Here is a 111,831-nt window from a genome sequence, read left to right on the forward strand (position 1 = left end):
CCGACCACACCCCGCACACCCCAAAACCACACCACACCACGACTACCACTGGGGGCGCGCCCACCCACTCCCCCCCCGGGGTACCCCCCCGGCCGGCCCCCGCCCGTTGCCTGCGGGGGGCCCCCCCCCACCACTTTGATACGACAAAAGTCACGAGGAAGTGCAGAGGAACTAATGGACGAGCTTCAGCTCGAAGGCATCACCAAGGGCTACCTCGGTGTGCAGGCGCTCAAGGGGGTGAGCTTCTCGGTCAAGCGGGGGAGCATCCACGCCCTCGCCGGGCAGAACGGAGCCGGCAAGTCGACGCTGGTCAAGATCCTCTCCGGGGCGGAGACGCCCGACGGCGGCACGATCCGCCTGGGTGGCGAGGTCATGAAGTTCCGTGAGCCGACGGATGCGCAGGCCGCAGGCATCCACACGATCTACCAGGAACTGAGCCTCGTTCCCTCGCTCTCGGTGGCCGAGAACATCTTCCTCGGAACGCTGCCGAACAAGGGAAGCGTCGTCAATTGGACTGAAATGCAGGCCAGATCGCGGGAGGCTCTCGCCCGCGTCGGCTTCGATCTCGACGTGCGTCAGCCGGTCTCGAGCTTCTCAGTGGCCGAACAGCAAGCTGTGGAACTCGCCAAGGCGCTGCACAAGGATGCACGGGTGCTGCTGCTCGACGAGCCCACCTCGACCCTTCCGCTGCCCGACGTCGAGCGCCTCTTCACCGTGCTGCGACGGCTTGCTGCCGAAGGCGTCACTCTCCTCTACATCTCGCACCGAATGGACGAGCTCTACAGCCTCTGCGACGCGGTCACCGTGCTACGCGACGGCGTCACCGCCGCCGACCTGACAACGGCCGAGACGAAGCCGGCCGACGTCGTGACAGCGATGGTCGGCAAGAGTCTCGAGGGCTCGATCGCGGATGCCGCCCTCCGTGGCGAACGCAGCCCCCGCCTCGGAGCGGGTCGCACCGACACGATCCTGCTGTCCGCGCGCGGCCTCGGCGAGAACGACCGGGTGGCCGAGATCGACTTCGATCTGTATCAGGGCGAGGTGCTCGGCATCGCCGGTCTGATCGGCTCCGGCCAGTCGGAGCTCGCCAGCCTGCTCGCGGGCGCTCGGAAGAGGACGGACGGGCAACTCCTGATCGACGACAAGGCGGTCACGTTCAACTCGCCCCGCGACGCCATCCGGCGCGGGATCGGCCTGCTGCCGCAGGACCGCAAGGCGCAGGGCTTCATCCCCGACATGGGCGTCGCCGGCAACATCACCCTGGCGAGCATGCCGATGTTCAGCCGGCTCGCCGTGATCGACGGCAAGCGCGAGAGGCGCGCGGCGCAAGACATGGTGACGAAACTCGGAATGAAGGTCTCCAGCGTCAATCAGCCGATGAAGACCCTGAGCGGTGGAACACAGCAGAAGGGCATCCTCGCCCGCTGGCTGGTGCGCTCCTCTCGCCTCCTCATCTGCGACGAGCCGACCCGTGGTGTCGATGTCGGCGCCAAGGAAGACATGTACGAGCTCATCCGCGACTTCGCCCGCTCCGGCGGAACCGTGATCATCGCGAGCTCCGAGATCTCCGAGGCGATGATGTGCGACCGGGTCCTCGTGATGGCGCGCGGCCGAGTGGTCGCCGAATTCGACCACGACGAGATCGACCCGCAGGGTCAGCGGATCCTGCAGCTTCTCGCATAACCCCTAGACGAAAACCCACTGACTGAACCCACTGACGGGAAAGAAAATGTCGAACAATACTCTCAAAGAGCCGGTGAAGCCCACCGATCAGTCCTCAGCCTCGCAACCGCGCTCGACCTGGGGCGGTGTGGTCAAGCGCATCCTGCCGAAGACCTACCTTCTGCTGGTGCTCGTCGTCATCATCGTGATCGGCTATTACGTCTCGGGCGACTTCCTCACGTTGAGGAACGCGGAAAACGTGATCGCGGCCGCGTCGATCGTAGCAGTGCTCGCGATCGGCCAGTTCTTCGTGATCCTCACCGGCGGCATCGACCTCTCGGTCGGGTCGATTCTGGCGATGTCCACCGTGATCGTGGCGCTGACCCTTCAGGCAGGCATGGCCACAGGGCTCTCAGTTGCGTTCACGCTGTTCTGCTGCGGGATCGCAGGACTGGTCAACGGCCTGCTCGTGGTGTGGCTACGCATCCCGCCGTTCATCGCCACACTCGCCATGATGAGCGCGGTGAAGGGCTTCAGCTACATCATCCAGTCGACCAGCCTCATCCAGATCACCGATCAGACCTTCATCGACCTGTTCTCACGAGGCACGACCCTCGGCCTGCAGAACCCGGTCATGATCTTCCTCGTCGTGATGATCCTCGCGGCACTCGTGGCGAAGTTCACGACCTTCGGCCGCTCGCTCTACGCGATCGGCGGCAACCCGGAAGCGGCACGTCTCTCCGGCCTGCCGGTGGCCCGCAACCTGCTCATCACCTACACGATGTCGGGCCTGCTCGCCGGACTCGCCGGCCTCATCGCGGCCGCCCAGCTCCGCCAGGGCAGCTCGCTCATCGGTGTCGGCTACGAACTGGACGCGATCGCCGCGGTCGTCGTCGGCGGCGCCTCCCTCATGGGCGGCAAGGGCGACCCGATCAGTTCCGTGATCGGTGTGTTCGTGCTCGCCACGATCATCAATGTAATGAACCTGGTGGGTATCTCCTCGGAGCCCCAGCTCGTGATCAAGGGTGCCGTCATCGTGATCGCGGTCTTCCTCTCCAGCGCGGGCGGCGTGCAGAGGATCTCCGGGTTCTTCAGATCGCACTTCGGCCGGCGCACGGTACGGGCAGCGAGCTAGAAGAATGTCGGCACCTTCGAGCACAGAGAAGCAGTCGACGACTCGCGGTGCCAGGATGATCGATGTCGCACGACTTGCGGGGGTATCCCAGCAGACCGTCTCCCGGGTGGTAAACGACAGCCCCAACGTGGCCCCGGACATCCGGGAGCGCGTCGAGCTGGCGATCCGTCAGCTGCGTTACCGTCGCAACCCGGCCGCTCGTGCACTGGCGAACGGGCAGACGATGAACCTCGGGATCGTCAGCTTCGGACTCGCTCAGTACGGCCCGTCCGTCGCACTCAGCGGCATCGCCGACGAGGCGCGCAGCGCCGGCTACGCGACCAACCTGGTCACCCTCGGTGACGTCGACCGAGTCGCCATGAAGGCCGCGCTCGACCATCTGGCCGAGGACTCGGTCGACGGGATCGTCGTACTGGCGCCGGTGCAAGCGGCGCTCGAAGCGATCTCCGGGCTCGAAGCGGGCGTGCCCCTGGTGTTCTTCGAGCCGGGTGCCCCCGAGGGAACCACGAGCGTGGCGACCGATGAGGTCGGCGGCGCCGCACTCGCAACCCGCCATCTGCTCGAGCTCGGCCACGCCACCGTCTGGCAGGTGGCCGGCCCCCGCGGCTGGCTGGGCACCGAGGCTCGCCTCCGCGGCTGGTCCGCGACCCTCGCGTCGGCCGGGCGGGTGACGAACCCCGTGATCTCGGGCGACTGGTCGACTCGCTCCGGCTACGCCGCCGGTCGCGAGATCGCCCGCAACCCGGATATCACTGCCGTGTTCGTAGCCAACGACCAGATGGCGCTGGGTGTCGTCAAAGCTCTCTCCGAGTGCGGAGTGCGCGTGCCGGAAGACATCAGTGTCGTCGGGTTCGACGACGTCCCCGAATCCCGGTACTACCGGCCCGGGCTCACGACGGTGCATCTCGACTTCGAGGAGGTCGGCCGCTTGGCGGTCGACCGCATCCTGCACCTGATGCGCGGCGGACACGCCGACGCGTTGCCCCGGGTGTTGCCGAAGCTCGTCGTGCGCCAGAGCACTGCGCCGCCCTCCGGCATCCCACGAACCATCGACCCTCACCTCAGATAGAAAGCGAAGCGCATGACCATCAAACAACTCGGGCGTACCGACCTCACCGTCTCCGACGTCTGCGTCGGAACCAGCGCCCTCGGCAGCTTCCCCGCCCAGTACGGCTACGAAGTCGACACGGAGACGGCCGTCGCCACGATCCGCCGAGTCTTCGAAGGACCGTTCACCTTCATTGACACCTCCAACGAATACGGCGGCGGCGACAGCGAAAAGCGCATCGGACAGGCAATCCGCGACAACGTGGGAGTCCCTGACGGCGTCGTCGTGGCCACCAAAGTCGACCCGATTCCCGGAACGACCGACTTCTCCGGTGATCGCGTGCGGCGTTCGGTGGACGAGAGCCTCGAGCGACTCGGCCTCGACACGCTTCCGCTCGTCTATCTGCACGACCCCGAGAAGATCACCTTCGAAGAGGGCGTTGCGCCCGGCGGCCCCCTCGAGGCGCTGATCGCCCTGCGCGACCAAGGTGTCATCGACTACCTGGGCGTCGCCGGCGGTCCGATCGACCTCGAGCTTCAGTACCTTGCGACCGAGGCCTTCGACGCGGTCATCAGTCACAACCGCTTCACCCTCGTCGACCAGTCGGCCGAGCCGCTGCTCGACGATGCGCAGGCCCGCGGTGTGGCTTTCGTGAACGCTGCTCCCTTCGGCGGCGGGATGCTCGTGAAGGGTCCGGATGCGGTCCCCACCTACTGCTACGCCCCCGTCAGCGACGAGGTGCTCGAGCGCGTGCGCCGCATGGAGGCGCTCTGTGCAGAGCACGGGGTCCCGCTCGCCGCCGCAGCCCTGCAGTTCTCGCTGCGCGACCAGCGCGTCACGTCGACGATCGTGGGCATGTCCGAGCCGAAGCGTGTAGAACAGACGGCCGAGCTCTCCGCTCTCGAGATCCCCGGTGCGCTGTGGGACGAACTGCTGCCGATTGCGCGGCTCGGCCGCACCGGCGTGCTGGCGTAGCCCGCGCATCCTGAACCCCAGATTTGTCAGAAGGAAAGGACAGAGAATGACCACCCTCAAGAACCCCGAACCCGTCGACGTCGTGATCGTCGGCGCCGGGGCCGGCGGGGCGACCGCCGCCAAGGTACTGACAGAGGCGGGACTGCGGGTCGTCGGCCTCGAGCGCGGCCCGTGGCTGAAGCCCGAGCACGCGTCTGGAGACGAGCTGAAGTTCCTCAACCGCAACTTCATCTGGCAGGACCCGAAACTCAAGCCTCGCACATACCGTCAGAACGACAGCGAAGAGGCCGTCATCACCAACTTCTCGGCGACCCCGCAGGTCGTCGGAGGCGGGACGACCCACTGGGGCGGCATGGTTCCCCGCATGACAGTGAACGACTTCCGCCTGCGCTCGCTGCACGGTGACGTCGAAGGCGCGAGCCTCGTCGACTGGCCGATCTGCTACGACGACCTCGAGCCGTACTACACACGCGTCGAGTGGGAGTTCGGCACCTCGGGTCTCGGCGGAGCCAACCGCTGGGAGGGCCGCCGCACCCGTGACTACCCGACCAAGCCGGCGCCGCTCAGCCAGGTCGGCCGCAAGTTCGCGACCGCGATGGACAAGATGGGGCACAGCACGTTCCCGATGCCCCAGGGCATGGTCACCGAACCGTATCGCGGCCGCAAGCCGTTCAGCGAGAACGGGTTCTGGCAGCAGTACCCCGACCCGGGAGACGGCAAGTCCTCTACTCTGATCAGCTTCATCCCGGATGCGATCAACACCGGCCTGTACGACTTGCGCTCCGACTGCTACGTCAGTGAGATCCTCGTCGACAAGACCGGCAAGGCCACGGGCGTGCGCTACCAGGACGAGAACGGCAACGAGTTCGTGCAGAACGCCAAAGCCGTCATCGTCTGCGGTGGCGGCATCGAGACCCCGCGCTTGCTGCTCATGTCCAAGTCGGCGCTGTTCCCCGACGGACTCGGCAACGGCAGCGGCCAGGTCGGCAAGAACGCGACGTTCCACCAGTATTCGTTCTCGGTCGGCCTGTTCGACAAAGAACTGCACGACCCGCTCTACGGCTGGTCGGGGCACTACATGAACCTGTGCTCGTTCGACTTCTACGAGACCGACGAGTCGCGGGGACACATCCTCGGCTCCCTGATCTTCCCGTCGATGCTCGGCCACCCGGTCAACTGGAGCTTCCCGGGTCGCCCCACCTGGGGGCAGGCGGCGAAAGACGCCGACCGCGACCTGTTCAACTACAGCATGAAGATCGGCATCCTGCTCCACGATCTGCCGGTCGAGTCCAACCGCGTCGACCTCGACCCGACGGTGAAGGATGCGTGGGGTCTGCCGGTCGCTCGGATCACCCACACGCCGCACGCCAACGACTTCGCGCAGGAGAAGTGGCAGGTCAAGAAGAACGGCGAGATCCTCGAGGCGGCCGGCGCGTCCAAGATCGTGCCGGTCAACATGGAGCGGATCACGGGAAACACCTCGCATGAGCTCGGCACCGCGCGGATGGGCGACGATCCGGCGACTTCGGTGGTCGACAAGTGGTGCCGCTCGCACGAGGTGCCGAACCTGTACGTCTTCGACGCGAGCTTTTTCCCGACCGCGACCGGCATCAACCCGGCGCTGACGATCATGGCGAACGCCTGGCGTTGCGCCGACCGCATCATCGCCGTGGACCGCCACGGCTGGACCGACTGACATCGACCGCGACCTCAGAGGAGAAGACGAAACAATGGGACAAGCAGAATGGGTCACCGTACCGATCTCGACGCGAGACTCGAACGGGCCGCTGTTCTTCACGGAGCACGAATGGGTGACTGTCGAGGCGGCCACTGCGCGCATCATTCCGACGGACCACCATCCGGGAGCGAAGGAGGCAGGCGTGGTCCGCTTCATCGACCGGATGCTGGCTGGGACGCAATTCGTCTTCCCCGCAGCCGACGGCAACGGATTTCTCCGCATGGAGGGGCTCGAGGAGAAGGCCTGGCAGGAGCGTATCGAGAGCCGCCAGAAGTTCTACCGCGAGGGGATCGTCGAACTCGACGGCATCGCCGACGACACGTTCGGCGTTCAGTTCGTCGATCTTGACGACGCGCAACAGGATGTGGTGCTCGAGACCATCTCGAGAAAGGAGAAGCCGGCGAAGTTCGTCTTCACCGACTCGGACGGTCAGGGCAGTGGGGGAGCGCCGGCCGGGAACCAGCCGGTCAACGAGGACTTCCTCGAGTTCTTCCCGCTCCTCGTGCTGAACACCCGACAGGGCTTCTACGGTGACCCCGTCTACGGCGGCAATGACAACCGTCTCGGCTGGCGGGTCATCGGGTTCCCCGGCCCGCCGTCGCTCGCCTCGACGATGGACGGCAGCTATACGACGCTCGAGTACATGATCCCGGAGGCTGAGTGGCCGTACGAGCAGCACCCGGCAGTGCTGCGCTACGGGAACCGCTGAGCCCGGCCGCTCATTCCCGTCGCGCCGGCCGGGCGCTGTGCAGGCGCCCGGCCCGTCGCGGCCATAATTGGGGGATGGTTTTCCATTCCGCGCAGTCGTCGGCCGTTCGAGGGTCCGATCGATGATCGAGGCTCCCCGCGCCGCGCGGATGGTCGACGTCGCCCGCCTTGCCGGAGTCTCGCAGCAGACGGTCTCACGCGTCGTCAACGGGCACACCAACGTCGCCCCCGAGATCCGCGAACGGGTCGAGAACGCGATCTCGCAGTTGCGCTACCGCCGCAACTCGGCCGCCCGCAGCCTGGCGACGAGCCGTTCTATGAATCTCGGCGTGCTCAGCTACGCGCTGTCGGTACACGGCCCGGCACTCGCGCTGTTCGGTATCGCAGAAGAGGCACGTCGGAGCGGCTACGCCACAAGCCTGGTGAGCATCGCTGACGTGGACCGCACCAGCATCAAGGCAGGCCTCGACTCACTCGTCGAAGACGGGGTCGACGCGATCGTGGTCCTGGCTCCGATGACCGCGGCCAGGGAGGTGCTGCACCGGCTCGACTCGGATGTGCCGGTCGTGCGGTTCGAACAGGGATCGCCCGCGGGCCCGTCGACCGTGTCCGTCGACGAAACGCTCGGTGCTCAGCTGGCCACCCGGCACCTGCTCGACCTCGGCCACGAGACCGTTCATTTCGTCGGCGGTCCGGTCGGATGGATGGCCTCGGAGGCTCGCCGGCGCGGCTGGCAGACCGAACTCGCCCTCGCCGGGCGGGTCACGCCCCTCGAATTCGAGTCCCCGGACTGGTCGGCGGAGTCCGGCTACCGCGCCGGCATCGAGATCGCCGCGGACCGCTCCATCACGGCTGTCCTGGCGATCAACGACGCGATGGCCCTCGGTATCATGAAGGCCCTCGACGAGCGCGGCCTCTCCGTTCCCGAAGACGTGAGCATCGTCGGATTCGACGACCGCGACGAATCGCCGTTCTTCCGGCCCGCTCTCACCACCGTGCGGCTCGACTTCACCGAGGTCGGCCGCCGAGCCGTCGAGAGCGTCCTGCGCACACTGCGCGGCGAGGCCCCCGAGACCATCCCCCTCATCGAGCCCGAGCTGAAGGTACGCGAGAGCACCGGGCCGCGTCGCTGACCCGTTGTGCTAGCTGCGTGGCTCGTTGCGGATGTGCCAGACCTCATCGATGAACCGCGTCACTGCGGGCTCGAGTTCGCCGACAGAAGGAATCGCCAGATGGAGGTGGCGCTCGAGCTGGACGTCGACCAAAGGGATGAGGAGAACGGACGGCGTGGGTTCGGAGATCGTGGGATGACTGAGCCCTCCGGGGACGATCCCGACTCCGACGCCCGCGCCGACGAGCTGCAGGACGAGGTCCCACGAGTTGGTTTCGCATACGACGTTTCGGACGATGCCGCGACCGGCGAAAGCCGCGTCGTTCACAAGGCGGGACGTCCAGGTCGTGGGGACTTCCACGAACCTTTCGTGTTCGAGCTGAGATAGACGCACGTTCTTCTCGCCGGCCAACGGATGTGCTGGTCCGACCGCGAGTTTCATGGGCTCGCGCCCCAGCTTCACGAGGCGCAATCGGTGCCCGGCGCTGGGCGGCGCCGGAACGATAGCGCAGTCCAGTTCGCCCGATTCGACCATCGCTAACATATCCAATGCAGCTAGTTGCAGGACCTCGACGGTGATCCCCGGGTAGTCGCGAGTGAACCGGGCGACGTACTCGCTCAGGGGCACGACGTGCTCTGCCGACTGCATCGCGCCGATACGCAGGGCGCCGGTGATCGCCTCGCGCGAATCGCGCACCGCCTGGCGTGCATACCCAGCGCTGCTGATCGTGCGGCGGGCTGGACCCTCGAGTGCGAATCCCGCGCTAGTCAGGCGAATCGGCCGACTGCCACGCACGTACAGAGGGGTTTCCAGCTCGCGTTCAAGCGAGTGGATCGAGTTGGAGAGCCCCGATTGAACGATGTGTTCGCGCTGGGCTGCGCGGGTGAAATTCTGCTCTTCCGCCAGTGCCAGAAAGTGGCGGAGCTGCCTCAATTCCATGAATCACCTTCCATCTGTTCTGCAGATCGTAGCGCGTTCGGCTCTCTCCAAGAAGGATCAGGGAGTCGTACGCTCGCCAAGAGCACATCGCCTTCCGATTGGAGAACTCACCATGGCAATCGCAGCCGCGGACAACCCAGGACTGCCACACGCACGCTCGCGAGCACGCCACCTCACGGGATTCTGGCTGGTGACCGGCGCGGTCGTCATCCTGCAGGCGTTCGCTACGCTTCCCACTCCGCTCTGGCCGCTCTACGCAGAGCAGGATGGACTGACTTCGACGCTGGTCACCGTGGCATTCGCGATCACGGTCGTCGGCACAGTAGTCGGGCTCGTGTTCTTCGGACACTTGTCGGATCGTTTCGGTCGACGTCCAATCATCGTGCCGGCACTGGCCGTCGGCGTCGGCGTCGCAGTCGTGATGATGGTGTGGCCTGCGTATCCCGGCCTTTTGGTGGGGCGCTTCCTCACCGGATTAGCGGTCGGCCTGGTCGCGTCCACCGCCACGACGTACCTGTCGGACCTTTACCGGGCCGCACGGCCATCCAACGCGCTGTCTCGTTTCCCCTCGACCGTCGCATCCATCGCGCTCCTTGGCGGCCTTTCGCTCGGCCCGCTCGTCTCCGGGGTGATCGCTCAGTGGTTCACCGCCCCGTTGACGACGTCGTATCTCGTCTTCATCGTGGCGATGACGGGGGGAATCGTGGCCGTGTCGCTGAGTCCCGAGACGGTTGACCGCCAGGCCTTCCGCAGGGAGCAGACGCGGCGATTCCGACTTCGAGAGGGCCGGCGGCTGGCGTTCATCGGGGCGTCGGCGGTGGCTTTCTGCTCATTCGGCGGGTTCGGAGTGCTTCTGTCCCTCGGCTCATTGATCGTGCAGAACGAGCTGCATGTCGCGGCACCGGTCATCTGGGGATTCGCGGCGTTCGTCGCGCTCGGCGTCTCCGCCGTCTCGCAGATCGCTCTGGGGGCGCTTTCCCCGAGCTGGATGCTGGGACTGGGCACCGGCGCCGCAGCCGTCGGGTTCCTGATCATCATCGTCGGACTGTTCAACCCGTCGCTGACCCTCTTCCTGATCGGCGCGGGCATCGCCGGCGCCGGGCTTGGCCTGTTGTTCAAATCTGCGCTGGCAGTCGCGGCGACGACCGCCGATCCGGCCGCCACGGCGGGCGTGATCGCAATCTTCTTCACAATCACCTACCTGGGACAGGGCCTTCCGCCGGTGCTGCTGGCGATCGCCACCTCGTTCGTGAGCCCGCAAGTCGGCCTCTGCGCGTTCGCAGTGGCAATCGTCGCTGTGACGCTGGTCGCCGCCCGGCTCCAGGTGTCTGCGCTGCGCAAGAACAGCTGATCGCTGGGTTCGCCCGTTCCCGAGAGGATCGGGGCGAGGTTGAAGCTAGGCATGCGCTCGGTTCCAGGGCTACGATTCGTTCATCGCGGCCCGAGAAGCGACCGCCTGCTTCGCCCATGACGATGTCAGGGGAGTGGCGCATGACCGATGACAACCTACCGACCCTGCTGTTCGTCCACGGGTGAAGGGAGGACAGATGGAGGTCACATTCTGGGGGCACTCGTGCTTCTTGGTGAGCTCGGGTGACGACCGGGTGCTCGTCGACCCAGGCACCTTCACGCCACGACTGCCGTCGTTGTCGCCGCAGGCGGTGGTGGTCACCCACGTGCATCCTGACCACTTCGATCGAGAGGTGCTCACCCGGTTGATCACTGAGGACTCCTCGCGCCGGATCTTCTCGACCGCCGCTGTCGCCGAGACGCTCGGCCCGACCGTGACGGTGGTCGACGCGGACTGTTGCGACACGGTCGGCTCGCTGCGTTTCGAGTTCACCACCGGCGCCCACGCCGAAATCCTGGAGAAAGCCCCCCGCCCCGAGAATCTCGCGGTGCGCATCAACGACGAACTCTTCTACCCGGGCGACTCGTTCTCGCCGCCGGGAGGTGACGTGAACCTGCTGATGCTGCCCATCTCCGCGCCGTGGTTGCGGATCTCGGAGGTCGAGAAGTATCTGCAGCTGGTGCGTCCGAAATGGGTGGTTCCCGTGCACACCGGTGTCTTGTCGGACGACGGCCTGAAGCTGACGCTGGGACTCGTCAGATCGATCACCCGAGACATCCGGGCGGAGTTCACCGAACTCCTGCCCGGCGAACGCTGCACCGTCGACGTCTGACGGGACGGCGACGCATAAGCAGAAGTCCAACAACGGCCTGCTCGCCTTCCTCACCCGCTGACCGTACGCAAGGGAAAGAATCATGACCGACAACACTGCAAGAACACCCACCGTCGTGCTCGTGCACGGTGCTTTCGCCGACGCAGGCAGCTGGGCCGACGTCGCCGACATCCTTCTGAAAGCCGGTGTTCCGGTACTCGGCCCCGCGGTGCCGCTGCGGGGCCTCGCCAGTGACTCGGCGTACATCGCCTCGGTCTTCTCGCAGATCGACGGGCCCGTCCTGGCCGTCGGTCACTCCTACGGTGGTGCTCTGATCAGCAACGCCGCCGCCGCAAGCAGCAACGTCGTCGGGCTGGTGTTCGTCTCGGGATTCTCGCCCGAAGTCAATGAGGCCCTCAGTGAGGTGGAGGGCACGTCGAGGGACAGCGCCCTGGCTCCGGCCCTGCTGCAACGCACGTACCCGACCGGTGTCGGAGGCGAGACGGCGATCGAGCTCTACGTGGATCCGGCGCAATTCCACCGAGTGTTCGCCGGAGACCTGTCGGAGGATCAGGCAAACGTCTACGGTGCCACGCAGCGGCCTGTGGCAGCCGCGGCGTTCGACGAGCGGTCGAGCGCCGCCGCATGGAAAACCCTGCCGTCGTGGGCCGTAGTCGCCCGGGGCGACAAAGCGGCCGGGTCGGATGTGATCCTCTCGATGGCGCAGCGGGCCGGTGCCGAAATCGTTGAGCTCGAGGGCTCGCACGTCATCATGATCTCCCAGCCCCAGCCCGTCGCCGACCTCATTCTGAAAGCGCTGAAGGCGGTGACCTCGTGACGCCCGCCGACCCACACGCGACATCGTCGAGTGATGCGCTCGCCGGCCGGCTCAAGCGCACCGAGCTCCAGAACAAGCACTCCTCGATACCGGGCCGCGACATCGTCCAGGTGCTCACCGAAATCCCTGTAGGCGTGGAGTCGGGCTGGCACACGCATCCGGGCGAGGAGGTCGGCTACATCCTCGCCGGAACCGTCGAGATGAAGATCGCGGGGCAGCCTTCGCTGACCCTGCACGCTGGAGACCCCTTCCTCATGCCGCCCGGCACGCCGCACAACGCGCTCGACCTCGGACCCGACACCGGGCGGATGCTGTCCACCTATATCGTCGACCCCGACCAGGCGCTGGCCAGCTTCGTCGACACGCCCTAACCGGGTCACAGACGTGACCGCTGACCCCGTGATCACATAGACGGGCGTCGACTACGGTGTCGTGATTGAGTCGACGGCCGACATAGGCGTTCGATGGGGGCTGGACGGCGCGTTGATCCGCTTGCCGAGGTCGAGCGCCAGCGCTGCGGTCCAGCTGAAGCGGGTCGTTCCGCGGGGTTCGGCGGAGTAGGGGTCGAGGTACTCCGGGAAGTCGTGTTCGAGGGCGGCTTCGTCCATGTCGCGCGAGAGTACCCGGGCTTCGTCGTCGTGCCCACGCTCGTAGAGCGCTTCGGCGACGAGCCAGGCGGTGTTGAACCACGATGGCCCACGCCAGTAGCGATCGGGGTCGAAGGTCGGTGCGGTGAGGTCGTGGCTGGGGACCATCGCGACCTCGCCGAGGCGGAAGTGAGGGCCGCGCAGCTCGGCGATGAGCTCACTCGTGTGCAGGAGCTCAGGCAGGAGCAGCGGCACGAGGCCGGCGACGGTGCGGTACGGCTGACGTTCGCCGGTGAGCACGTCGCGGGCCACGTACGCGCCGAGCTCCGGTGACCAGAGACTCTCCAGAGCCGCCGTTATGCGGTCGCATTCGTGGAGATGGCGCTCAGCATCCTCTCCGATGAGCTCGGCGATCGCCGACAATGCCAGCTCCGAGCGTGCCCAGAGAGCGTTGAAGCCCGGATCCTCGAACTGGAACGGGTATCCGGCGTCGGCGTCGTCGCAGTCGTGGTCGCGGTAGCGCGCGGCCAGGTAGAGGTATTTGCCGTACTCGGTGTTCGAGGGGCGGTGCCCGGCGTCGGCGTGAAGGAGGTCGGGGCGCGGGATGTCCTCGTCGTACGTTTCCGAGATCGAGGCGAGCGCCGCATCCCAGTAAGGCGAGTTGTCCATGCCGCTCTCCCAGGGGTGCACGATGCGGGCGAGGCCCGTTTCGCCGCCACGCCGGGTGCGGAGGTAGTCATGCCATCGCACCAACCGCGGATACGCGCGCTCGAGGAAGCGGCGATGCTCGGACTCCGCCGGGTCAGCCTGGTGGACCATCAGCACCGCCAGCGCGTGGTTGGGGGCCTGGATCAGCCCGGCGGTGGGTACGGCGGGGGAGCCTGGGATGGTCTCGCTGTGCCAGAACGTGGCGCCCGGCGAGTATCCGTCGTCCCGCCCGGAGTGGAACACGATCTGGGGGAGGCGTCCGTCGGCCCACTGGGCGCTGAGGATGGTGTCCATCTCCAGCTGCGCACGGCGAGGTGAGAGGTGGCGCAGTCCGATGGCGATGAAGGCCGAGTCCCAGCTCCACTGGTGGGGATAGAGCCCGCTTGCCGGAACGGTGTAGCTGCCGCGCCAATTGCCCAGGAGAACCCGGGCGGCGGCGGTCTCGAGCCCGGTCACAGGTAGCGCCGGAGCAGTGGGGGAACGGTGGGAAGGACCTCGTCTGCCGGCCCGGAGAGCCTGCTCTCCACAGCGATGGACCGCTCGTAGCCGATCGCGGCGACGGTCGCGCCGAAGAGGGCCCAGTCGACGTGGCCGGCGCCCGGCTCGAGGCGGTTGGAGTCGCTGGCCTGCAGGTGCCCGATGAGCGGTGCGACCTCCAGGAGGGCAGCTGCCGGGTCGGACTCCTCGATGTTCATGTGGTAGGTGTCGGCGACGATCCGCACGGCCGGCGACCCGACTTCGCGGATGAGCGCGGCCGCCGCCGACAGTGTGTTGACGAGGTAGTCCTCGTAGCGGTTCAGGGGCTCGAGGAAGAGCTCGACACCCTCCTTCTCGGCATGCTCGCCCAACCGGCCGAGCGCGTCCACCAGGATGTCGTGGTCCTCTTCGGGCGAGCGGGGCGGCTCGAACGGCGGGAGGCGACGGGAGAACATCCCGTACGATCCTGGCGTCATCACACCGACGCCGCCGATCTCGGCCATGACCGTGAGCTGGGACGTGAGCTGCGCGATCGCGTCCTCGCGCAGGCCTCGGTCGAAGGCGCCGATGAAGTGCGACATCTCGACGCATGTCGTCGGCATGATCACTCCGGCATCTCGGGCACGGGTGAGCTCCGGAAGCCTCGACGCGAAGTGGAAGTCGCCTTTGCTCCGCAGCTCGATGCCGTCGAAGCCCCAGGCGAGGGCCGCCTCGAACTTCTCTTCGAGCGACGCGCCAGGAAGGTGCTGCTCCTGCACGGTGATCTGGTTCATCAGAACTCCAGCACGATCTGAAGCGCCGCCGAGGGGTCGGTGTCGAGCAGCTCGTACGCCTCTGCCGCATCTTCGATGGCGTAACGGTGGGTGACGAGCTGCGCTGCGTCGAGGCGGCCGTCGGCGAGCGCGTCGACTACCGTGCGCTGCAGTCGGCCGACATCCCAGCGGGCGCGCAGGCGATTCGGCACGGAACCGATCTGCGAGGCGATCAGCTGGATGCGGTTGTGGTGGAATTCCTCGCCGAGGTGCAGCGGCGTCGCGTCGCCCTGGTAGAAGCCGGAGGCGACGACCGTGCCGTCCGCGCCCACTGCCCGCATGGCGGCGTGGAGCGCGTGGTAGTTGCCGCTCAGCTCGATGGCTACGTCGGCACCGGCTCCTCCGGTGAGCTCCCGGATGGTGTACGCCAGCTGGTCACCGGGCTCGAGTGCGTGCGTCGCGCCCCACTGCAGAGCGGCCTCGCGGCGTGACGGGATGCCGTCGACGGCGATCACGGTGGCCCCGTTGAGCGAGGCGAAGCGCGTCGCGAGCAGACCGATCACGCCCTGGCCGAAGATCACGACGGTGGTGCCGACGCCGAGGTCGGCGGCGAGCACGCCGTTGAGCGCGATGGCGCCGACGCGGACGAACGCGGCGGCGAGGGGGTCGAGCCCAGCGGGAAGCACGTGACCGCGGAGCGCGTCCATGGCCAGGATGCCTTCGGCGCGGTGGCCCCAGATGCCCCAGACCCGATCACCGACCCGTGGGGCATCGCCCGGGAGCTCGCCATCGGCGGCCACCTCGACCACTTCCCCGACTTCGGAGTATCCCCACCCGTCGAGCGGGTAGGCGAGTCCGGCCTGCTGGTCGGCGCCGCGGAAGAGGCGGATGTCCGGGTCCCACGCGGAGGTGAGGTACGGGTTGGTGCCCCGATAGGCGGTGAGCTCGGTGCCTGCGGAGATTCCCGAGTAGAGCGTGCGCACGCGCACCTGGCCGGGCTGGAGCTCTTGCGTGAGAGCGTCGACCACTTCGACGACACCCGGGGCGGAGAACCTGAGAAGTCTGTTCACGTTGTTTCTTCCTTGAGACGGCGTGCTGGATACATTAGCACCATCAATAAGCTAGTTCTGTATAGACACTATGCATAAGATGCAGTACTGTCCACTTCATACCCTTCAGAGAGGAGTCGCGATAATGAAGTCGCGCACTGCATTGGCCGCGGCCACGATCGTTGCCGCAACCACAGCACTGCTGGCCGGATGTTCGACCAGTTCCAACACCGCAGACACCAAAGGTCAGACCATCACGGTCTGGTCGTTGGAGAACCAGCCCGATCGGGTCAACACGACCAAGGCGATCATCACGAAGTTCACGAAAGCGACCGGCATCAAAGTGAAGCTGGTGGCCGTCGACGAGGGCCAGTTCCCCCAGTTGATCGCGTCATCCGCACTGTCGGGCTCGCTTCCGGACGTGATGGGCGCGATCTCGCTCTCCAGCGTCCGTCAGCTCAACGATCAGAAGCTGGTGAACACCGACGCCGCAGCCGCGATCGTCAAGAACCTCGACGAGAAGACGTTCGACTCGTCAGCCCTGAAGCTCGACCAGGACAATGGGGCGCAGCTCGCCGTGCCCGACTCCGCCTATGCTCAGATCCTCGTCTACCGCAAGGACCTGTTCGAGAAGGCGGGGCTCAAGGCGCCGACGACCTACGACGACGTCCAGAAGGCCGCCCAGACCCTGACCAGCAAGGGGTCGTACGGCATCACACTCGCCACCGACCCGGCCGATGTGTTCACGTCGCAGACCTTCGAGAGTCTCGCGTTGGGGAACGACTGCCAGCTCGTGGACAAGAGCGGCAAGGTCACACTCGACTCGTCGAACTGCGACAAGACGTGGAACCTCTACGGTGATCTCGCCCAGAAGTACTCGCCGAAGGGCACGCAGACCGTCGACACCACCCGGGCCAGCTACTTCGCCGGCCAGGCCGCGATGGTCGACTGGTCGACGTACATCCTCGACGAGCTCGGCGGCCTGCGGAACGACGCGCTCCCCACGTGCCCGCAATGCCAGAGCGACCCGACCTTCCTCGCCAAGAACAGCGGGATCGTGACCAGCATCACCGGTCCGGATGGCGGCTCTGGCGGCACGTACGGTGAGATCTCGTCGTGGGTCGTCAGCAAGAAGGCCAAGGCAGCGGCATCGGAGAAGTTCGTCGAGTACATGCTGTCGACGGGTTACCTCGACTGGCTGGGAATGGCTCCGGAAGGCAAGGTGCCGGTGCGAACCGGCGACGCGAGCGACCCGCAGAAGTTCACCAACGGCTGGAAGAGCCTCAATGCGGGTGTCGACACCAAGAAGCCCCTCAGTGAGATCTACGACGCCGCGACGATGACGGCCCTCGAGAACGTGCCGAAGAACATCGACCGCTGGGCCATCCCGCAGGGTCAGGGCGCACTCCTCGGCCCGGTCAACACCCAGCTGGTCATCCCCAAGGTGATCGGCGAACTCGGCAGCGGCTCCATCGACGCCTCCGAGGCGGCCAAGCAGGCCACCGACCAGGTCACCCAGGTCCAGGCAAAGAGTAAATGACAGTCTCCACTCGTCCTACTCCGGTGAAGGCGGCCCCCTCAGGGGGCCGCCCCACCCGCTCCCTCACCGCCCGGCGTGACAACCGGGCGGGGCTCACGCTGGTTCTGCCGGTGACGATCATCGTCGTCGTCGTGATCGTCATCCCGGTCATCTGGAACGTGATCCTCGCTTTCCAGACCACCGACTTCACCACTATCGCCGAGAACGGCATCTTCAACCCGCTCACGCTCGACAACTTCGTGAACGTGCTGAGCGATCCGGGATTCTGGAGCTCGCTCTGGACCACGGTCGTGTACTCGGTCTTCTCGACCGCGGGGTCGATCGCCCTCGGTCTGGTGGCCGCCCTGGCGTTCCGCAAGCCGTTCCGCGGGCGCGGACTCTTCCGTTCCTTCATGCTCCTGCCCTATGTAGCTCCGGTCGTCGCCGTCGCATTCGTCTGGCAGATCATGCTCAACCCGCAGTTCGGCATCGTGAACGCGTTCGGGACGAAGTTCCTCGGCTGGTCCGAGCCTGTCGACTTCCTCGGCCGGGCGCCCTTCGCGCTGATGACCGTGATCGCGTTCGAGATCTGGCGCTATTTCCCCTTCGCCTTCCTCTTCATCACGGCCCGCATCGTCGCGCTGCCCAGGGACATCGAAGAAGCGGCCACCGTCGACGGTGCGACGCCCTGGCAGAACTTCCGGTTCATCGTCTTCCCGCAACTCCTTCCGGTGATCGCACTGCTGTCGGTGCTGCGGCTCATCATGACCTTCAACAAGTTCGACGACGTCTTCCTGCTCACCGGAGGCGGCGCCGGCACAGAGGTGGCGGCGGTGCGTGTCTACGACACCCTCCTCGGCAGCTTCGACATCGGCGGGGCGGCAGCGAACGCGCTCATCCTGTCGGCGTTCATGGCTGTCGCACTGTTCATCTACATCAAATTCTTCGCCAGCCGAGGATCGGAGGAGGACTGATGAGTCGCATCGTCGTACAGAAGCGTGTCTTCGGCACGCTCCGCTGGGTCGTCATCGTGGTCCTCGTCCTGGCCACGCTCTTCCCCTTCTACTACATGGTCGAGCTCAGCTTCGTCCCCATCGAACAGCTGCTGCTGCATCCGGATCGCCTGTGGGTGCCGTTGCAGGACCTCACTCTGACGACTTATCAGAACGTTCTGAAGTCCGTCGACGAGGGCGGGCAGGGCTTCGCCCACTTCATGACGAACTCCGCCATCGTGGCGATAGCTACGGCCGTCGTGACGCTGCTGGTCGCGATCCCCGGCTCCTACGCGCTGTCACGGCTGAACTTCTTCGGCAAGCGTCAGGTCAGCTCGCTGTTCCTCGCCGTCTACCTGTTCCCGAGCATCATCATCGCGATCCCGCTCTTCGTCGGCTTCTCGGCGATCGGCATCCGGGAGTCGCTGTTCGGTCTCGTGATCGTCTACATCGCCCAGACGATCCCGGTCTCGATCGTGATGCTGCGCACCTACGTGCGCACGATCCCGGTCAGCATCGAAGAGGCCGCGATGGTCGACGGGGCGACGCGGTTCCGCATCCTGCGAAGCGTCATCGTCCCGCTTTCCCTGCCGACGATCCTGTCGACGGGCCTGTATGTGTTCATGATCGCGTGGAACGAATTCCTGTTCGCACTGCTGTTCCTCACCGCGAACCGCGATCTGTGGACCGTGTCGCTCGGGCTGTCGCAGCTCTCGAACGGTATCGAGGTGTCGAAGACGGTGCTCATGGCAGGCTCCGTGCTCCTGACCATCCCGATCATCGTCCTGTACGGCATCGCAGAGCGGTCGCTCACCGAGGGGCTCACGAGCGGAGCGGACAAGGGCTGAGAGTGGACGACCTTACGATGGGAGCCGTCAGTACTCCCGGCATTGAAAGGCGGCACATGAGCTCTGGACCAGGCGATGTGCTCCAGTTGATCAGGCGCGGCGAAGCGACGACGAGGCGGGACATCCAGGATGTGACGGGGCTGAGCCGCATGACGGTCGCCCAGCGGGTCGACTCGCTGCTCGACGCCCAGCTCATCCGGGAGGCCGGCGACGGTCACGCCACCGGCGGTCGTCGCCCGCATCGGCTCGAGTTCAACGTGCAGAACTCCGTGCTGGTGGTGGCGACGGTCGACACGACGCACACACGCACGGCCCTCACCCGCCTCGACGGAGCCATCCTGGCCGACGAGAGGCTGGAGGTCGCGGTGCTGGACGGACCGAAAGCACTGCTGACCACCCTGGCCGAGTCCTTCCTCCGCCTGCTCGACAAGTCGGGCACCGCACGCGAGTCGCTCGCCGGGATCGGCATCTCCATCCCCGGCCCGGTCGACCCGCACACGGGCCGGCCCAGCCAGCCGCCGATCATGCCCGGCTGGGATGCGTACCCGATCATCGAGCACCTTCAAGAATCGTTCGACGTCCCGGTCTTCGTCGAGAACGACGCCGATGCGATGGCGCTCGGCGAGCAGTCCGTGAACTATCCGGAGAGCCGCTCGCTCTGCCTCGTCAAGGTCTCTACGGGCATCGGCACCGGAATGGTCATCAACGGTGCCGTCTATCACGGGATCGACGGTGGCGCCGGCGACATCGGGCACATCCGGCTGGCCGGCGAGACAGCTTTGTGCCAGTGCGGCTCGTCCGGATGCCTTGCGGCGGTCGCGAGCGGACGTGCCGTCGCGCATGCCCTCGACGCCCAGTCGGGAAGCGACGTCAAACGGATGATCGCCGAAGGTGACATCGACGCGCTCCGTCTCACGCACGAAGCGGGCGGCCGCCTCGGCGAGGTCATGGCTACGGTGGTGTCGATGGTCAACCCGGGCGTGCTGGTGGTCGCGGGAGACCTCGCGTCCAGTGCGCTCATCGGCGGCATCCGCGAGTCCCTGTACCCGCGGTCGCTGGCCCGCGCCACCCGCAATCTCGACGTTCGGCTGAGCACGCTGGGCGCAGACGCCGGTCTGATCGGCATGGCGAGGATCGCCGTCGACAACCTGTTTTCGGCGGAGGCGGTGAACGCGGTGATCGCGGGGCAGCAGCAGCTCTCCCGGACCCTCGCGCCCGCCGGGCAGATCTCGTGACGGAAGCCGGACCGCCCTTCTTCGTCGGATTCGGAGAGCAGACATTCTTCGAGTACCGCCCGGATGCGGAGCCGCGGCCGTACATCGGCGCACTGTATTCATCCGATGGCATCCGGGTCACGCGAGACATCGCGACGGCTCCGGCAGATTCCGACGACCACCTCCACCACAAAGGTGTCTGGTGGGGCCACCGCGACGTGAACGGCGCCGACGTCTGGACCGAGTTCGTCGGCCACGGACGCATCGTCTCGATCGCGCCCGCCGAGCTGACCGTGCACGGCGACGTAGCGCAGATCGTCCACAGCACCCGGTGGGTGGACGCTGACGGCACACCGTTGCTCGATGACATGCGCGTGCTCCGGGCATCCGCCCCTCGACGTGACGGGTCGCAGACGCTCGACATCGAGAGCACGATGCACGCGGCATACGGACCCGTCGTTCTGGGCGACACCAAGGAGGCGGCCCTGGTCGCCGTGCGTGTCGCTCCTGCGATCGAGGAGCGCCGCGGTGGGCGCATCGAGCTGTCGTCGGGGGCGGTCGGCTCGGCGGACTCCTGGGGCGCCGGCTCGGACTGGTGCGACTACTCGGGCACGATCGACGGCGTCACTGTCGGTGCTGCGATCTTCGATCACCCGGACAATCCGCTTGCCGCCCGCTGGCATGTGCGCGACTACGGACTGATGGCGGTGAACCCGTTCGGGCTCTCCGACTTCACCGGCGACAGTACCGCGCGGGGGGCGCTGCCCCTGGAGCCGGGCTCGCCGCTCGTCTTTCGCTACCGCGTGCTCGTGCACCACGGCGACGCCCACGCAGCCGACGTCGCCGGTCACCACTCGCGTTACCTCGACGAACTGTGGCGCTGACCGGTCATGCGCTTCGCCATGTGCAATGAGTTGTTCGACGACCGATCGCTCGTCGATGGCTTTCGCGCCATCGCGTCGGCGGGCTATGAGGCTGTCGAGCTCGCCCCCTTCACTCTCGGCCGCCCGGTCGAAGACGTGCGCGCAGCCGAGCGCGCAAAGATCCGGCGGACCGCGGCATCCCTCGGGCTGGATTTCACCGGTCTGCACTGGTTGCTCGCCAAAACCGAGGGGATGCACATCGCCGCGATCGACCCCGAGGCACGGCAGAGAACGCTCGACCGCCTCAAAGCTCTGACCGACCTCTGCACAGATCTCGGAGGCCACGTGCTCGTGTTCGGCTCGCCCCAGCAGCGGTCGACTCCAGCGGGCATGACAGCTCCGGATGGTCGGGCGCGGTCGATCGACCTGTTCCGGTCGTGGGCAGTGCATGCCGAGCAAACCGGTACCACCATCTGTCTCGAAGCCCTGCCAGCCGACGAGACCGACTTCATGAACACGACTGACGAGGTGATCGAGATCGTACGAGCTGTCGATTCGTCTGCGGTGCAGCTAGTCCTCGACGTCAAGAGCATGAGCGCCGAGGACAGCCCGATCCCTGACCAGATCGCCCGTGCCGCGCCTTGGCTGGCGTACGTGCAGGCGAACGACGCCGATCGTGGCGGCCCCGGCTTCGGCAAGACGGACTTCGTACCCATCTTCCGCGCGCTCGCGGACGTGGGCTACGACGGAGACGTCTCGGTCGAGGCGTTCGAGGTCGCCACCGACGTCGACGACCTCGCGCGGAGGAGCTTCGAGTATCTCAGTCGATGCGCCATCGACCTCGCCTGAGAGCAGAACACCCACACGAAGGAGTGACACCCGTGCAAGCACACCGTCTCGTCTCGCCGCGGATCGGCGAGATGGAACTCGAGCGATTCGACCTTCCCGATGAGCCGCCGCCCGGGAGCATCCTGGTGAGAGCCGGCGTGACGATGGTCAGCGCAGGAACCGAGGTGGCCAATTATCTGGGCCTCACGACGGAGCGGCCGCCGGAGCGCACCGATCCGTACTATCCGGGCTACTCCTTCGCCGGTGAGGTGATCGCGGTCGGTGACGGCGTCGAACGTTTCGCGCCCGGCGACCGTGTAACCGGTCCGCTTCCTCACGCGTCGATGGCGGTCGAGGGACGTCCCGAGCGACTCGCCCGCATCACACACATTCCCGAGGGCGTGAGCGACCGAGCTGCGGCGTTCAGCCAGTTGGCGTGCATCGCGCTGAACGGAGTGCGCAAAGCCGAAATCCAACTCGGTGAGAGGGTCGCGGTCGTCGGCGCCGGCCTCGTGGGGCTCCTGGCCTCCCGGCTCGCGCGCTTGAGCGGTGGACATCCTGTCGTTTCTTTCGACCTGGTCGCCGAGCGCCGGAAGAAGGCGCTGGCGTTCGGTGCGAGCGCCGCGTTCGATCCGTCCGCCGACATCACGGACGCGGAGGTGGCCGCGATAGCGCCGGACGGTTTCGACGTCGTCATCGAGGCGACCGGTGCGGCCCCGGCGTTCGTCCCCGCACTCAAGCTCGCCGCCCGCGGCGGTCGCGTCGTCCTCCTCGGTAGCACCCGCGGAATCGTCCAGGGGTTCAGCCCGTACGAAGACGCCCATCTCAAGGGCCTCACTCTCATCGGCGCTCACGTCTCGACGGCGCCCACCGTCGCCACGGCCCTCGACAAATGGACCGAGCCGGCGAATCGCCGCGTGCTGCTGTCGCTCATGCAGGAGGGCATCCTCGACGTCGAGGAGCTCATCTCGCACGTGGTGGCCCCGAGTGACGCGGGAGCAGCGTTCGCCGGCCTGGCACAGGAGCCTGAGAAGTACTTCGCCGTCGAGATCGACTGGAGTTCACTGTGATGACGCTCGCAGAGGCGAACACTCTGTTTCCAGGTGGGACGAGCGTGTCTCGTCTTCAGGTCTATCCCTGGACGGCGCCGGACGGCCTGGCCGGCGGAACACCGCACCTGCACACCGCCTGCAGCGAGGCGTATGTCGTACTGGAGGGTCGCGGCCGCGTGCAGACCCTCAGTGCCGACGGCTTCGAGGAGACCCTGCTCACGCCCTCTTCGGTCATCTGGTTCGACCCGGGTGTCATCCACCGGCTCGTCAACGATGGCGGCCTGCGCCTGCTCGTGGTGATGCAGAACAGCGGCCTGCCGGAGGCGGGTGACGCGGTCATGACTTTCCCAGCCGACGTCCTCGACGACCGCGATCGGTACCGCGCGGCTGCAACTTTGCCCTCGGCACGCGGCGTCGCGACCGATGCGATCGAGAGCGCCGTTCGAGAGCGCCAGGCCCGAGCAGTCGATGGTTTCACCGCGTTGTGCGCGGCGGTCGAGTCACGCGGCCCGGCCGCGCTCGAACCCGTGTACGCCGCGGCACGTGCCATCGTCGCTCCGCGCATCGATGATTGGCGCGGGATCTGGGCGGCCGGCGCCTTCAACGCTGCCCATCGGACCGACTCGTTCCTCGCCGCGATGGGGGCGGGCCGTCCGGACCACCTGAGCGCAGCACGGCTCGAGACTCGCTCGTCTCCGGATGGTCACGCCCACGGGATGTGCGGCTACCTCGACGTTTACGACCTCGCGCCCGCCGTGTAGCCGCCTTCCGTGTCTGGAAGCTCTGCCGAAAACCAGCAGGTCGGGAGTAGACCAGACTGATCGACATCGACGCTCAGAATAGACAGGCGGGTATGTCGAAATAGACAAAGAAGTCTAGTGTCGAAACATGAGCAAAACTCAATACCACGTCCAGACGCTCGCGGAGACCTTCAATCCGAAACTCAACGCGCTGAACGCCGTCCGCCTTCTTCTCGCCATCAGCGTCATCGTGTGGCATTCGTTCCCGCTGACGGGGCAGCCACGGCCGGCGCCCGCGGTCACGCAACTGCTCGGCGAGGGCGGAGTGGACGGGTTCTTCGCGATCTCCGGATTCCTGATCGTATCGTCATGGATGCGACGACCGCAGTGGTGGGCGTACCTCAAGGCGCGAGCCCTCCGCATCCTGCCGGCGTTCTGGGTTTGCCTGATCGTCACGGCGGTTGTCATCGCACCGCTCGGTGTCCTGCTCTCACACCAGGCATTCCCGCACACGTACGTTGCCGACGCTGCGAGCTACGTTGTGAAGAACGCCGGGCTGCGGATCACCGAGGTCGGCATCGCCGGCACGCCCACGAACGTGCCATACCCCGGCGTGTGGAATGGGTCACTGTGGACCCTCTGGTGGGAGTTCCTCTGCTACCTGGGGGTGCTGGCACTCGGCCTGACGAGGCTGATCAGATTGCGCCTCACGATGCCAGCGATCTTCGTTGCATGCCTGATGGGGGTGGTGCTCGCGGACATGGGCGCGGTCAACAACTTCTACCTGGTGAACGGCGCCCGATTCGGTCTGATGTTCGCCGCCGGTGCGCTCATCTACCAATTCCAGCATCTGGTGCCCGCACGCTGGTCCGTCGTTGCTTCGGCGGCGGGCCTCACCGCAGCCGCCTCGCTTCTGCCTGACTATCGCGTCATAGCTGCGCTCCCGCTGGCCTATCTCGTGATCACGATCGGCGCCCGCGTCAAGGTACGCCGTCTGCGGCTTAGCAATGACGTCTCCTATGGCACGTACATCTACGCGTTCCCGTTGCAGCAGCTGCTGGCCTCGGCCGGCCTCTACGTGATCGGTGTCCCTCTTTTCGCCATCGCGGCGACAGCGATCACGCTGGCGGTTGCGTCACTGAGCTGGTACGCGATCGAGAAGCCGGCCATGCGATTGAGGAGGTCGCGTGCTCGAACGTCGGAGGCGGCACGCGCGGTCCTCGACCGGGTATGAGTGGATACAAAGGGTCGAGACCCTCGCTCGGGTGCGCATCGTCAGTGAACTGAGCACGATTACCCGGCCGCCGCGAGCTTCGAGGAGATTTCACCCTGGATGGCGAGCCGCCGGCTCGGTGAGGCAAACGCTCACTCGGATTGCGCGTTCGTGCCGCTGCGTGGAATCGGGTGGTAGCTTCGCGACTGTTACGAAGAGCCCAGCCGGCCGCCGATCGCGGTGGATCCGGCACACGTCGCCAGAGGACTGCTCGAGGCGGGGTATTCGTAGATGGGATTCACAATGTTGTCGACTCTCCGTCCTGCCCTCGTGTCGTCGGTCGCCGCTCTTGCCGTGGCGGGCCTCGTCGTGGTCGCCGCGCCGACCTCGGCGGTCGCCACGGCCAAGACGCTCATCGTCGCGGTCAACGGCAACGACCACGCGGCCGGGACCGTCTCCGCACCGCTCGCCACCCTGCAAGAAGCCGTCAAACGCCTTCCGGCGGGCGGCACCGTGGACATCCGTGGTGGGCGTTATTACCAGAAGCTCGATCTGACCGGAGTGACCGGAGTAACCGTCGAGGCGTATCCACACGAACACGTCATCCTCGACGGCTCACGGTTCAAACCGGCGGATGGTCGATCCGCGATGGTGAACATCAGCAACAGCTCCCAGGTGACGCTCACGGGTCTGGACATCACCGACTATCGATCGAAGGAACTGAACGCGATGCCGATCGGCATCTATGTGCATGGCGCGGGCGATCACCTGCTCATCAGCGGCAACCATGTGCATGATCTCGGCAACGACAACCAGACGCTCGGCAGCTTCGACATCAACGCTCACGGGATCGCCGCATACGGCGACAACGCCGCACATTCCATCACCGACCTGACGATCAGCGGCAACACGGTCGACCACCTCAGTCTGGGCGCCAGCGAGAGTGTCGTCGTGAACGGGAACGTCGACGGATGGTCGATCTCGAACAACGACATCCATGACAACAACAACATCGGTATCGACGCGATCGGCTACGAACCGACCCTCTCCGGTGCGAACCGGTACACCGATCTCAATCGTGCGAGGAACGGGGTGATCTCAGGCAACCGGGTGAGTTACATCCGGTCGCAGGGCAACCCCGCGTACTGGGAGGACGGCACGTGGTGCAATTGCGCCGACGGCATCTATGTCGATGGGGGCACGCACATCGCCGTTCGGAACAATGTGGTGACGGGCAACGACATCGGAGTCGAGGTCGCGGCCGAGAACGCGCCTGGTTCGGCCGACTTTGTCGAGGTGCGATCGAACACGATCACCAACAGCCTGTACGTCGGGATCGCCACCGGCGGCTACTGCGACGGCGCGAGCGACTGCGGCGACGTTGTGACCGGCCGGTCCCATGACAACAGGTTCATCGGCAACACCCTGCGCAACAACAACAAGCTGAACTACGACTCGCCGGAGATCCTCGTTCAGTTCTATGCGTACGACAACGTCTTCCAGAGCAACACCATCACTGCCACCAACGACGCCGGTGCGCTTCTCGGGACCGTGGACCGAGCCGACGCCGACAAGGTCAGTGGCCACAATCGCAGCGACTACAACACCTTCGCCGTGAGCGGAACGACGAAGGTCGCATTCGGTTGGCTCGGCCAGACCTACTCCAGCTTCAAGGCCTACCAGAAGGCGACGGGCCAGGATCTGCACAGCACGTTGAGCGGAGCGAAGCCGGGGAGCTGACACGAGAGGTGCGTCACACCACCTCATCCACGCCGAGCGCCGTGAGGCGGTTCGGGTCGGCGAGCACCTCGAGTCCCACGATCCGGTCACCGACGATGTCGAATGCCATGATCGACACGACGTGCTCGTGCATCAGGGCGGCGACACCGGGTCGGCCATCGATGAGGATCGGTGTCGAATGGGCGGCGAGGCGCCCAGACAGCACGGCCTGATCGGCGATGGATCGCGCACCCTCCACGACCTGCGTCGAGGTGCCGTAGTCGGCGTGGAGAACGGCGCCGTCGTCGAGCAGCGCGAGCAGAGCGCCGATATCGCCCTCGCGGGCAGCGGCCAGCCATGCCTCGACGATGCGCCGTCCCCGCTCGCGGTCCGGGCGTGCGGGCTCCTCGGCCCCGCGCACCCGCCGACGTGCGCGTGAGGCCAGCTGCCGCGCGGCATCCGGGGACCGATCGAGCACGGTCGCGATCTCCTCGAACGGCTGACCGAAGACGTCGTGCAGCACGAACGCGATCCGTTCCGCGGGGCTGAGGGTCTCCATCAGGACCAGCAGGGCCACGCTCACCTGATCGCTTTGGGCGGCGAGTTCGGCCGGGTCTGCCGCGGTCGAGACGGGCTCGTCCCGCCACGGCTCGACCTGCCAGGAGTGCTCGCGCGTCCGGCGAGGGGAGCGCAGCAGGTCGAGACACACGCGCGACACGACCGTGGTGAGCCAGGCCTCCAGGTTGTCGATGCCGTCGGCATCGGAACGCTCAAGGCGCAGCCAGGTCTCCTGCACCGCGTCGTCGGCGTCGGCCGTGGAGCCGAGCAGGCGTGCAGCGATGGCGCGGAGCCGCGGTCGCTCGGTCTCGAAGCGCCGGGCAAGAATTCTCGGGTCGGTCACGTCACATCTCCTCGGTCTCGATCGTCGGTGTGTCGACGAGGGAACACCTTCGGATGTGACATGAAAGGACGACGACCATGAACTCACCTTTGCTCGTGACCGGGGGAACCGGGACCATCGGCAGCCGCGTGGTGCCCATCCTGCGCGAAGCGGGACGGGACGTGCGGATCCTCTCCCGCCATCCTGGCGTGAACGAGCCCGGTGTCCAGCATGTCGGAGGCGACACGGTCACCGGTCGCGGCCTCGCCGATGCGCTCGATGGTGTGGACGTCGTGCTGCACCTCGCCGGGGGCGCGAAGGGCGACGACATCGCCGCCCGGAACCTCGCTGCGGCCGCGGCGGCTGCGGGCGTGCGGCACCTCCTCCTCATCTCGGTGATCGGGGCCGACCGGATGCCCATCGGTTACTTTCGTCGGAAGGCCGAGGCCGAGCGGACGTTCGCCGAATCGGGTGTTCCGTGGACCGTGCTGCGCGCCGCACAGCTGCACGGCTTCGTGCTCCCGGTCGTTCGAGGCATGGCGAAGCTCCCGCTGCTTCCGGTGCCCGGCGGCCTGCGGTTCGAGCCGGTCCACGTCGACGAGGTCGCCGCGCGGCTCGCGGAACTCGCCCTCGGTGCTCCGGCAGGCCGGGTCGCCGACATCGCCGGACCGGAGGTGTTGAGCATCCGGGAGCTGGCCGACACCTATGTGGAGGCGATCGGTCGGCGGTGCCGGCGCGGCCTGCCGATCCGTATCCCCGATGGTGTCGGTCGTGCTTACCGTGCCGGGGACAATCTGGCGGGAGAGCACGAGCAGCGCGGCGAACGCACGTGGCGCGAGTTCGTGAACGACGGAGCGACCCTGAGCCGCCGCCCGGAGGGGCACGTCTCGGAGCCTCGCACGTGACCGCTGCCCGCGGGCACCGCAGCTACCGGGCTGCGTCGCCGATCGGGGCTTCAACCGCGGGCTGCACGGGCGGAACGTCCGGCATCGCCTCGGCACCGGTGCCGCTTCGCATCTTGCTCGTGAACGCCTTGGCGAGGTCCGCCAGTTGCTCGACATCGTCGAGATCGAGCTTGCCGGTGAACACTCGCTCGGTCGTGACACGCCAGCTCTCACCGAGTACGCCCGTGATCGTGGCGGCGACACCCGCCGAGATGACCGAACCGACTCCGGGCACGAGCTTGACCAGGCTCACCGCCGCAACCTTGCCTCCGGCAGCCGCGAGGGCCGTCGAGGCGCCGACGAGCTTCGCCGCCTTGACCTTGGGTATGTCGTAGTGCGGATACGCACTCGAGCGACGAAACTGTGTTCGGGCGTGTCGGCTTATCGGCCCGCGTGGAAGGGATCAGCGGAGTGGAACCGGTGCAGGTGTCGGCGCGGCGCGGTCAGGCCGGCACAACCACGATCGTGAACGCGCGGGTCTTCGACGGAACGACGTTGCAGGACTGGACGTCTGTCCGGGTCGCCGGCGGCCTGATAACCGCGTGCTCGGCCGCCTCGCTCGCCCGCGAAGGCGACGACGTGATCGATGCCGGTGGCGGCATGCTGCTTCCCGGTCTGATCGATGCGCACGTGCACCTCGTTCCCGGCGCCCTCGCGCAATCGCTGACCTTCGGCGTCACCACCGTTCTCGACATGTTCAGCAAACCCGACCAGGTTGCCGCGGCCAGGGAGCAGGCCGCCTCTCGACCGGACGTGGCCGATGTGCGGTCCTCGGGTGTCGGCGCGACCGCACCCGGCGGGCATCCGTCGGTGATGTACGCCCCGTTTCCCACGGTGATCGCCGCCGATCAGGCCGAGCAGTTCGTCGCGGACCGGATCGCGGAGGGCTCGGATTATCTGAAGGTTTTCTCCGGCACCGGGGGGCTGTGGCCGTCGCTCGACGCCCGGACCATCACGGCACTGGTCGACGCGGCGCACGCTCGCGGCCTGGTGGTCGTCGCGCACGTGAGCTCGACGCCCGGTCTCGAGGAGGTCGTCTCCGCCGGTGTCGACGTGGTCGCCCACGTCCCCGTTGATGCCGAGCTGGACGACGCCCTGGTCGAACGCATCGCCGACGCCGGAATCGCGGTCGGTCCGACGCTGGCCACCATCGAGAACACCCTCGGCGAACCGGGGGGAGCAGCCGTGGCGGGGGACCCGCGGCTCGCTGAGGCGCTCGGGGACGCCTGGGTGCGCCGCTTGATCTCGGGTGTCGCGGGATTGCCCGGCCGCGAGCTGCCGCCCTACTCACGGGCCGAGCGCGCCGTGCGGCGACTGGCCGATGCGGGGGTCGCTCTGCTGGCGGGCACCGACGCACCGAACCCGGGAACCGTGTTCGGAGCCAGCCTGCACCGGGAGCTGGAGCTCCTCGTCCGCTGCGGCATCAGCCCGGCCCAGGCTCTGGCCGCCGCAACGACCGAACCGGCACGCGTGTTCGGTCTCGTCGACCGAGGACGGGTCGCGGTCGGGCGACGCGCGGACCTGGTCCTCGTGTCCGGTGACCCGCTGACGGACATCACCGCGACACGCGCGATCGAGCGGGTGTGGCGTGCAGGAGTCGCCTGCGATCGACGCGCCTTCGTCGCGAGCGCCGCCGAGGCCGAACAGCTCGACGCTTTCGACGCGCAGGTCGCGAAGGTCGTGGCGGCCGTTCGCGAGAGGAGGTCCACCTTCTCTCCGAGGAAGGGCAGCTGACGGCGCCGCCGCAGCTGCCGATAGTAAACAGTGCCGGATCTCTCCGCCGTCAAGCGAAGGAGCACCATCTCGTGACAGTTGCATCACTCCGGCGCCGGAAGCGAGTTGCGATAGCAGTCGCCGCGCTGACCGCCGCCCTCTTCGGCGGGGGAGCGCTGGTGGCGGGCCCCGCGACCGCCTCCACCGACCGCGTCGACATCACCTGGGCGAACACCAACACGTGGACGACGGGCTTCCAGTCATCGGTCGACGTCACGAACCACTCGAGCACGAAGCTGAACCCGTGGCAGGTGAAGTTCGTGTTCCCGCACACGCTCGTCAGCATCTGGTCCGCTGTGCAGGTGCCGTCCGAGGCGGGAACCCTGACGGTCACCGGGCCCAGCTGGGCGACATCGATCGCGACCGGCGCAAAGCTGAACTTCGGACTGACCGCCACGAAGGTCGGCTCCTCGCCGCTGATCCCGACCGGATGCACCATCGTCGGTCTGCCGGCCGGGGCGAGCATCCCGTGCTCGATCAATGGCGCGCCTGCGACGGGCCCGACGACGCCGCCGGTCACCCCGACGCCGACGCCGACGCCGACGCCGACGCCCACCCCCACGCCGACCCCGACCCCGACGCCCACCCCGGCGCCGACGCCGACGCCCACCCCGACGCCCACGCCGACCCCGACGCCATCCGGTGACGCCAAGGGTCTGGCCGTCACATGGACGAACACCTCGTCGTGGACAGCGGGCTTCCAGTCCGCCGTCGACGTCGTCAACGACTCGTCGACGAAGCTCAGCCCGTGGAAGATCAGGTTCGGGTACGACAACACGGTGGTCAGCCTCTGGGACGGCACCGTCTCGAACACCGCCGGCGGATTCATCGTCACAGCCCCGTCGTACGCCGCGACACTCGCCGTCGGGGCGAAGGCGAGCTTCGGCCTCACCTCGAACAAGGTCGCCGGATCCGGCCAGTACCCGACCAGCTGTTCCGTGATCGGCGCCGACATTCCGTGCGCGGTGAACGGGGGAGCCGTGACCAGCCCGGACCCCGGCACCACCCCGCCGACCGACCCCGGCACGCCGGTGACCCCGTCGAACCCGGGCGCCCTGTCCGTGTCGCCGTATGTCGACATGGGCCTGTGGCCGACGGCCGACCTGTCCAGCTTCGCATCGAAGACGGGCGTGAACGCCGTGACCACCGCGTTCATCGTCGCCGACCGCACCAGCGCCTGCAGCCCGACGTGGGCCGGCTACACCGCCTATGCCGTTGGCGGCAGTCAGGACTTCCAAGCGAACATCGCAGCGTTCCAGGCCAGGGGTGGGAAGGTCACCGTTTCGTTCGGGGGTGCCGTGAACAACGAGCTCGCCCGCGTCTGCACGGATCCGACGACGCTGCTCGCCGACTACACCGCGGTCGTCGACCGCTTCGGCATCGACAGGGTGGACTTCGACATCGAGGGCGCCGACGTGTCCGACTCGGCGTCGAACGTCCGTCGCGCCACCGCGGTCGCCGCCTTGCAGAAAGCCCGCGCGGCCGCCGGGAAGAAGCTCGATGTGACCCTGACCCTCCCGGTCATGCCGTACGGTCTGCTGGACAACGGCCTCCGCACCATCCGCGAGTTCAACGCCGCAGGTGTGCAGGTGGCTGCGGTCAACGTCATGGCGATGGACTACGGAACCGGAGTGACGAACATGGGGCAGGCCGCGATCGACGCAGCCAGGTCCACCGCTGCTCAGCTGAAATCGTTGACCGCGTACGCGGGCTGGACCGACGCGCAGCGCCTCGGACTCGTCTCGGTGACGCCGATGCCCGGTCTGAACGACACCGGCGAGATCTTCACACTCGCCGACGCCACCACCGTCGGGGCATTCGCGAAGACCAACGGTCTCGCAGGTCTCGGCTGGTGGGAGCTCACCCGCGACCAGCCGTGCACCGGCGGCATCGCGGCGTACATGTGCTCCGGCGTCAGCAACCCGCAGTGGTCGTTCTCCCAGGCGTTCGTGGCCGCAACCAACAAGTAACCCCGCTCTCGCCGCGGCTCACCGGTTCTCGTACTATTCAGGGGACGAATCACCACGAGCCGATGGAGGTCACCGTGCGCTACGTCGTTCGCGAGCTGAGGACGGTCGGCCCGTGTTGAGGCAGGTCGCAGAGGGCGTGCTGATCCATGAGAGCGAGTTCTGCCAGAGCAACGCCGTCGTCGTGCAGGGCGACGACGGCGTCTTGCTCGTCGACCCGGGCATCCACGAGGACGAGATGGTGTGTCTCGCGAAGGATCTGTCCGGTTCGGGCCAGACCGTCGTGGCCGCCTTCTCGACGCATCCGCATTGGGATCATCTGCTGTGGCACGCCGAGCTCGGCACAGCACCGCGGTTCAGCACGGCGCGTTGCGCGGCCACCGTTCGAGATCGCCTGGCGAACGGTATCGATCGCGAGAGGTTCGGCATTCCCGACGAGGTGTCGCTGGAGCTGCTCGGCCTCGTCACGGGCCTGCCGGCCGGCACAGCGCGGATTCCGTGGGACGGCCCGGAGGTGCGGATCATCGAGCACCGAGCGCACGCCCCCGGCCATGCCGCGCTCCTGATCGAGGAACGCGGGGTTCTCGTCGCCGGCGACATGCTGTCGGATGTCTTGATCCCGATGCTCGACCTGAATGACACCGGCGACCCGATCGAGGACTACCTCGGCGCGCTGCGACTGATCGAGGGTGTGACCGACGGCGTCGAGATCCTCATCCCCGGCCACGGGTCCGTCGACGGGCGCGATCAGGTGCACGCGCGGATCGCCCAGGATCGGGCCTACCTGCACGCCGTGCGGAACGGCGACGATCCCGCCGACCCGCGGCTCGGCCCGTCGGCGAAGCCCGGCTGGGAATGGGTGAGCACCGTGCACGACATGCAAGTGCAGCGCCTGGCCCAGCGGAATGAGCCCGACGTGAACCTCGACTAGCGAGGGTCAGTCATCGAGCTCGTCATCGAGCTCGTCCTCGAGCGCCGCGATCTCGATCTCGGCCGCGAGCGCCGTGACGATATTGCCGGTTGCCGCCGCGACGCGAGCGGTGCCGACGATGGGCGCGATTGCGGTGAGGACGCCTCGGAGGTCCTCGGGATCGAGACCGACCGCACCGCCGGCCGTGAGGTTCAGTGCGTAGGAGACCGGGGGAGCGTCGACCGCGACCAGAGCGGCGACCCGCACGAGGAACAGGGTCTCGGGGGAGAGAGTGGATGCTTCGAACGAGTCCGCCGTCATACGGGCGAGGAGGTCGAGCACCGGGGTGTCGTTGGTGGCGTCGGTCATGTGCGTGCCCTTCGGTTGAGTGCTTCGATTGCGCTGCAGAGTTGCCGCTCGACCATTCCAGACCGAAAACGAAGGCATCTCGTCATTCGGAAGGGGTGATATGACGCCCGCCGGTCGTCGGGGCCGGCTCAGACGCCCTCGTCGAGAACGTCGCGGAGGCGGCGGGCGAACGCCTCGGGCCGGCCGGGGTAGCCGGAGTCCTCGGCGGCGAAGCCGCCATGGTGACTCGGGAACACGACCGCCTCCCTTTCGAGCAGCTCGGCGACGGCGACGGCGGCTCGGCCGGTGAAGATCCCGTGCGACTCTTCGCCGACTCCGATCACGATGCGGGTCGGCGCGGCCGTGAGGGCATCCACGTCGAGCTGATAGTCGGTGACAGCGTACGAGCGTGCGGAGAGCAGCGCATCGTCGCGTGAACCGTCGTCGTCGCCGGGCATCCCGAACATCGCGGGATCGGGTGCAGGCAGTGCGAAGTAGTCGTCGGTGAACTCTCCGCGCCACGACGTCATCATGATGAATGCGGCCATGCCTGCTCCGAAGCCGCGGGTGTTGTACGCGTCACGGACGGCCGACAGTGCACGCTCGGCGGCTTCGGCGTCGGGGAGGACACCGGTCAGCGGCGGCTCATGCGCGACGAGGATCCGCACGTCGCCGGGGTGGGCGGTCACGAGCGCCAGCGCGGTCACCGCTCCGCCGCTGCTCGCGAACAGGTCCACCGGCCCGGCGCCGAGGGCGGCGATGACCGCGTGCACATCCTCGGCCTGCACGATCGGCGTGTTGGTGACTTCGCCGTCGCTGCGCTCGCTCCGCCCCAGGCCGCGGGGGTCGTAGGTGACGACGACGCGGTCGGGCAGGTACGACGCGAGCGCCCGGAAGCCGCTCGCGTCCATCGGCTGGCCGATCATGACGAGCGGGGGATGCTCGGCCGCGTCGTTCTGCGCGTCGGCGACGTCGTACACGATCGTCGCGCCGGCCGTGTCGATGCTGTGCGTTTCCATGGCTGATCCGTCCCTCTGCGTCATCGACGGCTGCTTCGGCGGGAGATCAGCAGAGAGAAGGCGGCCGCGGTGGCCATTCCGTAGACGAGGTGCGCGGCAAGGTCCTTCCCGAGCGTCTTGGCGTCGTATTCGGTGATGCGCTTGTACAGGTGCATCGGGGTCAGGATGGCGTAGCTGGCGCCCCACATGCCGGCGCCGAAGATGAGCCCGTAGCCGACGCGTGGCTTGCGGAGCGACGCGGCGATCATCCCGTAGGCCACGGCTGCCGAGACCGAGTATCCCCAGTGCATGACGTTGTTGGTGAGGGCGGCGCGGGAGTCGGGGAGTTCGACTTCGAAGAGTCCCTCGACGATGCGTCGGCCGACCTGCGCGGGTGCGGGAGCATTGTCCCAGTCCGTGACGTCCGACGAGAACTCCCACTCCGGGAATCGTTCGGTTCCGTGTCCTCGCCGGTATTGCGCATAAAGCCAGACGTCCATGGCCAGGGTGCCGATCAGGCCCGCGACCGCCCCCCGAGCGACCGCGCCTACCGGGGTGATCCGTGCACTCATGAATTCTCTCCTCGTCGTTGTGGCGCTGCGCCGACTGAACGAAGCCGGTCTAACCGAAGTCCTACCACTTCTCGGCGAAAGTAGGAGAGGGTGACCCGAATCCCTATCGCTTGGCTCGTTAACGATATATCGTTGAGTATCGTTGACGATTCACTCCAGGAGGTCATCATGGGCGGTTCATTCCCGGCCGGCGGATACGGCGCCGGCAATCCGGTCGAAGGCGTGTGGCAGGCGTTCGAGCAGTTGCGCTCGACGTTCGAGAAGCGCGTGGCGCCGCGGATGGGGCGGGGCGATGTGCGCGCAGCGGTACTCGCGCTCCTCGCCGAGAAGCCGATGCACGGCTACCAGATCATTCGCGAGATCGAGGAACGCAGCGGCGGCAGCTGGAAGCCGAGCGCCGGCTCCGTCTACCCGACGCTGCAGCTGCTGGCTGACGAAGGGCTCGTCAGCACCGAGGAGTCGAACGGTCGAAAGACGTACTCCCTGACCGAAGCCGGTCGCGAAGAAGCAGCCGGCGCCGACACGTCTGTTCCGTGGGAGACCTCGAGCGGCACGAGCGGCGACGCACCCTTCGGTCCCCTGCCCAAGGCGGGTTTCGAGCTGGCGCAGGCCGCGGCCCAGGTGCGCCGCACGGGCACGGAGGAGCAGATCCGGGAGGCGGCTGAGGTGCTCGACGAGGCGCGTCGCCGGCTCTACTCGATCCTCGCTCAGGACTGACGCGGGTGGCGTCGGCACGTCGGGGTCGAGGAGCTTCGCCCGACGCGGGAGCGATTCGCGCCCGCTACCGCCGCATCCTGCGATTCGCCGGCTGGAACCTCGCCGTCACCTGGTGGTACGAGCTGTTCCTTCCGCGCATCGGCCTCGCGAAGGTCGCCGAGCGCAGCCGGTCGAAGCGGATGCGGCGCTTCGCCCAGCGCTTCCATGTGCTCGCGGTGGAACTCGGCGGCCTGATGATCAAGGTCGGCCAGTTCATGTCGTCCCGGCTCGACGTGCTCCCGCCGGAGATCACGACCGAGCTCGAAGGGCTGCAGGACGAAGTGCCTCCCGTGCCGTTCGCGGCGATCCGCGAGCTCGCGGAGGCGGAGCTGGGCGTGCCACTGGAGCGCGCGTTCTCGATGGTCGACGAGTCGCCGGTCGCAGCGGCATCCCTCGGTCAGGCGCATCGAGCCCGCCTCGCCCCGGTCGATGCGGAGGACACCGGGCTGACCGTGGTCGTGATCAAGGTGCAGCGGCCGGGCATCGACGCGATCGTCGATGTGGATCTGGCGGCGCTCCGCCGGGTGGGCCGGTGGCTCAGCCACGTGCGACTCGTGTCCGACCGCGTCAACGCTCCCGCGCTCGTCGAGGAGTTCGCGCGCACGAGCCTCGAGGAGATCGACTATCTGCACGAGGCCGCGAGCGCCGAGCGTTTCGCGGAGGAGTTCGACGGCGACGACCGGGTGGCCGTGCCCGCCGTCGTCTGGGAGCGCACGACCCGGCGCGTTCTCACGCTCGAAGACGTGACGGCCATCAAGATCACCGATGGGGATGGGCTGCGCGCCGCGGGCATCGACCCGGTCGAGGTGGCGCCGGTCTTCGCGGCGGTCATGTTCGACCAGCTGTTCACGCAGGGCTTCTTCCACGCCGATCCGCATCCGGGCAACATCTTCGTCACGCCGGTCGCCGATGGATCCGACCGTGCGGCCGGGCCCGGCGAGAGACCGTGGAAGCTGACCTTCATCGATTTCGGCATGATGGGCGAGGTGCACTCCAGCACGCGCAGCGGTCTGCGCAAGCTGCTGATCGCGGCCGCTTCGCGTGACGGCAAGGGCCTCGTGAACGCGATGCGCGAGGTGGGCGTGCTGCTTCCGACGGCGGAGACGACGGAGCTCGAGCAGGCGATGACGCAGCTCTTCGCCCGGTTCGGCGGCATGGGCTTCGCTCAGCTTCGCGAAGTGGATCCGCGTGAGTTCCGCGACTTCGCGGTGCAGTTCGGTGAAGTGGTGCGCTCGCTGCCGTTCCAGCTGCCGGAGAACTTCCTGCTGATCATCCGGGCGATGTCGCTCACGTCGGGGGTGTGCAGTGCGCTGGACCCCGAGTTCAACCTCTGGGACTCGGTCGAGCCGTATGCGGCTCAGCTGCTGCGCGACGAGCGCGGCAACCTGGTGCAGGACCTCGCGAAGCAGGCTCTGGAGGTCGCCGGTCTCGCCTGGCGGCTGCCGAAGCGGCTGGATGCGCTCATCACCCGGATCGAGGACGGCACGGTGGCGGTGACGACCCCGCGCCTCGAGCAACGGGTGTCACGGTTGGAGCGCACGTCACGGCGACTGATCGCGGCGGTCGTCTTCGGCGGCCTGCTCATCGCCGGTGTGCTGCTCCGCGCGGACGACGTGGTCCTCGGAACAGTGCTGATGGTCGCGTCGGTCGTGCCACTGCTGTACACGCTGTTCGCCGGTCGCCGCGGCCGCTGAGTGCGCAGCACAGACGAAACGACCGGGGTCACCAGGTGGTGACTCCGGTCGTCTCGGTCGTCGCTGCCGATCAGTTCCCGCGGACGGGGGCGAGGAAGTCGACGAGCAGTTCGTTCACTCGCTCGGCCTCGTCGTGGTGCACCCAGTGCGACGCGTTCTCCAGGCGCTCCACGGAGACCAGGTTGGGCACGTCCTCCGTGTGCGGCTCGGCGAGGTTCGCGCCGAGGTAGCGGTCGTCCTGGCCCCAGATGACGAGGGTCGGCGCAGTGATCGGGAGGACCTTCTGCTTCGACCCCAGCCGCACTGCCGCACGGTAGTAGTCGATCATCCCTTTGGCCGCCCCGGGCTGGGACCACGCCTGGGTGTACTGGTCCAGCTCCTGCTGCGTGTACGCCGGGTGCGCATCCCGAAGGAAGCCCGTGAAGAACTTCCAGTTGTCGCGGGCTGCCCGACGCTCGGGCGATCCCTTGAGCTGGAAGTAGAAGAAGTACCAGCTCCGCAGCAGCTGACGCGGGCTCTTGAGTCCTTCGTTCAGCTTGCGCGGGTGCGCTGCGTTCAGGATGACGAGGCGGTCGACGACCTCCGGGGAGTTCATCGCGAGCGTCCACGCGACCGAGCCGCCCCAGTCGTGACCGACCACTGTTGCGGACTCGCTCCCGAGCGCGGTGATGAGACCCCGGATGTCCGCAGCCGGCTTGTCGGCGGTGTAGTCGGTGAACTCACCAGGCTTGGACGAGAGGTTGTAGCCGCGGAGGTCCGGAGCGACGACGCGGAAGCCCGCGCGCACCAGCGGTGCGATCTGCTCGTTCCAGCTGTACCAGAAGGCCGGGAAGCCGTGCAGCAGGACGACGAGCGGGCCTTCGCCGGCCTCGACGTAGTGCAGCGTCACGTCGCCGACATCGGCGAAGCCCTCACGGAGGGCGGTTCCGACGCCGACCGTCGGGCTGGTGAGTGCGGTGGTAGCGGTGGTGGCTGTGGTGTTCATTTCAATCCCCTTTCAAGAGATCTCGTTGCTGATGGAAAAGATCCTGAACCTCACGCCGCCCCGTCGCGCCCGGGAGATGCCCGGGTCTGCGCCCGGGGGTACCCCGTGCCCAGGGACGCGCGCGCACGAGGGCACCCTTGCCAGAGGAGTCGACGATCCCTAATCTCGGAGCAGGCGGTGGGTGCCCATGACGAGTCATGAAGAGAACCGTGCACTGCGGGGCAGGCGCGGCGAGTGCGAAGAACTGGACCGGCTCCTGGCGAGCGTGGTCTCGGGCCACAGCGAGGTGCTGGTGCTCCGAGGTGAGGCAGGCGTCGGCAAGACCGCCCTGCTGAGCTACCTCGTGCAGGGTGCGGACCGCTTCGTCATCGTGCGGGCGACCGGCGTGGAGTCGGAGGTCGAGCTCCCGTATGCGGTCCTCCAGCAACTGTGCGCTCCGTTCCTGGAGGGCATCGCCCGGCTTCCGGAGCCTCAGCGGCAGGCGCTCGGGACGGCGTTCGGCTCACGGACCGGAGAGCCACCGGATCGGTTCCTCGTCGGGCTCGCCGTGCTGGGGCTGTTCGCGGAGGCGGCCGAGACGACGCCCCTCCTCTGCGTCCTCGACGATGCCCAATGGATCGACACCGCCTCGGCGCAGACGTTGACGTTCGTCGCCCGGCGCCTCGCCGCGGAGCGGATCGGGATGGTCTTCGCGGTGCGAGCTGCGCTCGAGTCGGACGAGGCGGGTGACGCGTTCGATGCTCTGCCAGCACTCGTCGTGCGTGGTCTCGCCGACGCCGATGCCGCCGCCCTGCTCGACTCGGCGATCGTGGGGCCGCTGGATGACCGTGTGCGCAGCCGGATCGTCGCCGAGGCGCGCGGGAACCCGCTGGCCCTCCTCGAACTTCCCCGCGACCTGGACGCTGCGGAGCTCTCCTTCGGAATCGGCTCTGTCGACCACGCTGCGCTCACCGGCCGGATCGAACGGGGCTTCACCCGCCGCCTGGATCAGCTGCCCGCACCGACCCGCCGGCTGATGCTGATCGCGGCCGCCGAACCGTCCGGCGACGTGACGTTGCTGTGGCGGGCCGCCGAACGGCTCGGCATCGCGGCCGATGCGGTCGTGCCCGCTCAGGAGGCAGGCCTTCTCGAACTCGGAGCGCACGTCCGTTTCCGTCATCCCCTGATGCGGTCGGCGGTCTATCGTGCTGCCTCCGAACGGGATCGCCGGAGAGCGCACCAGGTCCTTGCCGAGGCGATGATCCGCGACACCGATCCGGACTACCTGGCGTGGCACCGGGCGGAGGCCGCCGACGGTCTGGACGACGGCATCGCCGCCGAGCTCGAGGTCTCGGCCGCGCGTGCGCAGGCGCGCGGCGGCTGGGCGGCGTCGGCGGCGTTCCTGACGCGCTCGATGGAATTGACTCCGGATCCCGGAGAGCGCGCTCGACGGGCGCTCGCGGCAGCCGACGCCCGGCTGCAGGCCGGAGCCACCGACGCTGCGCACACCATGCTCGCGATCGCCTCGGCCGGACCGCTCAGCGACCTCGACGACGCGCGAGCGCAACTGCTCGGAGCTCAGCTCGCCTTCGCGTCCACGCGCGGGCGGGGTGCCCCGTCGCTGCTGCTCAGCGCGGCGAAGAGGTTCGAGCCACTGGACGCGGCCGTGGCACGTGAGACGTACCTGGACGCCTTCACGGCTGCCCTGTTCGCCGGACGGCTGGCCGGTGGCGGCAGTGCGCTGGACGACGTGGCGAGCGCGATCCTCGATGCGCACTGGGGCGACGCGGGGAGGATGCTTCCGTCTGCCTGCGAACTGCTGCTCGACGGGCTCGCCATGCTCGTCACGAACGGCTACGCCACGGGAGTCCCGCTGCTCCGCCGCGCACTCGACGCCCTGCGGAGCGACCGGATCAGCGACGAGGACGCGCTCCGGTGGCTCTGGCCGGCGTCGCGAGCGGCGCGTGCGTTGGGCGACGACGTCAGCTGGCTCGAGCTCACCGATCGACAGGTCCGGCTCGCGCGACGGACCGGGGCGCTCGCCATGCTGCCCATCGCCCTCACCGAGCGTTTCAGCGTCGAGCTCTTCCGGGGGGATCTGGCGGCTGCGCTAGCCCTCGCCGCGGAGGCGGATGCCGTGACCGCGGCCACTGGCACCGCTCTGAGCCCGCACATCGCGTTCCTGCGCGCCGCCTGGGGCGGCAGCGAGGGCGAGGCGCGCGCGCTGATCGAGGCCAGCCGCAACGACGTCTCTGCGCGCGGCGAGGGGCTCTTCCTGATGGGGACGGAATTGACCAGCGCCGTCTTCCTGAACAGCTTCGGACGGTACGACGAGGCTCTCGTCGTGGCCGAGAACGCTGCCGAGCATCCGTTCGAACTGGGCCTGTCGACCTGGGTCTACCCGGAGCTGATCGAGGCGGCGGTCCGCAGCGGCCAGGCGGATCGCGGAGCTCCCGCGCTCGACCGGCTGGAGGAGATCGCCCGCGCCGGCGGCACCGACTGGTTGCTCGGCATCCTGGCTCGGTGCCATGCCCTGCTCGGCGGCGACGAGCTGGCCGAGGCCTCGTACCAGGAGTCGATCGAGCGCCTGAGCCGCACGCAGATCCGGATGGCGCTGGCGCGCACGCAGCTGCTCTACGGCGAATGGCTGCGCCGGAGCGGTCGACGCACGGATGCACGCGAACAGTTGCGGCGGGCGCACGAGTTCTTCCGGGACGCGGGCATGGAGGGTTTCGCGGAACGCACCCGGCACGAGCTGGCGGCGACCGGTGAGACCGTGCGCGCCCGCTCCGTGGACACCACGAACGATCTGACCGCGCAGGAGACGCTCATCGCACGCCTCGCCGCCGAGGGCCGGAGCAACCCGGAGATCGGGGCCCAGCTCTTCATCAGCCCGAGGACCGTCGAGTGGCATCTCGGCAAGGTCTTCACCAAGCTCGGCGTCACCTCGCGCAGGGGGCTGCGAGCGACAGCGGTTGCGCCGAGCGGGCCCGGGCTGGGGTGGGCCGATCCCCGCTCACCGATCGACCTGAGACAAACGCGAACAAATCACAAGGAGACACGATCATGACCGATACACGAGAAAGCGCGGATGCTGGGCAGTCCACCTCGGGGGCGGTTCCCCTGAGGTTCGAGGTGGTGGTGCTGCCGGTGGCGGATGTCGACCGGGCAAAGGCCTTCTACGAGGGGTTGCGCTGGCGGCTCGACGCCGACTTCCCGATCGACGAGCACTTCCGCATCGTGCAGTTCACTCCGCCCGGGTCACCCACCTCGATCCAGTTCGGCCTCGGAACGTCGACGGCCGAGCCGGGTTCGTCGCAGGGTCTGTACCTGATCGTGGACGACGTCGAAGCGGCGCGTGCCGACCTGATCAGCCACGGTGCGAATGTGAGCGAGATCTGGCACGGTCGAGGACTGGGCAGCGAGGGCCACAAGCCCGGAGTCGATCCGAAGCGGGCCTCCTACGGAAGCTTCGCATCGTTCACCGACCCGGACGGCAACTCGTGGCTGCTGCAGGAGGTCACGAACCGGCTGCCGGGACGTGTCGCCTTGACTGATGTGCAGGGTCTCGCCGATCTCCTGCTGGAGACGTCGCTGCGCCATGGCTCGTTCGAGTCGGTGGCGCCCGCGCACAACTGGTGGGACTGGTACGCCGCGTACTTCGACGCTCGGCAGAACGGCGCAACACCGGATGCGGCCTCGGCGGAGGCGAACCGGTACATGGCCGAGGTCAAGCGCGTCGTCGTCCCGGCGAGCTGATCAGACGAGCGATCCCGCCGGCAGTCAGGCGACGGACACCGTAGCGGGCTCCGGCTGCGCCGGAATCGACCGGGTCTTCCGTGCCCGGGTCGCGGGTCGGAGCAGAACCAGCCCGAAGCCCGCTGCCGCCCAGATCGCGAGCACCACGAGAGAGGACCACGCGGTCGAACCGTTGTAGTAGCCGAAGTGGTTGACGGCGCGGTACGCCGCTCCCGGAGGGAGCACGGCCGAGATCGCCTGAGCCCACGACGGCAGGATGTCGTAGCCGATCGTCGCCCCGCTCACGGCATTGCCGACGGTGGTCAGAGACAGCACCGCCAGACTGATACCGGGGCCGCCCAGCCAGGCACCGAGGGCTTTGGTCGTGAAGGCGACGGCAGCCGACATGAGCGAAAGAGTCAGGGCGAGAGCCGGCCAGGGGGCCGTGAGCGCTCCGAGAAGCGGGCCGGCGATGGTGGCGGCGACGAGGCCGATCACGACGGCGAAACCGCCGATCGCGTACAGGCGGTGCCGCAACCGGATCTTCCCGGCTGCTGCGGTCAGCCCCTGCGCGAGCACGAACGAGGACAGTGTCACGCCGAACACCACGTAGAACGCGGAGAGGCCACGGCCGTCGTACTTCACCAACGGGACCAGGTCCTGCTCGCTCACGGTGAGGCCGGCGTGATCGGCGACCCCCTGCAGGAGTCCTCGCGCCGCGGCGCTCTCGCTGAGGCCCTTGGCACCGGCGTAGTCGACCTGCAGCGTGGTCGGTGCGCTCAGACCGGCTGCGGCGACGGCGTCGCCGTCGCGGACCAGCTTCGCGCCTTCTGCGAGCGACGGGACTTCCGTCACGGCCGCTTTGCCGCCGAGATCGTGCTCGGCAGCCGACGCGAGCTGCTCGCCCGCGATGGCGATCGGGAGGTGGAGGGGCTCGGGGCTGCGCTGGAGCCCCACATAGACGGCGATGAACGCTGCACCGAGGACGAGGCCGGTCACGACGAGGGTGATCCAGGCTTTGTGCTGCGTCTTGGGGGCCCTGTTCCCGCCACGAGCTGATTGGAGAGATGACATGATCGCACTTTTCTCGACTAGTATGGTTTGAATGTCAAACTTAGACAAGGATACACCTGACGGTTTGAAAAACAAACCGAGAAAAGATTCGCTCGCCGTCGCGCTCGACGCCATCAATGACCGGTGGTCCCTGCACATCGTCCGCGCGCTGGCCTTCGGCGCTTCGCGCTACACCGAGATCCTTCGATCGGTCGGGGCGCCGCGAGATGTGCTCTCCGCCCGGTTGAAGAAGCTGACCGAGTCGGGCATCGTTCGACCGAAGCCGGCACAGGACGGCGCACCGGCCGGATACGAGCTGACGCAGAAGGGCAAGGATCTCGGCCTGGTCATCCTGGTGCTCAAGCGCTGGGGTGATACCTACCGCACGGACGATGTCCCACCCGTCGAGTTCATTCACGATGTGTGCGGGAACGTCTTCGTGGCCGAAGTTCGGTGCGAAGCATGCGGCAGGCCGGTCAAATCCGGCGAGTTCTCGGTCGCCTCCGCCCACGACGACGACTGAACCCACTCTTGTTGTGTCCGTCACCCGTATGGGGGCCGTCGGCGCGGCTCGGTCCGGCGTATCCTCTCGAATAGTGAGAAGAACTCATTATGTGAGCAGGGGGATGCGAGTGGCATCGACGGGAAACGCGGACAGGGGCTTGCTGGTCGTGACCGAGCGCATGCTCGATGCCGAAGACGCCGGCGACTTCGTCGCCGCTGCCTACTGGGCTGCCGTTCGAGCGCGGGTCATCATCCGGATCGCCGACGAGGCCGGCCGACCGAGAGGCGGTTGACGACGGATGCCGCGCCCGGGCCGATCGGCCCGCACGCGGCATCCGGAGATGTGCTCGTCAGTGCTTGAGGAACACGCCGATTCCATTGGCCACGGCGCGCTAGGTGCCATCCGACGGGACGTTGCGCACGGCCACCGGGGCCGAGCGGGACGTGCGGGTCGCGAGCTCGGAGGAGCCGCCGCCGTCGAGGTTGACGGCATCGGTCGCGCCGAGGGTGAGCATCAGGTCGGAGAGCTCGCTGACGCTGAGGCCGACACTGCCTCCGCGGCCGTCGACGACCGCGAGGTACAGCTTCCGGCCGCTCGCGTCGGTGCCCGCCGCCGTGCGCGGGGCGATCGCCACGGGGTCGAGCTTGGCCAGCGGCGCGCCGTCGCGCGAGGTCGGCCGACTGCCGCGTGACCACTGTCGACCAATTGGCCGGGGTCGCGGGCATCCAGGTCGGAGCGGTCGCGGCGGATGCCGGTGGTGACCCGGCGGAGAGACCGGCAGTGACGGCGGCCGCGATCGCAACGGTGGCGACATCCCGAGGTCGCCCGTCTGTGAAACCTGACAGTCAGGCCGCTGGCGCCCACCGCGACTCGGTGCGCCGGAAATGCCGGAGCACGAGCCAGAGCGTGATGATGCCCGCCGCCGACGTGATGACGAGGCCCACGATGTAGAAGACGAGGGAGAGGGACTCGACCGCGTCCGCCGTGCGGGTCTGGAGGAAGCCGCTCTGCAGCTCCTGCATCGCCTCACCGTTCAGGAGCAGGGCGAAGAATGCGGCGATCTCGGAGGACGAGTCCCACATCGCGTGCAGCAGGGCGCTCCCGAGGTAGGCCAGGAGGATCCACCACGACCAGCGGAAGCGGGGGCGAAGGTGGGCGCATCCGAAGATCACGGCTCCGAAGATCGCCGTCCAGAGCACGTGACCGACCGGTGCGAGGATCGCACGGACCACCTCCGTCTGCAGCAGCGACGAGAGGTCGATCCCCTGGGCGGTGATCGCGGCGTTGAAGGCGTAGCCCGCCGATTCGAAGGCGGCGAACCCGGCTCCGATCGTGGCGCCGAGCAGCGCACCCTGCTTCGCGGTCTTGGGGACGACCCGCCAGCCGATGATGACGACGAGCACCCCTTTCACGAACTCCTCGATCAGGCCGACGAGCCCGTAGATCCAGAAGGACTGGTGCAGGTTGGCTTCGAGCAGGGACGCGCCCAGCACGCCGAAGATGCCTCCGACGAAGAACGCGAGGATCAGCTGCAGGGTGCTGATCGATCCGGTCACGCGCTCGATGACGAAGAGCACGACGCAGAACGGCACGAGGAAGCTGCCGAGGAGGATGAGCGTGGGAACGAGATTCGTGTTGCGGGTGACGGCGGTGACGATGATCGTCACGATCCACAGCGCGAGGCCGGAGAGCAGCGTCTTCCACCACCATCCGTGGTGATGGTGCGGGTGCTGAGGCTGATCCTGGGGCCCGGTCGCGGAGACACCCGTCGAGCTGTCGATCGACATCGCGTCTTCCTCCTCTCCTCTGGCGGCCGTGCGGCCGTTCAGAACGCCCGCACGGACAGCGAGCGGATGGTCAGGTCTTCGCCTTCCGCGGCGGTGGCGGCCACGCAGCGCTCGGAGAGCGCATACCTCACGAGGACCATGTCCCCGACGTGACGGGTCTCGGCGAGACGCGCGTGCCGTTCGGGCGTCCACGGGAAGTCGCCGTCCCCGATCAATCGGGGGGCCTTCCGGTCGCCGACGAAGAACGGCGCGATGGCGAGCTGGAGTTCGTCGACGCTGTCGGACGCGAGGAACTGGGTGAGCACGGTGCCACCGCCTTCGACCAGGAGGGTGCGCACGCCCCGATCGTTCAGGTCGCTCAGGAGATCGGTCACGGTCACTTCGCTGCCCAGCCCGACGACGCTCGCCAGGTCGCCGAGCCGATTGCGGATACGCCTGACTTCCGATTGCGGGCAGTAGACCAGCTTCTTCGTGTCCCCGGCGGTGAAGAATGCCGAACTCGGGTCGAGGTCACCGGATGCCGTCACGGTCACCTTCCACGGTGACGACGTCAGGCCGTCCGCTCGGCGCCGGCCACGTCGCTCCTCACTCCGCACCAGCAGTCTCGGGTTGTCGAACCGGACGGTGCGCGCTCCGACCATGATCGCGTCGCTGTGCGCTCGGATCTCGTCCACCCGATCGAAGTCCGCCGCGTTCGAGAGGGCCAGTCGTGGCGGAGCGGAGGTGTCAAGGTAGCCGTCGATCGAGACGGCGGCGTTGAGGATCACATACGGCCTGTCAGTCACGATCTTCCCTTTCGTGAGTGCCGGCGGGAACGAGTGCAGGCATCGGCGCGGGTTGTCGATGGGGACGAACAGCGGACGCCACGGTGAGAATGAGGCCCGGGGCCACCGCCACAATGGCGAGGATACCGAACAGGGTGGACGTTGCGACACCCGCAGAGGCGCCGAAACCGGCAATGGCGAAGGCCCAAGCGGCCACGCCCTCGCGCAGACCCCACCCGCCGAGGTTCAGGGGGATGGATCCGCCGAGCAGCACGACCAGCGCGACGGCGGCCAGGCGGAACGGCGGCACGGATGCTCCGACCGCGTCGGCGGCGATCCCGAAGATCGCAATGTGGCACGCGACCACCACGATCGAGGCGACGACGACCTGCACGAAGGCGCCGGGGGATCCGACGCCGGCGGAGAGCTCGTCGAATTCGTGCTTCAGGGCGCCTCTCACGCGCGCGCTCGCCGCGGTCCCTGCGAGTGCTGCGACGACGAGCACCGCAAGGGCGATGCCGAGCACCGCGAGCAGATATCCCTCGAACTCCCTGCCGAAGTACGCGAGGACGACGACGGCGAGCGCGATCTGAACGAGCTGTCCCATCGTGCGCTCGATGACGACGGCCCTGGTGGACTGTGCGACGTTTCCGGCGCTGCGTCCCTGAGCGACCGCCCGATCGACGTCGCCGAGCACACCGCCCGGGAGCACCGAGTTGAGGAATTGCGATCGGTAGTACATCCCGATGGCCGACCGCCAGCCGAGTCCCACTCCGAGTCGCCCGGCGACGACGCGCCACCGCCAGGCCGCCGCAGCTGTCGCGGCAGCGGAGAGCACGAATGCGGCACCGATCGCGCGGACATCGATGCTGAGCAGGCCGTGCAGGAACGGGCCGGTGCCGACGTGCGCGACGACGGCGACCAGCACAGCGACGCTGGTGACGACTCGTGCGGAGAGACGGAGCCAGCCCGATCCCAGGACCGTTCGTATTCGGGGTGTGCCCGTCCACGTGGTCATCGGCGCCACGCCAGCAGATCAGTGTGTGCGACGGCGGCGGTGAGTGCACCACGGCCCAGTTGGGCGCAACGCAGCTCTCGGTAGCCTGCTGTCTCGACCTGAAGTTCGGGGTGCTGCTCGAGTGCCGCATCGACCCATCCGTCGAACCATTGGCCGAGGAGGCGGGGATCGTGGTCGCCCAGTCGCCAGTAAGTGTCGACCGGTCGAACGCTCCAGCCGGCGCGCAGAAAGAGACCTCTCGCGAGTGCGGCGCCGTGGCGTCCCAGAAGTCGGCGCCCACCCTCGACACGCCGTTGGTGGGCGTTGAACGCCGTCTCGACGAGCTCGTCGCGAGCATCCGGGGGGTCGAGGTGGACCCTGCCCGTCACGCTCAGGCTCAGCAGCACGGGGGAGCCGACCGCGATGCACGCGCGCGCGATGGCGTGGATCTCCGCCGACGTCAGCACATCGAGCACGGCGGAGGCGGTCACGAGGGAGGCGCCGTCGAGATCTCCGGGACGCAGGTGCGCGAGTTGCCCGCTGTGCGAGCGGACGGCGACCGGTCGGTCGTCACGATCGAGCGGGGCGAGGTCGTCGGTCGCACGCTCGGTGAGCCCCGGGTTCCAATCGTGCAGGACCCACGACTGCGGCCCGGGCAGGAGCGGCGCCAGCCAGCGCATCATCGAGCCCGTCCCGCTGCCCAGGTCGTGGACGACGATCGGCCCCGGCGCCAGCCTGCGGGCTGCTTCGAGGGCGAGTTCGCGGGAACGGGCGCGCGCATCCTCCTCTTCGCGAAGCGCGAGCCAATCGCTGCTGACCTCGATGATCTCGCTCATCCGGCGCGCCGCAGTTCGTTCCCGACGGAGCCCAGCACCGCAGCGACGGTCTCCGCGGTCTCGCCCCACCCGCGCCTGGCGGTGCGCGACCTCACCGCCTCGGCCTTGAGCCCGGCACGCCGACCCGGGTCTTCGCACCACTGCCGCAGGACCACGCGGAGAGCCCACGGATCATCCGACGGGATGAGGATGCCGGCCATGCTGCCCGCCAGCGCCTCCGGAATGCCGCCGACCCGGGTCGCCACGACCGGGATGCCCCGAGCGAGCGCCTCGGCGACGACCATGCCGTAGCTCTCCGCCCGCGACGGCGCGACGACCAGGTCCGCTGTTTCGTAGGCTTCCGAGAGTCGTCGACCGGTGAGAACGCCCGCGAGCGCGATTCGGTCGGCGAGTCCGGCGGAGTCGATCGCCTCGATGGTCTGCGCCACGAATCCGGGGTCGGTGTTCAGGGACCCGACGATCGAGCAGGTCCAGCCGGGCAGGTCCGTCATGCCGGACAGAGCGCGGACGAGCACATCCTGTCCCTTGTGGGCGGCGACGGTTCCGACGCAGAGCAGGCGCACGCCCGACGTGGAGCCGGTCGCCGCCGGTGCAGCATCCGTGCCCGGACGCGCCACCGTGATCCGGTCGGGCTCCGAGAGATCGTCGGCGATGAGCTCGGAGCGGGTCCACTCGCTGGTCGCGATCACGCGGCGTGCGGCGTGCAGGGCCGTGCGTTCGCGCTCGGCCGACCTCGCAGGATCGCCGATCCCGGGCATGGCGCTGGCGACCATGTGGGCCAGCAGCACGATCCGGAGTCGCGTCGCATGCTCTTCCACGGCACCGGATGCCGCTACCGCGATCAATCCGTCGATCACGACGAGCGCGTCGTCCGGAAAGGAGGACATCGTGTGCGCCAGCTCACGCGGCCGCCCGTCGGGAACGAGCACCATCCGCACGTTCAGGCCACGGGCCCGCAGCTCGTCCCGGATGCGCTGGTCGTAGACGTTGCCGCCGCTGACGCGCTCGACATCGTCGATGCTGTCGGGCACCACGAAGTAGACGCTCGTGTCGGTCATCCGGTTCACAGCGTCTTCTCGTAGCTCGCCCACGCGATGTGCGACTCGTGGAGGGTGACCAGGATCGACGACAGCCGCCGCCCGGGTGAGCCGAGCCGTCCATCGGCTGCGCGCTCGGCGAGACGGTCGGCGATCACCTGGCAGAGCCGCTCCGTCGTGGTGTTCACCCCGGCGAACTCCGGTTCGTCGTCCAGATTGCGATAGGTGAGGGAAGCCGTGATCTCGTTCAGCGCGGCGGCGGCGAGTCCGATGTCGATGACGACTCCGTCGGCGTCCAGCTCGCTCGCACGGAACGACGCGTCGACGATGAACGTCGCACCGTGCAGACGCTGGGCAGGGCCGAAAGTGTCACCGGTGAAGCTGTGGGCGATCATCATGTGGTCTCGCACTGTCACGGCATAGGTCACGTTGCGTCCTTCCAGTCGATGGTGTGGCAGAGCTCCCCGCTCGGGCCGTTCGCCAGCGCCGCCATCACGGCGGGAAGGTCGTGCCACGAGGAGTCGCCGGTGAGCAGCACGTCGAAGGCCTCGTCGTGCAGGAGGTCGAGTGCGAGCATCAGCCGCTGGCGCGTCGTGCGCGTGCCCCGCCGGCGTTCCGCCACGGCGCCCACCTGACTTGCACGGATGGTCAGCCGTCGCGAGTGGAAGTCGGCGCCGAGCAGGAGCGTCACCGGCCGGTCGCCGTACCAGCTGGCCTCGATCACCTCGCCGTCGGTCACGACCGATTCGAGTGCGAGCTGCAGGCCCGCACCCGATGCGCTCGTGTTGATCACCAGATCGCGATCGCGTGGTGCGCCACTCGCTTCGGTGAACCCGACGCCGAGGCGATCCGCGACCTCACGGCGCGACGGATCCACATCGACCAGGACCACGTCCACTCCGGGGACACCGTGGAGCAGCCGTGCGACGCAGCATCCGATCATGCCCGCGCCCACGATCATGACCCGGTCGCCGATCAGGGGTGCGGCATCCCACAGAATGTTCACCGCGGTCTCGACGGCGCCGGCGAGCACCGCGCGGCGGGCGGGCACGCCGTTCGGCACGGGAACGACGGCGTCGGCGGGGACGACGAAGGCCGACTGGTGCGGGAACAGCGTGAAGACGGTGCGACCGCGGAGAGCGGCGGGCCCCTGCTCGACGACTCCGACGTTGAGGTAGCCGTACTTCACCGGGCCGGGAAAGTCGCCCTCCTGGAACGGCGCGCGCATCCTCTCGCGCTCGCCGGCCGGCACGTGGCCGGAGAAGACGCTCACCTCCGTGCCGCGGCTGATGCCCGTGTAGGCGGTGCGCACGAGGACCTCTCCGTCGCCCGGACGAGCGACCGGATGCCGGCGCATGGCACCGACACCCGGCTCGTCGATCCAGAAAGCCATCGCGTCGAGCAAGTGCACTTCTCCTTTGGTGAACGAGTCGGTGTCGTGTTGCGTGTTAAAGGACATGCTCGAAAAAGCCGCTCCGTATCAAGAACACGTGATCCCGCTGAAGAAGGTTCAACTCGCGCCGATCGGGTTCACGGCACTCGGAGCGGCGGCCGTGGCAGCGATCTGGGTGGGCTTCGGGCTGCCGGCGATCGGGTGGATCGCCTCGCTCGGGTACCTGCTGGTGTGCAACGTACTCCTGCTCCGGGCCATGCAACGACGGCGCACCCGGCACTTCGGCTGGGCGAACGTCGTCACGTCGACCCGGTCGGTGCTGGTCGGCATCATCACGGGACTGGTCGCCGCGTCCTTCGTCGCGCCGATCCCGGTGCCCTTGCTGGTCGGGCTGACCGTTCCGGCGCTCGCTCTGGACGCCGTGGACGGGTGGGTCGCACGGCGCACCGGAACGGCGACGGAACTCGGCGCCCATTTCGATATGGAAGTGGATGCGTTCCTGCTCCTCGTGCTGAGCGCCTACGTCGCACCCACGTTGGGCCTCTGGGTGCTGGCGATCGGTCTGATGCGCTACGTCTTCCTGGCCGCGGGATGGGTTCTTCCGTGGTTCCGGAGGCAGCTCCCGCGCCGCTACTGGCGCAAAGTGGTGACGGCCGTCCAGGGGATCGCGCTGGCTCTCGCGGCATCCGGATGGGTCCCGGCGATCGCCGTCGTGTTCGTCGCGGTCGCCCTGGCGCTGCTCGTCGAGTCGTTCGGCCGGGACGTGCTGTGGCTGGTACGTCGCCGGTCTGCTCGCAAGGGGTCAATGTCGCGCGTCTGACGACCCGCGATCACGCGGTGCGCGCGACAGCCGGAGCGCGGAATGCGACAGCCGTGGTGATGCCGAGGATCACGATGCCGATCGCTTCGACCACGACCGTCTCGGGTACGAGGGTGAAGGTCCACACCTCGGTGATGCCGAACAGTCCGACGGTGAGCGCGAGAAGGAGCGAGGCGAGGCTCGCGATGACGAACAGCAGGCTCAGGACGGTGGCGATCCGGAAGAGTCTGCCGCGCACGGTGAGCATCCCGATCGCCAGCACGAAGGCCGCGATGGTGTTGAGCACGAAGAGCACGCCCAGCGTGCCCCCGACACCGTCGAACACCAGGAAGAGGTGGATCCCGCCAATCGCGAGAAGGAGGAGTGCGCTGAGGATTCGCATGACCCTCAGAACGCCGCTGCTTTCAGTCATTTGCATGCTCGCTTTCGATTGGGGCCCCCACCGGAAGAGGAGGCCTTCATCAGACACACGAGCGGGCACGGGAAAGAGTTCAATCGGCCGAGGTGAACGATTGCGACGGGTTGACCGGCGCTCGCGACTACTTCAGGAGGCCGAGCTGCGTCGCCCTCGCGATGGCGCCACTCCGGTTGGACACGTCGAGCTTCTGGTAGATGTGCGCCATGTGGGACTTGATCGTGTTGACGGAGACGAAGAAGCGGATCGCGAGCTCTGCATTGGTGAAATGCGTCGGGAGCAAGGCGAGGAGCTCGAGCTCCCGGTCGGTGAACCGGGTCTCCAGCGTATCGGCGGCACGCGAGGCCGTCGCTTCAGCGGCACGCGTCCGGATGCGATCCGCGAAGGCCTGCTCCCCGTGACCGGCAGCGGCGATTCGCGCGGTCACGTCGGGGCCGGCGTCGATGAACACCTCCACCAGGCCGACATCGGCGGCGACGCTCAGGGCGGCGGCGAGAGAGGAATCGCTCTTCGCCGTACGACCATCGGTGCGCGCAGACCGCGATGTGACGATGAGGCGTCTGATCGATGAGAGAGGCTGATCGCGGTCGTCCTGAGCCTGCAGCAGCTCGATGGCTCTTTTCGCTGCCTCGTGCCGGCCGGAAGCGAGTGCGGCCGCTGCTCGTTCGTAGACGATGTCGCTCGAGTCCGCCAGGGGGGACAGCGCACGGGTCGCTGCTTCGGCCGAACCTCTGAGCCGGAGCAACCGGGACTGCAGCGCGGCCAGTGCGGCGGCGACGAGAGGCGGCGGCGGCCCGAGCGACTCGGCCGGCCGCACGATCGAGCCGGCCAATCTGCTCTCCAGCACAGAGACCACCCACATCAGCTGCGTCCGTCTGTTCGCGTGGATCCGCACCGTCGCAGCATGCACATCCGGAACCGCGTTCGACGGCTCACCGCGTTCGAGCGAGCTGAGGGCGCGCGCAAGGTAGGCATCAGCGGTCGCCGGATGATCGCTCGTCCCCAGCTCGTGAGCGAGCTCCAGCGCCTCATTCGCGAGCGAGTGCGCGGTGGGGATCCGGCCGAGCCACGCGTCGAGGAGAGCCAGCGATCCGAGACCGCTGATGCGCCAGAGGGAGTATTCGGCGCCCTTCGCCGCGAGCCCGCGCTCGAGCCACGCGCGTGCCTCCGTGAACTCGCCGTTCAGGAACAGAGCACGGCCGCCGGAGATCAGAGCGATCGTCTCCAACGAGCTCGGATCGGTGAGGCGGAGCAGGTCGGGAGTGGCATCGGAGCCGAGTCGTCCGAGCGCCAGCAGTGCCCGTTCTGCACACCGGAAGGAGAGCTCCGGGTGCGGTCGCCATTGGACGAGGGCGGCGAGGAACGTCTCGGCGCAGGCCGCCTGCCCGGGGGTGACTCCCTGCTGGGCCGCCACCGACCGCAGGATGTCCTCTGCTTCGGCGGCTCGTCCGCCCAGCCCGGTGAGGATCCCCAGGAGAAGGCGCAGATCGGTCTCGTGGCTGAGGACATGGGCCGGCAGAGCCGTTATCCACCGCACCACATCGGCGACGTCGCCGTGCTCGAAGGTCGCCGAGCTCTGCGAGCGGATGATGTCGACGACTCGCGTCCAATCGCGAGCCCGGATGAGATACGCGATCGCTGTTGCGGGATCATCGCGATCGAGGTGCCACGAGGCGGCGGCCGAAAGGATCCGGACCTCGCCATCCGGATCCTCCAGTCGCATCCGGTAGCGAAGCAGGTCGCTGAACAACCGGTGAAAGCGGAACCATTCCCGTCGGTCGTCGAGCGGCACCACGAACGCGGACTCGCGTTCCATTCTCGACAGGAACTCGTTTCTGGCGTCGTCCTCGAAGAGGGACCGGATCAGCTCGGCGCTCATGCGGTCGAGAACGGACAGCTCGAGCATCGAGCGGCGGGCCGGTTCGGTGGCGGCGTTGAGGACCTCCTCGGTCAAGTAGTCCGCCACGAGCCGATCGGATCCGCGGAAATCGGCGACGAACGCCGCCGGATCACGACGCAGCCGCAGTGACAGACCCGCGAGATGGATACCGGCCATCCACCCTTCGGTCCGTTCCACGAGCAGCCTCACCGACTCCGGATCCAGTTCGCCACCGGTGATCTGCGCCAGCAGCACCGACGCATCGTCGGTCGACAGGGCGAGCTCTTCCTGGCGGAATTCCCTGACCTCGTTTCGAAGCCGGGTACGGCTCCAGGACGCCGGCGGGTCGACCCGGCTGGCAGCCAGCACGTGCACGTTGGGCGGAAGCAGGTCGATCAGGGCGGCCAGATCGGCGGTGAGGGAGGGCGCCGTCAGGTGATCGAGGTCGTCCAGAACGACGATGAGGTCTCGCTTTCCACGCAACTCGGCGACCAGCTCGCGGAGAAGGGCGGCGTCGAGTCCGCGGGCGGCGAACGAATCCGTCCGCACGACAGCGGACAACGCGGGATGGACGGTGGCGAAGGCGCTGAGGAGATCCCGCACGAGGTACGCGGGGTCGTTGTCTTCGGTGACCAGGTCGACCCAGACGCACGGGAGGTCCGGATGAGAGTCGGCCCACTGACTGAGGAGGACGGATTTTCCGGAGCCTGCCTGCGCGACGAGGAGCGTCAACCGTCTCGTCAAGGCGACATCGAGTTCGCGACGTAATTCGGGTCGGTCGATTGCGTGCTCCGGTGTGAACCGGGCAGTGACCATACGTCAGCTCCCTTCACAGGATGACCCCAGTGTGTCACTCCCACCGCGCGGTGACCAGGGCGGGACTCCGGCAGGACGACGCGAGGCCAATCATCCTTTTCGTATGACGACGGTCCGGGGGCCCGAGCGCAGGATGACCTTGACGCGTCACCACGATGCCGCGAGGGAAGGCCGATCGTGAGTGCCGGAACCTTCGAGATCGTGATCAAGGGCACTCTGGGGCCATCGCTCGTGGCAGCACTCGACGGCTTCGCTGTGCGAAAGATCGAGAACGGGATGACGCACCTGGTGGGCCGGGTCCCCGACCAGCCTCGATTGTACGGACTGATTCAACGGCTGAGCGAGCTCACCGTCGAGTTGGTCTCGGTCAACCCGACAACATCCGACTACTCGAACCAGCCGCCGGACGGCGGCATACGGAGGGAAGCTCCCGCATGACTGAACAATCCCGCTCGAATCTGCCGATCCCGCATCGCGCGCACGTGGGCCTCATCACCTACGACGCCAAAGACCCGGATACCCGGTTCGACCCGATCACACCGCTCGCGCCGCCGGAAGGGGCGCCGAATGTCGTGGTGATCATGCTGGACGACGCCGGGTTCGGATCCTCGTCCGTCTTCGGCGGTCCTTGCCACACTCCCACAGCCGAACACCTCGCCGAACAGGGTCTGCGCTTCAACCGCTTTCACACCACCGCTCTCTGCTCGCCATCGCGTCAGGCTCTGCTGACCGGCCGGAACCATCACGCGGTCGGCATGGGCGGCATCACCGAGATCGCCACCTCGGCCCCCGGCTACAGCTCCGTGCGACCGGACAGCGCCGCGCCGCTCGCCGAGACCCTCAACCTCAACGGCTACGCGACTGCGCAGTTCGGCAAGTGCCACGAGGTTCCGGTGTGGGAGACGAGTCCGGCCGGCCCGTACGGGCAGTGGCCGACCGGCAGCGGCTTCGACTATTTCTACGGATTCGTCGGAGCGGAGACCAACCAGTGGTATCCGGCGCTCTACGAGGGGACCTCGCCGGTCGAGCCGCCGAAGACGCCCGAGGAGGGCTATCACCTCACGGAGGATCTGACCGATCACGCCGTCAAGTGGATGCACCAGCAGAAGTCGCTGATGCCCGGCAAGCCGTTCTTCATGTACTTCGCCCCCGGGGCGACGCACGCGCCCCACCATGTCGCCCCGGAGTGGAGCGACAAGTACAAGGGGAAGTTCGATCAGGGCTGGGATGCCGTGCGCGAAGAGACGCTCGCCCGGCAGCTCGAGGCCGGGGTCGTTCCGAAGGGCACCGAGCTCAGCGCCCGGCCTGCCGAGATCATGGCGTGGGACGAGGTCTCGGACGTTCTGAAGCCGATTCTCGCGCGCCAGATGGAACTGTACGCGGGGTTCCTCGAGCACACGGATCACGAGCTGGGCCGCATCGTCGAAGCGCTCGACGACCTCGGGATCCTCGACGAGACGCTCGTCTATCTCATCATCGGCGACAACGGCGCCAGCGCCGAGGGGACGCCGAACGGCACGTTCAACGAGATGATCTCGCTCAACGGGCTGGCGGCGCTCGAGACGGAGGAGTTCATGGCCTCCCGGATCGACGAGTTCGGCGGAGTGCACTCCTACAACCACTTCGCGGTGGGCTGGGCGCATGCGATGGACACTCCGTTCCAGTGGACGAAGCAGGTCGCGTCGCACTTCGGCGGCACCCGCGTCGGGACGATCGTGCACTGGCCCCAGGGGATCACTGCGCGTGGGGAGGTGCGCAGCCAGTTCCACCACCTGATCGACGTCGCGTCGACCGTCCTCGACATCGCCGGGATCCCGGAGCCCACCTTCGTCAACGGCATCCAGCAGATGCCCTACCACGGTGTGTCGATGGCGTACTCGTTCGACGACGCCGAGGCTCCGGAGGCTCGCGAGACGCAGTACTTCGAGGTCGCCTGCAACCGCGGGATCTACCACAAAGGCTGGACGGCGGTCACCCGGCACAGCGTGCCCTGGTTGTTCAACGCAGTGCTTCCGGCGCTCGACGACGACGTCTGGGAACTCTACGACACGACGAACGACTGGTCGCAGGCGCACGACCTCGCGGCCGAGCATCCGGACAAGCTGGCGGAGTTGAAGCGGCTGTGGCTGATCGAGGCGGTGAAGTACAACGTGCTGCCGCTCGACGACCGGCGCATCGAGCGCTTCAACTCCGACATCGCCGGCCGGCCGCAACTGGTGAAGGGTGAGACCCAGTTCATCTACGGCGGCATGACGAGGCTCAGCGAGAACTCGGTTCTCAACCTCAAGAACAAGTCGCACTCGGTGACCGCCGAGATCGTCGTCCCCGACGGGGGCGCCAACGGAGTCGTGGTCTCGCAGGGCGGCGCATTCGCCGGCTGGAGCCTCTACCTCCATGAGGGAGTGCTGAAGTACTGCCACAACCTCGCCGGTCTGCAGCGTTTCTACGCGACCGGAACGGCGCCCGTCCCGGCGGGAACCCACCAGGTGCGGATGGAATTCGCCTACGACGGAGGCGGCCTGGCGAAGGGCGGCACGGCCAGCCTCTTCATCGACGGCATCGACGCCGGGAGCGGGCGGATCGGCGCGACGATCCCACTCCTCTATTCGGCCGACGAGACGCTCGACGTCGGACTCGACACCGGAACGCCCGTCAGCGACGACTACGAAGCCGAAGTGGCCTTCAGCGGCACCGTCAACTGGGTGGAGTTGCAGACCGGCACCGACAGCCAGGACCACCTGGTGACCGCAGAAGAGCGGATGCGCGTTGCGACCGCCCTCCAATGAACGCCTCACCAACCACGAAAGCAGGGATCACATGACCATCGGACCGGCTGAGTACATCGTCGTCGCCTTTCCGGGCACCGAATTCTCGGGAGCCATCGTTCCTGAGCTCAGAGCCCTCGTCGACACCGAGACCATCGCCATCCTCGACCTCATCGTCGTGAGCAAGGCGGCGAACGGCGACGTCAGCTACATCGAAGTCGAGGAGCTCGAGGACTTCTCCGAACTCGACTCGGACGTCGGCGGCCTCATCAGCATGCAGGACATCGAGCACGCGGCCGGACTCCTCGGACCCGAGATGGCGGCTGCGCTGATCGTCTGGATCGACCTCTGGGCGCAACCGTTCGCGGACGCCGTGCGAAATGCGGGCGGGGTCCTCGTCGAAGGGGCGCGCATTCCCCACGAGATCCTCAGCCCGGCCGTGCAGCACCTCGACCCGGCGCGCTGATCCGAACGACCCGTACGACCCGTACGACCCGTACGACCCACACGACCCACACGACCGAAAGAAGAATGAACATGCTGAGAAGACGACCGCTGGCCCGGATGGCGGTGCGCACGACCGTCGTCGCCGGCACCGCCGCAGCGGTGGGCGCGCACGCCGCGAAGAAGAGTGCCGCCGCCGCTCCGCCACCGAGCGAGCCCGAACCGACGGCGACTCCCCAGGACGCCGCGCCACCCGCTCCGTCCGAGCAACCGGCATCGAGTGCGCAGACCATCGAACTGCTCAATCAGCTCGCCGCTCTCAAAGCTTCGGGGGTGCTCACCGACGCCGAGTTCGAGGCGCAGAAGGCGAAGATCCTCGCGTAGGACTCGACTCGTCCGCGCCCGCGGGATTCGCAAAACGCACATGCTGCAGAGCAGTGATTTGCCGCGCCATCGCCCGGCCAGCAGAATCGACGATGCGAGAGCCAGCGACGTACATGCGTCGGGTATGTATCCCCCCGTCGACTGGATCGCCTCCGCATCGCTCCTGCGATGGAGGCACGCCCATTGCCGGCTCATTCGGGTTGAGCCGGCGGCAAGCCGGGGCCGTGGTCATTCGCTGATTCGGCTCCGGCTCCGGCTCCCGCTCTGGGCGGCCGGCCTTCGGCCTCCGGCGACTCGAGGTTCGATCTCGTCGTCTGCGAGATTCGTGCTCTCCGGCGTCGGGTCGTTCGAGACCGGCGCCGATTGGTGCGCACAAGCCCAGCGGCATACCCTGAACATCATCCGGCCCGACGGAAGTGATTGCCGAAGGGAGAACCGTGCGAGAACCGATCTCGAGCCGAGACGACGAGGGTCGACGTCCGCCTCGCTCCAGCCTGCGAGTCGTCGTCGCCGACGATGACACGTTCATCGCTTCTCTCGTGGCTGAGGGGCTGCGCTCTCAGGGATTCGAGGTATCGACGGCATCGACGATCGCCGACGCCTGGAGTCTCGTCGCGCGGTCCGATCCGCATGCGGTCGTCAGCGATCTCAACTTCGGCGCCGGCGCGTCGGGGGCGGCGCTGCTGCAGCGGGTTCACGAAACGTTCCCGTGGATCGGACTGGTCGTCTTGACCTCGCACCTCACTCCGGAACTCGCTGTCGACGACCCGGGCGACCTCCCGCAGGGAACGGTCTATGTCGTGAAGTCCGAGCTGCAGCGGGTGGACATGCTCGCCTCGGCGATCAGGGACGCGATCGCCGGCACAGCGACGCGCAGCAGGCCGGAGCGCGATGTCTCGGATGTGGTCGAACTCACCCGTGCACAGGCGGAGGTGCTCCGGATGCTCGCCGCGGGAGCATCCACGAAGGCGATCGCCGAATCCCGAGGGACCTCCGTACGCGCGGCCGAGACCATGATCGCCCGACTGTACGTGGCGCTCCAGGTGGACACCGATCCCGCCTCGAACCCCCGGATCGCGGCCGCGCAGCTGTGGCAGCGTGGCCGGATCGTGGTGCGCGGGTAGCTTCCTCCCGACGCGATCAGCGCGCGAATCGGGCGAAGACAGTGCGGATGGCGGAGCCGACGCCCTTCTGCCGCTGGGGCGCTGCTGCAGCAGGCGCCGGATCGACGGCGTTCGGCAGGAAACTCACCCGGAGGCACTTCTCGCAGTCGACGAGGTGCTCGTGCACCGCCAGCCCTGTTCCGTAGAACGGGTTTCGACGAACGACTGCGGGTTGGCCGCAGTGCGGGCATCGGGTCTTCATGAGTGGTCTCCTCGAGCGGGTCGACCTATTCTCGCCGTTGCCGGCAGAACGAGCCGCACGCTACGTTCGCTGTGCGAACAGGCGTCGTCACCCGCGTCTCGCGGCATTATTCGCCCTCTATCAGGGGCCATCCCGGTGTCAAAGGAAAGACATAGGATCGACGCATGCCCCGTCCCACGCCCCGACCTCGATGAGTCCCCGCTCGAGCGCGCATGTCGTTCTCGACCTCGGCGAACTCCTGAGTTGGCGATCCGGCCCCGCGTGCGCCGTGTCGGCGGATGGCACGATCGTGGCCTCGAACACGGCCTTCGAGGATTACGTCGGGCACTCGCTCGGCGAGCTCGCAGCGACCCGGTTCGACACGCTCTTCCAGCGCCGGGGACACCCTGAGAGACTCTCTGAGACGGGCCCGTCTCCGTTCGCCGGTCTCGTGCCGGCCGAGTTCAGCGCGTCGCGATCAGGCGTCGCAGGCGGCCCGATCGTCGACGTGGAGACGCGCCCGGTACGCGTCCGGCGCAGCCGATCGCTCGTGACGCTGGTGACCCTGCGGGAGCGGGGGACGCCCGCACACGGCAGTGACAACGACGCGCTCATGCGGATCGCCGCCCAGGTCGCCCGGTTCGCCGGCTGGTATTTCGACATCCCGTCGGAACGGATCGTCTGGGGCGACGGCGTCTACGATCTCCTGAAAATGCACGGAGAGGTGCCGGCAGGATCCGCCGTGCTGGAGATGTTCGAGCCACACGACCGCGCGTCGGTCGTCGCCGCGTTCGAGGCGTGCATGCGTGACGGCGTGCCGATCGACCTGCACGCGCGGATGCGCGATGCCGTCGGGACACTTCTCCACGTTCGCCTCGTCGGCGAGGCGGAGCGTGATTCGACGGGGACCGTCGTCCGGATCAACGGCGCATTCCACGACATCTCCATGGTGGTCTCGCACAAGGCGGAGCAGCGCGCGATGGCCGAGCGGCTGAGGCGCACCCTCGACCAGATGCGGGACGCCATCAGCTTCATCGACCGGGACTGGAAGTTCACCTTCTCGAATCAGTACGCTCTGGAGCTCGCCGGCGTCAGTGACGCCGAGATCCGGCAGCTCACTCTGTGGGACCTGTTCCCCGCAGCCACGGAGTCGGAATTCGGAGCGATCTACCGACGCGCGATGTACGACGGCATCTCCGGCAGTGCGCGCAAGTATGTGGAACCCTGGGCGTGCTGGTTCGACGTGGTCGCGCATCCGACAGCCGAAGGCATCGCGATCATCGTGCGCGATGTGACGGAGGATCAGGAGGCCCGCGTCAAGCTCGACGAGTACACGGCGAAGGTCGCCTCGCAGGCGGCGCTCCTCGATGCGGCCCGCGACGCGATCATGGTTCGCAGTCTCGACGGCGTGATCAGCTATTGGAACAAGGGCGCCGAGTCCATCTACGGCTGGTCTGCGGCCGAGGCGACGGGCCGGAACGTCCGCGAGCTGATCTACGACGACCCGAAGCGTTTCGATGAGGCGACCGAGCTGCTGCGCGACGAGGGGTATTGGACCGGCGAGATCGAGCAGCGTCGCTCCGACGGGAGCGTCGTCATCGCCGATTGCCGGTGGCAGCTCGTTCGCGACGACGACGGCACGCCGGTGGCCGTCTTCGCCGTCACCTCCGACATCACGGACTACAAGCGGGAGCAGGAGCAGCGCCTCCGGGCTCAGCGACTGGAGAGCCTGGGCACCCTGGCCGGCGGCATCGCCCACGACCTCAACAACGTCATGACGCCGATCCTCCTGGCGACCCAGCTCCTTCATCAGGACGAGTCCGACCCGCGACGCCGTGAGCTCATCACCCTCGTGAACGGCGTCGCGAAGCGCGGGGCGAGCATGATCAATCAGGTGCTCTCCTTCGCGCGCGGCTCGAAAGGAAAGCGCGAACATGTCGAGATCCGCCGACTGCTGGACGAGCTCTCCACCGTGTGTCGCGAAACGTTCCCCGACGAGATCGAACTCGATTTCGCGACCTGTCCTCGATCGCTCGCGGTGCAAGGAGACAGCACAGAGCTCTTCCAAGTACTGGTGAACCTGGCCAACAACGCGCGCGATTCCATGCCTCAGGGGGGTCGGCTCTCGGTGTCGGTCCGCGCGGTCGGCAGCGAGGTCGTCGTCGCGGTCACGGACACCGGGTCCGGTATGAGCGAAGAGGTGAGATCCAGGATCTTCGAGCCGTTCTTCACGACGAAGTCGCCCGACATCGGCACCGGGCTCGGGCTGGCGACATCGATCGCGATCGTGAAGTCCCACGGTGGGACGATGAACGTCGTGAGCGCCCCGCAGCGGGGAACCACCGTCGAGCTGGCGTTGCCGGTGGCGGATGCACAGCCGGCGAGTCCCTCTGACGACCACGCACCACGACCAAGCGTCGTCAGCGGACGTGGCCGGCGGGTGCTCGTCGTCGACGATGAGCCGTCCATCCGGGACCTGCTCTCGCAGACGCTCGAACGAGAGGGCTATCGAGTCGAGACCGCGAACTCGTCCGAGGCGGCGCTCGTCCTCGCCGATCCCGGACACGCCGTAGATGTCCTGGTCACCGACGTCGTCATGCCGCTGGTGAGCGGCGAAGAACTCGCCCGGGTCGCCGCCGAGCGACCGCACCCCGTCGCGGTCGTCTTCATGAGCGGCATCGGCCTGAGCGTCGAAGCGCAGGCCGCGCTCGAACGACACAGAGCCCACTTCCTACCCAAGCCCTTCACCTCCACTGCCCTCGTGGAGACGCTCGAGGCTAGCTGGTCGTCAGCGTGTAGCGACCGGATGCACAACCGGTGACTCTCCAGCCGCCGGGCACCGCGGCGGCCTCGACGTTCGTCAGTCCCGTCGAGTGCAGCGTGGGCTCGGCCGTGCCGGGGACCCACACATCGAGGCCGCAACTCTGCTGCTTCGCGGAACCTGCGAGCACGACGGACGGTCCTGCCGAAGCGAGAATCGTCACCACTCCCGGCGACGAGCGCGGATAGGCACGACTCAGGAGCTGAAGGAGATCGTTGCGAGGCTCGCCGTCACCGCCGGTCGCGCAGTCCTGGGTCATGAGCCCGTTTCCTGTGGGTCCGATGCCGTTCTGCGGATCGCCGCACGCCTGCTTCCACACCCAGTAGGCGCTGCCGAGCCGGTTCGCATCCTCCGTCTTCGCATAGCGGGCCAGGCGCGCATCGACGTCTTTCTGGTCGCCCCAGTATCCGTACTCGCCCGACCAGAGCGGCGCGCCGTACTCGTCGGCCACCCGTTGCGCGAGGGCGAACTGGCGCTCCATCCCGACGATCGTGGGGAGGCCCAGCGAGCGGTCCATCGTGATCGACTCTGCGTAGAGGTGAGGGGAGAACACGATGTTCCGATCCCTGGTGAAACCGCGGGTCGGCCCGCTGTCGAATCCCAGCCCCGACCAGAAGATGCTGGGCTCCACGAACACGATCTGCGGGGCGCCGGAATCGCGGATCGCCCCGATCGCACGATCGTAGAAGCGGCCGAGCAGGAAGGACGTGGTGACCGGCGCCGTCTCACCGAAGCCGGGCTCGTTGAGCAGGTCGTAGCCGGCGACGGTCGGCTCGTCGCGGAAGACCGCGGCGAGCTTGCCCCAGGTGTCGACGAGGGCGCTCTGGACCCCGGCGGTGTCGAAATAGAAGTTCTGGAACGCGCGATCTCCGGCAGGCGAGATATCGCGTCCGGTGAACTGGCAGCGCGGCGCTCCATCGGTGATCGTCGCCCAGGTCGGTGCGCCGTCGTAGCCCCACATCGAGTCGGTTCCGGGGCGGCACGCGGTGCCTGCGTCGGTGGCCGCTTTCCACCAGCCGTCCTGGTGCATGTCGAGCACGATGTAGATGCCGTGCTGTTTCGCCCAGCCGACCGCCTCGGTGATCTGGTCCAGGTATGCCGTGTCCAGGCTGCCGCGCCGGGGCTCCAGCGCGGACCACGAGAGGCCGAGCCGTACGACGTTGAAGCCGTGCGCCGCGATGCCGGAGAAGTCGCCTTCGGTCAGCGGCCTGGTCGCCGCCACCCCCGGGCGCGGCTGGTAGAAGTCGAGCAGCTGGTTGACGTTCACCCCGCGCAGCAGAACCTGGTTTCCCGCTCCGTCGCCGATGACGCGGCCGTCGGCGCGTAGGAAGCCCGACGGAATCGTCCGAGACGTGGATGCGGGGGCCGCCGAAGCCGCACCGGCCGGGCCCCACGCGGGCAGCCCGGGTGCCAGGATGACCGCGACGACCGCGACGACAGCGACCGACGCCGTCGCCACCTGTGACACGCGCGTCCAGCGCTTGTCACGGATCCGGTCGGCGACGATCGCGGTCACACCGACGACCCAGCCGACGCACGCGCCGAAGGTGAGTCCGTCTGCGATGGCGATGTAGGCGGCCATCAACGGCCACAGGTCGCCGTTCAGTCCTCCGTCGACCGCGAAGATGACGACCGCTTGCACGAGACCGACCGCGCCGCCTGCGACGAGTGCTGCAAGCCACCCGCCCAGCACCCCGGGAACGCGCGATCGCATCCAGCGCAGGCACAGTGCGGTGGCCACGGCGATGAGCAGCATCGCGACGAGCACGGAGACCGCTCCGCGGTCAGGTCGCGCCGCGGGGACCCCGGGCGCATACACCGCGCCCGTCCACCACAGGCCCGCGACCAACGGCGCCACCGCCGCGAAGATCACGGCCGGCACCCAGAGCGACCCGGATGCGGCCTGCGGTTGCGCGCCGAACCGCGGCCAGAGCGACCCGACGGCGAAGGAGCGCCGTGTCGTCGGGCCGCCGAACCACCGGGCGAACGCCGCGACGATGAGTGCCGCAGGTATCGCCTTCGCGACGACATACCCGGCGGCCCAGGTGGCGACTCCGAGGTTCCAGGTCATGACGAGGCATGCGGAGGCCTGTGCAAGCAGCACGGCCAGCACGACGCCGGCCGTGAGGGTCCAGAATCGACCGCCGGCGCGAAGCGTCACCCACCAGATGACGCCGAGGAGCACCGGGACGAAGACGGCATACGAGGCGAACGGCCACATGCCCGCGGAGACCGACGGCAGCGCCCCCGACCAGCCGACCAGGGCGAGGAGCCCGGTGGGGTCCACGACCGCCTGGATCACCAGCAGGGCGAGCGTGGTGGACAGCGCAACGACGGGACGTCGAACCGATTTCATGACACTCCATCGTGACAAGTTCGTGAGAGACAGCGTGCACAGCATCCGGTATCTCTCACTGCATGTCAAACCAGGCATGTCCTGCGAGGCGCAGCGGACTCAGCCCGCCGGGTGCCGATTGGGCGGGCCGTTCCAGAACCCGCTCGGATTGCGGTTGTCGTAGAGCACCAGCTCGTCGGCCCGCTCGAGTGAATCGCATACCGCCATCAGCACACGTCTCGACGGGTCGAGGTCCCAGCGGACGACGAGGTACTGGTCTTTGCCCCGCTTGTCGACGAACCTGTTGATCACCGCTTTCGGGATCACCGCGTCGTCGCGCATCACGAGCCACGTGTCGTGGTCGAAGCGGATGGGGCGCGGGCGGGTCACGTACACATTCGAACACGTATTCGAATGTGTCTCAAGTACTGTGGGCGGATGAACGGGTGGCAGGAGGCCGTGCGGTCGCGGCTCGGTGAGACCCTGACCATCTTCCTGGGGCTGCTGGCGTCGAGCATCCTGGTGTCGTTGCCCAACCCGGCGGTGTGGATCACCGGTGTGGAACTGATCGCTGCATCGTTGGTGATGGGCACCGCGTTCCTCGTCCTCAACCATCGTGCGAAGCGAGCACCCGACGCCGAACGGCTGGGGACGGTTCTCGATCTCATCAACCCCAGCGCGACGACGGCCGTGCTCGTCGGATTGAGCGGGGTGGCGCTCGTGCTGGGGTTCGAGGTCGGCCTGTTCCTCCTCGCCCTGGCCGCGATCATCGGCTTCGTCGGGGGCGCCATCGGCGCCTGGCTGGTTCTGGTGCGGCCCGGGGAGTGACGCCGAGGCGATGGTGGCGGCCCGGATGCTCAGGCTTCGACGTCAGCCCACCCGGCGATGTCGACACCGTGATTGTCGGGCGACGCGATCGTCCACGATCCCGGCGCGGAGCGGTCGTCGGCGATGCGTCCGCCCGCGGCGACAGCGGCCTGCACGCGCCGCTCGGCCTGGTCCGCCGGCACCGACACGTCGATGTGGGTGCGCCCGCGTGCGGGTCGTGGGGGAGTGAGCTCGTGGAACCACAGGTGCGGCCCGCGCCGGAGGGGGTCGATGAGGTCTTCGTCGCCGAGTCGCCGGTATCCGAAGACGGCCTCCCAGAACGGGCGGGTGTCGACTCCGGCGTCCTGTGCCACGGCGATGCCGACGACCTGGAGCAGACTCGGGTCGGCCTGCAGCCCCATCCCGTGAGCGGCCGCGCTGATCGCGACGGCGAGCTCGGCGTCCTTGCGGCTCAACGCCCCGTCGGGCCGGGTGAACGAACGGATGGTGACGCCTTCGGGGCGCACGTCGACGTCAGGATCGTGGCCGACCGCCGCCGCGGCTTCGGCGATCGCCGCGACGAACTCCGCAGCCTCGGCGAAGGACGCCGTGCGGTAGAAGGCGTGCGCACCCCAGAACAGGACACGCCAGTCCTCGACGCCGGGCGTGGCGTGGAATTCGCCCGGGACGAGCTGCGCCGGCCCGTCGGTGGGGCGAGGGTCCTCGCCCGCGCCGCTCACCACGTCTGCTCCGCCGCCCGGATCAGGATCTCGTTGACGGCGGCGCGCGGCGGGCGCGTCACCATGTAGGAGACCGCATCCGCGATGTCATCGGGGCGCAGGGACTCGATCGAGGACACCTGGCGCTCCGCGGCCTCGCGGATGGGCGCCGCGTTGTGCGTGACGAGCTCCGTGTCGACCGTGCCCGGCTCGATGACGCCCACGCGGACGCGCTGGGTGACCAGCTCCTGGCGAAGGGCCTCCGAGAACGCGTTGACGCCGAACTTCGTCAGGTTGTAGACGCTGCTGCCCGGACGCGCCACGCGGCCGGCCGTCGAGCTGATCGTGACGATGTCGGCGATGCCCCGCGGCGAGTCCTCCGCCGCCCGCACGAGGTGGGGAAGGGCCGCGTGCGTGATCGCGAGGACGCCCGAGACGTTGACCGAGAGCATCCGGTCCCATTCCTCGACGCTGGCCTGCAGGGCGGGGCCGAGGAGCATGATCCCGGCGTTGTTGACGAGGATGTCGAGCCGGCCCATCCGGTCGACCGCCTCGCTGACCGCGGCTTCGGCTGCTGCGGCGTCGCTGACGTCGGCCTCGATGACGACGGCTCGTCCGCCGGCCGCCTCGATCGTCGACGCCAGGTCCGTGAGCCGGTCGCGGCGGCGCGCGACAAGCGCCACCGTCGCCCCCTCGGCGGCCAGCCGGATGGCCGTGGCGGCGCCGATTCCGCTGCTCGCGCCGGTCACCAGCGCGGTGGTGTTCTGCAGAACGTCGGACATGTCTTCCCCGTTTCTCGCGTCGTGCTTCGAATCGGTCGTCACGCCAGGAGTTCGCGCACCCGGGGCACGACCTCGTTTCCGTAGAGGTGGATGTTGGTCAGCAGGGCGTCGTCGGACAGCCCGCCCATAGCGTATTTCAGGTCGAAGCGGTTGGCGCCGACCGTCTTCATGTTCGCGGCGATCTTAGCCGCGACGGTTTCGGGTGAGCCGACGTAGAGCGCGCCATCCGGCCCGATCTCTCTGAGGAACGACGCCTCGGTCGGAACAGCGAACCCACGGGTCTTGCTCGCGCGACGGATCACTTCGAGGTAGTTCGGCCAGAACTCGTCCCGCGCCTGCTCGTCGGTGGCGGCCACGTGTCCCGGCGAGTGCAGCCCGATCGGCTTCGGCGTGTGACCGAACTGTTCGAGCGCCTGGTGGAACAGCTCGGAGTACGGCGCGAACCGGGCGACCGGCCCGCCGATGATCGCGAGCATGAGGGAGAAGCCGTACCGGGCGGCCCGGATGACCGACTCGGGGCTGCCGCCCACGCCGATCCAGGTCGCCAGTTTCGCGTCCAGGTGCGGCACGACATCCTGATCGTGCAGTGCGCTGCGGGTGCGGCCCTCCCAGGTGACGGGTCCGCCTTCGAGGAGCTGGGCGAAGAGGTTCGTCTTCTCCTCGAAGAGGTCCTGGTAGTCGGCGAGGTCGAATCCGAACAGCGGGAACGAGTCGATGCTCGACCCGCGCCCGAGGATGACCTCGGCGCGGCCGTCCGAGATCGCGTTCAGGGTCGAGTAGCGCTGGAACACGCGCACCGGGTCGTCCGAGCTGAGCACGGTGACGGCCGAGCCGAGCCGGATGCGTTCGGTGCGCGCCGCGATGGCTGCGAGCACCACGTCAGCGGCCGACAGCGGCATGTCGGGTGTGTGGTGCTCGCCGATGTTGAAGGTGTCGATGCCGGCCTTCTCCGCCGCGACGCCGTGCTCGACGAGGTTGCGGATGGTCTGCGCGTGCGTGATCGGCCGGCCGTCGGCGTCGGCGGTCACGTCGCCGAACGTGTCGAGCCCGAAGGCGAGGGGGAACGGCCGTTCGGCCGGCATGAGGTCTGTCTCGGTGTTCATTTGTGGGGTCTTCCTGTGGGTGTGGGGATGGTGAATTATCAGGCGACGGCGTCGACGGTCACAGCGCGCTCGAACTCGGGCGCGGTCAGCCGAGCGCCGAACACCGGGCCACCCGGCTCGAACGCGATGCCGTCGCGCAGACTGTCGAGCACGATGGGGTCGTAGCCGATCGAGTCGACCAGCTCGCTGACGATCGCCGCGGCCTGCGGGTCGTCCGACACCACACCGAGGGCGCGCCGGTCGGGGGTCCCGGCCGGGCGGCGCTCCTCCTCCATCTCGTGGTAGCCGATGTGGTTGAAGGTCTTGACGACGGTCGCGCCGGGGAGGGTGCGCTGCACGACCTCGCTGCTGCTGAGCGAGGCGTCCTCGAAGAGGGCCTGCACTCCGTCGGTCGGCGCCCAGTAGTTCATCGTGTCGATGACGATCTTGCCGTCGAGCATCCGGTGGTCGAGGGTCGGGAACCGGTGCAGCGGGATCGCGAGCACCACGATGTCCGCGTCTTCTACGGCGTCTCTCGCCCATTCCGCCTTCGCTCCGGGCATGAGCACCGACGCGATCAGTTCGATCTTCTTCGGGTCTCCGGATGCCGCGACCGCGACCTCGTAGCCGGCGTCGAGCATCGTGCGGGCGAGGGCCGAGCCGACGTGCCCGACGCCGAGGATCGCGACGCGCGGGCGTCCGACAGCCATGCCGGTCATGAGTTGCCTCCCGTGGTGGTGGTGGTGGTGCTGGTGGTGGTGGTGCTGGTGGTCGTGGTGCTGGAAGTGGTGCCGCCGAGCTCGTCGAGGTGCGCCCGGATGCTGCTGAGCACGTCGCCGAGGTTCTCGACCTGTCCGGTGTCCAGCGCATCCGCGAAGTAGTGCTTGACCGCGCGCAGGTGGGGTCCGGATGCTCGCCGCAAAGCGCTGACACCGTCGTCGGTCAGCACGACGAGGGCTCCGCGGTTGTCGCCGGGGCACTCGTCGCGGCGCAGGAGGCCGCGGCGCTCCATGCGTCCCAGGTGGTGGGACAGGCGGCTGCGTTCCCAGTCGATCGCGTCGGCGAGCTCGGACGAGCGGAGCGTCCGTTCCGACGCCTCGGTCAGCGCGAGCAGCACCGAGTAGTCTCCGGTCGACAGCTCCACTTCCTGGAGTTGCGCGGAGAGGAGCCTCCGGAGCTCGGTGGTGGTGTCGAGCAGGGATCGCCAGACCGAGAGTTCTTGCTCCGTCAGCCGCTCGGGCGTCGCGGGCCCGCGCCGTTGAGGATTGACCATGTGGACCTCACATCGTTGACACGTCAATCAAGTAATTGACACGTCAGTAAACCTGGACCGGTGCCGTTTTGTTCCCGCGCCGATCGCCGGCCCGCATCCGGCTCGTCGCTAGGGTGGGCGTTGTGAGCTTCTCGCTGCTGGCGCTGGTGGTGCTCGTCGGGCTCCTCGGGCCGCTGCTGTCCGCCCGGACGTCGTGGCGGGTGCCGGTCGTCGTCGGGGAACTGGCGGGCGGGCTGCTCATCGGCGTCTCCGGGCTGAGGCTCGTGGACCCGACGGTGGACGACTTCCGTCTGCTGGCGAACATCGGGTTCGGCCTGACCATGGTCGTGGTCGGGTCGCAGATTCCGGTGAGGGACCCGGCATTGCGGGCGGCGCTGCCCCGTGCGGTGCTCGGCGCTGCGGCGGTCGGAGTGTGCGCTGCTGTGCTGGGGGTGGTGATCGGGGTGGGATTCGGAACCGGGCACGCGGCTGTCTACGGCGTGATCCTGGCCTCCTCGTCGGCCGCGCTGGTGCTGCCGATGCTCCAGTCCGTCGGGCTCGGGCGGACCTCGGTCACTCAGCTCGTGGCGCAGATCGCCGTCGCGGACATCGTCTGCGTCGTGGCGCTGCCCTTGGTCGTGGCGGCCGGGAGCGCGTTGCCGGCCGCGCTCGGAGCACTCGCGATCGCGGTCGCCGCCGTCGTCCTCGCGATCATCCTCCGCCGTCTGGAGCGGACGGATGCGCGCCAGAAGCTCCACGAGTACTCGGAACGACGTCGCTTCGCCCTGGAACTGCGGTTCAGCCTTCTCGTGCTGTTCGCCTTCGCGGCGATCGCCCAGTTCGCGAACCTGTCGATCCTGATCGCCGGGTTCGCGCTCGGGCTCGTGCTCTCCGCGGTCGGCGAACCCCATCGGCTCGCCCGTCAGCTCTTCGGCATCACCGAAGGCTTCTTCGGCCCGCTCTTCTTCGTGTGGCTCGGCGCCTCCCTCGACCTGCGCGCCTTCGCGGGGCATCCGGCGATGATCCTGCTCGGCGTCGTGCTCGGCGTCGCGGCCGTCGTCGCGCATCTCGCCGCCCGCGCGGCCGGACTGCCCTGGATGCAGGCGGTCGCCTCGGCAGGCCAGCTGGGGGTTCCCGTGGCTGCGGTGACCCTCGGCATCCAGAGCGGCGCTCTTCAGCCGGGTGAGGACGCGGCCCTCCTTCTGGGAGCGCTGATCACCGTCGCCGTCTCCGCGGCGGCGACCGGCTCCCTGGCCCGCCGCGGCGTGATGGCCGCCGGCTCACACTGACCGGCCGCTGCTAGTCCTCGTCCGAATGCCCCAGCTGCTCGGGTTCGCCGGTGGCCTCCAAGATCGCGTCTTCGGTCAGCTCGGCCCGCCGGCGGGGCCCGCTCACCCCGAACAGGTACACGGCGTCGAGCACCCCGAGCGTGTTCGTGACGAGGAGTGCGACGAACCACGGTTTGCTGTCGTCTTTCGCCGCACGCCACAGGGAGACGCCTTTCCAGGCGATGGTCCAGGCGACGGCGGCGATGATCATGCCGCGCGCGGCAGGAGTGGGTCCGTGGTGCTTCGCAGCGGATTGCCAGTGCATGATTGTCCGATCTCTCGTTTTCATTGTCGAAGGTCCCGGCGTCGGCGGATCAGCGGAGCGTCCGGAAGGCGGCACGCAACTCCGACGTGTAGAGGTCGGGTTCCTGCCACGCGGCGAAGTGGTTGCCTCTGTCGACTTCATTGAAGTAGATGAGGTTCGGGTACGCGTTGTCCGTCCAGCTCCGCGGCGCCTGGTAGAGCTCGCGCGGGAACACGGAGACGGCCGCGGGAACCGTGGTGCCTTTGATGTCGAAGAAGCCGAGGGTGTTCTCCCAGTAGAGCCGGCCCGAGGAGATCCCGGTGTTCGTCAGCCAGGTCATCGTGATGTTGTCGAGGACCTCGTCGCGGGTGAGGCTGCCGACGGGGTGGCCGTCGAACGCCTGCACGATGTCTTCGAGGCTGAGCGCGTCGTGGTCGAGCATCCAGGCCGCGAGGGCGACGGGGGAGTCGGCGAGTCCGTACAGCGTCTGGATGCGCGACCCCATCTCGACCGAGTAGCCGAGGCCTGTGGTGTAGAGGACGTTGAGCCGGTCGAACGCGCGCTGCTCGTCGGCCGTGAGGTCGGTGGGCGGCGGGTCGCCGGCGCCGAGCACGTTCGTCGCGAGTGCCTTCGACACCGCGGGCGGAACGGTGCCCGGCATGTTGGAGTGGATGCCGAGCAGCTCCGGTGGCGCCTTCGCGCCCATCACGTCGGTGATCTGGGCGCCCCAGTCGCCGCCCTGCGCCACGAAACGGGAGTATCCGAGGCGGCGCATCAAAGCGATCCAGGCATCGGCGATGTGGAGGGGGTCCCAGCCGGTCGACCTCGGCTTCTCGGAGAACGCGTAGCCCGGCATCGACGGGATCACGACGTCGAACGCGTCCGCCGCGTCGCCGCCGTTCGCCGTCGGGTCCGTGAGTGGGCCGATGACGTTCAGCATCTCGATGATGGAGCCCGGCCAGCCGTGCGTGATGATCAACGGCAACGCATTCTCGTGCGGCGACTTGACGTGGAGGAAGTGGATGTCGAGGCCGTCGAGCTCGGTCAGGAACTGGGGCACGGCGTTCAGCCGCGTCTCGAACCGGCGCATGTCGTAGTCGGAGGCCCAGTAGCGGGCGAGTTCCTGCATCGTCGCCAGCGGCACGCCCTGGGTCAGATCGTCGACCGTCTCCTTCTCGGGCCACCGCGTCGTCTCCAGACGCCGGCGCAGGTCGTCGATGTCGCTCTGGGCGATGTCGACGCGGAACGACCGGATCGACCCGTCGCCCTCTGAGCCCGTGGTCCCTGTCGTCGATGAATCGTGCGTGTTGATGGTCATCGCTGTCCTCCTCCGTTGTTGGGCGCGGCAGCGTGCGGACGTGATGAGCACAATGATCGTCGGTGTTCAGTTCGCCGCCCCACGCATCGGCTTCACCGCAATGACCCACAGATTACGCGCGACCGCGCCGGACCAAAAGAGAGAATTTCTCACGCGTCGTCGCCAGAAGCCGGATGCTCGCGCTGAGCGGCTGCCCACGAGAAAAGCGGCGGCCCCGGGGGTTGATCCGGGGGCTGCCGCTCTGCACCGGCCGGGAGAGGACTCTCGCCGTTTCGCGTCTGCCTATCCGTTTGCGGTTGGTGGTGATCCGACGGTACGCCTATGTGCGTCCGTCGTCCACTAGACGGCCTTGTCGGCATCCGGCCCACCGGCCCCTTCGGCCACCTTTTGACGCCGCCAGCGCGTCAGCGAATGCCCTGGCTGTACGAGCGCTGCTCGTCGCCGTCTGCCGGGGTCCAGGTGATCCGGATGAACCCTCCGGGGTTGTACGGCTCGTCGAGGTAGCGGAATTCGATGCTCTTCCCGTGCGGCAGGCTGCGGACCGGCAGCGGGGGGAGGACGAGCCGGCGCTGGTGGAGGAATCGCGGCGAGCCGATCGACACGTCGGTGGCGTTCTCGAGGGTGTTGTTGGTCGCGGTCCACACCCAGCCGTCGCCGTCGCGGCGGATCCGTGACAGCGTCCACGGCTTGCGGTCGGGCGCCAGCGCCTTCACGAGGCGGACCTGATCTTCGGTCGCGGCGGCGATTCGACGGTGGGAGCCGGCGGAGTCCTCCGCGCTGTCCGCGGATCGGGTGGCCGCCGCGAGTGCCGCTCGCTCGTGCGATTCGGCCTGATCCCGCGCCTCTTGGGCGTCAGCTCGCGCCTTGCGCGCCTCGACGACCTGGAACGCGGCGAAGAGTGCGGCGACGACCGCGACCACCAGCAGAGCGAGGTTGATCCAGTTCGAGGCGTCCACGAAGCGCACTCGTCCTTTCTGAGTTGCCCGCCGCGCAATTAAACTGAGCGTAACTCATCATATCCCCGCGGGAGGGGATCAGGCGGGCGCCGGCGATCTCAGCTCGGCTTCGTCGCGCGCCGGGTCGTCGCTTTGGGTCGCAGCGTGCCGATCCAGTCGTAGCTGAGCGCGAACCACCCGCTGAGCTCGTCCGTCCGCGCCAGCAGGGCCGGCGGGACGACGGCGTACTCCCTCATCACGCGGCCGTACTGCTCGCTCAGGGTCGTTCCGTACCGCCTGAGGAAGTCGGCGAGCGCGACCTTCGGCAGCCGGAGGGCCAGGGTTCCGGAGGGGTCGAGCAGGCTGAACATGTGGCCGTTGAACGAGGTGTACGGCATGGTCGCGCCCTTGAGCTGGACCTCAGGGATCGTCGCGACGAGGGCTTCGAAGAGCGCGAGCGACGTGGCCGGGCCGTGGTAGGTGTCGGGCATGACGGCTCCTTCCGTCGAGGAACACCTCCAATTCTCCCGCTCGAAGGGCGCCTGGCGTAGCATGGCGGCCAACGCAAGAAGGAACGACCCAGGACGAGCAACGACCACACCCGAGGAGGTCGTCGTGTGAGTGGCACTCCGTTCGGCCCCCTGAAGCGGATCGACGCCGGTCTGCTCAACGTCGCCTACGCCGACGTCGGCCCTGCTGACGGTCCGCCCGTCCTGCTCCTGCACGGCTGGCCGTACGACATCCACAGCTTCGTCGAGGTGGCCCCGTTGCTCGTCGAGCGCGGCTACCGGGCGATCATCCCGTATCTGCGTGGTTTCGGGACGACGCGCTTCCGCTCCGAAGACACCCTCCGGAACGGCCAGCAGTCGGTCGTCGCGGTCGACGCCGTCGCGCTCCTGGACGCCCTCGGAATCGAACAGGCACTGATCGCCGGCTTCGACTGGGGAGCGCGCACGGCCGACATCGTCGCGGCGCTCTGGCCGGAGCGGTGCCGCGCGCTCGTCTCGGTGAGCGGCTACCTGATCGGCAGTCAGTGGGTCGGAGCGCAGCCTCTGCCACCGCCGGCCGAGCTCCAGTGGTGGTACCAGTACTACTTCGCCACCGAACGCGGCCGGGTCGGCTACGGCAGATACCGCCACGAGTTCGCCAAGCTCATCTGGCACACGGCGTCGCCGCGCTGGGAGTTCGACGACGCTGTCTTCGAAGCGAGCGCGAGCGCGCTCGACAACCCGGATCATGTGGCCATCGTGATCCACAACTACCGGTGGCGTCTGGGCCTGGCCGACGGCGAGAGCGAGTACGACGAGCTGGAGGCGCAGCTCGCCGAGGGTCCGGCCATCACCGTCCCCACGATCACGCTCGAAGGGGACGCGAACGGAGCATTCCATCCGGACCCCAGCGTCTACGCCACGAAGTTCACCGGTCCGTACGCGCATCGGACGCTCGAGGGAGGCATCGGGCACAACATCCCCCAGGAGGCTCCGGATGCCTTCGCCACGGCCATCGTCGACGTCGGCGGTTGGTGAGAGAGGAGTCCCCATGACCAGGCTGCCCGCCTTCTCCGGCGCGACCGGCTGGCTCAACTCGCGGCCGCTGATGGCCGAGGACCTGCACGGCAAAGTGGTGCTCGCGGACTTCTGCACGTACACCTGCATCAACTGGCTTCGCACACTTCCGTACGTTCGCGCGTGGGCCGAGAAGTACGCCGGTCAGGGGCTGGTCGTGATCGGCGTCCACACTCCCGAGTTCCCGTTCGAGCACGAGATCGACCGGGTGCGTCAGGCGCTGAGGGAGATGCGGGTCGACTATCCGGTCGCCCTCGACAACGACTACGCGGTCTGGGAGGCCTTCGACAACCACTACTGGCCGGCCGTCTACATCGCGGACGCAGGCGGGCGCATCCGGCACCACCACTTCGGCGAGGGCGGCTACGAGGAGTGCGAACAGGTCATCAAGAAGCTGCTGCGCGAGGCCGGCGCCGGGGGCATCGACGACGAGCTGGTCTCAGCGGTGCCCGACGGGTTCGAGGCCCAGGCGGACTGGAACACGCTGGGGTCGCCCGAGACGTACCTCGGCTACACGCAGGGCCGGAACTTCGCGGGCGACAGCCGCGCGGCGTTCGACGAGCCCCACACCTATGCGGCGCCTGAGTTCCTGGAGCTCAACAACTGGGCGCTCTCTGGGGAGTGGACGATCGAGAGCGGGGCCACCGTCTCGAACGCCGCGGGCGGGCGGCTCTCGTTCCGCTTCCACGGACGCGACGTCAATCTGGTGCTGGCGCCGCCGGCGGGTGGGGCCCCCGTGCGATTCCGGGTGACCATCGACGGGGAAGCGCCGGGGGATGCCCACGGGGTCGACGCCGACGAGCGCGGCGACGGCGCCATCGTCGAATCCCGGATGTACCAACTGGTCCGCCAGCCCGGGCCGATCGCCGACCGGACCTTCGAGATCACCTTCCTCGATCCCGGCGCCCACGGCTACGTCTTCACCTTCGGCTGAGCTCCGCCTAGCGATCCGGTGAGGATCCGGACTAGCGTCGGGCCATGAACGAGAACCCGACGTACACGGCGGTGCTCCTGCGGTCGCCCGGAGGGACAACAGGCGAAGAAGTGCCGTTCGTGCCCTTCGGCGCGAACGGACTCCCGCAGCGGACCTACGGTCAGACGACCATCCTGGCGAACGGCAATCAGCTCGAGGAGACGTTCGAGCTGGAGGGCCCCGAGGAGGCCGGGGCTACGCACTACTCCTACCGCCGGGTCACCTTCGAGGAGATCGGCTCGGAGGAGACCGAGTTCTAGCGCCCGCGGCCGGTCGGGCCGGCCGCCCGGCTGCGTCCGTCAGGCCGGCTTGGGCGCGCTCGGTCCCTGCCCGATGCTCAGCCACGAGTCCGGGCCCTCGCGCCCGGAGTCGCCCGAGTTCTCGTCGCCGCCCGCCGTGCCGGCGTCTTTCATCGCCTGCAGCTGGCGCTCGACGTCCGCCCTCGTCGCGCCCGCCGAGAGCTGACGCTCCAGGTCTTCGTCGGGAGCGGCGGTGAGGTCCTTCAGGGCGCCGCTGGCGAGCAACTCGTCGGTGGCGGCAGCGCGGGCCTGCATCTGGGCGACCCGGTCGCGTGCCCGGTCGAGGCTGGCGCCGACGTCGTTCATCTGCGAGCCGATGCCCGCCGCGATCTCATTCGCCTTGACCTGCGCTTGAGAGGCGGTATAGGAGGCCTTCATGGCCTCCTTCTCGGTTCGGAAGGCGGCGATCCGCTCGGAGAGGCGACGCTCGTTCTCCTGCAGCTGGCTCTGCTGTCGCTGCAGCGCGGCGTGCTGCTCCCGGAGCGTGGCGACCTGGCCTTCGAGGAGGGAGCGCCGCTCCAGTGCGGCACGCGCGAGATCCTCGCGCCCCTGGTTCAGCGCCTCCTGCGCCTGCTGGGCCAGCCGCTGGTAGCGGGCGCCCATCTCCTGCCCCTGCAGTTCGAGCCGCTTCCGCGCCGTCGCGACTTCGGCCAGGCCCTGACGCACCTGCTGGAGCATCCGGAGCTGCTGCTCGTAGCTGTCGTCGAGGACTTCGCGCGGATCCTCCATCTTGTCGAGTGCACGTGAGGTCTTGCTGCGGAAGATGGTGCGCAGACGTGATGACTGGCTCATGATCGATTCCCCCTTGAGAGGCGTTCTGTTGATTGCTGTCGATACGGCTCGGGCGATCCGTCGGTGCCGTTGAGTGCGTGCAGTTCCTGCATCCCGGCGTGCAGGGCGGCGACCTCGCGGTCGACGTCGGAGTGCAGCGCGCTGAGAGTGTCGTCGGAGAGCTCGCCCAGACCGCTTGCGACGGCCGAACGCAGCCGGCGCACGAGCCCGGTCAGCTCGTCGACGCGGCGGGTGACCACCGGCAGTTCCGCGGCGAGCACGGCGGAGTCCCGCTCGCTCTCCATCAGTCGCAACTGCGACTCGAGCGCGATGCCTTCGGTCTGGATGCGGCGGAAGAGCCGCGGGAGCTCGCCCTTGGGGCCTTCGCTGCGCACGGCGAGATCGATGGCCGCCTGCCCGCTGTCGAGCGTCTCCTGGAGCCGCACGCGCAGTCTCAGAACTCTCTGCTGCGGGCCGTAACTGAAGCGGGCACGTGTGCGCAGCACCGCCCCGGCGAGAGGCCGGCTGCGGCGGATGCGAAGGTAGATCCTCCGCGCGATGACGACGACGGTCACGGCGATCGCAAGCATGACGACCGCGAAGGTGATCGCGATCCAGCCGAGGACCATCATGGGCGCCACCCACGGATTCCGCTCTCGAGAACATTCGCTGTCAGGCAATTCAGGTTCATGGGTCCACCTTCATCGAGCCGCGCGTTGTGGCACTCGATAGAACACAAACACAACACGCCTAACCGCGCAAGGTACGCCCGATTGTCCGCTGTGCGAACCCCGTGGGTCTACCGGTCAGGGGGCTCACGGTGAGCATTCAGACAGTAACTGAGGTATTCTCAGCCCATGACCCCGGATTATCGGAGAACGTCACTCGCCGCCGCGTTCGCGCTGGTCGTACTCCTCCTGGTGGGCATCTTCGTGATCGTCGCGAGCGGTGTGCTGCCGGGAGACGCGCTCGGAGGTGCGCTGTACGCGGTCGGTGTCGGCCTGCTGGTGATCGCCGCGATCGGGCTGCTCGCGCAGGTGCTGATCCGCCGCTGACGGTGCGCCCGGCGAGCTCCGGGAGACTCCTAGTAGCGGGGCTTGCGGGGAGGACGGTCGCCGCGGTCATCCGGTCGCCCGCCGCCACGACGGTCGGGCTTGAGCTCGATGAGCTTGCCGCTGATGCGGGTGTTCTCCAGCTTGGCGAGCACGTCGCCCGAAAGATCGGCGGGCAGTTCGACGACCGAGAAGTCGGGGAGGATCTTGATCGCGCCGAAGTCCTCCCGGCTCAGGCCGCCCTCGTTGGCGAGCGCTCCGACGATCTGGCGGGGCTCGACCTTCTGCCGCTTGCCGACCTCGATCCGGTACGACGCCATCGGGCCGCCGCTCGGCCGGGCACGCCGCTCCGGACGCTCCGTGCGGCCGGACCGCTCGCCACGGCCGCCGCGGTCGTCGCGGCCCCCGCGCTCGGGACGACCGGGACGATCATCCGGGCCCCGATCGTCGCGCTCGTATCGTCGCGCGCGTTCGTCTTCGGGGGAGAGCAGCAGCGGCTCATCGCCCTGGGCGACCACCGCGAGTGCAGCGGCCACATCGGCCTCGGGCACGTCGTGGTGCTCGACGTAGTGACCGATGATGTCGCGGAACCGTGCGATGCGGTCCTCCTGACTCAGAGCCGACGTGATCGCGTCGTCGAAGCGGGCGAGCCGGGTGACGTTCACATCGTCGACGGTCGGCAGCTGCATCTGGGTCAGCGGCTGCCGGGTCGCCTTCTCGATGGCTCCGAGCAGGCGACGCTCGCGCGGCGTGACGAAGCTGATCGCCGCTCCGCTGCGACCGGCGCGACCGGTGCGGCCGATGCGGTGCACGTAGGACTCCGTGTCGATGGGGATGTCGTAGTTGACGACGTGACTGATCCGGTCGACGTCGAGACCGCGGGCGGCGACGTCCGTGGCCACGAGGATGTCGAGCTTGCCCGACTTGAGCTGGTTCACCGTGCGCTCGCGCTGGGCCTGCTGCACGTCGCCGCTGATCGCCATCGCCGAGTATCCGCGAGCGCGCAGCTTCTCGGCGAGCGTCTCCGTCTCGTTCTTGGTGCGGACGAACACGATCATCCCCTCGAAGTTCTCCACCTCCAGGATGCGCGTGAGAGCGTCGACCTTCTGCGGATACGACACCATCAGGTAGCGCTGGGTCGTGTTCGCCGACGTCGTGGTCTTGTTCTTGACGGTGATCTCTTCGGGGTCGTGCAGGTACTTCTTCGAGATCCGCCGGATCTGGGCGGGCATCGTGGCCGAGAACAGGGCGACCTGCTTGTCGTCCGGCGTGTCGGCCAGGATCGTCTCGACGTCTTCGGCGAAGCCCATCTTGAGCATCTCGTCGGCTTCGTCGAGCACCAGGTATTTGAGCTCGGAGAGGTCGAGGGTGCCCTTCTCCAGGTGGTCCATGATGCGCCCCGGAGTGCCGACGACGATGTGGACCCCGCGCCGCAGCGCCGAGAGCTGGATGCCGTAGCCCTGGCCGCCGTACACCGGAAGCAGGTGCACGCCGCGCAGGTGCGCGGCGTACTTCTCGAACGCCTCGCTGACCTGGAGGGCGAGCTCGCGCGTGGGAGCGAGCACGAGGGCCTGCACGCTCTTCTGCGACACGTCGAGGCGCGACAGGATCGGCAGCGCGAAGGCGGCGGTCTTGCCGGTGCCCGTCTGGGCGAGGCCGACGACGTCGCGTCCCTGGAGCAGCAGAGGGATGGTGGCGGCCTGGATGGCCGACGGATTCTCGTACCCGACATCCTTGAGCGCCTTCAGCACCGCGTCGTCGAGGCCGAGCTCAGAGAAGGTGATCGCGTCGCCGGCAGTCTCTGCCTCGCTGTGCGCTGAATCCGGAGCCGTCATGCTCCAACGGTAGTCCTCCGAACCGAGCACGGGTGTCGCGCTGTGCGCTCGACGGCTACCCTTCTTGCCAGAAGGCGGATACGGCGAGCACAGGTACGGAGAGCACCGGGAGGCGGATCGGCATGACCACGAACAGTCGAGGAAGCACCATCGTGCGGGACGGCCCCTGGGGCTTCTTCTTCCTGCTCGCCTACGTCGGGGCGGCGATCTACTTCGTCTCCGTGTCGGACGGCTCCTTCTGGGGCGTCGTCCTCGGGCTGCTTCAGGCGATCGTCTGGCCGGTCTACGTCGTCTATCACGCGCTGGTGCTGCTCGGCGCCTGAGCCCGTCCATGCGCCTGCATCGTTTGTAGCCATCCGCGCCGAACGGGTCGATGATTGCTCATGTGACAGGATGCGGTGATCGGATCGGTCGCGGGTCATGAACCCGGCAGCGCGGCGGGTCCAGCGCGTCTATCTGATCCTCCTGCTCGGCAACACCCTGGCGGCGTCCTTCATCTGGGGCATCAACACCCTGTTCCTGCTCGACGCGGGCCTGACGAACTTCGAGGCGTTCGCCGCGAACGCCTTCTTCACCGCGGGAATGGTGATCTTCGAGATCCCGACCGGCGTCGTCGCCGACACGGTCGGCCGCAAGATATCCTACCTGCTGGGGACCATCACGCTGTCCGTCACCACCGCGCTCTACTGGCTGCTCTGGCTCTGGCATGCGCCGTTCGGCTGGTGGGCGCTGGTGTCGGTGCTCCTCGGTCTCGGCTTCACGTTCTTCTCGGGTGCGGTGGACGCCTGGCTCGTCGACGCCCTGACCTCCGTGAAGTTCAGCGGCAGTCTGGAGGCCGTGTTCGGCCGGGGGCTCGTGGTCACCGGGATCGCGATGTTCGCCGGATCGGTGCTGGGCGGTGTGATCGCCCAGGCGACCAACCTCGGGGTCCCGTTCCTCTTGCGCGCCATCGTGCTCGTCATCATGTTCGTGTTCGCCTTCTTCGTGATGAAGGACATGGGGTTCACCCCCGACCGCTCGATGGGCCCGCTGAAGGCCACTCGCAACGTGCTGACGCAGTCGATCGACCACGGGCTCAAGAAGCGCTCGGTGCGTTACGTGATCCTCTCCGCGCCGTTCGCCTCCGGAGTCGGGATCTACGCCTTCTACGCGCTGCAGCCCTACCTGCTCGAGCTCTACGGCGACAAGACGGCCTATTCGATCGCGGGTCTCGCCGCCGCCATCCTGTCGCTGTCGCAGGTGGCCGGTGGCATGCTCGCGCACCGGATCCGCGGTCTGTTCGCCAAGCGGACGACGACGGTGATCGGCGCATCCCTGCTGAGCGTGTTCGCGCTCGTCGTGCTCGGCCTGAACAGCCTCTTCTGGCTGGCGGTCGTGTTCCTGGTCCTATGGGGGTTCGTGTTCGCCGTCGCCGGGCCGGTGCGGCAGGCGTACATCAACGACATGATCCCGTCGAAGCAGCGCGCGACGGTCCTCTCGTTCGACTCCCTGTTCGGCAGCCTCGGCGGCGTGTTCATCCAGCCGGCCCTCGGCCGTGCCGCTGACCTCTGGGGCTACGGGACGTCGCTGGTGATCGGCGGTGCGGTGGAGCTCATCGGCATCCCGTTCCTGTTCGCCAGCCGCCGCCAGCACGATCCGGCCGACACAGCCACGGTGCACGAGGGGAGCGAGGCGGCGGCACCGGAAGCGCCGGCAACCGCCGAACCCAAGCCGCCGGCGGCACCCGAGACGCCCTGAACGCGAGCGCCTGCGACGCGGAACCGGTCATTCGGTCGGCGGGCCGGGCATCCGGATGCTCACGAGCGGTCGCGGGCGGCGGCGAGCTCGTCGCCGCGGAAGCACCCGACGATGTGGTCGTTCACGATCCCGATCGTCTGCATGAGCGAATACGTGCTGGTCGGCCCGATGAACGAGTAGCCCTCGGCCTTGAGGCGTCGGCTGAGAGCTTCCGACTCGGCAGTGTGCGGGGCGACGTGGCCGCCGTGCGTGGGACGGGGCGCATCCGCCGGCGCATACTCGGCGGCGATGTCGGCAAGCGGGCGAGTGGAGGCGGTCATGACCGCGGCGTTGTGAAGGGTCGCCTCGATCTTCGCCCGGTTGCGGATGATGGCGGCGTTCTCGAAGAGCGCGGCGACCTCATCCGGGCCCATCGCTGCGACCCGCCCCGGATCGAAATCGTGGAACGCGCGCCGGAACGCCTCCCGCTTGTGCAGCACCGTGAGCCAATTGAGGCCCGCCTGGAAGATCCCGAGCGACAGGGCCTCCAGTACGGCGGCGTCACCGGCGCCCGGCGCTCCCCACTCGGCGTCGTGATAGCCGAGGAGGTCGGCGTCGGCCTCCAGGCGTGTCGCCCACGCGCAGCGCACCCGCCCGTCGGAGCCAGCCAGAACCGACCCGGTATCCCAATCAGCCATGGGATGCTCCTCTCCGGCCGCTCCTCAGGAGCTTCCCAGGTGCCGGAATAGCTCTCTGATCGGCGGCGTTCCACCCATCATGGCAACTACCGAAATCACAAGCCAGAACCACGACGAGACTGTGGCCGACGGCATCGTCCTCCTCGACTTCTGGGCCGACTGGTGCGGCCCGTGTCACATGTTCGCCCCCGTCTTCGAGAAGGCGTCGGAGAAGCACGCGGACATCACGTTCGGAAAGATCGACACCGAGGCGCAGCAGGAGCTGTCCGGGTCGTACGGCATCCAGTCCATCCCCACGCTCGTCGCGTACCGCGACGGCATCCCTCTCTTCTCGCAGGCGGGTGCGCTCCCGGCCGAGGCCGTGGAAGACCTCATCGGTCAGCTGCGCGCCCTCGACATGACCGACGTGCGCGCCGAGTACGAGAAGCAGCTGGCGGAGCGGGCCGGCAAGTAGCGAACCGCCTAGAGGGTTGACCCCTGCGCGGGCTGCGCCGGCTGGTCGGCCTGCGCCGGCTGAGCTGCCGCGAGCGCTTCGGCGACCGCCTGCTCGACCGTCAGCTGCCTGCCGGCGGCGATCGCCGCATCCAGCTGCTCGCCCTTTCCCGCGGCGACGAGCTGGTCGAGGAAGGCCTGGTGGAAGGTGAACATCGGGCCGTTGTGGAGGCCGCTGCGTTCTCGTAACGCGCGTGCTGCCCCGGCCAGCCGCCCGGCGCGATCGGCGTTGCCCGCCAGTGCGGCGACCGCCACCATTCCCTCCAAGCCGTAGGCGAGCCCTTCGACATGGCCGATGCTCGTCGAGACGGTGACGCTGAGCGCGAAGTCGCGGCGTGCGTCCTCGACCTCGCCGAGCAGGAGTTGCGCCCACCCGAGGTGGTACGACGCGATCCGCTCCCCGACGGCGTCGCCCGCGGACTTCGTCAGCGCCAGGCTCTTCTCGAAACGTTTCAGGGCTTTGTGGAGCTTCTTCTGCAGCAACGCGACCCGGCCCAGGATCACGAGTGCCATGGACTCGCCCCACACGCTCCCGTTCTCGCGGAAGAGGCGCATGCTCGTCTGCATCACCTCTTCGGCGCGCTCCGTGTCGCGCTTCCCTCCGGCGAGCAGCGACAGCGCGAGGGAGATGCGGGTGAGCGCCTCACCCTCCGGGTCGTTCGTGCTGTTGAAGAGCTCGGCGGCCTCGGTGAGGTCGGCGGCGACGCTTCCGTCCGGGTCCTTCCAGAACATGATCGTGCGCGTGAAGTAGATCGCGATGGCCCAGGTGTGGTCGGGGAGCTGCTCCCCGGAGTCGAGGGCCTCGTCCATCCAGGTGCGGACCTCGCCGAGGAGCCCGGAGACCCACCAGTAGAGATAGAGACTGAACGCCAGGTGCGCCGCGCGATCCCAGTCCCTCGTTCCGAGGAGGTAGCGCTCGGCGGCCCGCAGGTTGTCGCGCTCCTCGCCGAGACGCTGCATCGACTCGCGTTGCTTCCCGCCTTTCAGCTGGGTCTCGACCCGGTCGCCCAGGGCGAGGAAGTAGCGCGCATGCGCGTCGCGGACACGCTGCAGGTCGCCCGCGTCCCACAATCTCTCCCGCGCGTACTCGCGCACGATCGCCTGCATGGAGAACCGGGGGCGGCCATCCCCTTCGTGCTGATGGACCAGACTGCTGTCGACCAGCGCCGAGAGGTCGGTGAGGACGTCGCCGCCGCCGGCCGCCGCATCCGGGTCGCCGTCGAGACCGACGAACTCGGCCGCGTCCAGAGTGAAGCCGCCCTCGAAGACCCCCAGGCGTGTGAGGAGCTGCCGCTGATCCTCGTCGAGCAGCTGCGTGCTCCATTCGATCGTCCGGCGGAGGGTCTGCTGCCGTTCGGGCATGTCGCGCGACCCGCCCACCAGCACGGAGAGGCGGCGGTCGAGCCGTTCGAGCAGGTCGGCCGGCGAGAGCACCCGGATGCGCGCTGCCGCCAGCTCGATGGCGAGCGGCATCCCGTCCACGGCCGAGCACACCCGGGCGACGATCCCGGCGTTCTCCGACGTGAGCTCGAAGTCGGGTTTGACGGCGTGCGCGCGCTCGACGAACAGGTTCACCGAGGAGTCCTCGGCCAGCGGCCCGACCTCGAAACTGTGCTCGCCGTTGACCCGCAACAGGACGCGGCTGGTGACCAGCATCGACACGCCCGGCGCGGCCGCGAGCAGGGCCGTCAGCACCGGGGCCGCCGGCAGGACCTGCTCGAAATTGTCCAGCACCAGCAGGATCCGGCGCTGGTTCAGTGCGGTGACCAGGTTGTCCATCACCGGGGCGTCGCCCGTGTCGCGCACGCCGAGCGCTTGGGCGATCGTGTTGGGCACGCGATCGCCGTCGTGCACCGCGGTGAGGTCGACGAACACCGCGCCGTCGGCGAAGCCGGGGGTGGCGGCCTCCGCAGCGGCGATCGCGAGGCGGCTCTTGCCGATTCCGCCGGGACCGGTGAGGGTGACGAGCCGCGCGCCGGATTCGAACATCTGCCCGATCCCGTCGACGTCGGCTGCGCGGCCGATCAGGTCGGTGAGGGGCACCGGGAGGCGGGCGGGCTCGATGACGCGGTCGGCCTCGCCGGGCACCCCGACGGTCAGCAGCGCCTGGCTCTGTTCGAAGCGTTCGGCGAGCAGCGTCGCGAGGTCGGCTTCGACGAGGCGAGCGAGCTCTTTCGCGGTCTCGAAGTACTTGTACGCGGCGCGGTCGTCGTCCCGGATCCGGTTGAGCAGTTTCGTGAGTCCCGGTTCGCGGTTCTCGGCCGGGCTCTTGATGTAGAGGAGGCGCGGCAGCTGCGCGGGGCACAGGTTGTACTCGTCTTCGAGCCCGGACACCTCCTCGTCGGGCGCGGTCCAGCCGTAGCGCTCCCAGTACAGGCCGAGGAAGACGTCGCTCTGCTCCAGGTAGGCCCGATACAGCTCGCGCGGCGGATGCGGGCGGGCGCCCAGCTCGAACATGACCGGCGCGAGGTGCAGACGTTCGATGGCCGTCCGGGTCGCCTGGCGTTCGGGTGCGAGCTCTTGAAGGGTGGAACTGACGAAGATGCGCAACCGTTGATCCGGAGTACGGATAACATGAGTGCTGCTCATGTATTGAATTCTGTTGCCGAAACGCGAAATAGTCCAGTGCTTGCGCGCATCCGGATGCTCGGAGCGCTGTGGAAGAGCGACGTGAGCTGACGCTCAGCGCCGGAGCGACTCCAGCGCGTCCCGCACCCGCCGCGGTTCGGCCTCGGGCGGCAGGTTCGTCGTGTCCCGCGCTCCGTCCAGGGACCCGGCGGGGTCCGCCTCGAGAGCGGCGAACGGGGGCTCCAGGCTGTCCGGCGCCGGGCCGTGCTCGGCGACGAGCTCGAAGGTCTTGCGGTCGGCGGCGTCGGACGACAGGCTGCCGACGAGGACCTCGGCGATCTGCTGTCTCGCGATCGAGCCGTCGCTCGGGTCGCCGGCTTGGTGCGTGTCGCCCTGGAGCATCGCGATGCGGAGCTGCTCGGGCTCGTTGTAGTCGAACCAACCGGGGCGCACGATCGTGTACGGACGCCCGCCGGCGCGCACCAGCCGCTCGGCGCGGAGCTTCCAGTCGTGCGCCTGGGAAGGCCGGTTGAACGCCGCCTCGTGGTTCGTCACCCCGATCGCGGTCATCAGGGCGATGCGCGCCGGCCGGTCGCCCAGGTCGACCAGGACGTTGTGCACGGCGCCGTAGTCGACCGCCTCGGTCTCCGCTACGTCCGTTCCGTGCGAGCCGTGGGTGAAGACGACCGCGTCGATCCCATCGACGGCCGCGCCCAGGGTGCCGGGCTCGGTGAGGTCGCCGACCACGAGCTGGGCCTCGGCCGGCAGGCCGCCCCTGGCTTTCGCGGCGTCACGGACCAGTGCGCGGGTCGTGTAGCCCTGGCGGATCGCCTCAGCGACGACGAGGCGGCCGATGCTGCCGGTCGCGCCGACGACGAGGACGGTTCGGGGTCGTTCGCTCATGGTTTCCTCCTCGGTGCACCCTACGCCGCCCTGCGTCTCGTCGCCCACGTCGTCGAGGGGTGGCGAACGCAGCCGAAAGCTCGGGGGTCTGGTGCGTTCGCCGCTTCTCAATGGGTTGGGCTCAACGGGTTGGGCGCGTCGAGAGGAGGTGGCAGACTTCGGCCATGGACATCGAACAATGGTGGCCGAGGCTCAAGCCCTCGACGCGCGACTGGTTGATCGAGAACAACGGCGACGCGGTTCCGGAGGAGATCGTCGCGGAGATCACGGAAGCCGGCGGAATGGTCAGCTCCCACGAGTGGTGGGTCGGTGAGATCGATCCCACGGGCTTCTACTTCTCCGACGAGGCCGCCGACTGGATCGAGGCCGTCGCGAACGACGAGACCCCCGAAGGGCGCTGAAACCGGCGTAGCCTGAAGAGGTGACCAATTCGGTGACCCAGGCCCCGCCCATCAGAACCGTCGGAGAGCTGCGTGCCTCCGGCCATCTCCAGAAGCCGGTGCGGCGCGAGATCCGCGACAATCTGCTCGCGAAGCTCCGCTCCGGCGAAAACCCCTGGCCCGGCCTGCACGGGTTCGAGGCCACCGTCATCCCGCAGCTCGAACGGGCGCTGATCGCCGGCCATGACGTCGTGCTCCTCGGTGAGCGCGGCCAGGGGAAGACGCGGCTCCTGCGCACCATCGGGGGTCTGCTCGACGAGTGGACGCCGGTGATCGACGGCTCGGAGCTGGGCGAGCATCCGTACGATCCGATCACCCATGCGTCGCGCCGTCGCGCGGCCGAGCTGGGAGACGCCCTCCCGGTGGCCTGGCGGCATCGCGACGAGCGGTACGTGGAGAAACTCGCCACCCCCGACACCTCGGTGGCCGATCTGATCGGCGACGTCGACCCGATGAAAGTCGCCGAAGGCCGTTCGCTGGGCGATCCGGAGACCATCCACTTCGGGCTGATCCCGCGCAGCCATCGCGGAATCGTCGCGATCAACGAGCTGCCGGACCTCGCGGAGCGCATCCAGGTCGCGATGCTCAACGTGATGGAGGAGCGGGACATCCAGGTTCGCGGATATGTGCTCCGGCTGCCGCTCGACGTCCTGGTCGTGGCGAGCGCCAACCCGGAGGACTACACCAACCGCGGCAGGATCATCACCCCGCTCAAAGACCGGTTCGGCGCCGAGATCCGCACGCACTACCCGACCAGGCTCGAGGCCGAGATCGCGGTGATCCACCAAGAGGCCGATCTCGTCGCGGAGGTTCCGGACCACTTGGTCGAGATCCTGGGGCGCTTCACGCGCAACCTGCGGGAGTCGTCGTCGGTCGACCAGCGCAGCGGCGTGAGCGCGCGATTCGCCATCGCCGGCGCCGAGACGATCGCGGCGGCCGCCCTGCACCGTGCGACGGCGCAGGGGGAGGCCGTCGCAGTCGCGCGGGTGGTCGACCTCGAAGCCGCGGTCGACGTCCTGGGCGGGAAGATCGAGTTCGAGACCGGGGAGGAAGGCCGGGAGTCGGAAGTCCTCACCCATCTGCTGCGCACGGCGACGGCCGACACGGTGCGGCAGCATTTCGGCGGCATCGACTTCGGGCCGCTGGTCGCGGCGATCGAGAGCGGTGCGATGGTGACGACGGGGGAGCAGGTGACGGCCCGGCAGTTCCTCGACGAGCTGCCGGTGCTCGGCGAGTCGGAGCTCTACGACGACATCTGCGACCGGCTCGACGCCACCGGAGACGGCGAGCGCGCGGCGGCGATCGAGCTCGCGCTCGAAGGCCTCTACCTCGCACGGAAGGTGGGCAAGGACACCGACGGGAGCGAGACGGTCTATGGCTAGGTCCCGCAGCCGTTTCCGCCGCTACGACGGCGGGGATCCGCTCGCCCCTCCTGTCGAGATCGCCGAGGCGCTCGACGCGATCGGAGAGAGCGTGATGGCCGGCTCATCGCCGGAGCGGGCGATGGGGGAGTTCCTGCGGCGCGGAGGGCGCAACCAGACCGGACTCGACGACCTCGCCCGCCGGGTGGCGGAGAAGCGCCGCCGGCTGCTGCACCGGAACAACCTCGGCGGCACGCTGGACCAGGTCAAGCAGCTCCTCGACCACGCCGTGCTGGAGGAGCGCAAACAGCTCGCGCGAGACGCGCGGATGGACGACGACGACCGCGCCTTCGCGGAGATGCGCCTGGAGAGCCTGCCCGCCTCCACCTCGGCGGCGGTCAGCGAGCTCAGCGACTACCAGTGGCAGTCGCCTCAGGCACGCGCGGACTACGAGAAGATCAAGGATCTGCTCGGGCGGGAGCTGCTGGATCAGCGGTTCGCCGGAATGAAGCAGGCGCTCGAGAACGCCACGGACGAGGATCGCACGGCGATCAACGAGATGCTGACCGACCTCAACGCCCTGCTGGAGAAGCACCGCCTGGGCGAGGACACCCAGCAGGACTTCGACGACTTCATGCAGAAGCACGGCGACTACTTCCCCGAGCATCCGCAGAACATCGACGAGCTGATCGATACGCTCGCGGAACGGGCGGCGGCGGCCCAGCGGATGCTCAACTCGATGACGGCCGAACAGCGCGAGGAGCTGATGCAGCTCTCCGCCCAGGCCTTCGGGACGCCCCAGCTGATGGACTCGCTCGCCCAGCTCGACTCGAACCTGCAGGCGCTCCGGCCGGGAGAGAACTGGCGTGGCTCCGAGCGTTTCGACGGAGAGGAGGGGCTCGGTCTCGGCGACGGCACCGGGGTGCTGCAGGATCTCGCCGACCTCGACGAGCTCTCCGAACAGCTCTCGCAGTCGTACGGGGGCGCGCGGATGGACGACATCGACCTCGACCGGCTCTCGCGCCAGCTCGGAGACGAGGCCGCCGTCGACGCACGGACCCTGCGCGAGCTGGAGAAGACCCTGCGCGAGAGCGGCACCCTGCGACGCGACTCGACCGGCAGGCTCAAGCTCACGCCCAAGGCGATGCGCCAGCTGGGCAAGTCGCTGCTGCGCGACATCGCCACCCGGATGTCCGGACGGCAGGGTGAGCGCGAGCTGCACCAGGCCGGGGCCGCGGGGGAGAGCTCCGGCGCGACCCGGCCGTGGGAGTTCGGCGACACCGAGCCGTGGGACATTCCGCGCACGGTGCTGAACAGCGTGCAGCGCCGCGCCGGCGAAGGCGGAGGTCGCCTGATCGTGGTCGACGACATCGAGGTGGCCGAGACCGAGTCGCGCACCCAGGCGGCGGTAGCGCTGCTGGTCGACACGTCGTTCTCGATGGCTCTCGACGACCGCTGGGTGCCGATGAAGCGCACCGCGCTCGCCCTCCACACGCTGATCAGGTCCCGTTTCCGCGCCGATCAGCTGCAGCTGATCGGCTTCGGGCGCCATGCCGAGGTGATGGACATCGAGCAGCTCACGGCGCTGGACGCGGTCTGGGACAAGGGCACGAACCTCCACCACGCCCTGCTCCTGGCGAATCGGCACTTCCGCAAGCATCCGAACGCCCAGCCCGTGCTGCTCATCGTCACCGACGGCGAGCCGACCTCCCATCTGGAGGCCGACGGAGCGGTGAGCTTCTCGTACCCGCCGCATCCGCGGACGATCAAGCACACTCTCGACGAGCTCGACAACTCGATGCGGCTCGGCGCGCAGACCACGTTCTTCCGGCTCGGCGACGACCCGGGCCTCGCACGGTTCGTGGACTCGATGGCGCGCCGCGTGTCCGGTCGGGTGGTCGCACCCGAGCTCGACGATCTCGGCGCGGCCGTCGTCGGGTCGTACCTCGGCTCACGAGGGTCGTCGGCCGCTGATGAGCTGGGCACCGACTACGGCGACTGGTTCGGCGGCCGGGGGTTCTGGGTCGGTTCCTGACCCTGCCGCGGCTCAGAACCGACGCGGATCAGCCGGCGGAGTCGACGGCGCCCTCGACGGCGCCGATCCGCACGCAGCAGTGACCGGATGCCGGCTCGAGCCAGACGGAGCGCTCGTCGGGCGACTCATCGGCGAGACCGCGCACGAATGCGGTGTTCGCTGAGCAGATGAGGTCGGTGTGGCGGGCCGCCAGTTGATGGAACGGACAGTTCGTGAGCCGGAAGCCACCTTCGCCGTCCGGTGCCGGGGCATAACCGACCTCGGCGAGCGTGTCGGCGAGCGGGATGCCCTCATCGCCGAACTCGTGGCCACGGCTCTCGGCGACCGCGACGAGGCATTCGCGCATCGGCGTCCCCGTGCGGTCGGACTCCTCAGCGGCGGTGACGAGGATGTCGCCGACGAGGTCGTAGCGTCTCGGAGGGACCGAGGCGTTGACCTCCTCGCTGGCGAGAGCGTAGAACTTGGCCGGCCGCCCGGCGCCCGGGCCGGTGCGCCCGGTCCGTCGCGCGAACTCGACTGTGAGGGCGCCGACCTCGACGAGCTTGTCGAGATGGAACGCCGCGGTGGCCAGCGGCAGCCCCGAGCCCGCGGCGAGCTCGTCGCGCGCCAGAGGCCGGTCGCTCTGCCGGAGCAGGTCGTAGAGCGCCTGGCGGGCCGGGTCGGCCAGGGCGGCGATGACCGCTGCCGGGTCGGTCGGAGTCTGCGCCGTCGGATCGCTCATGGGCACATCCTATCTCTAAAAAAGTAATTCTTGACAAAAGAAAGCGGACAAACCTACGCTCAACTCATACGCCGACCACGAGGAGGCGACGATGTCGCTGGTGCAGGATCTGGACGACGGCGAGCCGGGCTTCGAGCCCGTCGCTCTTCGGCACAACACCTCGCTCGCCGACCGCCGTGCGGAAGCAGCGGTCGCCGAACTGCTCGGCGCGCTCGGGCGCGACCTGGACGACCCGAACCTGGCCGACACCCCGCGGCGCGTCGCCGCCACCTACCGCGAGCTGCTGCATCGCGAACCCCTGACGATGACGACGTTCCCCAACGACAGCGGCTACGACGACCTGGTGCTGGTGCGCGACATCCCGTTCACGTCGCTGTGCGCACACCACCTGCTGCCGTTCCGCGGCGTCGCGCACGTCGGGTACGTCCCGGGGCGACGGCTTCTCGGGCTCTCCAAACTGGCGCGCGTGGTCGAGCATTTCGCCCGCGACCTCCAGCTGCAGGAGCGGCTCACCGTTCAGATCGTCGAATACCTCGAGGGCGAACTGGCGCCGGCCGGGGTCGGCGTCGTACTGGAAGCCGAACACCTGTGCATGTCGATCCGCGGCGTCGGCGCGGTCGGCGCGCACACCCGCACCTCGCGATTCACCGGCGCGCTCGCTCCGCACGGAAACGATCGCTTCAGCGCAAGCCGGCAACGCGGCGACTGATCGCGGCCACCAAGGAGCACGACATGTCCACTCCCACTCCCACGCCAGGCGCCCTCGTCGGCGCCGCCCTCCAGACGGTGACGTCGTGACGGCCACGGCAGACCTGCGTGCCGCGGGTGTGAGCATCTGGCTCGACGACCTCTCACGGGGCAGGATCGTCTCCGGCGGGCTCGAACGGCTCATCGCCGAGCGCGACGTCGCCGGCATCACCACCAATCCCACGATCTTCGCGAACGCGTTCGCAGAGAGCGCGGTCTACGACGACCAGCTCGCCGAGCTGCGGGCGGAAGGCGCCGGCCCTGCGGAGACGGCCTTCGCCCTGATGACGCACGATGTGCGGGCGGCGTGCGACATCCTGAAGCCGGTGTACGACGCGACCGGCGGTGTCGACGGGCGCGTCTCGATCGAAGTGAGCCCGGCCGTGGCGCACGACCCAACGGCCACGCTGGCCGAAGCCGTCCACCTGCACGAGCTCGTGGATCGCCCCAACGTGCTCGTCAAGATCCCGGCGACTCCGGCCGGCGTGCTGGCGATCGCCGACGCCACGGCCGCCGGCATCAGCGTGAATGTCACGCTGATCTTCGGACTCGAGCGCTATCGCCAGGTGATCGACGCCTACCTGGCCGGACTCGAACGCGCCCGGCACGCGGGCCACGACATCGGCTCGATCCACTCCGTCGCCTCGTTCTTCGTCTCCCGCGTCGACGTCGAGGTCGACCGTCGCCTGGCTGCTCTCGGGGGAGAGACGGCTGAGCGGCTGAGCGGGCAGGCGGCGATCGCCAACGCCCGGCTCGCGTACGAGATCTTCGAGCAGACGCTGCTGGATGCCAGCTGGCGGGAACTCGCCCGGGCGGGCGCGAATCCGCAGCGCCCGCTCTGGGCGTCCACTGGGGTGAAGGACCCGCGGCTCCGCGACACGATCTACGTCGAGGAGCTGGTCGCCCCGCACACCGTCAACACCATGCCCGCCAAAACGCTCGAGGCGGTCGCCGATCATGGCAGCATCCGGAACGACACGATCCACGGGACGTACGACGACGCGCGCCGGATGCTGGACGAGCTCGCTGCGGCCGGTGTGTCGATGGCCGACGTCGCCGACACCCTGGAGACGGCCGGGATCGTCACGTTCGCCGCGTCGTGGGAGACATTGATCGGCGCGATCTCGCCGCACTGAGGTGCGCGATCCGCGCGACGTCAGGCGGCGACCGCGGCGTCTCCCAGACCGAGCAACTTCATGCTGTTCTGCCACAGCTGGTCGAGTTGCGCCGGGTCGTTGAACAGCTTGGCGAAGAGGATCATGCCCTCGATCTGGGCGACGATGGACCTCGCCGTCTCGCGCGGTGACGCCACCGACACCTCGCCGGCGGTCACGGCCTCGCGGATGGCGCCCTCGACGATGTCGATCTGCTCGTCGAAGATCTCCTGAAGCCGGGCGCGCAGCGGGTCGTCCTGGGCGCTGACCTCGAGTGCGAGGTTCCCGAACAGACAGCCGGCAACGGCGCCGGTTCCCTTCAAGGCGGCGCTCTGCATCTCCGCGGTCGCGATGAACAGCGCGCGCAGCCGATCGACGATCGGCTCGGGGGCGGTCAGGATGCCCATCCACTGGCCGCGCTGCCACACCCAGTGCTCGTCCACGACGGCCAGCGCGAGGGCCTGCTTCGACGGAAAGAAGTAGTAGAAGCTCCCCTTGGGCACGTCTGCTTCGGCGCAGATCTCGGCGACGCCGATCGTGCTGTACGCCCGTTGCCCGAAGAGCGTCGCGCCGGCATCGAGGATGCGCTGTCTCGCGTCTGATTTTCGTCCCATGTTTGCAATTATACGACCGGTCGGCTATAACTGTCACTGTTAGTAGTTGACCGATCGTCTAGTAAGGATGTAACACCATGGAATCTCGTAAAGTCGCCGTCATCACGGGCGGATCGCAGGGCATCGGAGCCGGCCTCGTCGAGGCGTATCGCCGCCTCGGCTACGCGGTCGTCGCCAACTCCCGGTCGATCGCGGCCTCGAGCGACACGAGCACGGTCACCGTCGCCGGTGACATCTCCGACCCGGCCGTCGCCGACAAGGTCATCGCCACCGCCGTCGGCACGTTCGGTCGCGTCGACACGCTGGTGAACAACGCCGGGATCTTCATCGCCAAGCCGTTCGGGGAATACACCCAGGACGACTACGACAACGCTCTGCGCGTGAACCTGGGCGGGTTCTTCCACGTGACGCAGAAGGCGCTGGCGCAGATGGAGACGCAGGGCTCCGGCCACGTCGTGAACGTCACGACGACGCTCGTGGAGAACGCCAACTCGAACGTCCCGTCGGCGCTCGCCTCCCTGACCAAGGGCGGACTCGCATCCGTCGTCAAGTCGCTGGCCATCGAGTACGCGGGCAGGGGCATCCGGGTCAACGCGGTCTCGCCCGGGATCATCAAGACCCCGCTGCACGCCGAGGAGACGTACGACACGTACGCGGCACTGCACCCGGTGGGCCGGATGGGGACCATCGACGACGTCGTGCACGGTGTGCTGTACCTCGAGCAGGCGCCCTTCGTCACCGGAGAGTTCCTGCACGTCGACGGCGGACAGAGCGCGGGCAACTGATCATGACCGCACTCGGCACCGTTGAACTGAACCGCATCGTGACCGACGCTCTCGACGAGTGGGCGGATGCGATCCGCGCACACGAGCCGGAGCGCGCCGCGTCGTCCTTCACCAAGGACGCGGTCTTCCAGGGGTTCGACAGGACCCACACCGTCGGCCGACCGGGAATCGCGGCCTACTACGACAAGCAGCCGGTCGGCCTCAGCCCGACCTATGAGGTCCTCGAGCGACGGCAGCTCTCCGACGACACGCTCATCGCCTACGTCGCGGTCGACTTCGCCCGCCCCGACGGAGTCGTGATCCGCGTCCACCTGACGGCGGTGCTCGTCCGGGCCGACGGCGCGTGGCTCCTCAGCCACTACCACGTCTCCAAGATCGAGGTCTGAATCGCGCCGCGCCCGAACGATCCGGGTCCCTGACTGCAACCCTTGTGTTGCACTTCCTGAGAAGAAAGTGCAACACTAGGGTTGCATGTTCATGCAGCATGTGCGAGTCGGAGACGAAAGGGAGAGACCGATGAACGATCGAAGCTATGAGACCACCCTGGTCGTGGAGCAGACGGCGCGCGAAGCGTTCGACGCCATCAACGATGTGCGGAGATGGTGGTCGGAAGACCTCGACGGGCGCACCGATGCCGTCGGCGAGGAGTTCACCTTCCGCGCCAAGGACATCCACCGCTCCCGCATCCGGATCACCGAGCTGATCCCCGGAGAGCGGGTCGTCTGGCGCGTCCTGGACAACTACATGAACTTCGTGCAGGACCAGACCGAGTGGAAGGACACGGAGATCCGCTTCGACATCGCCGAGACGGGCGACGGAACGGAGATCCGCTTCACGCACGCCGGTCTGGTGCCCGACCACGAGTGCTACGACATCTGCTCCAACGCGTGGGGGTTCTACATCAACGGCAGCCTGCGAGGTCTGATCACGACCGGCACAGGCGAGCCGATCCTGCGAGAGGCCGGGCACGCGAACCAGCCCGTGTGACCCGGTTCGTGCGGCTCAGAGTCCTTCCGCGACGGCGGCCGCGGCGTGCAGCCAGGCGCGCCGTGACGCCGGCGAGAGCGCGCTGTATTCGAGACGTCCTCCGTGCATCGCCGGGTCGAACGGCACCGACACGGCCCGGCGGGCGAGGGACTCGAAGCCGTCGGCGACCCGGCGGGCATCCGCGGCGCCGCCGGACTTCTCGGACTGCGAGACGATGACGACGGCCCCGGATGCCAGCCGGGCGGAGCGTTCATCGCGCTGCGCGAGAGCCTCGAGCAGGAGGGCACCGGCTTCCGCGTGCTCGCCGAGCGCGGTGGTCGCGATCACCAGCTGATCGGTGTGGTCGATCATCCGGAGCCAGCGGTCGGCGGACTCGTCGTTGCCGCTGTCGATGAAGATCAGCCGGAAGTACTTGGCGACCACCGAGTGGAGCTTGTCGAAGTCGTCGGTGGTGATGCGCTGCTCGGTCGCGAGCATCGCGGGGTTCGATCGCAGGACGTCGTACTTGTCGCCGGTCTGGTGGTGGACGAAATGCGACAGGTCGGACGACTGGGCGGCCGGGGAGAGCAGGTGCTCCGTGTTCGGAAGGAGCGTCTGGACGGTCGCGTCGTGGAGGCCCTGCTCCGTGCGCCAGCCGAGGGTGCCGCGCGTCTCGTTGTTGTCCCAGGCGAGCACGCCGGAGCCACCGCTTCGCGCGAAGACCGCGGCGAGCATGGCAGTGGTCGGGGTCTTGTTGGCGCCGCCCTTGCCGTTCACGATCGCAATCGTGCGCGGTCCCGCCCAGTGCTGGCTGACGGCGTGCGTCTCGTCCCGCTCGACGCGCTCGCGGGTGGAAGCGGGAATGGGCAGCCCGGTCTTGGCGAGGAGGCCCCGCCAGCCCTTCCGGGCGCGGTCGGGCGTGCGCTCCTCGGTGAGGAACGAGGCCCGTCCCGCCGAGGGCACGGGCTCGGGCTCGGTCTCGATCCGCAGGGCCGGGTTCGGCCCGGTCTCCGGCCGCGAGAGGATCGTCGGCGCCGGCAGCGGGTCGCTTCCGGCCGAGGTGTCGAGCTCGACGTGGGGGTCGAGGATGTCTTCGAACGCCGGTCGGGGCGCCTCATCGGCCGACGGCAGCAGGGAGGCGAAGTCGAAGTCGGAGCGCGACTCGGCGATCGAGTCCGCAGACCAGTCCTGTGGCAGCTCGTCCGCCCGGTGCGGGTGCGCCGCCGCCCGTTCGTCCGCATCGGCCACCGGATCGGCGACCAGCCGCTCCTCTTCGCCGATCTCGCCGCTGGCGTGCACGACGAGCAGCCACTGGCCTTCGTCGTCCTCGGTGATCAGCCTCACGGGCCGGCCCAATTCGACGGCGACGTCGCTGACGCGGGCGAGGATCGCCTCGCGCACCTGGTCGGTGCTGTCGGCGGAGAATGTCTCGCTGATGCCATCGATGCTCAGCTCTCCGGAGCGGTCGCCGCCGAATCGCGCGGTGATCAGCGGCACAGCGGGGATGTCAAGCGTCACGTGGTTCTCTCACTCCTCCTGCGGGCGCCCTGTGGGCGTCGCGCATGTATTCACAAACTTGCATTGTACGGTAGGCCGGTTTCGGGCCCCCGGGTAGCCCGCGCGGTGTGCGCGCGTGACTGCGACGCGAAACGTCTTGACGGTCGGGACAGACCGGTCCACAGTGGATGTGCGGCGCGGGTAAACGCAGTGCCTCAGCCGCGACATCCGGCGCTGGGCCTCGAGCGCGGCGCATCACGCAGAGAACGGCTTCGACATGCCTGAGTCGAATCGGAGACTGGCCGTCGTGGGGGGACTGGGCGTCTACCCGGCGATCCGGCTGTCCCTTCCGTCGCGCCGGCTCTTCGCGTTCCTCGCTGTGCACGGCGGAGCGGTCGCGCGTGCGGTGGCCGCCGATCAGCTCTGGACCGATGTCGCCGAGAGCCAGGCGCGGGCCAATCTGCGGCGGGCGTTGTGGCAGTCGCCGGCCGAGTGGATCGATTCGGCGGGGGACACGCTGGAGCTGAGCGCCGAGGTCGACCTTGCGGCATTGCACGCGGCGGCGAGCGCTGCGATCGACGGCGGCGAACTCACCCTCGACGAGATCACCGGCCTCTCGCATGACCTGCTGCCCGGCTGGCACGAGGAGTGGGTCGTGCCCGCGCAGGAGGCGTTCCACCTCCTGCGGGTCCAGGCGCTCGAAGCCGCGTGCCTCACGATGGCCGAGCATGGCGTGCACGCTTTGGCGACCCAGGCCGGCACGGCGGCGCTCGCAGCCGATCCGCTGCGCGAGTCCGCCGCGTTCGCACTCATCCACGCGCATCTGCTCGAAGGCAACCGGCACGCGGCCGCCGCCCGCTTCCATGCGTTCGCGCGCATCCTGGAAGCGGAGCTGGGCGTCGAACCGGACCCGGCGCTGGCCGATGCCGTTCACGCTGCTGTCGCGGCGCCCGCCGCCGGGGCGGCCTGACCGGCACGACCGCTTCCCAGCCCCGGATGCCCGGCGACGGTCGCAGCGGACGCCACGCGGACACGATCCGGACGCCGCAGCAACGGGACGCCGATGATGACGGCACGCCGCGCGGTCGGGACGGTCACGTCCGCACCACGGCTCGCGGTCGTCCGGGTGACGGACGGAGGTCGCTTCGCGACACGATCGCGGACGGCCCGTCTGATGCACTGGATGCGCACGATCACTGGGTCGGAGGGAGCTCGACGATGACGATCATCCAGGGTCAGACGGATCAGTTCACGCTCGAGAGCCAGCCGTTCTCGGAAGGCCCGTTCGGCGAGGGGTTCGGCGAGGGGCCGAGCGGCGAGACGACCGCCGGGACCAGCTCGGAGAGCGAACCGAAAGGCGTCGGGTACACGCCGTGGGCGGAGAACCTGACCCCGTTCTCGGAGACCTCGTCGCCGATGGGAGAGCGGGAGAGCCTGCTCGACAGCGCGTTCGAAGCGGTGCGCGACGAGGCCTTCGACGAGGCCGTCGGCGAGCTGCTCGCCGAGACGGAGGACGCTGTCGCGCAGCGCTTCTCCGACGAGTCGCCCGCCTCCTCCGGGGAGCGCGAGCGCATCGCGGCCGGCCACCTCGCGCCGATCCAGTTCGCGGCGGAGCGATACCTCGAGAGTCTCGCCGAAGGGCTCAGCAACGTCGACGTCGAAGCGCTCGGCGAGCAGCAGCTGGACGAGCTCCTCGACCGCTTCGATCCGGAACTCACGGAGATCTCGCCCGCGGGCGAGGAATTCATCGGCGGTCTGATCCGCAAGGCCAAAAGCGCCGTCAAGTTCGTGGTGAACACGGCGAAGAAGGTCGGGTCCGCCGCCGGCGGACTGCTCACCGGGGCGCTGAAAGGCCTGGTCAAGCTCATCCGGCCACTGCTGAAGCGCGTCCTGTCGTTCGCCATCGGGCGTCTGCCCGCACCGTTGCAGGCGCCGGCACGGCTGCTGTCGTCGAAGCTGTTCGGCGAGAGCGAGTCCGAGCAGTTCGAGGCAGACCGAAGCGGCGAGGACTTCGCGACGACGCCGGCCGTGGCGTCGGACACCGAGACGCTCGTGGACTCGTTCGACGCGGCCCTGGCCGAGGCGATGCTCTCGGAGGGGGAGACCGGAGGCGAGTCGGAGGCGTTCGATGTCGAGTACCTGGACGAGGGCGCGACCGGAAGCACCGAGCTGGAGGCGCTGGCCGAGGCCCGCGGACGACTGATCGACGCGCTCAGCGAGGCGAAGAGCGGGGACGAGGTCGCGCCGGCGGTCGAGCAGTTCATCCCGGCGCTCCTCGGCGCCCTCCGCGTGGGGATCAGCCTCGTCGGGCGTCCTCGCGTGGTCGGATTCCTCGCCAAGTTCCTCGGCAAGCTGATCGGCAAATGGGTCGGGCCCACCATCTCGGGTCCCCTCTCCAACGCGATCGTGGACACCGGCCTCCGGCTGATCTCCCTGGAACAGCTGGAACCGGAGCTCGAGACGGAGGCGGTGCCGGTGATGCTCGCGAGCACCATCGAGGACACCGTGCGGCAACTGGCCGAGACGCAGGAGTACGAGCTCGAGGACGAGAGCCTGATGCAGGCCGCGACCGCCCGCGCGTTCGACCGCTCGGTGGGCGCCAACTTCCCGCCGACGCTCATCCGGACGGGAGTGCAGCGCGCTCCGGCCCTCGGCGGGCGGTTCGTGGCACGGCGCGCCCGCACGCTGCGTCCGTACCGCCGCTACAGCCGCTCGCCCGAGATCGAGGTGACGGCGACGATCGCCGACAAGCTCGACACGTTCGGCGGCGTGACCCTCGGCGCCAGTCTGAAGGCCGCCGGTCTGACGCTCCCCGCGCGGGTGCGCATCCACATCTTCCAGGCGACGGTCGGCACCTCGCTGCGGAGGATCGCGGCGATCGAGCGGACCCGTAGCGGCGTCCGGCTGTCCAGCTCGCAATTGCACCCCCTCACCCCGAACGCGGCGGGTCTCCTGCTGCGTGAGCCTGGACTCGGCGTCGCCGTCCCCCCGGAGTTCCTCCGCACCCGCGCACGGGTGGCAGCCGGGCAGCGCTTCTACTGGCTGGAGCCGCTCTCGCCCTCCGCCGCGATCGCCGTCGCCGGAGCGGGACGCCCCGGCCGGGCCGGACGGACGCCGGCAGGCTCCCAAGGGTGGGTGGTCGTCGACACGACCGCGTCGAGAGTCGTGGTCGCGCTCTACTTCTCGGAGACCGATGCGCAGACCATCGCCGCGGGCATCCGGGAGGGTCGCAGCGAACCGGTGCTGATACCGGCGCTGAGCGCGGCCTACGACCGACTGGCCAGGTCGTTCGCCCATCCGTCGGGACGGGTGCGGATCGTCAAGGAGCTCGAGCAGGGCGAGGACGCCCTCGGCCCGGCGCTCGGACGGCTGGCGCCCACGATCGTGTCCGCTCTGCGCGCGCGCATCCGGAGCTGGCTGCTGCCCGCCTTCGCGGCCTGGGCACGCGGCGAGGCGGCGGAGTTCGCCCGCGCGGCGGCCGATCCGCGCAGCGGCGTCACGGTGACAGCGACCATCTCGTCGGCGCCGGGCCTCCCACTCCTGAGGCAGGCGCTCACCGGCACGCTCGGCGTGGCCGCTCTCGCCACGATCACGTCGGGGAGCGCCTTCCGCGGCAAGCCCGCTGTGACCATCGGCGTGCGGACGGGCAAGCACCGGCCATGATCACCGACCTCGACGCCCGCGCAGTCGCCGACGACCTGGAACGCCAGATCGCCCACTGGCTCGCGGCCGCCACCACCTTCCAGGATGCCGAGGAGTTCGCCTCGGAGGCGGCCTGGCGGTCGGTGGAGTCGTATGTCGGCATCCCGCTTCGCCGGCACCTCGGCGTGGTGGTCGGTGAGCTCGTCGACATCGGCACGGCCACCCTCGCGCTGACGAGGGCCGCCCACCGCGATGCGACGGCGCTTCCCGCAGCCGTGTCCGGGGTGCAGCAGTTCCGGCGGCGCTTCACCCAGGTCGAGACGACTCTCGACTTCTTCGGCGACGCGGTCTCGTCGCGCACCAGCCCACAGCTGCGCGCTGCGCTGCAGTCCCTCGACGCCTTGGCCATGGCGAGCATGCAGCCCGTGCTCGCTCGGGCGGGCAGCGCGCCCGTACCCGTTCTCACGTATGTGGACAAAGGGATGGGGGCGTCGATCCTGCGGGCGGGCATCCGGTTGTGGGCGCCCGGCAGCATCAACCCCGTCGCCGCCATCAAGATCGTGCGGCACAACCTCTACCGGCCAACCTCCCTCTTCCACGAGGCCGGGCACCAGGTGGCGGCCCTCACCGGATGGGTGCCGGCCCTGGAGGCGTCGCTCACGAGGGCCCTCGCCTCCGACCCGCAGCTGCAGTCGATGTGGTCGGCGTGGAGTTCGGAGATCGCGGCCGACGTGTTCGCCTTCGCCCACACCGGATACGCCTCGGTCACGGCGCTGTACGACGTCGTCGGCGACGCGCGCACCATCCTGCGCTGGCCGATCGGCGACCCGCACCCTGTCGGCTGGCTGCGCACCCTTCTCGGCTGCGCCTTCTGCCGGCAGGTCTACGGCCACGGGCCGTGGGACGACCTCGAGACGGCGATGCTGGCACTGTTCCCGCTCCGCCAGGCGGATGTGACCGTGCGAGCTCTGCTGGAGAGGTCGCGGCAGCGCATGGACGCGATCGCCGACAGCTGCCTGACCGCGCCCATCCCGGGCCTCGACGGGCGGCCCATCGCGAGCGCGGTGGATCCGGCGCGGGTGTCGCCGACAGCGCTGGCGGAACTCGAACGCGTGGCGGGGACCGCCCTCTGGACCTCGCCGCACTGGCGTCGCACTGAGGGCATCCGGATCGTCGCCCTCGCCGGGCTGCGCGAGGCCGAGAGGCCGGCCGAAGCCGCGACCTGGGTCGAACGAGCACGCAGCTGGATGAACACGGGCGCCCTGGCCGCCTGAGACAACACGGAGATCGGAGAAGAAATGAGCGACACGAAGCCTTCCGGCGGCTCTGCGGACCGCAGGACCGTCGCCGGCGCCTTCCGCGAGATCGACAGACTCGTGGCCATCCACGAACGGATCGCCGCCGAGAACGAACGGATCTCCGAGGAGAACGCGCAGATGCGGATCGAGAACGAACGCATCCGCAACGAGCACGAGCAGATGCGGCGCGACTACGACAGCCGCCAACGCGAGTTCGACGAGCGGCAGAAGGACCTGTTCCTGGTCAGCGGGATCGACGCGATCAGCAACGTGCTCGAGAACGGGTTCGACACGGTGATCGGCCAGCTGCAGCCGCTCGCGGACCTCGTGCCCTCCAACGGAGAGGTGCCCCTCCCCGACGATGTGGCGGAGCGCTTCGTGCTGCTGCAGCAGACCATGCAGCGCATCCGGGCGAACTCCTACGAGGTGTCCCTCGTCGAATACGACGTCGGCTTCCTCAACGACCCCCCGCCGGCGATCGTCGTCGGCGTTCCCACCAGCTCGTTGTCGTGAGACGGCAGAAAGGGACATCATGATTCCGCAGCTCACCAGGCGACTCCTGTCGGCGCCGACCGGATCCGGGCCCACGCTCCCGATCACCAACGCCGGGGAGGCGGCCGCGGCCGTGCTCAGCGCAGACCCGTTCGACCTCGTGCTCTACCTCGAGCAGGTGTGGGACAGCGCCAACGTGTGGGCGCCGAACGGCAAGCCCGCCGGTCCGGCGCGCACCGCGCTGTACAAGACCGGCAACTTCGCGGCCTACGAACCGGTGGCCGGTCCCGCCTGGGACCACTTCCTCGCCTCGTACGTGCTGGAGAACACCCGGATGGTGCAGATCTTCGGTCGCGTCGTCCGCGAGTTCCGCAGCGGGGAGGGCCTCGGAGTGCCCTCGGTCGCGACCCAGTGGTGGCTCGACACCACCGAGACGATGCTCCTCGGGGCGTGGAACATCCTGCCCGCCTGGCTCTCCACGAGCGCTGCACGCCCCGACCCCGAGTCGGTCAGACGCAACGCGTACTGGCGGATGTTCGGGATGGACCTCTCGTTCGGCGCCGACGACAACCGCCCGAAGGTCTACCAGAAGGCTCTCGCCTCCAACACGGGATTCGTCAAACTGTTCGAGGAGCTGCTCTACGAGATCTGGCAGGCGATGATCAACCTGCGCAACGTGGCCGGGGTGAACTCGGCCGACAACGACCGCATCTACGCCATCGCCCAGGAGCTCCAGTACATCCTCCGGTCGCGGCGGCAGAAGGCCGTGCTCGCCCGTGAGGAGCTCGCCTCGGCGACAGCTCTCGGCTGGCTGAACCTCACGATCGACAGCAACACGCCGGTCGTGGTCGACCTCAAGGCGCAGGCGACGAGCGCCGGCGACCGCCTGCGGCTGATCGGGGAGCGGGTCGGTCTGCCGGCGCACTCCAAGTCGACGTCGCTCATCACCATGGCCGAGGACCTCTCGATCCTCATGCGCACGATCGAGGCCGACATCGTGACCGGCCCGGAGTCGGCCTGGGTGCTGTACGACACCGTCGCACCGGGCGGCTCGAGCCTCACCCCGCTCGGTTCGTTCACGCGCCGGATCATCACCGAGTGGTCCTCGGCGGCCGGCCGTGACCTCAAGGCGCGCAAGGCGCCCATCGAGGTGCAGCGGCGACCAGCGGCACTCGTCCGCTGACGCCGCCGACGCAGCCGGGAAGGGCGAGCGATCATGATGGAGAGCCAGACGTTCAGCGAGCAGCTGACCCTCGGCGGTTTCGAGTCTCCGTTCGAGTCTCCGTTCGAGACGATGCCGGAGGCCGGGAGCGGGTTCGAGGCCGGGTATCCGGGGCCTGTCGGCGAAGGCGAGGTTTTCCCGTCGGGGACCGTCCTGACGGAGACGACCGGGGCGACGGGCCCCGGCGAGGAGCACTGGGACCCGAACAACGCCGGGCTGCCCCTGCTGTCGACGGGGCCGGCTGTGCGGACGTTGCCGTTGTCGCAGCACTTCACCGTCGGCGAACTCGTGCGCAGTGGAGGTCAGTACGCCGACGTCGCCCGCATCTCCCCGCAGCTGGTGCGACTCCTGCAGGGCATCCGGGAACGCGGGGGCAAGGCCGTTCGGATTACGTCGGGCTACCGATCCTGGAAGCGCAACGGCGTCGTCTACAAGGAACGCGCGCAGAGGGATGGCGGAGACCCGACGCCGACGCTGAGTCGTCACTGCTCGGGACAGGCAGCGGACATCAAGATTGCCGGAATGTCCGGGATCGAGATCGCAAAACTGGCAATCGATGCGTGGGGCACCGAACTCGGCGTCGGAATCGGGTACACCTATGCCCACGTCGACGTCCGGCCGAGGTGGGCGTCATGGACGTACTTCGGCGGCAAAGACCGCGTCCGTGCGCTCCGGGAGATCCGGGCTTACCGGGCAGCGAAGGGTGGCAAGACGGTGCCGCCGGTGCCGCTGCCGCCGGTGCCCGTTCCGGTGCCGCCGGTGCCGATCCCGCCGGTGCCCGTCGTCCCGGGATCGGTGCGGGCGGGCGGCCTGATCGTGCCGGCCTCGCCGCTGCTCGCGTCGCACCGAGGCACGCATCCGGATGTCGTTCTCGGCTGGAACGACATGTCGTCGCCGACCGCGATCGACGTCGTCGTGCACCTGCACGGATTCTCGCCCAGCGGAAAGGCGATGCGTCTCGACACGGAGAAGCTGCCCCTCAGCGGGCTCGGGCTCTCGCAGCGCTCGCGCCCCACCTTGACGGTGCTCCCGCGCGGCGATTTCTACGGCGGCTCGTCCGGCCGGGGGTACGACTTCCCGGCGCTGAAGGGCCAGGGTCGCATCGACGCCCTGGTCTCGGATGCGCTGGCCAGGTTCACCGCGAAGACCGGCGTGAGCGCGCCACGCGGCCGGCTCATCCTCACAGCACACTCCGGCGGTGGGAAGGCTCTGCTTGCGATCCTCGCGAACACCGATCCGGATGAGGTCCACGTCTTCGACGCGCTCTACCAGCCGTCGACGGCGCTGGGGGACTGGATGGAGCGGCGCATCGCGCAGCAGCTCGGCTCGCCGGCATCTCCGCCGCCGGCGATGCGCGTGCTCTACCGGGTCAGCAGCGCAAAGGTCTCGACGCAGCCGTCGAGCGAGACGCTCGGCCGGCGGCTCGCCGCGGTGCTCTCGGTGCCGGGGGCGGCCGGGCTGCGCGATCGATTCCGGGTGGAGCGAACCACGGAGGCGCACGACACCATTCCGCGGCGGTACGGCGCCACGCTGCTGGGGGATGCGGGGGCCGACCTGCCGGCGACGTCGCGCTTTCCTGCCGGGTCGGCGGGGGAGGCGTACGCCGGGTTCGCGGGACTCTCCGGAGTCGCGGGACCGGAGAGCGCCGAATCGCTCGCCTGGGATGCGTTCGAGGCGGAGGGGTTCGAGCCAGAGGGGTTCGAGCCTGAGGGGTTTGAGCCTGAGAGTTTTGAGGCGGAGGGGTTTGAGCCTGAGAGTTTTGAGGCGGAGGGGTTCGAGCCGGAGGGGTTCGAGCCCGAGGGGTTCGAGCCCGAGAGTTTCGAGGCGGAAGGGTTCGAGCTGGAAGGACTCGAACCGGAGTGGTTCTCGCCCGAGGGCTATGAGCTGGAGAACTTCGAGCCTGAGTCGTTCGAGGCGGAAGGACTGGAGCTCTTCGAGCCCGAGGGCTACGAGTCGGAGGGTTTCGTGTCAGGAGAACTCGAAACCGAAGCATTCGAGCCCGAGACATTCGAGCCCGAGGCGTTCGAAGCAGAGGGCTTCGATCCCGAGTCGCTCGAACCCGAGCTCCTCGAGCCCGAGCTGCTCGAGCCCGAGGGCTTCGATCCCGAGTCGTTCGAGCCCGAATACGAGACACCCGTCGCCCCCGTCCAGCTGGACTCCGAACAGCTCGATCCCGAGGTCGTCGGGCTCAGCGACCTGGTCGCCGAGGAGTTCGAGAACGAGGGCTTCGACTCGTTCTCCGCTGCGATTCATTCCGTCGAGACGTCGTCGCCTTCTGCGGGATCGTCCCTGCGTCCCGCCCCGCCGTCGGCAACGGCCAACCCCGATTACGCCGACCCCAACAACGCCGGCCTGCCTCTGCTCTCGACCCCGCCATCCACTCACCGGATGCGCCTGGCGAAGAACTTCACCGTCAAGGAGCTCGTCTCGAGCGGTGGGCAGGCCTCGCCGTACGCGCGGATCTCGCCGGAGCTCGTGCGCGTTCTCCAGGCGGTCCGCGACCGCGTCGGTCGCGCCGTCTATGTGGACTCCGGCTTCCGGTCGTGGGCCCGCAACGTCGCCGTGTACCGCGCCCGGGGACAGACCCCGACGAAGAGCAGGCACTGCTCCGGCCAGGCCGCCGACATCCGCGTCAACGGGATGAGCGGCGAAGCGCTGGCCAAGCTGGCGATCGACGCGACCGACGGCGAGCTGGCACTGGGCATCGGCAGCAACTACATCCACCTGGACGTGCGGGGGACGTGGGCGCTCTGGACGTACATCCCCGGCCAGGCCGGGATCGCCGCGAAGCAGGCGGTGTTCGCGCATCACGCGAAAAAGAAGAAGAAGCCGCAACCGCAGCCCAAGCCCCAGCCCCAGCCGAACCCCCAGCCGAACCCGAAGCCGGCCCCGCAGCCGATCCCGAACGCCGTCGACGCACGCTTCTCGGTCATCCGCCCCGCCTTCCTGGCGACGAACGACGCCACGATCCGCGCGACCCTCCTGCAACGCGGGGTCGACTTCGCCCGAGCGCACGCGACCGACGTACGCAAGAACGCCGGCAAGGCGACGAGCATCACCGCCACCACCCGGGCGCGCATCATCGCCGAGACCGGCGTGGGCAGACCCGGCAGCGACCATCCGCACCTCGACGCCAACGCCCTGACCGGCCGGGTGACCAACGACCGGTTCGAAGACGCCTACGCCGCGTGGGCCGAGAACCCGACGCAGTCGGTCGAGCCGTGGATCCTGATGGCGGTGTGGGCGAAGGAGGGGCTGACGACGGCGCCGATCCCCCCGACGGTCCAGGGCAACGACGCGGCGGATGCCCGTGCCATCTGGCGCTCCAGCGCGCTCTTCATCAACTTCGGCACCGACCACTACGTCAACGTCACGGCGCATCCGGGAGCGGACAACAGCATCTCCACCCAGCCCGGCGCCGGCGCGGATCACGACCGGGTCTTCCGCCGGGCGATCGCCGACCAGGTCACGGCGGGCCGGCTTCCGCGGAACATCGCGGGCGAGATCGACGCACAGCTCACCGTCACGGCCGACCCGGCCACCCCCGGCGTCTTCACCGTCGTCGCCGGCTGGCGGTTCTTCGTATTGGCACTCATGCTGACCGATGCCTTCTGGCGTGAGACGCACACCGCAGCAGCCGCGATTCCGGCCGTCACGGCGGGCTCCCCGAACGAGCTCGACCTTAACGGCATGGCCTACCTGAAGTGGAACACGCGGCCGTCCTCGTTCAACCAGCTCGTCCGGCGCGACATGACGAAGAATCCGGACCCCGACGGGACCGTGCCGACCCTGCCGGTCTGGGCCTTCCACCGCGAGGTCAAGAAGAACCAGTTCGACGGGCCGCGCTCGAACGCCATCCGGATGATGTTCAACATCCCGATCTTCCGCGAGGTGTACGAGGGACCCTGAGCGCGGCGACCCTACCCGCTCATCCGCGGACCTTCCAGAGGTCTTCGATTCTTCGAAGGGAGTACGGACGGGAGGTCCAGATCGGGTCCGTATGGTTTCCGGATGCCCGCGGCGACACCGCCCCGACACTCCCGTCGGGCCGGTCGCGGGCAACGGAAAGGATCCTGAGTGAACAACCGTAAGAACACCTCCGAGAAGTCCACCTCCGAGAAGTACATCGTGTCCGGCACCAAGCGTTTCGCCATCGGCGCGGCATCCGTGCTGGCCGCCACCGCGCTCGTGGGAGTCGGAGCCCAGGGAGCGTTCGCGGCGTCGTCCGACCACACGCCGGCGGGATCGGGCTCGGGCTCGGGCTCGTCCTCGGCCTCCGCGTCGGCCGGCACGCGCGGGGCGCACGCCTTCGGAAGCTCGACCCTGTCGCTCGACGACCTGACACGCGACCTCGGAGCCGGCTCACCCTCCGCTCACCTCGACGGTGCGAAGGCGCAGGCGCTCGCTAAGAAGCTCGCGGGCGACTCGGCTCTGTTCTCGCTGCTCCCGTCCAGCCTGCAGCGGGACGTGACGACGCTGAAGGACGCGTCGCCGAGCGAGCGCACCGCCGACGCGAAGAAGATCGTGTCGACCGCCCTCGACGGCGGCTACGGCTCCGCCATCAAGAGCCTCGCCACCCACCTGCGCGACGCCCGCGAGACCTCGTCGTGGAAGTCGATCGCCCGCGGTGTCGGGCACGACTTCGACGCCTCGAACATCGGCGGGACGGGTGCCGAGATCGCCACCACGGTGACCGGTGACGCGCAGCTCTTCGCGTCGCTGCCCACCGCGCTGCAGAGCGATCTGACGGCGCTCTCGAAGGCGCCGTCGTCCGAGCAGACGGCCGACGTCGTGAAGATCGCGACCACCGCGATCGCCGGCGGCTACGGTGCGACGATCCAGAAGGTCGCCGACCAGCTCCAGTCGGGCATCGCCTCGACGCGCTAGGCGCCGGGTCGATGGGAAGGGACGGGGTCCGGCATCACGCCGGGCCCCGTCTCACGCTCGGCCCGTCTCACGCTCGGCCCGTCTCACGCTTCGGGGATGGGCTCCTTCGGCAGCTTCCGCACCTTCGCCCTCCGGCGTCGCCTTTCCGGGATCATCGAGCGCATCTCCTCGAGCTTGCCGAAGCAGAGGAGCCGGTCGCCGGCCTCCAGTTCGACGCCACCGCGCGGATTCGGGATGACCGTCGCGCCACGGTGAAGGGTCAAGACCGTGATGTCGCGCTCGCCGAGTCCGGAGTCGCGCATCCGCTTGCCCACGAGGTCGGCGTTTCCGTGCACCACGAGCTCCGCGACCCCATAGCCCGTCGAGACGCTGAGGCGCTGGCGCACGTCGATCTCGGGGAAGGCGACCTGGTTGTCGATGAAGTCGATGATCGCGCCGGCCACGTCGAGCCCGGTCGCCGTCTCGATGCCTTCCAGGCCCGGCGACGAGTTGACCTCCATGACCAGGGGGCCGTCGTTGCCCTCGAGCATGTCGACCCCCGCGACGCGGAGTCCCATGATCTGCGCCGACCGCACCGCCGCCTGCTCGTACTCCGGCGTCAGCTCGACGGGCTCGACCGTGCCGCCGCGGTGCACGTTCGACCGGAACTCGTCGCCGCTCGCCCTGCGTCGCATCGCAGCGACCACGCGGTCGCCCACGACGAGAGCCCGGATGTCGCGCCCCCGGCTCTCCGAGATGAAGCTCTGGATCAGCACGTTCTGCTTCGTCGAGTGCAGCGTCTCGATGATCGCCTCGGCGATCTTCACTTCGGGGGCGAGGATGACGCCGATGCCCTGCGTCCCCTCGAGAAGCTTGATCACGACGGGGGCGCCGCCGACCTTCTCGATCGCCAGGCGCACGTCCGCGCGGCTGTGGACGAAGGCCGTCGCGGGCATCCCGATGTTGTGCCGCGACAGGATCTGCGTCGCCCGCAGCTTGTCGCGTGAGTTCGTGATGCCGTTCGCGGTGTTGGGCGTGTACACGTCCATCTGCTCGAACTGCCGCACGACGGCGGTGCCGAAGTACGTGATCGAGTTGCCGACGCGGGGCAGGATGGCGTCGTAGTCCGACAGCAGCCGGCCCCGGTACTGCAAGTCGGGCTCAGGCCCGGACAGGTCGATCGCGAACCGCAGCGTGTCCAGCACCTTCACGCGATGACCGCGTTGCAACGCCGCTGCTCGCAACCGCTGAGTCGAATACGCCTGCGGGGCGCGCGAAAGGATCGCCAATTTCATGGGTGTGCCCCTGCAAAGATGGTGGAGTGATCAACGACCTCCATTCAAGCACCATCGCAGGCTGGCGCGAATGGGTGTCGCTGCCCGGCGCCGGCGTCCCCTGGATCAAGGCGAAGCTCGACACCGGTGCCCGCAGCTCTGCGTTGCATGCCTTCGACATCGAGGAGCTCCCCGGCGACGGCGACGAAGACGGCACCGGCGGCGGCCGCGGCGACCGGGTCCGTTTCCGGGTGCGGCCGTGGCAGCGGTCGGAGCAGGACGTGGTCGTCGTCGAGTGCCCCGTCCACGATCGCCGCCTGGTGCGCAGCTCATCCGGCCACAGCGAGGAGCGCATCGTCGTGCTGCTGGACGTCGAGCTTTTCGGCCGCACGATCACGGCCGAGACCACCCTGAGCAACCGCGACCAGATGGGGTTCCGGATGCTCATCGGGCGTGAAGCCCTCCGCCAGGGCTTCGTCGTCGATTCCGGGGAGTCCTTCCTCGGCGGGCGGGCTCCACGAGTCATCCGGCGTCGCAACCGCGGTCGCGAGTAGTCGCTCCCGACCGGTTGCGCGCCGGCCTGGTTCCTGTACCGTGTGCGGCACGACCCGGATCCCCGGCGAGCCCGACGAAGGAGACCCGTGAAACGCGCTGCGCTCATCTACAACCCGATCAAGGCCGATCCGGATGAGCTGAAGAAACTCGTGAAGCAGGCCGAGCAGGCGAACGGCTGGGACGAGACCCTCTGGTTCGAGACGACCGAGGAGGAGCCCGGCGGGAGCCAGGCCGAGGACGCGCTGAAGCAGAAGGCCGACCTGATCATCGCTGCGGGCGGCGACGGGACGGTCCGTGTCATCGCCGAGGTGATGCGTGGCACGGGCATCCCGTTGGCGCTTCTGCCGTCGGGCACGGGCAACCTGCTCGCGCGCAACCTCGATCTGACGCTCGACGACGTCGAGCACGCCCTCGATACTGCGTTCACCGGCACCGATCGGCCGATCGACATGGGCGTCATCGAGATCCGGGACGGCGACGCAGGGACCAGGAGGCACGGCTACCTCGTGATGGCCGGGCTCGGGCTGGACGCGAAGATGCTCGCCAACACAGACGAGGACCTCAAAGCCAAGGCCGGCTGGCTCGCCTACGTGAAAGCGATCGGCGCTGCGCTCCGCGACGAGAACCAGCTCCACCTGCGGTATCGCCTCGACGGCAGGAGCATCCGGTCGGTGCGGGCCCACACGATCATGATCGGCAACTGCGGCTCGCTGCCGGCGAACATCTTGCTGCTGCCCGAGGCCTCCGTCGACGACGGGGAGTTCGACATCGTGCTGCTGCGCCCCGAAGGCTTCGTCGGCTGGTTGCAGATCATGGTGAAGATCTTCTGGGAGAACGGCGTACTCCGGCGAACGACGGCGGGCCAGAAGCTGATGGGACTCACCAAGGAGGTGCGCGCGCTCAACTACCTCAAGGGCAAGGAGCTCGTGCTGAAGCTGAGCCGGCCCGAGGAGGTCGAGCTCGACGGGGACAGCTTCGGCCGGGCCACGGCGATCCGCACCTGGGTCGACCCGAAGAGCCTCCTCGTGCGCATCCCCGCCGAGGCCGCCCCCGCCTGACCCCACCAGCATGGTGAGTCCGTCCAAAGTGTCGTTATAGGGCCCGAAATCGGCTCTATAACGACACTTCGGGCCAACTCAGCGTCGGGCAGCGCGGCTGCCTGTGGAGAAGTCACGCCGCGGGCTGTCTCACGCCCGGCCGGGGTCGGGAGGTGACGCGCGAACGGCGCGCGGATCAGGAGGCGACGCGCTCGAGGCCGTCGAGGATCAGGTCCAGGCCGAACTCGAACTCGACCTGGTCGTCGCACCAGCCGAGGGTGGAGTCGGGGTCGTCGTGCCGGACGACCGCCAGCATCCCCACCAGGTGGGGGAGAGCATCCGCCAGCTGTTCGGGGATCTCGGAGTCGCTGTCGTCGTCGGACAGCTCCTGGGTGAACCCGAACATCCGGCTGCCGAGGGCGTGCATGGCGTGGTGGATCAGGTCGTACGACAGGCCGCCCGACCGGATGATGCCGATCACCGAGTCCACGTAGCGCGCCTGCGTCAGGCCCAGGTTGGAGCGGCTCTCCAGCACGGCCGGGACCCACGGATGCTCGAGCATCACCGTGCGCGCCGCGAGGATCCGCCCGCGCAGGGTCGCCTTCCACCGGGCATCCGTCGCCGCTGTCGCGAAGCCCCCGACGTGCTCTTCGATCTCTGCGAAGACGAGCTCGATCACACCGTCGAGGATCGCCTCCTTGTTCGGCAGGTGGTAGTAGATCGACATGACCTCGACGCCGAGGCGCTCGGCGAGGCGACGCATCGTGAACGCGTCGATTCCGGACTCGTCGGCCAGGTCCACGGCTGTGCGCAGCACGCGCTCGCGGGTCAGGGGGGTGCGCCGTTCGGCGCTTCGTTCGGCGGTCGACGTCATCACGCCCTCCTTCTCGTCAACCGTACAACGTTCATGCGCCGAAACCGCCTCTAGCCATCAGGAGGAAATCGCGCTACCTTACAGTGTAAGGCGTA

Annotated in this window: 109 protein-coding genes; 64 read left to right on the forward strand and 45 right to left on the reverse strand. The window is 68.3% G+C overall.

Translation table 11 applies throughout. The features are described from left to right. Positions 1-174: 174 nt before the first annotated feature. The 7 genes from ACFVV5_RS09525 to ACFVV5_RS09555 all read left to right on the forward strand — a co-directional run bounded on the left by ACFVV5_RS09525 (position 175) and on the right by ACFVV5_RS09555 (position 8,399). The gene (locus ACFVV5_RS09525) at positions 175-1,683 is read left to right on the forward strand and encodes a sugar ABC transporter ATP-binding protein (RefSeq protein WP_387242494.1); all 1,509 of its coding nucleotides are present in this window, start codon (positions 175-177) and stop codon (positions 1,681-1,683) included. Between the two features lie 46 nt (positions 1,684-1,729). After that, positions 1,730-2,797 (forward strand): ABC transporter permease, encoded by a 1,068-nt coding sequence (locus ACFVV5_RS09530; RefSeq protein ID WP_387242496.1) that lies wholly within the window; start codon positions 1,730-1,732, stop codon positions 2,795-2,797. 55 nt (positions 2,798-2,852) lie between these two features. Continuing rightward, positions 2,853-3,866 (forward strand): LacI family DNA-binding transcriptional regulator, encoded by a 1,014-nt coding sequence (locus tag ACFVV5_RS09535; protein WP_387242499.1) that lies wholly within the window; start codon positions 2,853-2,855, stop codon positions 3,864-3,866. Positions 3,867-3,878: 12 nt separating this feature from the next. Further along, on the forward strand, positions 3,879-4,820 hold the full coding sequence (locus tag ACFVV5_RS09540) for an aldo/keto reductase (RefSeq protein WP_387242502.1): 942 nt from the start codon (positions 3,879-3,881) through the stop codon (positions 4,818-4,820). Between the two features lie 46 nt (positions 4,821-4,866). Further along, a complete protein-coding gene (locus ACFVV5_RS09545) occupies positions 4,867-6,516 on the forward strand; it encodes a GMC family oxidoreductase (RefSeq protein ID WP_387242505.1) in 1,650 nt (549 codons plus the stop codon). 34 nt (positions 6,517-6,550) lie between these two features. Continuing rightward, positions 6,551-7,267 (forward strand): gluconate 2-dehydrogenase subunit 3 family protein, encoded by a 717-nt coding sequence (locus tag ACFVV5_RS09550; protein ID WP_387242507.1) that lies wholly within the window; start codon positions 6,551-6,553, stop codon positions 7,265-7,267. Positions 7,268-7,415: 148 nt separating this feature from the next. Next, positions 7,416-8,399 (forward strand): LacI family DNA-binding transcriptional regulator, encoded by a 984-nt coding sequence (locus ACFVV5_RS09555; RefSeq protein WP_387243237.1) that lies wholly within the window; start codon positions 7,416-7,418, stop codon positions 8,397-8,399. Between the two features lie 9 nt (positions 8,400-8,408). On the opposite strand, the gene ACFVV5_RS09560 is transcribed toward ACFVV5_RS09555, so the two are convergent. Continuing rightward, positions 8,409-9,317 (reverse strand): LysR family transcriptional regulator, encoded by a 909-nt coding sequence (locus ACFVV5_RS09560; protein ID WP_387242510.1) that lies wholly within the window; start codon positions 9,315-9,317, stop codon positions 8,409-8,411. Positions 9,318-9,429: 112 nt separating this feature from the next. Here ACFVV5_RS09560 and ACFVV5_RS09565 point away from each other — a divergent pair, with 112 nt between their 5' ends. The 4 genes from ACFVV5_RS09565 to ACFVV5_RS09580 all read left to right on the forward strand — a co-directional run bounded on the left by ACFVV5_RS09565 (position 9,430) and on the right by ACFVV5_RS09580 (position 12,688). Continuing rightward, entirely contained in the window at positions 9,430-10,668 is a 1,239-nt protein-coding gene (locus ACFVV5_RS09565) for an MFS transporter (protein WP_387242512.1), read from the forward strand. Positions 10,669-10,864: 196 nt separating this feature from the next. Next, entirely contained in the window at positions 10,865-11,500 is a 636-nt protein-coding gene (locus tag ACFVV5_RS09570) for an MBL fold metallo-hydrolase (protein WP_387242515.1), read from the forward strand. Between the two features lie 82 nt (positions 11,501-11,582). Beyond that, positions 11,583-12,317: an alpha/beta fold hydrolase gene (locus tag ACFVV5_RS09575; protein WP_387242518.1), complete on the forward strand. Its 735-nt coding sequence runs from the start codon at positions 11,583-11,585 to the stop codon at positions 12,315-12,317. Further along, positions 12,314-12,688, forward strand: a complete 375-nt coding sequence (locus ACFVV5_RS09580) for a cupin domain-containing protein (protein ID WP_387242521.1) — start codon at positions 12,314-12,316, stop codon at positions 12,686-12,688. Before ACFVV5_RS09575 ends, ACFVV5_RS09580 begins: the two co-directional genes overlap by 4 nt. Before the next feature lie 51 nt (positions 12,689-12,739). On the opposite strand, the gene ACFVV5_RS09585 is transcribed toward ACFVV5_RS09580, so the two are convergent. From ACFVV5_RS09585 to ACFVV5_RS09595, 3 genes are read right to left on the reverse strand one after another with little or no spacing between them, the layout of a single operon-like run. Beyond that, positions 12,740-14,068, reverse strand: a complete 1,329-nt coding sequence (locus ACFVV5_RS09585) for a hypothetical protein (protein ID WP_387242524.1) — start codon at positions 14,066-14,068, stop codon at positions 12,740-12,742. Then, positions 14,065-14,862: a sugar phosphate isomerase/epimerase family protein gene (locus ACFVV5_RS09590; RefSeq protein ID WP_387242527.1), complete on the reverse strand. Its 798-nt coding sequence runs from the start codon at positions 14,860-14,862 to the stop codon at positions 14,065-14,067. Before ACFVV5_RS09590 ends, ACFVV5_RS09585 begins: the two co-directional genes overlap by 4 nt. Continuing rightward, entirely contained in the window at positions 14,862-15,911 is a 1,050-nt protein-coding gene (locus tag ACFVV5_RS09595; protein WP_387242530.1) for a zinc-binding alcohol dehydrogenase, read from the reverse strand. Before ACFVV5_RS09595 ends, ACFVV5_RS09590 begins: the two co-directional genes overlap by 1 nt. A 124-nt stretch (positions 15,912-16,035) precedes the next feature. On the opposite strand from ACFVV5_RS09595, the gene ACFVV5_RS09600 reads away from it, so the two are divergent. The 10 genes from ACFVV5_RS09600 (at position 16,036) to ACFVV5_RS09645 (ending at position 26,899) form a co-directional block, all read left to right on the forward strand. Further along, the gene (locus ACFVV5_RS09600; RefSeq protein ID WP_387242533.1) at positions 16,036-17,430 is read left to right on the forward strand and encodes an ABC transporter substrate-binding protein; all 1,395 of its coding nucleotides are present in this window, start codon (positions 16,036-16,038) and stop codon (positions 17,428-17,430) included. Next, on the forward strand, positions 17,427-18,383 hold the full coding sequence (locus tag ACFVV5_RS09605; RefSeq protein WP_387242536.1) for a carbohydrate ABC transporter permease: 957 nt from the start codon (positions 17,427-17,429) through the stop codon (positions 18,381-18,383). The genes ACFVV5_RS09600 and ACFVV5_RS09605 overlap by 4 nt, the downstream gene beginning before the upstream one ends. Then, entirely contained in the window at positions 18,383-19,249 is an 867-nt protein-coding gene (locus ACFVV5_RS09610; protein ID WP_387242539.1) for a carbohydrate ABC transporter permease, read from the forward strand. Before ACFVV5_RS09605 ends, ACFVV5_RS09610 begins: the two co-directional genes overlap by 1 nt. A 56-nt stretch (positions 19,250-19,305) precedes the next feature. Then, on the forward strand, positions 19,306-20,484 hold the full coding sequence (locus ACFVV5_RS09615; RefSeq protein WP_387242542.1) for an ROK family protein: 1,179 nt from the start codon (positions 19,306-19,308) through the stop codon (positions 20,482-20,484). Beyond that, positions 20,481-21,347 carry a PmoA family protein gene (locus ACFVV5_RS09620; RefSeq protein WP_387242545.1) on the forward strand — a complete coding sequence of 289 codons (867 nt, stop codon included), beginning with the start codon at positions 20,481-20,483 and terminating at the stop codon, positions 21,345-21,347. The genes ACFVV5_RS09615 and ACFVV5_RS09620 overlap by 4 nt, the downstream gene beginning before the upstream one ends. An 18-nt stretch (positions 21,348-21,365) precedes the next feature. After that, the gene (locus ACFVV5_RS09625) at positions 21,366-22,175 is read left to right on the forward strand and encodes a sugar phosphate isomerase/epimerase family protein (protein WP_387242548.1); all 810 of its coding nucleotides are present in this window, start codon (positions 21,366-21,368) and stop codon (positions 22,173-22,175) included. Between the two features lie 32 nt (positions 22,176-22,207). Beyond that, a complete protein-coding gene (locus ACFVV5_RS09630; RefSeq protein ID WP_387242551.1) occupies positions 22,208-23,224 on the forward strand; it encodes a zinc-binding dehydrogenase in 1,017 nt (338 codons plus the stop codon). A gap of 44 nt (positions 23,225-23,268) precedes the next feature. Then, positions 23,269-23,967 (forward strand): cupin domain-containing protein, encoded by a 699-nt coding sequence (locus tag ACFVV5_RS09635; RefSeq protein ID WP_387242554.1) that lies wholly within the window; start codon positions 23,269-23,271, stop codon positions 23,965-23,967. A gap of 127 nt (positions 23,968-24,094) precedes the next feature. Next, complete coding sequence (locus ACFVV5_RS09640) at positions 24,095-25,180, forward strand: acyltransferase family protein (RefSeq protein ID WP_387242557.1); 1,086 nt, start codon at positions 24,095-24,097, stop codon at positions 25,178-25,180. 282 nt (positions 25,181-25,462) lie between these two features. Continuing rightward, positions 25,463-26,899 (forward strand): hypothetical protein, encoded by a 1,437-nt coding sequence (locus ACFVV5_RS09645; protein WP_387242560.1) that lies wholly within the window; start codon positions 25,463-25,465, stop codon positions 26,897-26,899. Between the two features lie 13 nt (positions 26,900-26,912). Here the strand turns inward: ACFVV5_RS09645 and ACFVV5_RS09650 are convergent, their stop codons facing one another. Next, a complete protein-coding gene (locus ACFVV5_RS09650) occupies positions 26,913-27,779 on the reverse strand; it encodes a sigma-70 family RNA polymerase sigma factor (protein ID WP_387242563.1) in 867 nt (288 codons plus the stop codon). Between the two features lie 77 nt (positions 27,780-27,856). On the opposite strand from ACFVV5_RS09650, the gene ACFVV5_RS09655 reads away from it, so the two are divergent. Then, positions 27,857-28,663 carry an SDR family oxidoreductase gene (locus ACFVV5_RS09655; RefSeq protein ID WP_387242566.1) on the forward strand — a complete coding sequence of 269 codons (807 nt, stop codon included), beginning with the start codon at positions 27,857-27,859 and terminating at the stop codon, positions 28,661-28,663. 22 nt (positions 28,664-28,685) lie between these two features. Here ACFVV5_RS09655 and ACFVV5_RS09660 read toward each other — a convergent pair whose 3' ends face one another. Next, positions 28,686-28,955, reverse strand: a complete 270-nt coding sequence (locus ACFVV5_RS09660) for a hypothetical protein (RefSeq protein ID WP_387242569.1) — start codon at positions 28,953-28,955, stop codon at positions 28,686-28,688. A 158-nt stretch (positions 28,956-29,113) separates the two neighbouring features. On the opposite strand from ACFVV5_RS09660, the gene ACFVV5_RS09665 reads away from it, so the two are divergent. From ACFVV5_RS09665 to ACFVV5_RS09675, 3 genes are all read left to right on the forward strand, one after another. Further along, the gene (locus ACFVV5_RS09665) at positions 29,114-30,436 is read left to right on the forward strand and encodes an amidohydrolase family protein (protein WP_387242572.1); all 1,323 of its coding nucleotides are present in this window, start codon (positions 29,114-29,116) and stop codon (positions 30,434-30,436) included. 71 nt (positions 30,437-30,507) lie between these two features. Continuing rightward, on the forward strand, positions 30,508-32,445 hold the full coding sequence (locus ACFVV5_RS09670; RefSeq protein WP_387242576.1) for a cellulose binding domain-containing protein: 1,938 nt from the start codon (positions 30,508-30,510) through the stop codon (positions 32,443-32,445). A gap of 112 nt (positions 32,446-32,557) precedes the next feature. Next, positions 32,558-33,373 carry an MBL fold metallo-hydrolase gene (locus ACFVV5_RS09675; protein ID WP_387242579.1) on the forward strand — a complete coding sequence of 272 codons (816 nt, stop codon included), beginning with the start codon at positions 32,558-32,560 and terminating at the stop codon, positions 33,371-33,373. Between the two features lie 6 nt (positions 33,374-33,379). Here the strand turns inward: ACFVV5_RS09675 and ACFVV5_RS09680 are convergent, their stop codons facing one another. The 3 genes from ACFVV5_RS09680 to ACFVV5_RS09690 form a co-directional block, all read right to left on the reverse strand. Then, a complete protein-coding gene (locus tag ACFVV5_RS09680; RefSeq protein ID WP_387242582.1) occupies positions 33,380-33,721 on the reverse strand; it encodes a carboxymuconolactone decarboxylase in 342 nt (113 codons plus the stop codon). 128 nt (positions 33,722-33,849) lie between these two features. Then, entirely contained in the window at positions 33,850-34,719 is an 870-nt protein-coding gene (locus ACFVV5_RS09685; RefSeq protein WP_387242585.1) for an alpha/beta fold hydrolase, read from the reverse strand. A 20-nt stretch (positions 34,720-34,739) separates the two neighbouring features. Continuing rightward, on the reverse strand, positions 34,740-35,270 hold the full coding sequence (locus ACFVV5_RS09690) for a hypothetical protein (protein WP_387242588.1): 531 nt from the start codon (positions 35,268-35,270) through the stop codon (positions 34,740-34,742). Positions 35,271-35,438: 168 nt separating this feature from the next. Between ACFVV5_RS09690 and ACFVV5_RS09695 the strand changes: the two genes are divergently transcribed. Continuing rightward, the gene (locus tag ACFVV5_RS09695; RefSeq protein WP_387242591.1) at positions 35,439-35,987 is read left to right on the forward strand and encodes a PadR family transcriptional regulator; all 549 of its coding nucleotides are present in this window, start codon (positions 35,439-35,441) and stop codon (positions 35,985-35,987) included. Positions 35,988-35,992: 5 nt separating this feature from the next. Next, positions 35,993-37,720, forward strand: coding sequence for an ABC1 kinase family protein (locus ACFVV5_RS09700; RefSeq protein ID WP_387242597.1), 1,728 nt, complete (start codon positions 35,993-35,995; stop codon positions 37,718-37,720). Between the two features lie 70 nt (positions 37,721-37,790). Here the strand turns inward: ACFVV5_RS09700 and ACFVV5_RS09705 are convergent, their stop codons facing one another. Further along, positions 37,791-38,705, reverse strand: coding sequence for an alpha/beta fold hydrolase (locus ACFVV5_RS09705; RefSeq protein WP_387242600.1), 915 nt, complete (start codon positions 38,703-38,705; stop codon positions 37,791-37,793). A gap of 187 nt (positions 38,706-38,892) precedes the next feature. Here ACFVV5_RS09705 and ACFVV5_RS09710 point away from each other — a divergent pair, with 187 nt between their 5' ends. Then, on the forward strand, positions 38,893-41,754 hold the full coding sequence (locus ACFVV5_RS09710; RefSeq protein WP_387242603.1) for an ATP-binding protein: 2,862 nt from the start codon (positions 38,893-38,895) through the stop codon (positions 41,752-41,754). Further along, complete coding sequence (locus ACFVV5_RS09715) at positions 41,751-42,443, forward strand: VOC family protein (protein WP_387242606.1); 693 nt, start codon at positions 41,751-41,753, stop codon at positions 42,441-42,443. Before ACFVV5_RS09710 ends, ACFVV5_RS09715 begins: the two co-directional genes overlap by 4 nt. A gap of 24 nt (positions 42,444-42,467) precedes the next feature. Here the strand turns inward: ACFVV5_RS09715 and ACFVV5_RS09720 are convergent, their stop codons facing one another. Continuing rightward, on the reverse strand, positions 42,468-43,496 hold the full coding sequence (locus tag ACFVV5_RS09720) for a hypothetical protein (RefSeq protein ID WP_387242609.1): 1,029 nt from the start codon (positions 43,494-43,496) through the stop codon (positions 42,468-42,470). Positions 43,497-43,527: 31 nt separating this feature from the next. On the opposite strand from ACFVV5_RS09720, the gene ACFVV5_RS09725 reads away from it, so the two are divergent. Beyond that, positions 43,528-43,998 (forward strand): winged helix-turn-helix transcriptional regulator, encoded by a 471-nt coding sequence (locus ACFVV5_RS09725; protein WP_387242612.1) that lies wholly within the window; start codon positions 43,528-43,530, stop codon positions 43,996-43,998. A 109-nt stretch (positions 43,999-44,107) separates the two neighbouring features. Further along, on the forward strand, positions 44,108-44,272 hold the full coding sequence (locus ACFVV5_RS09730) for a hypothetical protein (protein WP_387242615.1): 165 nt from the start codon (positions 44,108-44,110) through the stop codon (positions 44,270-44,272). Positions 44,273-44,371: 99 nt separating this feature from the next. Here the strand turns inward: ACFVV5_RS09730 and ACFVV5_RS09735 are convergent, their stop codons facing one another. From ACFVV5_RS09735 to ACFVV5_RS09770, 8 genes are all read right to left on the reverse strand, one after another. After that, on the reverse strand, positions 44,372-44,614 hold the full coding sequence (locus ACFVV5_RS09735; RefSeq protein ID WP_387242618.1) for a phosphodiester glycosidase family protein: 243 nt from the start codon (positions 44,612-44,614) through the stop codon (positions 44,372-44,374). A 211-nt stretch (positions 44,615-44,825) separates the two neighbouring features. Further along, the gene (locus ACFVV5_RS09740) at positions 44,826-45,767 is read right to left on the reverse strand and encodes a PrsW family intramembrane metalloprotease (RefSeq protein ID WP_387242621.1); all 942 of its coding nucleotides are present in this window, start codon (positions 45,765-45,767) and stop codon (positions 44,826-44,828) included. Positions 45,768-45,805: 38 nt separating this feature from the next. Further along, a complete protein-coding gene (locus ACFVV5_RS09745) occupies positions 45,806-46,552 on the reverse strand; it encodes a RibD family protein (protein ID WP_387242625.1) in 747 nt (248 codons plus the stop codon). After that, a complete protein-coding gene (locus ACFVV5_RS09750) occupies positions 46,545-47,549 on the reverse strand; it encodes a YbhN family protein (RefSeq protein WP_387242628.1) in 1,005 nt (334 codons plus the stop codon). Before ACFVV5_RS09750 ends, ACFVV5_RS09745 begins: the two co-directional genes overlap by 8 nt. After that, on the reverse strand, positions 47,546-48,364 hold the full coding sequence (locus ACFVV5_RS09755) for an SAM-dependent methyltransferase (RefSeq protein WP_387242631.1): 819 nt from the start codon (positions 48,362-48,364) through the stop codon (positions 47,546-47,548). The genes ACFVV5_RS09750 and ACFVV5_RS09755 overlap by 4 nt, the downstream gene beginning before the upstream one ends. Further along, a complete protein-coding gene (locus tag ACFVV5_RS09760) occupies positions 48,361-49,422 on the reverse strand; it encodes a glycosyltransferase family 4 protein (RefSeq protein ID WP_387242634.1) in 1,062 nt (353 codons plus the stop codon). The genes ACFVV5_RS09755 and ACFVV5_RS09760 overlap by 4 nt, the downstream gene beginning before the upstream one ends. Before the next feature lie 5 nt (positions 49,423-49,427). Then, entirely contained in the window at positions 49,428-49,829 is a 402-nt protein-coding gene (locus ACFVV5_RS09765; protein WP_387242636.1) for a 6-pyruvoyl tetrahydropterin synthase family protein, read from the reverse strand. Then, on the reverse strand, positions 49,826-50,812 hold the full coding sequence (locus ACFVV5_RS09770; RefSeq protein WP_387242639.1) for a zinc-binding alcohol dehydrogenase: 987 nt from the start codon (positions 50,810-50,812) through the stop codon (positions 49,826-49,828). The genes ACFVV5_RS09765 and ACFVV5_RS09770 overlap by 4 nt, the downstream gene beginning before the upstream one ends. Before the next feature lie 79 nt (positions 50,813-50,891). Here ACFVV5_RS09770 and ACFVV5_RS09775 point away from each other — a divergent pair, with 79 nt between their 5' ends. Next, entirely contained in the window at positions 50,892-51,614 is a 723-nt protein-coding gene (locus ACFVV5_RS09775; RefSeq protein WP_387242642.1) for a CDP-alcohol phosphatidyltransferase family protein, read from the forward strand. A 10-nt stretch (positions 51,615-51,624) separates the two neighbouring features. Here the strand turns inward: ACFVV5_RS09775 and ACFVV5_RS09780 are convergent, their stop codons facing one another. Together ACFVV5_RS09780 and ACFVV5_RS09785 are read right to left on the reverse strand one after the other, a co-directional pair. Continuing rightward, entirely contained in the window at positions 51,625-52,026 is a 402-nt protein-coding gene (locus tag ACFVV5_RS09780; RefSeq protein ID WP_387242645.1) for a hypothetical protein, read from the reverse strand. 127 nt (positions 52,027-52,153) lie between these two features. Further along, positions 52,154-54,640: a LuxR C-terminal-related transcriptional regulator gene (locus tag ACFVV5_RS09785; RefSeq protein ID WP_387242648.1), complete on the reverse strand. Its 2,487-nt coding sequence runs from the start codon at positions 54,638-54,640 to the stop codon at positions 52,154-52,156. A 261-nt stretch (positions 54,641-54,901) separates the two neighbouring features. Between ACFVV5_RS09785 and ACFVV5_RS09790 the strand changes: the two genes are divergently transcribed. From ACFVV5_RS09790 to ACFVV5_RS09810, 5 genes are all read left to right on the forward strand, one after another. Further along, positions 54,902-55,162: a hypothetical protein gene (locus ACFVV5_RS09790; protein WP_387242650.1), complete on the forward strand. Its 261-nt coding sequence runs from the start codon at positions 54,902-54,904 to the stop codon at positions 55,160-55,162. Continuing rightward, on the forward strand, positions 55,159-57,510 hold the full coding sequence (locus tag ACFVV5_RS09795; protein WP_387242653.1) for an arylsulfatase: 2,352 nt from the start codon (positions 55,159-55,161) through the stop codon (positions 57,508-57,510). The genes ACFVV5_RS09790 and ACFVV5_RS09795 overlap by 4 nt, the downstream gene beginning before the upstream one ends. Positions 57,511-57,541: 31 nt before the next feature. Further along, the gene (locus ACFVV5_RS09800) at positions 57,542-57,955 is read left to right on the forward strand and encodes a DUF6325 family protein (protein ID WP_387242656.1); all 414 of its coding nucleotides are present in this window, start codon (positions 57,542-57,544) and stop codon (positions 57,953-57,955) included. A 71-nt stretch (positions 57,956-58,026) separates the two neighbouring features. After that, positions 58,027-58,317, forward strand: coding sequence for an SHOCT domain-containing protein (locus ACFVV5_RS09805; RefSeq protein WP_387242658.1), 291 nt, complete (start codon positions 58,027-58,029; stop codon positions 58,315-58,317). Between the two features lie 437 nt (positions 58,318-58,754). After that, positions 58,755-59,441 carry a response regulator gene (locus ACFVV5_RS09810; protein WP_387242661.1) on the forward strand — a complete coding sequence of 229 codons (687 nt, stop codon included), beginning with the start codon at positions 58,755-58,757 and terminating at the stop codon, positions 59,439-59,441. A 16-nt stretch (positions 59,442-59,457) separates the two neighbouring features. On the opposite strand, the gene ACFVV5_RS09815 is transcribed toward ACFVV5_RS09810, so the two are convergent. Further along, positions 59,458-59,682 (reverse strand): hypothetical protein, encoded by a 225-nt coding sequence (locus ACFVV5_RS09815; protein ID WP_387242664.1) that lies wholly within the window; start codon positions 59,680-59,682, stop codon positions 59,458-59,460. 289 nt (positions 59,683-59,971) lie between these two features. Here ACFVV5_RS09815 and ACFVV5_RS09820 point away from each other — a divergent pair, with 289 nt between their 5' ends. Further along, positions 59,972-62,482 carry a PAS domain S-box protein gene (locus ACFVV5_RS09820; RefSeq protein WP_387242667.1) on the forward strand — a complete coding sequence of 837 codons (2,511 nt, stop codon included), beginning with the start codon at positions 59,972-59,974 and terminating at the stop codon, positions 62,480-62,482. Here the strand turns inward: ACFVV5_RS09820 and ACFVV5_RS09825 are convergent. Together ACFVV5_RS09825 and ACFVV5_RS09830 are read right to left on the reverse strand one after the other, a co-directional pair. Then, a complete protein-coding gene (locus ACFVV5_RS09825) occupies positions 62,439-64,838 on the reverse strand; it encodes a cellulase family glycosylhydrolase (RefSeq protein WP_387242670.1) in 2,400 nt (799 codons plus the stop codon). The genes ACFVV5_RS09820 and ACFVV5_RS09825 overlap by 44 nt on opposite strands. Before the next feature lie 99 nt (positions 64,839-64,937). After that, positions 64,938-65,207: a hypothetical protein gene (locus ACFVV5_RS09830; protein WP_387242673.1), complete on the reverse strand. Its 270-nt coding sequence runs from the start codon at positions 65,205-65,207 to the stop codon at positions 64,938-64,940. Positions 65,208-65,255: 48 nt separating this feature from the next. Between ACFVV5_RS09830 and ACFVV5_RS09835 the strand changes: the two genes are divergently transcribed. After that, entirely contained in the window at positions 65,256-65,645 is a 390-nt protein-coding gene (locus ACFVV5_RS09835) for a hypothetical protein (RefSeq protein WP_387242676.1), read from the forward strand. A gap of 29 nt (positions 65,646-65,674) precedes the next feature. Here ACFVV5_RS09835 and ACFVV5_RS09840 read toward each other — a convergent pair whose 3' ends face one another. Genes ACFVV5_RS09840 through ACFVV5_RS09860 form a run of 5 tightly spaced genes read right to left on the reverse strand, consistent with a single transcriptional unit; the run spans position 65,675 to position 69,480 of the window. Beyond that, positions 65,675-66,364: a VOC family protein gene (locus tag ACFVV5_RS09840; protein WP_387242679.1), complete on the reverse strand. Its 690-nt coding sequence runs from the start codon at positions 66,362-66,364 to the stop codon at positions 65,675-65,677. Next, positions 66,361-67,125: an SDR family NAD(P)-dependent oxidoreductase gene (locus ACFVV5_RS09845; protein WP_387242682.1), complete on the reverse strand. Its 765-nt coding sequence runs from the start codon at positions 67,123-67,125 to the stop codon at positions 66,361-66,363. The genes ACFVV5_RS09840 and ACFVV5_RS09845 overlap by 4 nt, the downstream gene beginning before the upstream one ends. A 38-nt stretch (positions 67,126-67,163) precedes the next feature. Continuing rightward, positions 67,164-68,228 (reverse strand): LLM class flavin-dependent oxidoreductase, encoded by a 1,065-nt coding sequence (locus ACFVV5_RS09850; RefSeq protein WP_387242685.1) that lies wholly within the window; start codon positions 68,226-68,228, stop codon positions 67,164-67,166. A gap of 38 nt (positions 68,229-68,266) precedes the next feature. Further along, positions 68,267-68,926, reverse strand: coding sequence for an NADPH-dependent F420 reductase (locus ACFVV5_RS09855; RefSeq protein ID WP_387242688.1), 660 nt, complete (start codon positions 68,924-68,926; stop codon positions 68,267-68,269). Beyond that, on the reverse strand, positions 68,923-69,480 hold the full coding sequence (locus ACFVV5_RS09860; RefSeq protein WP_387242691.1) for a MarR family winged helix-turn-helix transcriptional regulator: 558 nt from the start codon (positions 69,478-69,480) through the stop codon (positions 68,923-68,925). The genes ACFVV5_RS09855 and ACFVV5_RS09860 overlap by 4 nt, the downstream gene beginning before the upstream one ends. Before the next feature lie 122 nt (positions 69,481-69,602). On the opposite strand from ACFVV5_RS09860, the gene ACFVV5_RS09865 reads away from it, so the two are divergent. Then, complete coding sequence (locus ACFVV5_RS09865) at positions 69,603-70,748, forward strand: cation:proton antiporter (protein ID WP_387242694.1); 1,146 nt, start codon at positions 69,603-69,605, stop codon at positions 70,746-70,748. A 10-nt stretch (positions 70,749-70,758) separates the two neighbouring features. Here the strand turns inward: ACFVV5_RS09865 and ACFVV5_RS09870 are convergent, their stop codons facing one another. From ACFVV5_RS09870 to ACFVV5_RS09885, 4 genes are all read right to left on the reverse strand, one after another. Then, positions 70,759-71,052: a DUF5652 family protein gene (locus ACFVV5_RS09870; protein WP_387242697.1), complete on the reverse strand. Its 294-nt coding sequence runs from the start codon at positions 71,050-71,052 to the stop codon at positions 70,759-70,761. Between the two features lie 49 nt (positions 71,053-71,101). Next, complete coding sequence (locus tag ACFVV5_RS09875) at positions 71,102-72,349, reverse strand: epoxide hydrolase family protein (RefSeq protein WP_387242700.1); 1,248 nt, start codon at positions 72,347-72,349, stop codon at positions 71,102-71,104. Positions 72,350-72,753: 404 nt separating this feature from the next. After that, positions 72,754-73,305 (reverse strand): hypothetical protein, encoded by a 552-nt coding sequence (locus ACFVV5_RS09880; protein WP_387242703.1) that lies wholly within the window; start codon positions 73,303-73,305, stop codon positions 72,754-72,756. 98 nt (positions 73,306-73,403) lie between these two features. Further along, complete coding sequence (locus ACFVV5_RS09885) at positions 73,404-73,775, reverse strand: hypothetical protein (protein ID WP_387242706.1); 372 nt, start codon at positions 73,773-73,775, stop codon at positions 73,404-73,406. Positions 73,776-73,901: 126 nt separating this feature from the next. Here ACFVV5_RS09885 and ACFVV5_RS09890 point away from each other — a divergent pair, with 126 nt between their 5' ends. From ACFVV5_RS09890 to ACFVV5_RS09900, 3 genes are read left to right on the forward strand one after another with little or no spacing between them, the layout of a single operon-like run. Further along, positions 73,902-74,810: an alpha/beta fold hydrolase gene (locus tag ACFVV5_RS09890; protein ID WP_387242709.1), complete on the forward strand. Its 909-nt coding sequence runs from the start codon at positions 73,902-73,904 to the stop codon at positions 74,808-74,810. 13 nt (positions 74,811-74,823) lie between these two features. Then, positions 74,824-75,783 carry a redoxin domain-containing protein gene (locus ACFVV5_RS09895; protein WP_387242712.1) on the forward strand — a complete coding sequence of 320 codons (960 nt, stop codon included), beginning with the start codon at positions 74,824-74,826 and terminating at the stop codon, positions 75,781-75,783. A gap of 44 nt (positions 75,784-75,827) precedes the next feature. Then, positions 75,828-76,082 carry a hypothetical protein gene (locus tag ACFVV5_RS09900; protein ID WP_387242715.1) on the forward strand — a complete coding sequence of 85 codons (255 nt, stop codon included), beginning with the start codon at positions 75,828-75,830 and terminating at the stop codon, positions 76,080-76,082. Between the two features lie 39 nt (positions 76,083-76,121). Here ACFVV5_RS09900 and ACFVV5_RS09905 read toward each other — a convergent pair whose 3' ends face one another. Together ACFVV5_RS09905 and ACFVV5_RS09910 are read right to left on the reverse strand one after the other, a co-directional pair. Further along, positions 76,122-76,913: a PspA/IM30 family protein gene (locus ACFVV5_RS09905; RefSeq protein ID WP_387242718.1), complete on the reverse strand. Its 792-nt coding sequence runs from the start codon at positions 76,911-76,913 to the stop codon at positions 76,122-76,124. Further along, positions 76,910-77,533: a hypothetical protein gene (locus ACFVV5_RS09910; protein ID WP_387242721.1), complete on the reverse strand. Its 624-nt coding sequence runs from the start codon at positions 77,531-77,533 to the stop codon at positions 76,910-76,912. Before ACFVV5_RS09910 ends, ACFVV5_RS09905 begins: the two co-directional genes overlap by 4 nt. Positions 77,534-77,749: 216 nt before the next feature. Here ACFVV5_RS09910 and ACFVV5_RS09915 point away from each other — a divergent pair, with 216 nt between their 5' ends. Further along, positions 77,750-77,947 (forward strand): hypothetical protein, encoded by a 198-nt coding sequence (locus tag ACFVV5_RS09915; protein ID WP_387242724.1) that lies wholly within the window; start codon positions 77,750-77,752, stop codon positions 77,945-77,947. A 29-nt stretch (positions 77,948-77,976) separates the two neighbouring features. Here the strand turns inward: ACFVV5_RS09915 and ACFVV5_RS09920 are convergent, their stop codons facing one another. Next, the gene (locus tag ACFVV5_RS09920) at positions 77,977-79,779 is read right to left on the reverse strand and encodes a DEAD/DEAH box helicase (protein WP_387242727.1); all 1,803 of its coding nucleotides are present in this window, start codon (positions 79,777-79,779) and stop codon (positions 77,977-77,979) included. A gap of 122 nt (positions 79,780-79,901) precedes the next feature. Here ACFVV5_RS09920 and ACFVV5_RS09925 point away from each other — a divergent pair, with 122 nt between their 5' ends. Next, a complete protein-coding gene (locus tag ACFVV5_RS09925; protein ID WP_387242730.1) occupies positions 79,902-80,102 on the forward strand; it encodes a hypothetical protein in 201 nt (66 codons plus the stop codon). A gap of 97 nt (positions 80,103-80,199) precedes the next feature. Next, complete coding sequence (locus tag ACFVV5_RS09930) at positions 80,200-81,516, forward strand: MFS transporter (protein ID WP_387242733.1); 1,317 nt, start codon at positions 80,200-80,202, stop codon at positions 81,514-81,516. Between the two features lie 59 nt (positions 81,517-81,575). Here ACFVV5_RS09930 and ACFVV5_RS09935 read toward each other — a convergent pair whose 3' ends face one another. Next, entirely contained in the window at positions 81,576-82,193 is a 618-nt protein-coding gene (locus ACFVV5_RS09935) for a DNA-3-methyladenine glycosylase I (protein WP_387242736.1), read from the reverse strand. A gap of 79 nt (positions 82,194-82,272) precedes the next feature. On the opposite strand from ACFVV5_RS09935, the gene trxA reads away from it, so the two are divergent. Then, positions 82,273-82,647, forward strand: coding sequence for a thioredoxin (gene trxA, locus ACFVV5_RS09940; RefSeq protein ID WP_387242739.1), 375 nt, complete (start codon positions 82,273-82,275; stop codon positions 82,645-82,647). Between the two features lie 8 nt (positions 82,648-82,655). Here trxA and ACFVV5_RS09945 read toward each other — a convergent pair whose 3' ends face one another. Both ACFVV5_RS09945 and ACFVV5_RS09950 read right to left on the reverse strand, forming a co-directional pair. After that, positions 82,656-85,274 (reverse strand): ATP-binding protein, encoded by a 2,619-nt coding sequence (locus ACFVV5_RS09945; protein WP_387242742.1) that lies wholly within the window; start codon positions 85,272-85,274, stop codon positions 82,656-82,658. 93 nt (positions 85,275-85,367) lie between these two features. Then, a complete protein-coding gene (locus ACFVV5_RS09950) occupies positions 85,368-86,156 on the reverse strand; it encodes an SDR family oxidoreductase (RefSeq protein WP_387242745.1) in 789 nt (262 codons plus the stop codon). A gap of 164 nt (positions 86,157-86,320) precedes the next feature. Between ACFVV5_RS09950 and ACFVV5_RS09955 the strand changes: the two genes are divergently transcribed. Genes ACFVV5_RS09955 through ACFVV5_RS09965 form a run of 3 tightly spaced genes read left to right on the forward strand, consistent with a single transcriptional unit; the run spans position 86,321 to position 89,992 of the window. Continuing rightward, the gene (locus ACFVV5_RS09955; protein WP_387242748.1) at positions 86,321-86,557 is read left to right on the forward strand and encodes a hypothetical protein; all 237 of its coding nucleotides are present in this window, start codon (positions 86,321-86,323) and stop codon (positions 86,555-86,557) included. A gap of 32 nt (positions 86,558-86,589) precedes the next feature. Next, on the forward strand, positions 86,590-87,978 hold the full coding sequence (locus ACFVV5_RS09960) for a sigma 54-interacting transcriptional regulator (protein ID WP_387243240.1): 1,389 nt from the start codon (positions 86,590-86,592) through the stop codon (positions 87,976-87,978). Beyond that, complete coding sequence (locus ACFVV5_RS09965) at positions 87,971-89,992, forward strand: VWA domain-containing protein (RefSeq protein WP_387242751.1); 2,022 nt, start codon at positions 87,971-87,973, stop codon at positions 89,990-89,992. Before ACFVV5_RS09960 ends, ACFVV5_RS09965 begins: the two co-directional genes overlap by 8 nt. 28 nt (positions 89,993-90,020) lie before the next feature. Here ACFVV5_RS09965 and ACFVV5_RS09970 read toward each other — a convergent pair whose 3' ends face one another. Beyond that, positions 90,021-90,713 (reverse strand): helix-turn-helix transcriptional regulator, encoded by a 693-nt coding sequence (locus ACFVV5_RS09970; RefSeq protein WP_387242754.1) that lies wholly within the window; start codon positions 90,711-90,713, stop codon positions 90,021-90,023. 91 nt (positions 90,714-90,804) lie between these two features. On the opposite strand from ACFVV5_RS09970, the gene folE reads away from it, so the two are divergent. Next, positions 90,805-91,422 carry a GTP cyclohydrolase I gene (folE, locus tag ACFVV5_RS09975; RefSeq protein ID WP_387242757.1) on the forward strand — a complete coding sequence of 206 codons (618 nt, stop codon included), beginning with the start codon at positions 90,805-90,807 and terminating at the stop codon, positions 91,420-91,422. Positions 91,423-91,507: 85 nt separating this feature from the next. After that, positions 91,508-92,596, forward strand: a complete 1,089-nt coding sequence (tal, locus tag ACFVV5_RS09980; protein ID WP_387242761.1) for a transaldolase — start codon at positions 91,508-91,510, stop codon at positions 92,594-92,596. A gap of 20 nt (positions 92,597-92,616) precedes the next feature. Here tal and ACFVV5_RS09985 read toward each other — a convergent pair whose 3' ends face one another. Next, the gene (locus ACFVV5_RS09985) at positions 92,617-93,228 is read right to left on the reverse strand and encodes a TetR/AcrR family transcriptional regulator (RefSeq protein WP_387242764.1); all 612 of its coding nucleotides are present in this window, start codon (positions 93,226-93,228) and stop codon (positions 92,617-92,619) included. A gap of 77 nt (positions 93,229-93,305) precedes the next feature. On the opposite strand from ACFVV5_RS09985, the gene ACFVV5_RS09990 reads away from it, so the two are divergent. From ACFVV5_RS09990 to ACFVV5_RS10000, 3 genes are all read left to right on the forward strand, one after another. Then, positions 93,306-94,013 (forward strand): SDR family NAD(P)-dependent oxidoreductase, encoded by a 708-nt coding sequence (locus ACFVV5_RS09990; protein ID WP_387242766.1) that lies wholly within the window; start codon positions 93,306-93,308, stop codon positions 94,011-94,013. A 2-nt stretch (positions 94,014-94,015) separates the two neighbouring features. Continuing rightward, positions 94,016-94,399 (forward strand): SgcJ/EcaC family oxidoreductase, encoded by a 384-nt coding sequence (locus tag ACFVV5_RS09995; RefSeq protein ID WP_387242769.1) that lies wholly within the window; start codon positions 94,016-94,018, stop codon positions 94,397-94,399. 130 nt (positions 94,400-94,529) lie between these two features. Then, positions 94,530-95,000, forward strand: a complete 471-nt coding sequence (locus ACFVV5_RS10000; protein ID WP_387242772.1) for an SRPBCC domain-containing protein — start codon at positions 94,530-94,532, stop codon at positions 94,998-95,000. Positions 95,001-95,015: 15 nt separating this feature from the next. Here ACFVV5_RS10000 and ACFVV5_RS10005 read toward each other — a convergent pair whose 3' ends face one another. Next, entirely contained in the window at positions 95,016-96,497 is a 1,482-nt protein-coding gene (locus ACFVV5_RS10005) for an AAA family ATPase (RefSeq protein WP_387242775.1), read from the reverse strand. 256 nt (positions 96,498-96,753) lie between these two features. Here ACFVV5_RS10005 and ACFVV5_RS10010 point away from each other — a divergent pair, with 256 nt between their 5' ends. Then, positions 96,754-97,446: a BTAD domain-containing putative transcriptional regulator gene (locus tag ACFVV5_RS10010; protein ID WP_387242778.1), complete on the forward strand. Its 693-nt coding sequence runs from the start codon at positions 96,754-96,756 to the stop codon at positions 97,444-97,446. On the opposite strand, the gene ACFVV5_RS10015 is transcribed toward ACFVV5_RS10010, so the two are convergent. Further along, positions 97,407-97,574, reverse strand: a complete 168-nt coding sequence (locus ACFVV5_RS10015; RefSeq protein ID WP_387242781.1) for a hypothetical protein — start codon at positions 97,572-97,574, stop codon at positions 97,407-97,409. The two genes, ACFVV5_RS10010 and ACFVV5_RS10015, sit on opposite strands and share 40 nt — an antisense overlap. Positions 97,575-97,694: 120 nt before the next feature. On the opposite strand from ACFVV5_RS10015, the gene ACFVV5_RS10020 reads away from it, so the two are divergent. The 6 genes from ACFVV5_RS10020 to ACFVV5_RS10045 all read left to right on the forward strand — a co-directional run bounded on the left by ACFVV5_RS10020 (position 97,695) and on the right by ACFVV5_RS10045 (position 108,017). After that, positions 97,695-100,139, forward strand: a complete 2,445-nt coding sequence (locus tag ACFVV5_RS10020; RefSeq protein ID WP_387242784.1) for a hypothetical protein — start codon at positions 97,695-97,697, stop codon at positions 100,137-100,139. Continuing rightward, a complete protein-coding gene (locus ACFVV5_RS10025) occupies positions 100,136-101,392 on the forward strand; it encodes a hypothetical protein (protein WP_387242787.1) in 1,257 nt (418 codons plus the stop codon). Before ACFVV5_RS10020 ends, ACFVV5_RS10025 begins: the two co-directional genes overlap by 4 nt. Before the next feature lie 24 nt (positions 101,393-101,416). Next, positions 101,417-101,929 carry a hypothetical protein gene (locus ACFVV5_RS10030; protein WP_387242790.1) on the forward strand — a complete coding sequence of 171 codons (513 nt, stop codon included), beginning with the start codon at positions 101,417-101,419 and terminating at the stop codon, positions 101,927-101,929. A 19-nt stretch (positions 101,930-101,948) separates the two neighbouring features. Then, a complete protein-coding gene (locus ACFVV5_RS10035; RefSeq protein WP_387242793.1) occupies positions 101,949-103,091 on the forward strand; it encodes a hypothetical protein in 1,143 nt (380 codons plus the stop codon). A gap of 33 nt (positions 103,092-103,124) precedes the next feature. Continuing rightward, complete coding sequence (locus ACFVV5_RS10040) at positions 103,125-107,039, forward strand: D-Ala-D-Ala carboxypeptidase family metallohydrolase (protein ID WP_387242796.1); 3,915 nt, start codon at positions 103,125-103,127, stop codon at positions 107,037-107,039. Between the two features lie 168 nt (positions 107,040-107,207). Then, positions 107,208-108,017 carry a hypothetical protein gene (locus tag ACFVV5_RS10045; protein WP_387242799.1) on the forward strand — a complete coding sequence of 270 codons (810 nt, stop codon included), beginning with the start codon at positions 107,208-107,210 and terminating at the stop codon, positions 108,015-108,017. Between the two features lie 83 nt (positions 108,018-108,100). On the opposite strand, the gene rimK is transcribed toward ACFVV5_RS10045, so the two are convergent. Continuing rightward, positions 108,101-109,291, reverse strand: coding sequence for a 30S ribosomal protein S6--L-glutamate ligase (rimK, locus tag ACFVV5_RS10050; RefSeq protein WP_387242802.1), 1,191 nt, complete (start codon positions 109,289-109,291; stop codon positions 108,101-108,103). A 29-nt stretch (positions 109,292-109,320) separates the two neighbouring features. Between rimK and ACFVV5_RS10055 the strand changes: the two genes are divergently transcribed. Together ACFVV5_RS10055 and ACFVV5_RS10060 are read left to right on the forward strand one after the other, a co-directional pair. Continuing rightward, positions 109,321-109,824: an ATP-dependent zinc protease gene (locus tag ACFVV5_RS10055; RefSeq protein WP_387243243.1), complete on the forward strand. Its 504-nt coding sequence runs from the start codon at positions 109,321-109,323 to the stop codon at positions 109,822-109,824. A gap of 87 nt (positions 109,825-109,911) precedes the next feature. Then, positions 109,912-110,883, forward strand: coding sequence for a diacylglycerol/lipid kinase family protein (locus ACFVV5_RS10060; protein WP_387242804.1), 972 nt, complete (start codon positions 109,912-109,914; stop codon positions 110,881-110,883). Between the two features lie 175 nt (positions 110,884-111,058). Here the strand turns inward: ACFVV5_RS10060 and ACFVV5_RS10065 are convergent, their stop codons facing one another. After that, positions 111,059-111,736 (reverse strand): TetR/AcrR family transcriptional regulator, encoded by a 678-nt coding sequence (locus ACFVV5_RS10065; protein ID WP_387242807.1) that lies wholly within the window; start codon positions 111,734-111,736, stop codon positions 111,059-111,061. Between the last annotated feature and the right edge of the window lie 95 nt (positions 111,737-111,831).

The organism is Leifsonia sp. NPDC058248 (assembly GCF_042881905.1).
GTDB lineage: Bacteria > Actinomycetota > Actinomycetes > Actinomycetales > Microbacteriaceae > Leifsonia.

Coding starts and splice junctions, on each gene's coding strand:
- trxA (WP_387242739.1), top strand. CDS start 82,273: ATGGCAACTACCGAAATCACAAGCCAGAACCACGACGAGACTGTGGCC.
- ACFVV5_RS09845 (WP_387242682.1), bottom strand. CDS start 67,125: ATGTCCGACGTTCTGCAGAACACCACCGCGCTGGTGACCGGCGCGAGC.
- ACFVV5_RS09805 (WP_387242658.1), top strand. CDS start 58,027: ATGCTGAGAAGACGACCGCTGGCCCGGATGGCGGTGCGCACGACCGTC.
- ACFVV5_RS09990 (WP_387242766.1), top strand. CDS start 93,306: ATGGAATCTCGTAAAGTCGCCGTCATCACGGGCGGATCGCAGGGCATC.
- ACFVV5_RS09530 (WP_387242496.1), top strand. CDS start 1,730: ATGTCGAACAATACTCTCAAAGAGCCGGTGAAGCCCACCGATCAGTCC.
- ACFVV5_RS10065 (WP_387242807.1), bottom strand. CDS start 111,736: ATGACGTCGACCGCCGAACGAAGCGCCGAACGGCGCACCCCCCTGACC.
- ACFVV5_RS09815 (WP_387242664.1), bottom strand. CDS start 59,682: ATGAAGACCCGATGCCCGCACTGCGGCCAACCCGCAGTCGTTCGTCGA.
- ACFVV5_RS09625 (WP_387242548.1), top strand. CDS start 21,366: ATGTGCAATGAGTTGTTCGACGACCGATCGCTCGTCGATGGCTTTCGC.
- ACFVV5_RS09945 (WP_387242742.1), bottom strand. CDS start 85,274: ATGAGCAGCACTCATGTTATCCGTACTCCGGATCAACGGTTGCGCATC.
- ACFVV5_RS09535 (WP_387242499.1), top strand. CDS start 2,853: ATGATCGATGTCGCACGACTTGCGGGGGTATCCCAGCAGACCGTCTCC.
- ACFVV5_RS09855 (WP_387242688.1), bottom strand. CDS start 68,926: ATGACCGGCATGGCTGTCGGACGCCCGCGCGTCGCGATCCTCGGCGTC.
- ACFVV5_RS09740 (WP_387242621.1), bottom strand. CDS start 45,767: ATGTCGATCGACAGCTCGACGGGTGTCTCCGCGACCGGGCCCCAGGAT.
- ACFVV5_RS09915 (WP_387242724.1), top strand. CDS start 77,750: ATGACCCCGGATTATCGGAGAACGTCACTCGCCGCCGCGTTCGCGCTG.
- ACFVV5_RS09950 (WP_387242745.1), bottom strand. CDS start 86,156: ATGAGCGAACGACCCCGAACCGTCCTCGTCGTCGGCGCGACCGGCAGC.
- ACFVV5_RS09720 (WP_387242609.1), bottom strand. CDS start 43,496: ATGTCATCTCTCCAATCAGCTCGTGGCGGGAACAGGGCCCCCAAGACG.
- ACFVV5_RS09680 (WP_387242582.1), bottom strand. CDS start 33,721: ATGACCGACGCCACCAACGACACCCCGGTGCTCGACCTCCTCGCCCGT.
- ACFVV5_RS09715 (WP_387242606.1), top strand. CDS start 41,751: ATGACCGATACACGAGAAAGCGCGGATGCTGGGCAGTCCACCTCGGGG.
- ACFVV5_RS09550 (WP_387242507.1), top strand. CDS start 6,551: ATGGGACAAGCAGAATGGGTCACCGTACCGATCTCGACGCGAGACTCG.
- ACFVV5_RS09935 (WP_387242736.1), bottom strand. CDS start 82,193: ATGGCTGATTGGGATACCGGGTCGGTTCTGGCTGGCTCCGACGGGCGG.
- ACFVV5_RS09885 (WP_387242706.1), bottom strand. CDS start 73,775: ATGCCCGACACCTACCACGGCCCGGCCACGTCGCTCGCGCTCTTCGAA.
- ACFVV5_RS09655 (WP_387242566.1), top strand. CDS start 27,857: ATGAACTCACCTTTGCTCGTGACCGGGGGAACCGGGACCATCGGCAGC.
- ACFVV5_RS09565 (WP_387242512.1), top strand. CDS start 9,430: ATGGCAATCGCAGCCGCGGACAACCCAGGACTGCCACACGCACGCTCG.
- ACFVV5_RS10000 (WP_387242772.1), top strand. CDS start 94,530: ATGAACGATCGAAGCTATGAGACCACCCTGGTCGTGGAGCAGACGGCG.
- ACFVV5_RS10040 (WP_387242796.1), top strand. CDS start 103,125: ATGATGGAGAGCCAGACGTTCAGCGAGCAGCTGACCCTCGGCGGTTTC.
- ACFVV5_RS09835 (WP_387242676.1), top strand. CDS start 65,256: ATGAACGGGTGGCAGGAGGCCGTGCGGTCGCGGCTCGGTGAGACCCTG.
- ACFVV5_RS09640 (WP_387242557.1), top strand. CDS start 24,095: ATGAGCAAAACTCAATACCACGTCCAGACGCTCGCGGAGACCTTCAAT.
- ACFVV5_RS09860 (WP_387242691.1), bottom strand. CDS start 69,480: ATGGTCAATCCTCAACGGCGCGGGCCCGCGACGCCCGAGCGGCTGACG.
- rimK (WP_387242802.1), bottom strand. CDS start 109,291: ATGAAATTGGCGATCCTTTCGCGCGCCCCGCAGGCGTATTCGACTCAG.
- ACFVV5_RS09710 (WP_387242603.1), top strand. CDS start 38,893: ATGACGAGTCATGAAGAGAACCGTGCACTGCGGGGCAGGCGCGGCGAG.
- ACFVV5_RS09985 (WP_387242764.1), bottom strand. CDS start 93,228: ATGGGACGAAAATCAGACGCGAGACAGCGCATCCTCGATGCCGGCGCG.
- ACFVV5_RS09795 (WP_387242653.1), top strand. CDS start 55,159: ATGACTGAACAATCCCGCTCGAATCTGCCGATCCCGCATCGCGCGCAC.
- ACFVV5_RS09780 (WP_387242645.1), bottom strand. CDS start 52,026: ATGACTGAAAGCAGCGGCGTTCTGAGGGTCATGCGAATCCTCAGCGCA.
- ACFVV5_RS09750 (WP_387242628.1), bottom strand. CDS start 47,549: ATGACCACGTGGACGGGCACACCCCGAATACGAACGGTCCTGGGATCG.
- ACFVV5_RS10020 (WP_387242784.1), top strand. CDS start 97,695: ATGACGATCATCCAGGGTCAGACGGATCAGTTCACGCTCGAGAGCCAG.
- ACFVV5_RS09525 (WP_387242494.1), top strand. CDS start 175: ATGGACGAGCTTCAGCTCGAAGGCATCACCAAGGGCTACCTCGGTGTG.
- ACFVV5_RS09825 (WP_387242670.1), bottom strand. CDS start 64,838: ATGAAATCGGTTCGACGTCCCGTCGTTGCGCTGTCCACCACGCTCGCC.
- ACFVV5_RS09685 (WP_387242585.1), bottom strand. CDS start 34,719: ATGGAAACGCACAGCATCGACACGGCCGGCGCGACGATCGTGTACGAC.
- ACFVV5_RS09760 (WP_387242634.1), bottom strand. CDS start 49,422: ATGACCGACACGAGCGTCTACTTCGTGGTGCCCGACAGCATCGACGAT.
- ACFVV5_RS09870 (WP_387242697.1), bottom strand. CDS start 71,052: ATGCACTGGCAATCCGCTGCGAAGCACCACGGACCCACTCCTGCCGCG.
- ACFVV5_RS09570 (WP_387242515.1), top strand. CDS start 10,865: ATGGAGGTCACATTCTGGGGGCACTCGTGCTTCTTGGTGAGCTCGGGT.
- ACFVV5_RS09955 (WP_387242748.1), top strand. CDS start 86,321: ATGGACATCGAACAATGGTGGCCGAGGCTCAAGCCCTCGACGCGCGAC.
- folE (WP_387242757.1), top strand. CDS start 90,805: ATGTCGCTGGTGCAGGATCTGGACGACGGCGAGCCGGGCTTCGAGCCC.
- ACFVV5_RS09995 (WP_387242769.1), top strand. CDS start 94,016: ATGACCGCACTCGGCACCGTTGAACTGAACCGCATCGTGACCGACGCT.
- ACFVV5_RS09610 (WP_387242539.1), top strand. CDS start 18,383: ATGAGTCGCATCGTCGTACAGAAGCGTGTCTTCGGCACGCTCCGCTGG.
- ACFVV5_RS09540 (WP_387242502.1), top strand. CDS start 3,879: ATGACCATCAAACAACTCGGGCGTACCGACCTCACCGTCTCCGACGTC.
- ACFVV5_RS09895 (WP_387242712.1), top strand. CDS start 74,824: ATGACCAGGCTGCCCGCCTTCTCCGGCGCGACCGGCTGGCTCAACTCG.
- ACFVV5_RS09575 (WP_387242518.1), top strand. CDS start 11,583: ATGACCGACAACACTGCAAGAACACCCACCGTCGTGCTCGTGCACGGT.
- ACFVV5_RS09725 (WP_387242612.1), top strand. CDS start 43,528: ATGTCAAACTTAGACAAGGATACACCTGACGGTTTGAAAAACAAACCG.
- ACFVV5_RS09545 (WP_387242505.1), top strand. CDS start 4,867: ATGACCACCCTCAAGAACCCCGAACCCGTCGACGTCGTGATCGTCGGC.
- ACFVV5_RS09705 (WP_387242600.1), bottom strand. CDS start 38,705: ATGAACACCACAGCCACCACCGCTACCACCGCACTCACCAGCCCGACG.
- ACFVV5_RS09930 (WP_387242733.1), top strand. CDS start 80,200: ATGAACCCGGCAGCGCGGCGGGTCCAGCGCGTCTATCTGATCCTCCTG.
- ACFVV5_RS09900 (WP_387242715.1), top strand. CDS start 75,828: ATGAACGAGAACCCGACGTACACGGCGGTGCTCCTGCGGTCGCCCGGA.
- ACFVV5_RS09590 (WP_387242527.1), bottom strand. CDS start 14,862: ATGAACCAGATCACCGTGCAGGAGCAGCACCTTCCTGGCGCGTCGCTC.
- ACFVV5_RS09920 (WP_387242727.1), bottom strand. CDS start 79,779: ATGACGGCTCCGGATTCAGCGCACAGCGAGGCAGAGACTGCCGGCGAC.
- ACFVV5_RS10035 (WP_387242793.1), top strand. CDS start 101,949: ATGATTCCGCAGCTCACCAGGCGACTCCTGTCGGCGCCGACCGGATCC.
- ACFVV5_RS09600 (WP_387242533.1), top strand. CDS start 16,036: ATGAAGTCGCGCACTGCATTGGCCGCGGCCACGATCGTTGCCGCAACC.
- ACFVV5_RS09690 (WP_387242588.1), bottom strand. CDS start 35,270: ATGAGTGCACGGATCACCCCGGTAGGCGCGGTCGCTCGGGGGGCGGTC.
- ACFVV5_RS09645 (WP_387242560.1), top strand. CDS start 25,463: ATGTTGTCGACTCTCCGTCCTGCCCTCGTGTCGTCGGTCGCCGCTCTT.
- ACFVV5_RS09695 (WP_387242591.1), top strand. CDS start 35,439: ATGGGCGGTTCATTCCCGGCCGGCGGATACGGCGCCGGCAATCCGGTC.
- ACFVV5_RS10030 (WP_387242790.1), top strand. CDS start 101,417: ATGAGCGACACGAAGCCTTCCGGCGGCTCTGCGGACCGCAGGACCGTC.
- ACFVV5_RS09560 (WP_387242510.1), bottom strand. CDS start 9,317: ATGGAATTGAGGCAGCTCCGCCACTTTCTGGCACTGGCGGAAGAGCAG.
- ACFVV5_RS09875 (WP_387242700.1), bottom strand. CDS start 72,349: ATGACCATCAACACGCACGATTCATCGACGACAGGGACCACGGGCTCA.
- ACFVV5_RS09555 (WP_387243237.1), top strand. CDS start 7,416: ATGGTCGACGTCGCCCGCCTTGCCGGAGTCTCGCAGCAGACGGTCTCA.
- ACFVV5_RS09850 (WP_387242685.1), bottom strand. CDS start 68,228: ATGAACACCGAGACAGACCTCATGCCGGCCGAACGGCCGTTCCCCCTC.
- ACFVV5_RS09905 (WP_387242718.1), bottom strand. CDS start 76,913: ATGAGCCAGTCATCACGTCTGCGCACCATCTTCCGCAGCAAGACCTCA.
- ACFVV5_RS10010 (WP_387242778.1), top strand. CDS start 96,754: ATGCCTGAGTCGAATCGGAGACTGGCCGTCGTGGGGGGACTGGGCGTC.
- ACFVV5_RS09800 (WP_387242656.1), top strand. CDS start 57,542: ATGACCATCGGACCGGCTGAGTACATCGTCGTCGCCTTTCCGGGCACC.
- ACFVV5_RS09965 (WP_387242751.1), top strand. CDS start 87,971: ATGGCTAGGTCCCGCAGCCGTTTCCGCCGCTACGACGGCGGGGATCCG.
- ACFVV5_RS09970 (WP_387242754.1), bottom strand. CDS start 90,713: ATGAGCGATCCGACGGCGCAGACTCCGACCGACCCGGCAGCGGTCATC.
- ACFVV5_RS09755 (WP_387242631.1), bottom strand. CDS start 48,364: ATGAGCGAGATCATCGAGGTCAGCAGCGATTGGCTCGCGCTTCGCGAA.
- ACFVV5_RS09615 (WP_387242542.1), top strand. CDS start 19,306: ATGAGCTCTGGACCAGGCGATGTGCTCCAGTTGATCAGGCGCGGCGAA.
- ACFVV5_RS09925 (WP_387242730.1), top strand. CDS start 79,902: ATGACCACGAACAGTCGAGGAAGCACCATCGTGCGGGACGGCCCCTGG.
- ACFVV5_RS09605 (WP_387242536.1), top strand. CDS start 17,427: ATGACAGTCTCCACTCGTCCTACTCCGGTGAAGGCGGCCCCCTCAGGG.
- ACFVV5_RS10025 (WP_387242787.1), top strand. CDS start 100,136: ATGATCACCGACCTCGACGCCCGCGCAGTCGCCGACGACCTGGAACGC.